Consider the following 85,902-nt stretch of genomic DNA (forward strand, 5'->3'; position numbering starts at 1 on the left):
GTGGCCGGGGATGGCGTAGACCATGCGGCTGTAGAGGTTGTCCGGGTTGTCGGACATCCGCCCCAGGTTTTCCAGACGATGGGCCGCCGGGTCGTAGCGCAGGAGGACGCAGCCGGGGTAGGTGCCGCCGTAGATCAGGCCGTCGGAGCCCTGGCACAGGTTCCAGATGTAGGTCTCGTGCTCGTCCCGCAGGGGCTCGGCCCAGGTGCGGGTGCGCAGGTCCAGGCTGTGGAGGTAGCCAAAGCGGGGGCAGGTGCCCACCAGCAGTCGCTCATTTTGCCAGTTGAGGACGGCCCAGGCGCCCTCGTCACCGGGCAGGGGCAGGGACTCCCCCTGGCCGCTCTCGGGATCCACCAGGATCAGGTTGCCGGTGGCGCCGGCGGCGAAGTTGGAGAGGACCACCTTCTCCCGTCTATCCCGGGGATCCTGGACGGTGGTGCTGCCCAGGATGTTGAAGTTGCGACAGGGTTGGCTGACCCGTTGATAGCTCATGGCTCGATGGGCTCCAGGCGCAGGGTGGCCGGCCCCCGGTCCAGGGGGACAGTCACGATGGCGGCTGCCTCTTCCAGGGGACCTGCGCCGTCGGCCGCGTAGGGGTTGAAGGGATGGACCGGCCAGCGGACGGTTGCGCCAGCCGGTAGCTCCAGCCGCCATGGGCCGTGGGCGATCCAGTCATTCTCCCCGGCTGTGTAGCTCCAGGCCGCGTCCGTGACCGATCTGTTTTCGCCGTTGCCAGTCTGCAGCGGCTGGCCAGGGCGGAGCTTGAAGGCAAGCTGTCCCCAGGCCGGCGCGTCCTCGGGGCCGGAGAGGGTCAGGCGCACTCCCTGCCCGTCTTCGATGGCGACCTGCAGGGCGCAGACATGTTCGCCGTAGGCCAGGACCACGCCGTCTGCCTCCGCACCGGGCTGGAGGGTGGCCCCAGTGGGCAGGTAGAGCCGGTCCGGGCCTTCTCCTACCACGCCTTCCCCTACCACAAAGGTGCTGAATTCGGGCTGATCCTTGGCGTTACCGCCGCCGATGACCAGGCCGGCTGTCTGATGCCAGACGCTCAAAAATTGCTGGCGATCCTGCCCCCAGCGGGTCTCCACCGGCGGGGTCACAATGCCGCTCAGGCAATAGAGCCAGCCGTCCTGGCGGCGGATGATGGCGTGCTCCGGGTCGTGGATGTGGTAGCGCTCCTGATCCTGGGGGATGGGCGCCTCGGGGCCGTCGGCGAAGTGGTGCAGCACCGGCGCCACCAGGGGGCTCAGGCCGAAGTCGCCGCCTGCGATCTTGGGGCCTTGGGCTGTCAGGTTGTAGGTGAGGTGGGGCAGGGGATGGGCGGCCCGCTGGGCTAGCCAGTTTTCCACCAGGAAACGGGCATAGCGGCGCCCCTGGGGAAAGAGGCTGAAGGCGGAGAGACCCCGCACGTTGACCTGGTCGTGGTACTTGACCCGGCCGTCGATGGTCTCCATGAGCCGGCCGTCGGGATAGGTGTAGCGGATGTGGAAATCGGTGGCCCGGGCCAGGGCCGGCAGCACCGTGTCGTCCTGGGAGAAGAAGTAGTAGAGGCCCAGGGCATGGACGTAGACCGTGTTGTAGAGGGTGGTGGGGCCATGGTGCTCCCGCCAGTAGCCCTGGGGCGTCTGGGCTTCCACCACCCGTTGCATCATCCGCCGGCCGGCTTCCTGCCACTCGGGGCGGCCGAAGATCTGGCCAGCCCGATAGCTGGCCATGGCGTTCCAGGTGGGGATGTTGTGGACTCGTCCATTGGCCAGGTTGGCGGTGATGCCGTCGTAGGCCAGGGTGAGGCCCTCGGCCCAGCGCTGCCGGCGGTCCGGATCCAGCTCCTCCTCCAGGAGTGCGTACGTCTCCAGCCAGTGGTACATGGACCAGGGCATGTAGATGGGGCCCCAGGTGGAGCCGTCCACCTTGACAAATTCCACCTGGCCGTCGGGGTACTGGAAGTCCCGCAGGGCGTCGCCGCCCCGCAGCACGTACTCCAGGATGCGCCCGTCCTGGGCGTAGGAGTTGTCCGGGTCCTGGGTCCGGTAGAGGAGGGCCAGGGGGTAGATGATGTCCTGGTTGGTGACGGCCCAGCCGCCTTCGGTGAGGAAGCGGCCGGTGGCCGGGTCGAAGCGGGCCAGGTTCATCTCCACATCCTCCACCAGGGTGCGCAGGATCTGGCGGCGGATCTCCTGGCGCAGTGCGTTCTCAGCCATGGGGCTCCCTTTCTGTGGGCAGGGCGGTTGAAACGGCATCGGAGGCGGCGGGCAATTCCGGCGCGTAGAGCAGGCAGCGGGCCAGATGGCCGTCGCCCGTGTCGTAGACGGGCGGCTCCAACCGGTCACAGAGGCCGGGCATGAAGGCCGTGCAGCGGGGGTGGAACGGGCAGCCGGGCGGGATGTTGTAGGGATCGGGCACCATGCCCTCGATGGTGTCCAGCCGCTTGCGGCGCTGGCGGTCGATCTTGGGGATGGAGCGCAGCAGGGCCTGGGTGTAGGGGTGTTTGGGCTCCCGGAAGATGGAGACCACATCGGCCCGCTCCACCACCTGGCCCAGGTACATGACGATCACCTCGTCGGCCATCTCGGCCACCACGCCCAGGTCGTGGGTGATGAAGAGGATGGCCATGCCCAGCTCCTGCTGGAGCTCCCGCATGAGGGCCAGGATCTGGGTTTCGGTGGTGACGTCCAGCGCGGTGGTGGGTTCATCGGCGATGAGGAGGCTGGGACGACAGACCAACGCCCGGGCGATCATGGCCCGCTGGCGCATGCCGCCGGAAAGCTCCCAGGGGTACTGGTCCACCACGTGCTCGGGGCGGGGCAGGCCGCAGCGCCGCAGCATGTCCACCGCGCTCTCCCGGGCCTGTTCTTTGGTCACGTCCTGGTGCAGGAGGATGGCCTCCATGATCTGGCTGCCGATGGTGTGGACCGGTGAGAAGGAGGTCATGGGTTCCTGGAAGACCATGGAGATCTCGGCCCCGCGGATGGCCCGGATCTCCCTGCCTGTGGGGCTGAGCGCGGCCAGGTCGATGACCTCCACCTGTCCATCGGGCTTCTGACGATGGAGCAGGATCTCTCCGTCCACGATCTTGCCGGGCCGGGGCACGATGTTCAGGATGGCCCGGGCGGTCACGCTCTTGCCGCAGCCACTTTCGCCCACGACGCAGAGGGTCTGGCCCCGTTTGACCGTGAAGCTGACCCCGTCTACGGCCTTGACCGTGCCTTCGTCCAGATAAAAGTAGACCCGCAGGTCGTTGATTTCCAGCAGTGTGTCGTGGTTGGTCATGGAAAGTCCTGAATTCTTTGCTGCCCGGGGGCGCTTGAACGCCTGGAGGGGGCACAGTGTCCACGCTCCCGGTCTCTGGGCATCCCAATTTACGCGTACGGATCGGCGGCGTCCCGCAGGCCATCGCCCATGAAATTGAAGGAGAGGATGGCCGCCACCACGAAGAAGGCGGGGTAGAGCAGCCAGGGCGCCAGGGCCACCGTCTGCAGATTCTGGGCCTCCTGCAGCAGCACCCCCCAGCTGATGGTGGGGGGACGCAGGCCCAGCCCCAGGAAGGAGAGGCTGGTCTCGCCCAGGATCATGCCGGGGATGGCCAGGGTGAGGGAGGCGACGATGTAGCTCATGAAGGAGGGCAACATGTGGCGCAGGATTACCCGCAGCTCGCTGGCGTTGATGAGCTTGGCCGCCATGACGTACTCCTCCTCTCGCACAGCCAGGAAGCGTCCCCGCACCACTCGAGCCAGCCCTGTCCAGCCGATGAGGGAGAGGAGCACCACGATGGCAAAGTAGCGCTGCACCGAGCTCCAGTCCCGGGGGAGGGCCGCGCTCAGGGCCATCCAGAGGGGGATGGTGGGAATGGAGCGCAGGAACTCGATGAGGCGCTGGATCAGCAGGTCGATGACGCCGCCGAAATAGCCGGAGATGCCGCCCATGAGGATGCCGATGACGAAGCTGAGGAAGACGCCGATCAGTCCGATGGAGAGGGAGATGCGGGAACCGTAGAGCAGCCGGGAGAACATATCCCGTCCCAGACGGTCGGTGCCCATCAGATGGATGCGCAGCCCGTCGGTGTCCGCCGCCGGGTCCAGGCCAAAGAGGTGGCGGTCCGACTCAAAAAGGCCCCACATTTTGTAGGGATCGCCCTTGACAAAAAAGTAGATGGGATAGCGTTTTTCCAGGTCCGGCTCATAGGTGATGATGTAGGTTTCTGCGTCCCGAGTTCGCTTCAGCCCATAAATAAAAGGCCGAAGGTGAAATTGCCCTTCGTGGAAGAAATGGATGGACTGGGGCGGCACGAAGGTGTAGCGGCGCTCAAAGGCGTTGGGGTCGTAGGGAGCCAGAAACTCGCAGAAGATGGCCAGCAGGTAGAAGATGGCGATGACCGTGGTACCCACCATGGCCAGCCGGTGCTTCCGAAAACGCCACCACATGAGCTGCAGCTGGGAGGCCACATAGACCCGCTCTTCGGGGACGCCGGCCTCCAGCTGTTGCTCGGGGATGGAGAGGGCGCTCTTCTCTTTTTCGGCCTGGATGCGCCGGGCAATTCTGGCAAGCAAGGACATGGCACTCCTCTAGCGGGATTCCACACTTTCGAAGCGGATGCGGGGGTCGACGATGACCAGCAGGATGTCGGAGATCAGGGTCCCAATGACCGTCAGCACGCTCAGCAGCATTACAAATGACGCGGCCAGGTACATGTCCTGGGAGAGCAGAGCCTTGAGCAGGAGGGGGCCCGTGGTGGGCAGGCTCAGCACAATGGCCACGATGGTGGTGCCGGAGATGAGACCCGGTAGCATCCAGCCGATGGTGCTGACGAAGGGGCTCATGGCGATGCGGGTGGGGTACTTCAGCACCAGCCGGGTTTCGGACAGGCCGCTGGCCCGGGCCGCCTCCACGTAGGGCTGGTAGAGTTCGTCCAGCAGGTTGGCCCGCATGGTACGGATCATGCCCGCGGTGCCGCTGGTGCCGATGATCACCATGGGCACCCAGATGCGCTTGAGCACCTCCATGATCTTGGGCCAGGTCCACGGTTCACCGATGTACTCGGGGCCGTAGAGCCCGCCCAGGTTCACGCCGAAGGTGCTCCAGGCCCACCAAAGGATCACCAGGGCCAGCAGGAAGTCCGGGATGCCGATGCCCAGGAAGCCGATGAAGGTGAAGATGTAGTCGCCGATGGAGTACTGGTGGGTGGCCGAATAGATGCCGATGGGGATGGCCACCGCCCAGATGAAGAGGGTGCTCAGCAGGGAGATCAGGGCGGTCAGCCCGATCCGCTCCATGACCAGGTCCTTGACCGGGCGGTTCCAGTCGAAGGAGACGCCCATATCCCCCCGCACGAAGCGGGTGATCCACTTCCAGTAGCGGACGTAGACCGGCTGGTCCAGGCCGTAGCGCTCCTTGAGCGCGGCCAGTTCGGACTGGCTCAGCCGGGACCCCTGCTGCTCCAGCTGACCGATGTAGCTGCTCAGGTAGTCGCCGGGGGGCAGCTCGATGATGGCGTAGGAGACGATGGAGATCAGGATCAAGGTGGGTATTACATACAGGATGCGCCGAATGATGAATCCGAGCATAGGGTTGTCCTGTGAAAGTCACACGCTGCCGATCGATGGGCGGGCTGGGCAGCGGACAGGGCTGTCCACTGCCCAGCCCACAGGCTTGGGGCAGGCTGTGCTATCGCCTGCTGCTATTCGTCGATGTAGTACTGTTCGGCCCAGGCGTCCGAGTCATGCAGCACGCAGTAGTTGACCTCGGGCACGTTGCGGAAGTTGTTCTTGACGATCTTGATGTTGGGGCCGGGCCCCACCGTCAAAATTTCCCAGACGTTCTCCAGGTCTAGCCGCTCGATCTCCTCCAGGATCTCCATCTGACGGGCCGAGTCCACGGTGACCTTGGCCTCGTCGAAGAGGAGCTGGGCCTTGCGCGCGGGGCTGTCGGCCGGCGGCTCCACGCCTTCCGTGCCGCCGCTGCTGTACCAGGTTCCCCAGGCCGGCGCCCAGTAGGTGCTGTTGGAGACCGGGGCATAGGAGCGCAGGTAGGTGAATCGGGCCAGCCCGCCGATGCTGTCCTTCACGTAGGCGGTGAAGGGGTATTCGAAGGAGAAGATCCGGGGCCACCAGAGATCGTAGCTGATCTCCTGGGGCGAGACCTGGATGCCGATGTCCTCCCAGTAGCTGGCGATGAGCTCCACCGCGTCCACGAAGGTCTGGCCGGAGAAGACATCCACGTTCAGGACGATGGGCTCGCCATCCGGGCGCAGGCGCATGCCGTTGCTATCCTTCTCCAGACCGATTTCATCCAGCAGTTGGTTGGCTGCCTCTGGGTCGTAGCGGTAGACCTCGAAGAGCTCGGGCTCGTCCTGGAGGTTGGGGAAAGCCACCTCGATGGGGGCATTCTCGCCCAGGTAGACCAGCTCGTTGAGCTCTTCCCGGTTGATGGCCAGGTTCAGGGCCTTGCGGAAGCGGATGTCGGTGATGAGGCTGTAGATGAACTCGTCGTCCCCCACGTAGTTCTGATTGGGGAAGATGGTCACGCCCATGGGATGTTCGGCCATGGCCTTGATGACCCGATAGTCGCCCTGCTCCCGGTTCTGCATGAAGAGGGGCAGGTCGCTCAGGCTGATGTTGCGGCTCTGGTAGTCCAGTTCGCCGGCGATGGCCTTGAGGGTGACCATCTGGCGATCTTCCACAGCCTGCAGGCGGATCTGGTCGATGTAGGGGAGCTGGCGGCCCTGGGGATCGATCTTGTAGAAGTAGGGGTTGCGCTCAAAGATCCAGGGCGGCCCGGCGGCGGTGAGCTTCCAGGCCCGCAGCACCGGCAGGTCCGGGTTGATGGCGATGCCCATCTTGTCCTGGATGAGCTGTACCCAGGATTCCAGGCCGGCCTCGTCCACTTTTGCCTGCAGCTCGTCCGGGTCCGCGTAGTTGGGGTGGAACTGTTTCAGATAGTGGGCCGGCGCCTTGCCGATGTCCCCACCCCAGACGTAGGCCAGGTTGAGCAGGAAGAGGCCGTTGGGCTGGGCGAACTTCACCTTGAAAGTGTGGTCGTCGATGCGCTCGAAGACGGCGGGCTCGCCGCCGGCCATGATGATGGTGGGCGGCGCCGGCGACAGCTCGGGATTCATGGCGATGTCCTCATACCAGAACATGATGTCTTCGGTGGTGAAGGGCTCGCCGTCGGACCACTTGTGGCCCTTGCGGATGGTGAAGGTGAATTCGGTGCCGTCGTCGGAGACTTCCACTGACTCGGCCAGGTTGGGGCGCCACTCGGTGCAGGTCTCGTCGTAGAGGACCCACGGTTCTATGGAGTAGCCGCTGGCGCCGTTGGCGTCGGCCTGGCCGGTCACGGCCATGTCCCAGATGCCGCCGTACTTGCCGGGCTGCTCCAGGGGTTCCACCACCAGGGGCGTCTCGGGGAGCCGCTCTTCCAGGGGGGGCAGCTCGCCGGCCGCCACCTTTTCCGCCAACATGGGGGCCTCGTTGCCCGAGTCCACGGGGGCGGTAGCCACGGATTCGGTGCTGCTGGATGCTTCCTGGGCGGGGGCCGGTTCATTGGCCGAGGGCGCAGCAGGCGGCGGCGCAGTGGGGCCGCCACAGGCTGCCAGCAGCGCGGCCAACACCAGGGTAGCCAGCAGCGGGAACAGATGGGTTCGTGCAGACGCGTTCCAGTGCATGGGACCTCCTTTGATGGACATGCGATTGAATAGCCAAAGAGAGATGGCGAATGGCCGATGGCAATCGACCCATGGCAATCGAACGGTGAATGGCAATCGAATGACAAGAGCTGTGTCCGGCGGTCCAGGTTTATGGGAGGGACCGCCTGGCGTCGGAGGGGGCAACGGACAGCAGTACGGGAATACCGGGTCGCCCTGCAGTCGGCGGTGGTGGCCGATCCTGGGCTGGCCCTGGCTGCGCCGCTATTTTGTTCGCCTGTAGAACTAACGGCCTGGGTGTATTGTAGCATACCCATGGGGTGACGTCAACCGCCATTTTCGGCGGGCATTACACCGCCGCCTGTTTTGACACCCGTTCTCCTTCGTGTTAGGATAGGCAGGTTGCGACATTATTTCGACCCATGGAACGGTGCAGGCCACTGGCCTGGGCTACCCAATGAGTCAGTCCGGAGGATGTCAACATGGCAAAGTGTGAACATTGTGGCCGGGGACCCCAGTTTGGGAACAACCGCCCGTGGTCCAAAAAGGCGACCCGTCGGCGCTGGAACGTCAACATCCAGAAGGTCAAGGTGCTGGAAGCAGGCCGGTTGGTCTCAAAGCGGCTCTGCACCTCTTGCATTAAGACGCTGGAAAAGGCCTGATCCAGGCAGTCCGACCGGAGCGGCCCATCAGCCCCTGTCGCCCATCCTATGGGGTACGCCTCCCTGGCGATCCCCGCAACGATAAGCGCCAACTCCCACATGGAAGTTGGCGCTTTGTCGTTCCGCTTGTTGTTGCGGTTGCCGTTCCGCTTGTTGTTTCCGTAGTCGCCCCGTCGTGGTTTCAGGGCATTGCTCAGGCAGCCATGGCCCGGCGCAACTGACCGCACCCCGCGTTGATCTCGATCCCCCGGCGCAGGCGGACCGTAGCCGGCACGCCATTTTCGTTCAGGATTTGTACGAAGCGCCGGGTCTCTGCATCGCTGGTGGGCTGGTACGGGCTGTCGGGAATGGGGTTCAACGGGATCACGTTGACATGGCACAGGAGCGGCTTCAGCTTCTGGGCCAGCTCCAGGGCCAGCTCCGGCGCATCGTTGATGCCCCGCATGAGCGCATACTCAAAGGTAACCCGCCGGTGGGTCTTCTCGATGTAGCGCTGGACCGCGGCCAGCAGCTCTGCCACGGGGTAGCGCCGGTTGATGGGCACTAGCTGACTGCGGATCTCGTCGTTGGGCGCGTGCAGGCTGACGGCCAGGCCGATCTGAAGGCCCTCTTCCGCCATGCGGTCAATCATGGGGATGAGCCCCACGGTGCTCAGGGTGATGTGCCGGGCGCCCAGGCCAAAGGCCTCGGGATCCGTCAGGCGGCGCAGGGCCGTCCAGACGTTTTTGTAGTTGTGCATGGGTTCCCCCATACCCATGAGCACGATGTTGGTCACGTGGGTCGGCCGCTCCACCTCCATGGCCGGTGGAGCGTGGGGGGTGGCCAGGTAGCGGGCAAAGTAGAGCACCTGGGCCACGATCTCGCCGGCGGTCAGGTTGCGGGCCAGGCCGCCCTGGGCCGTGGCGCAGAAGGTGCACCCCATGCCACAGCCGGCCTGGCTGCTGATGCAGAGGGTGCGCCGCCGCTCATAGAGCATGAGCACCGCTTCGATGCTCTGCCCATCCGGCAGTTGGAAGAGCACCTTCTGGGTGTTCCCGTCCGCGGAAACCACCTCCGCGATGGGTGTCAGCGGGCTGACCGTGGCCTCGGCCTCCAGCCGGGTTCGCAGCGCGGCCGGCAGGTTGGTCATGCTGGCAAAGTCTGCCGCATAGCGCTTGTAGATCCAGTCCCAGATCTGCCGGGCCCGGTAGGCCGGCTGGCCCAGAGATTTGACATAATCGGCCAGCTCCTCCTGGGTCAGCTCCAGGAGGGAGCGTTTTGGGGCCTGCTCCCGGGCTGCGTCCGTCTGGGTTGGATGGGTGGTACCGTACAAAGGAATGTTGGTCATGCCCTGATTGTATCCCAGGCCCACAGCTCCGGTCAACTCATGGGCATATTTCCGGGTATATTTCACAATCGTCGGAGTTTACCCCTTGGACGCCGGCCGCTGTAGGGGCGCTGCTTGCTGCGCCCGTCGTGGACAGGGCTGCCCATCATTTGAGGGCGGGGAAAATTTGGCCGAAAGCCGCGGAAACGGGTATCCTGTTCAGGATAGGGAGAAAGAAGATTGGGGCAGCTTCCCGGGAACGCTGCGCCCCGCGCCGGTGTGGGAGCCGGCACCCTTCATAACACCAAATCTGCCAAAATTGGCCAGCCGGTTTACAGAGCCGGGTGGCCCGCCTGCCAGCCAAAAGTCAAAGCACAATGGGTAAAGTACGCATCGTTACGGACAGCAACGCCTATTTGTCGCCGGATGTCCTGGAAAAATACCAGATTGAGGTCATCCCACACCGGATCAAGGTGGGGGGCGCCCTGGTGGAAGAGGACAGCTCCTTCACCGCCGACCAGCTCTTCCGCCGCCTGCAAGAAGCCCAGGCCCGGGGATCCAACCGCCTGCCCGACGTCCATCCGGCCGATGTCAACACCATCCTGGACGTCTATCAGCGCCTGGGCCGGGAGAGCGAGCAGATCGTCTCCCTTCACATGAGCAGCGCGCTCAGCGGCATGTGGCAACAGGCGCGCCGGGCCGCGGAGATGCTCAAAGGGCGCTATTCCATCCGGGTGATCGACAGCCTCAGCACCTCCTTCGGCCTGGGGCTGCTGGTGGAGCAGGCCGCCCGGGCCGCCGAAGCGGGCGCTTCCATCCATGAGATCGCCCGGGTGGTCAACGGCGCCATCCCCCACCTCTACGTCACCATCTTCGCCGAGAGCCTCCACTTCCTGGAGCGCAGCGCCCGACTGGGCCCTTCCCAGAGTGTACTGGGCACCATGCTGGGCATCAAGGCCATGCTCATGATGGAGGAAGGCCGCCTCATCCCCCTGGAAAAGGTCCAGACCCGGGAGGAGGTGGTGGACAAGCTGTATGAGTTCGTGGCTGAATTTGCCCACGTGGAACGGGTGGGGGTGCTCCAGCACAACTATGAAGCCCCCCAGGAGGCCCTGCTGGAGCGGCTGCAGGAGCTCCTGCCCAAGGTGACCATCAGCCGCCTCACCTACCCGCCCAGCCTGGCCAGCTACCTGGGCCCCAACATGATCGGTGTCATTGTCTACGAAGGGACTTTCTGACCTGTGGCAGTGTCTGCATTCCAACGGCTGCTTCGTGTACTGGAACTGGAAGAGAAACAGGGCTGGCGCAACCGGGCCGTCATCGGCGGCCTGGCCGCCATGGGCGAACGATGGGCCGATGACGCCCGTCAGGAAGGCGCCGACACCCGCGTGGTGGAGATGGTGCTGCTCCTGATGGTGAACTACGAGGAGGCCGACCAGGAAAACCGCCCCGACATCTTGGAAGCCATGCGCCAGGCCCTGGGCGGTCTCTTCGCAGATCTGGACGAGCTGCTGGCCCAGACGGGTATCCGCCTGGGCGATGGGGCAACCCCGGCCGGCCAGCCGGATGAAGGCGAGGTGGCTGCCCCACCAGAGGAGGCCGCTGTCGCGGCCGTCCCCCCGCCAGAGCCCACCCACGTGGCCGAGGCCCGCATCCGGCAACAGCAGGCCCGCCGCGACCCCGCCCAACTGGAGGCATCGCCCCAGATCCTCGCGGGCGTGGGCAGCGCCACCGCCGAGCAACTGGCCCGGCTGGGCATCCACCGGGTGATGGATCTCCTCTGGCACCTGCCCACCCGCCACGAAGACTACAGCACCCTGCGCCCCATCGCCCAACTGGAGCCCAACGAGACGGTCACCATCATCGCCAACCTGTGGGACATCCGGGAGCGGAAAGTCAGCATGAACCGCCACCTGGTGGAGGGGATCCTGGCCGACGCCAGCGGCACCATCCGCGCCACCTGGTGGAACCGCTTCGTGCGAAAACAGCTCCAGGTGGGCAGCACCATGCGTTTCAGCGGCAAGGTGGGCCTCTTCCTGGGGCAGAAGACCCTGGAGAACCCTGTCTTCGAGGATGTGGACGAGGAGATGGTGGCCACCGGGCGCCTGGCCCCGGTCTACCGCCTCACCGAGGGGCTCTCCAACAAGCGGCTACGCAACATCATCAAAACGGCCCTGGACGACTACGCAGACCTGTTGGCGGACCCCCTGCCCCAGTCCATTCGGGACGAATACGATCTGCTGGATCTGCCCACGGCCCTGCGTCAGGTCCACTTTCCAGACAGTCCGGAGCAGCTCCAGCAGGCCCTGCGACGGCTGGCCTTTGAGGAGCTCTTCTACCTGCAGTTGGGCGTGGCTCAACGGCGTTACGCCCTGCGGCAGGCTACGGCCCTCCCCATGCCCGTGGATCCGCTGCTGCTGCGTCGCTTCACCGAGGGGCTGCCCTTTGCGCTGACCGGCGCCCAGCGTCGGGTGATCGACGAGATTGGGGCCGATATGGCCCGGGCCGTGCCCATGACTCGCCTGGTCCAGGGGGACGTGGGCAGCGGCAAGACGGTGGTGGCCGCGGCGGCCATGGCCATCGCCGCCGCCCATGGAGCCCAGTCCGCCCTGCTCGCGCCCACCCAGATCCTGGCCGAGCAGCACCACCGCAGCCTGAGCAACCTGTTGGCCCATGCGACCCGGCCCGATGGCTCCCCCATCCGGGTGGCCCTGCTCACCGGACGGGTGACCGGCGCGGAGCGAGAGGCCATCGTGGCCGGCCTCCGGGAGCCGGACAACCCCGACGCCATCGATGTGGTGGTGGGCACCACCGCCCTGATCCAGGAGGCGGTGGAGTTCCACAACCTGGGCTTCGTGGTGGTGGACGAGCAGCACCGCTTCGGCGTGGAGCAGCGGGGCGCCCTGCGCAACAAAGGATCCCAGCCCCACCTCCTGGTCATGAGCGCCACGCCCATTCCCCGCAGCCTGGCCCTCACCCTCTACGGCGACCTGGACGTGAGCGTGCTGGACGAGATGCCGCCAGGACGCACGCCGGTGAAGACCAAGCGCTTCTACCCCCGGGAGCGGGAGCGCCTCTACAGCTTCATCCGCCGCCAGGTTCAGGAAGGGCGCCAGGCCTATATCGTCTACCCCCTGGTGGAGGAGAGCGAGAAGCTGGAAGCCGGCGCGGCCACAGCCGAGTATGAACGGCTGCGCACCGAGATCTTCCCCGACCTGCGCCTGGCCCTGCTCCACGGCCGCATGAGCGGCGCGGAGAAGGACGAGGTGATGGCTGCCTTCGCTGCGGGCGAATACGACATCCTGGTGAGCACCACCGTCATCGAGGTGGGCATCGACGTACCCAACGCCTCCATCATCCTCATCGAGGATGCGGAACGCTTCGGCCTGGCCCAGCTCCACCAGCTTCGGGGCCGGGTGGGCCGGGGGCAGCACCAGAGCTACTGCGCCCTCATCAGCCGGGTGCCCGCTGGAAGCGAGGCCGAAGAGCGGCTGCGGGCCCTGGAAGAGATCGACAACGGCTTCGAGCTGGCCGAGAAGGATCTGGAGCTGCGAGGGCCCGGCGACTTCCTGGGAACTCGCCAATCGGGCCTGCCGCCATTGCGGGTGGCCCAGCTCAGCGACATGGCTACCCTCAGCGCCGCGCGGGAAGCAGCCCAGGCCCTCATCCGTCGGGATCCTGAGCTGGCTGACCATCCCCAGCTGGCCCAACAGGTGCAGCGCTTCTGGCGGGGCCATGGGGATGTGAGCTAAAGAATTGCGAAACTAAACCCCACTTCCGAAAGGAAACACCATGAAACTGGGCTGTTTTCAGAGCAACCGGGGTCTGCGTCAACTGGCCTTCGGAGAATTTGTGGCGCAGGCCAAAGCCCTGGGCTATGAGGCCATCGACGCGCCGCCCAACAACGGCGAGGCGGTGGCCCTCTGCCGCCAGCAGGGCCTGACTGTCCACGCCACCAGCGCGCTGGTGCCGCCCGACCTGAGCCGGGACAGTGCCCGCCAGGAGGAGATCGTCAACCAGGTGAAGGCAGCCATCGACGCGGCCGCAGCCAGCGGGGTGGGCGTCATCACCCACCTGATCGGCCGGGATCCTGCCCTCAACGGCGACGACAACATCGCCCTCTTCAAGGAGGTGTACACGCCCATTGCCGCCCACGCCGAAGCCCAGGGGGTGCGCCTGGCCTTCGAGAACTGGCCCCGCAACGGCACCATGCTGGCCATCACGCCGGAGCTGTGGGGAGCCATGTTCAATGCCGTGCCCTCACCCGCCCTGGGCCTCTGCTACGACCCCTCCCACCTCTACTGGCTGGGCATCGACTACATCCAGCCCATTCGAGACTTCGGCGAGCGCATCTACCACGCCCACGCCAAGGACACGGAGATCCTGGCGGCCGGACGTGACCAGTTCGGCATCTACGGCCGGCAGTTGAGCAGCACCAGCCCGGCCAACTGGTGGCGCTATCGCCTCCCCGGCTACGGCGCCATCGACTGGGCCCGCTATCTGGATACCCTCTACCAGGTGGGCTATGACGGCGTGCTGAGCGTGGAACACGAAGATCCGGTGTGGGACGCCACCCCCGAACTGGCCTTCCGTGGCTTAAAGCTGGCCCGCCAGTTCCTCCTGCCGTTCCTGGCGTAGGAGCGGAGGTCACCCATCCCTGTGTGACAGGGATGCCGGGTACGCGCTGGCCCCCATGTCCGACCGGGAGGCCGGATCCGCGACATGGGCGCGAACCCACCGATGCATCGCGCATCGGCTGACCGCTGGGCACATGGACGTCGGTACTCTGCGGTGTTTTTGTGTGAAGTCACAGCGGATTGCAGTTGGAGGTTGATTCAGCCAACACCTCCACATCAACCTCCAACCTGCAATCTCCCCAATCTTCAATCTTCAATCTTTAACCGAACCCTCACCGCTGGTCCAGGGGCACGTAGTCCCTGGCTTCTTCGCCCAGGTAGACCTGGCGAGGGCGGGCGATACGCTGCTCCGGATCGGTGACCAGCTCCACCCACTGGGCCAGCCAGCCCGGCGCCCGACCCAGGGCGAAGAGCACGGTGAACATGTCCGTGGGGAAGCGCATGGCCTTGTAGATGATGCCGCTGTAGAAGTCCACGTTGGGGTAGAGCTTGCGGGAGATGAAGTACTCGTCGTTCAGGGCTACCTCTTCCAGCTTCAGGGCAATGTCCAGCAAGGGGTCGGTGCCGGTCACCTCGAAGACGTCGTAGGCGATCTTCTTGATGATGCGGGCCCGGGGGTCGTAGTTCTTGTAGACCCGGTGGCCGAAGCCCATGAGCCGGAATTCGCCCTTCTTCACCCGCTCGATGTAGGACGGCACATTCTTCACATCGCCGATTTCGGTCAACATGCGCACCACGGCCTCATTGGCGCCGCCGTGGAGGGGGCCGAAGAGGGCCGCGGCCGCGCCGCTCATGGCGCTGTAGGGGTCGGCCTTGGCCGAACCGATGCTGCGCATGACCGAGGTGGAGCAGTTCTGCTCGTGATCCGCGTGGAGGATAAAGAGCACATCCAACGCCTTGGCCAGCACCGGATTCACCTCGTAGGGGGTCTGGTTCATGTAGTCCAACATGTAGAGGAAGTTGGTGGTGTAATCCAGTTCGCTGCGGGGGTAGTTGTACGGCCGGCCGATGCGGTGGCGATAGGCGAAGGCCGCCACGGTGGGCAGCTTGCCCAGGATGCGCAAGATCTGCTTGTTCCGCACCGCGGGGTCATCCACATTCCGGGCTTCCGGATGGAAGGTGGAGAGGATGGAGAGGGCGCTGATGAGCATGCTCATGGGGTGGGCGTCGTAGCGGAAGGCCTCCAACATGCGGGCCAGGTTTTGGTGGACGAAGGTGTGGTGGAGGACGTCGTACACCCACTTTTCGTACTGCTCTTTAGTGGGCAACTCCCCGTAGATCAGGAGGTAGGCCACTTCCAGAAAGGTGCTCTTCTCGGCCAGCTGCTCGATGGGGTAGCCCCGGTAGCGCAGGATGCCCTTTTCGCCGTCGATGTAGGTGATGGTGCTTTTGCAGGAGGCGGTGTTGGCATAGCCCGGGTCGTAGGTCATCAGGCCAAAATCTTCCGGATCCACCTTGATCTGGCGCAGGGCCATGGCCGGGATGGTGCCGTGTTCGATGGGGATCTCGTAGCTCTTGCCCGTGCGGTTATCGGTGATGGTCAGGGTATTCTTGCTCATGAAATGACTCCTGGTATGATGAACTTTTTGTGGACGTTTTAAGGATCCATCGTCCAACCGGGCTGGGGACGATGGGGGGCATGGCGGGCCGCCGACCATAGAAATGGCCGGCCACGGGCCAACGCCCACGGCGACTCAGGATTCATCCTCCACCGGGTAGGGGAGGGGCTTGCCCTGGACGCCGGCGATCAGGTTTTCGGCTGCGATCAGGGCCATCTTGGTGCGGGTGGCCACCGACGCGCTGGCAATGTGGGGCAGGACCACACAGTTGGGTAGCTGGAGCAGGGGATGATCCACCGGCAATGGCTCGGGCTCGGTTACGTCCAGCCCGGCGGCCAGGATCTCCCCGTTGACCAGCGCCTGATACAGGGCTTCCTGATCCACCACCGGGCCCCGGCTGGTGTTGATCAGGATCGCGGTCTTCTTCATCTTGCGGAATTTCTCGGCGTCGAACAGGTGGTAGGTGCTGGCGTTGAGGCGGGGATGCAGGGTGATGAAGTCACACTCGGCCAGAAGGGTGTCCATGTCCACGTAGGTGGCGCCCAGCTCATCGGCCACCTCGGGCCGGGGGCGGACGTCGTGGTAGAGGATCCGGCAGTTGAAGCCCCGCAGCCGGCGGGCCACTGCCCGGCCGATCCGTCCTAGCCCCACGATGCCCACCGTGCTGCCGTGGACATCCTGGCCCGCCATCCACATGGGTTTCCAGGTGGTCCATTCCCCCCGACGGATGGCGTCGATGGCTTCGGGGATGCGCCTGGCCGTGGCCAGGAGCAGGGCCACGGCCAGGTCCGCGGTGGTCTCGGTGAGGACGCCGGGGGTGTTGCCCACCGCGATGTTGCGCCGGCGGCAGGCAGCCACGTCGATGTGGTCATATCCCACAGACAGGGTACTGACCACCCGCAGGTTGCTGCCTGCCGCGTCCAACAGCTCTTCGTCGATCCGTTCGGTCAAAAGGCAGTAGAGCCCGTCGATGCCCCGCACCCATTCCAGCAACGTCTCCCGGGGGATAGGGTCGTCCGAGTCCCACTGGCGCACCTGGCAGACCTCCTGGACCCGGGCCAGGCCCGCCTCTGGAATGCGCCGGGTGATGACCACGTTGGGCTTGCTCATGATCGCTTCCTGTTTCGTCTCCTGTGAGGTGGTGTTGGAAGTGGCTCAATCATACATGATCGGTTCACGCCAGGCTGCTCTTGCCCCCCTCACCCCCAGCGATGGGGGCTGAACAGTGACCCCGGGTGGTTTTACGCCGCCTGGTAGTAGTAATCCCGCAGGCGGCCTGCCAGCTCCACCGGCAGACGGCCCACCACCCGGGTTCCTTCGGGCCGGTGTTCCTCCTGTTCCACAAAGCCGTGGGTATGGATCAGGGCCACCAGTTCCCCCTCGCCGTAGGGGATGAGCACATCCACCGGAACCATACGCTGGCGCAGGACCTCGTCGATGGTCTGCAGCAGCTGGTCCAGCCCCTCGCCTGTGCGGGCGCTGATGGCCACGGGGTTGGTGTATTCCAGCCGGGCTCGGCGCAGCCGTTCGCTGGCCACCGGGTCGTCGGGAGAGAGCCGGTCGATCTTGTTGAGCGCGGTGACGATGGGTTTTTCCCCCGCGCCCAGATCCTCCAGCACCTCCTCCACGGCCGCCTCCTGCTCGTCGGCGTTGGGGTGGGAGATATCCACCACGTGGACCAGCACATCCGCCTCGGTGACTTCCTCCAGGGTGGCCCGGAAGGCTGCCACGAGCTGGGTGGGCAGCTTCTGGATGAACCCCACGGTGTCGGTGAAGAGCACCACGTGGCCGCTGGGCAGCTCCACCCGGCGGGTGGTGGGATCCAGGGTGGCGAAGAGCTGGTCCTCGGCCCGCACGCCGGCATTGGTGAGGGCGTTGAGCAGGGTGCTCTTTCCGGCGTTCGTATAGCCAACCAGGGCGACCACCGGCGTGGCAGCGCGGCGACGTTGCCGGCGGTAGTGGCTGCGGTGCTTGCTGATTTCGTCCAGCTGGCGTTTCAAGAAGGCGATGCGCCGCCCGATCTCCCGGCGGTCCACTTCCAGCTGGGTTTCACCCGGGCCGCGGACCCCCACCCCGCCGCCGGCGCCACCGGCCCGGCCGCCCACCTGGCGGGCCAGGTGGGTCCAGGCTCGGGTGAGGCGGGGCAGCCGATACTCGTACTGGGCCAGCTCCACCTGAACGGCACCTTCTCGGGTGCGGGCATGGCGGGCGAAAATGTCCAGGATCAGGGCCGTGCGGTCCAGCACCTTTACCTCCTCGCCCAGCACCTTCTCCAGCTCCCGCTGCTGCCTGGGCGAGAGCTCGTCGTCGAAGATGACCACATTGGCACCCAGCTCCAGGACCAACATCTGGAGCTCTTCCACCTTGCCCTTGCCGATCAGGGTGGCGGGGTTGGGACTCTCCAGCCGCTGGGTCACCGTGCCCACCACCTGAACGTCGGCAGTCCTGGCCAGCAGGGCCAGCTCCTCCAGGGAGTCCTCCAGGGGCAGATGGCCTGGGTGCCCGGCCAGCTCTACGCCTACCAGCACCGCCTTTTCCTGGGGCGGCGCGGTGGGCACCAGCCCCGCTTCGTCCCGGGGCACTGCCCGGGGACCTGCGGCAGTTTCCGTCCCGGCGTTTCCCCGCCTGCGGGTCTGTTGGGCATTGGATTGAAAAGATTTCGGGTTCGTCATGGCTTCTCGCGATCTGGCAGAGATGTGCTCTGCCATTCTGGGCACGGGCCGATGGGGCTCCGTGTCCCCGTCTCTATCTTTCTGCGTCGCTATCCGCCTACCTGGACATAGGCGGCAAAGATCCAGCCAGAAACCGGCTCGATAATCTGGAGCCAGCGGCCATCTTGGCTCACGGCAATGGCCGTCACCGGGGTGCCGGCCGTCAACACATCCGTCTGAGGGTAGGCAATGTCCGGCCCGCTGCGCACATTCAGGGTGGGCGTCGAAACCTGGTATCGACGCACAGCCAGCCGCACCACCGCATAGGGCGGGCTATCTTCCCGGAAGTACAGGTACTCGTTGTTAACCCAGCCCTCCGCCGGCGTCTGGATGTGGGACCAGGTGCCATCGGCGGTGAAGTCGTCCACCGTCACCGGTTCGCCCTGGGCCAGCAGGGCCACCTGGGCGGCCTCTGGATCTGGCCTGGCCCGGACCCACAGGGGGCCGGCGCCGGCCCACGCCCCCCGGGGGAGGGGGTAATGCTGCCGAAGGTAGGCAGCAGCCTCGGGTTCAAAGGGCAGAAACCGGCCCACGCCGCCAAATCCAGTCCCCTGGAATCCTGGGACGAGCACCCACCTTGCAGCCAGGCTCGTCAGCAGCAGGGCGACGGCCAGGGCCAATGGCACTCCCCACCGTCTCCGGGGTAGCCTGCGGCCCAGGCCCGACGCCCGGGCCAGGCCTTCCTCCACCTGGGCCCGCCAGGGAGCAGGGACGTGGAAAGGGCCGGCAGGCTGGCGGTTCGACCTGGGGTCCCCTGAACGCCCTCCGGCCGGCGTCCCCTTTAATTGTACACCAACTTGGCCCAATTGTCCCTCACCCGGCCCGGCTGTATCGCCTTTTCCCGGCCGCGGACGGGGGGCGGCAGGGCCGGAGCGGGTGGGCATCCAGCCGCGCAGCCAGCGCCAGACGGGATGGGGCGAGGGCGCCCTGTGTCCCAGGGCCATGGCCCAGCTCTCCACGGCCCAGGCGGCTGCCTCTGGCGCCAGCGCCAGGTTCTCCTCCAGCCGACGGGCCAGACGCGCGTGGAGGGTCTCCGTTGGCAGCCACCGGGGGGCGGCCAACAGCTCCTGGGGGATACGCTCCCGCTGTGCCTGCACCAGGACAAAGATCTCCCGGCGATAGTGGCCACAGTAGTCGTTCAGGAGCGCCTGGGTACGGCGAGGGTCGTGGGCCAGCGCCATGCCGTGGCGTTGGATGAGCTGGCGCAGGATGCGGCGTGGCTGCTCATGCATGGTGGCTCGTCCGGTGGAGGAGCAGGGTCAAACCGGAACCGGCCGGAGGTTCCTCAACCATGGGCCAGGCGGATCGTCCCTTCACAGGCGCCAAAGTGGATGCGGGTCCCTTCGGCCAGGGTGATGCTGCGGCCTGGCGGCACGGGGTGCACCGCGCCGGCGGCCGTGGTCGCGACCCAGGGCTCCGTCCCCAGGTTGCGGAGGCCCCAGATGCGGGGATCCTGGGGATGCTGGACCACCGCCGCCACCGGATCCTGGAAGTCGAAGGCCCGCTCTGGATCCACGTGGTGGGGAAAGAGGCGGGTGTTGTGGTTGAGCACCACCGTGGCCATCCCCCCGCCCGCGGCCGGCCGGGGTCCGCCGATGCGGATGCGGGGCGGCAGACGCAGGCCCTGGCCACAGGACCAGCACACGCCGGCCCCGGCTCCCTGCAGCCTGCGGCCATCGTAGAAGTTTTCGGCGCCGCAGTGGCTACAGGGGAAGATGGCATCCCGCAGGCGCACCAGCGCCGCCCGCCATTCGCTTTCCCGCACCCGGCCGTGGTCAGGGTCCCGGATGCCGTCGGTGAAGGCCCGGGTGAAGAGATCCCGCAGGAACTGGGGGTAGATGGGCCAGAAGGCCAGGGCGTTGTCGTGATAGCCGGGCAGGGGGCGGTTGCTTTCATCCGCCGGGTCGAAGATGAAGACGGGATGGGTGCCGTAGAGGCGGGTCATGGCGGGCAGGTCGAAGCAATGGAGGGCCGCTTCCTGGCGTCCTTCCAGGGGGTGGTGGTTCATGAGCAGGTAAAAGAGCAGGACGGCCAGGGAAAAGAGATCTGTCGCGGTGCTGGGGGTGGCTTCGCCTCGGACCAGCTCGGGCGCCATGAAGCGGGGGGTGCCGCCGATGGCCCCGGCCTGGCCGTCGATGTCCACGTTGTCGTTGTCGCAGATGCGGGTCTCGCCGGTGGCCGGGTCGAAGAAGACGTTGCCGAAGGAGATGTCTCGATAGCAGAGGCCCCGGGCATGGAGCTGGAGATAGCTGTGGGCCAGTTCGAAGCCGATGGTGGCCAGCACCCACAGGGAAGGCGTCACCCGCCGGGTGACCAGATCCACCATGCCCCGGAAGCGCTCCTCCCGCAGGGGCATCAGGTAGCCGAAGCCGGGTACGCCGTCGGCCTCCACCAGCTCCAGGGGCCAGAGGAAGCGGTCGCTGGGCGGCCCGGACTGCACGGCCCGTTCCAGCCGCTCCCGCAGGCGGGGGTCCTGGCGCAGGTAATGGGGGAAGAACCACTTGAGGGCCATGGGCTGGCCGTGGACCGACACCGCGTAGACTTCTCCCTGGCCGCCACTGCCCAGGAAGCGTTCAACGGCAATGGCCGGCCCCGGGGATTGGCTCTGGAGGGTGGTGCCAAGGGTGAGGAGTTGGTTCATGGCTCTCTATCCACCGGGCATGTCGAGGTCGAAACAGGGCGCGTGCAGGCACCATCTTAACATCGGTCGGAAGCTTCTGACAACCGGAAGGCACAACGGCACAACGGGCGGTATCAAGGAGGATTGGGTCATTGGGTGATTTTCTCACCGACAGGGCCAGCCCAGGGCGCGATACTGGGGTTGATGCCCTTTCGCGGTTGGCGACAGCGGGCGGGCACAGAGGCCCGCCCCTACGGGAACGGGCACCCCGTCGTAGGCGCAGCTCGTAGCTGCGCAGTCGTCGCTGTCCCTTCACCCGCCTGGGGTTGGCACCCACGGTAGGGGCCGCCCCCTGTGGCGGCCCGCTTCGGGCGGGCACAGAGGCCCGCCCCTACGGGAACGGGCACCCCGTCGTAGGCGGGGCGAATCATGATTCACCCCTATATACCGGACAAGGAGCGAAGCTCGTGAACTCGTTTTGTCTGTCCTTCGGGAACCCGTTCCGGGGGAAGGAAATTCGTGGCAGCTGAGCAAGACTTTCCGGGCGGCGTCGCAGGCAGCCCCGGTGGGGAGGTGCCCGGGCCGGACCTGGAGCAACTGAAGCAGCAGGTCATCGCCTGTCGACGCTGCCCCCGGCTGGTGGCCTGGCGGGAAGAGATCGCCCAGACGAAGCGCCGGGCCTACCGGGACTGGACCTACTGGGGGCGGCCGGTGCCCGGCTTCGGAGACCCCAGGGCCCGGCTGCTCCTGGTGGGGCTGGCGCCGGGCGCCCATGGGGCCAACCGGACCGGCCGCATGTTCACCGGCGACGGCTCGGGCGATTTCCTCTACGCGGCCCTTCATCGGGCCGGTTTTGCCAGCCAGCCTACCTCCCGTTCCCGGGACGACGGCCTGCAGCTATGGGATTGCTACATCACCGCGGTGGCCCGCTGTGCACCGCCCCAGAACCGGCCGACAGCGGCCGAGATCGCCAACTGTCGGCCCTTTCTACAGCAAGAGATCGCCCTCCTGCGGCGGGTGCAGGTGGTGGTGGCCCTGGGCCAGGTGGCCTTCAACGGCTACCTGCGCGCGCTCCAGGAGATGGGCCAGCCCCTGCCCCGCCTGACCTTTCGCCATGGTGCCCACTATCCCCTGGCGGAACTGGCCCAGCGCCCCGGCCTGCCCCATCTGCTGGCTGCCTATCACCCCAGCCGACAGAACACCCAGACCGGCCGCCTGACTGCCGCCATGTACGATGAGCTATTTCACCAGGTGAAGCGCTTGTTGAACCCGGGCGACAGGGCGTCGTAAGCCCCGCGTCGAGCCTCTCCCGCTCCCTCATCTCTTTCCTTTTGTGATATGCTACCAGAGCCTGGCGAGAAGACCAGGCGGACGTGCCCGCGTGGCGAGAACGAAAGGAAGAACCCACATGCAGAGCTCCTCAAGAATCAAGATCACCGACATCCGCCTGGTCCGGCTGCGGACGGTCCAGGAAGTGGGCGTGTTGGAGCCGGCCTGGAACCCCGGCGGGCAGATGCCCTTCACCGTGGGCGGCGGCTCCTATGTGGAGATCCACACCGACAGTGGCCTGGTGGGCATCGGCCCCGGGCTGGATCCTGCCCTGCTGCCCGCGGTCAAGGCCCAACTGGTAGGCCAGGATCCCTTCGACACCGAGCGCCACCTGGCCGCCCTGCGTTACTACGCCACGGGGCCGGCCTACCGGGGCAGCGCCGGCGTGGACATCGCCCTCTGGGACCTGATCGGCAAGGCCTGCGGTCAGCCCCTCTACAAGCTCTTTGGTGGTGGTCGGGACAAGGTGCCGGCCTACGCCAGCATGGTGCTCCTCTCCACCCCGGCGGAACGGGCCGAGCTGGCCGCCCGCCTGGCGGATGAAGGCTGGCAGGCCATCAAGCTGCGCCTTCACCACGCCACCATGGCCGAAGATATCGAAACCGTGACCCGGGTGCGGGACGCGGTGGGCGACCGCATGGCCATCATGGTGGACGCCAACCAGGCCCAGTCCAGCGGCAACTGGCAGCCTGGCGTCCTCTGGGACTACCGCCGCGCGCTGGAGACGGCCCGGGAGCTGGACCGGCTGGGCTGCTACTGGCTGGAGGAGCCCCTGCCCCGCTACGCTTTCAAAGACCTGGCCCGCCTGAACCAGGCGGTGGCCATGCCCCTGGCCGGCGGCGAGAACAACCGGGGCATCCACGAGTTCGTGCAGATGCTGGAGGGCAACGTCTACGACATCCTCCAGCCCGAGGGCATGGTGGGGGGCGGCCTGACGGAGCTGCGTAAGATCGGGGTGCTGGCCGAGGCCTTCGGGAAGAAGTGCGTGCCCCACCACGGCGGCCGGGGGCTGGGCACCATCGCCCACCTGCACCTGGTGGCCTCCTGGCCCCACGCGCCCTACCTGGAGCTGCTCCACGACCCGCCCATCGGCGACTATCGCCACGGTTTCTCCATCCTCCTGGATCCGCCGGTGGTGGACCAGGAGGGTTTGATAGCTGTGCCCCAGAAGCCCGGCCTGGGCGTGGAGGTGAACCCGGATCTGGTGGAAGAAGTGATTACCGTCTAGAAGGTCTGTCTGACATGAATCGTGGAACCTGGTACGCCCTGGCCGCTTACACGGTTTGGGGCGTGTTGCCCATCTTTTGGAAGTGGCTACATCATCTGCCCGCGCTGGAAATCGTAGCCCACCGGATGATCTGGTCCTTTGTCTTCCTGGCCCTGGTTTTGACCATGCGCCAGGAGTGGCAGGCCCTCTGGCGGGCGGCCAGACACCGGCGGGTGATCCTGGCCTTCCTGGCCACTGCCCTTCTGCTGACCGCCAACTGGCTGGTCTACGTCTGGGCGGTGAACGCTGGACACATCGTGGAGACCAGCCTGGGCTATTTCATTAACCCGCTGGTGAACGTGCTGCTGGGCGTTATCTTCCTGCGGGAGCGGCTACGGGCGGGGCAGTGGGCGGCCATTGCCGTGGCCGCGGCCGGCGTGCTCTACCTGACCGTCAGCTATGGCGCCCTGCCCTGGATCGCCCTGGCCCTGGCTTTCACCTTCGGCTTCTACGGCTTGTTGAAGAAGGCCACCCCCCTCACCTCCCTCCAGGGGCTTACCCTGGAGACCAGCGTCCTGTTCGTGCCCACGCTCCTTTACCTGGGGCTGTTGGGGTGGACGGGGACAGGATCCTTCGGCGCTGGGAGCTGGCGCACCGACCTGCTGCTCATCCTGGCGGGCGTGATGACCACCGGGCCGTTGCTGCTCTTTGCCGCGGCTGCGCGGCGGGTGCCCCTGAGCATGATGGGGGTGCTCCAGTACATCGCGCCGACCCTGCAGTTCCTGATCGGCGTCCTGCTCTACCACGAGCCCTTCACCCCGGTCCGGCTGGTGGGCTTCTGTCTGATCTGGATTGCGCTGCTCATCTATTCGGTGGAGGGCGTCATGGCACATCGGCGACCCGCCGCCGTGGCTGGCGGCGCGTAACGCGTCGTAAATCCTGGCAGAAATTCGCCGATGGTTTCCACCAGAGGGAGTGCGCCCAGAGGGCACCCGGAATTTCTGCCGCGGTATTGACGCCAGACTGTCGTAGTGCGTGAACGATACCCCAAGGAGTGTTCGCTGTGAGTTTCGGCATTACCAAGACCATTCCTGCCCGGGAAGGCATGGCGGCTGTGGACGCCCTGTACGACGGCTCCATCCGGGAGTATGAATTCCACATGGCCGGCAAGCCGTCCCGACTGAAGGTGGGGGACTATGTCTACACCATCTTCAACGACCAGCTCATCGGGCGGCTTCGCATCAAAGAGCTGATCCCCGGGGCGGTCAATCCCAAATCGGGCAAGCCCCGCACCCTGATCCTCGTGGAGGCGCCCGGCGAACGGCTGCCGGTGCCCATCCCCAAGAAGGGGCACCGGGGCACCCGCTACTATGACGGTGCGGAGTGGCCGGCATGATCGAGTTCATCCTCTGGTTCCTGGGCGTGCTGCTGGTGGCCATCGTCACCCTCAGTTTTCTGGGCAAGTGGGCCTCCGGCGTCATCCAGCGCCACATCGAGGAGCGGGTGGCGGCGCTGGATGCCATCGTGAACAGCGGTCGGGTGCCCGATAGCTGGCTGAAGTCCTATCGGGAAAAGGCCGCGAAATTGTTGGCCCGGGGCCAGGACCAGGCCCGGCTGGAGCGACTGGGACGCCAGGCCCAGAAGTACTGTCTGCGCCAGGTGGACGGGCTGATCAAGGACCTGAAGGATGGTTCGTTTACCCAGGATCCCAAGACCCGGGAGTTTCTGCTGCGGGAGCTGCAGCGGCGTCGCCGCCTGTGGGAACGGGCCGAGTGGTCGTCCCTGCTGGTGGAGCTGGCCCGCCAAGAGAGCCAGGAGACAGCCGGCGAGGAGTAGGTCACGCATCCCTGCGTGACGGAGGTGTCTGGGAGCCTGGCACTATAAAATCCGCTGGCCCAACAGCGAGGCGATCAGCTCCACGGCCAGCTCCGCGGTGCGATTTCCCTCGTCCAGAATTGGGTTGATCTCCACCACATCCACAGAGCGAACCTTTTCCGACTCAGCCAGGATCTCCATGAGCAGGTGAGCCTCCCGGAAGGTGAGGCCGCCGGCCACCGGCGTGCCCACCCCCGGCGCTACCGCGGGCTCGATGGCGTCCATGTCGATGCTGACGTGGATGCGGGCCAGGCTGCTCAGGCGGCTCAAGGCGCGGCGGGCCACCGTGGCCATGCCCAACTCGTCGATGTCCCGCATGGTGTAGACGTTGATGCCGCTCCCGGCCAGGGCCACCCGCTCCTCCGGGTCCAGCGAGCGCACACCCACCAGGACGATGTGCTGGGGCAGCAGCTTGGCACCAGGGTAGCCCAGGTCAACCAGGTCGGGATGGCCCCGGCCTGTGAGGACGGCTACCGGCATGCCATGGATGTTGCCGGAGGGCGAGCTGGCCGGGGTGTTGAAGTCCCCATGGGCGTCCACCCAGATCAGGCCCAGGGGGCCCGCGGTGGCCATGCCGCTGACCGTGCCGATGGCGATGGAGTGGTCGCCGCCCAGGAAGATGGGGATCTCCTGGCTGGCCGCGGACGCCTGGGCCGCGTCGAAGATCTGCTGACAGGCCTGCACCACCGCTGGCAGGTGATGCAGGCCACCCTCTGGGGTCTCGGTCCAGCTGCGGGCCTGGACCGCGGCTTCATGGCGCACGGGGACGGGCACGTTGCCCGCGTCCTCCACCTGGTGGCCCAATCCCCGCAGGCGTTCATACAGCCCGGCATAGCGGACCGCGCTGGGGCCCATGTCCACCCCCCGGCGCTGCTGGCCCAGGTCCATGGGAATGCCCAGAATGCGAAGTCGGTGGTGTTGGATGGCCGCCATGATTTTTTCCCTCCGTGCCTGCCTACGCCTGCTGCAGGGCCAGCCGGCCCGGGGTCACCAGGGGCGTTTCGGGCTCCCGCTGCACCTGGTTCAGGTGCCAGTAGAGACCCCGGCGGGCCATGAGTTCCTGGTGGGTGCCGCATTCTGCGATGCGCCCGTCCGACAGCACCACGATCAGGTCGGCGTTGCGGATGGTGGAGAGGCGATGGGCGATGATGATGGTGGTCCGCCCCACCATGAGCCGCTCCAGGGCCTGCTGGATGAGCCGTTCCGTCTCCGTGTCCACTGAGGAGGTGGCCTCGTCCAGGATGAGGATGGGCGCGTCTTTGAGGACGGCCCGCGCGATGGAGAGGCGCTGCTTCTGGCCGCCGGAGAGCTTCACGCCCCGTTCGCCGATGATGGTGTCGTAGCCATCCGGCAGGCGCATGATGAACTCGTGGGCGTTGGCAATCTTGGCCGCCTCGATCACCTCGGCTTCGGTGGCGTCTTCCCGGCCGAAGAGGATGTTGTCCCGGGCGGTGCCGTGGAAGAGGAAGACATCCTGGAGGACGATGCTGATCTGGCGGCGCAGGCTGGTCAGGGAGAGATCCCGCAGGTCGTACCCGTCCAGGGTGATGGCGCCCTGGGTGACGTCGTAGAAGCGGGGGATGAGGCTGGCCAGGGTGGTCTTGCCCACGCCGGTGGGGCCCACCAGGGCCACGGTGGCGTGGGGCGGGATCTCCAGGTTGATGTCCTGCAGCACCGGTTCGCCGGGGATGTAGCTGAAGCTGACGTTGTGAAAGCGGATGGCCCCCTGGGCCCGCCCTGGGAGGACGATGGCGTCCGGGCGCTCCTCCACCTCGGGCTTCTCTTCCATCAGCTCGGCCACCCGTTCCGCGCTGGCCAGGGCCTCCTGAATCTTTTCCCAGGCGTCGCTCAGGTGGTGCAGGGGCTGGTAGAAGAGCTCCAGGTAGAGGAAGAAGGCCACCAGCTCTTCCACCGCCAGCACCTGGTTCAGGATCAAGCGGCCGCCGAAGTAGATGATGACAATGGTACCCAGGGCCGAGGAAAACTGGATGAAGGGCTGGAAGATGGCCATCATCTTGAGCGCGTGAAGCAGAGAATCCCGGTAGCGGTCGATGCGCTCCCAGATGCGGCCCAGTTCGCTCTCCTCTCGGGTGAAGGTCTTGATCTCCCGGATGCCCGAGAGGTTGTCCGCCAGGATGGCGTTGAGCTCGCCCAACTCGTGCTGGCGTTCCCGGAAGGCCGGGCGCACATAGTGGGCAAAGGCCCGCAGGGACAGGAGGATCAGGGGGATGGGCACCATGCTCAGCAGGGTGAGCTGCCAGTTCATGCTCAGGAGCACCAGGGTCACCCCCACCAGGGTCAGCGCGTTCACCAGCACATCGGGTACCGCGTGGGCGATGAGCAGCTCGAACTTGTCCGAGTCGTTGACGACCCGGGACATGAGCTGGCCGGTCTGTTTGTCTTCGTAGAAGCGCAGGGAGAGGCGCTGGAGGTGTTCGTAGATGAGCTTGCGGGCGTCGGCCACCACGCCCCAGCCGGCCACGTGGGCCATGTAGCTGCGCAGGAACTGGAGGCCGGCCCGGGCGATGTAGACGGCCAGGGCCAGCAGGGCCAGGCGGGTGATCAGGGCCTGGGAGATGGGGTCGCTGTCGGCGTTGGTCACCGCGCCCACCATGGTCTTGATGATCCAGGGGATGAGTAGCTGGACGCCCACCAGCAGCAACATGCTGATGACGGTGATGATGAGGGAGCCGGTGTAATTTCGGGCGTACAGAAAGAGAAAACGTAGGGGCTTCATGGTCTGCGACTTTCTTTCCTTTGGATCCACCGATGATAGGGAGTGCACAGATAGAACCACAGATAGAACCGGAGAAAATCTGCGGTCATCTGTGGCATTTGTCCATCGAATCCAATGACAAATAGTATAAAAATTGTAGCGGGTGGCGGCCAGAATCGCAATTCAGGCCGGGTATAGGGGCACGGCTTGTGCCGCGCCTGCCTTGGACTTGAAATACACCCACGGGCCTGGCGAATTTGACATGCCAGGGGCTCCATGGTATAGTTCCCATCGTCAACGGCACCTGGGCGCTACGTCGACAGGGAGTCGGGGACGAGGCCAACAGCACTTTTGGCCAATAGCACCTTGAATGTTGACACCAGCTTGTTGATTGTGCCGCAGTGGCGGAACTGGCAGACGCGCTACGTTCAGGGCGTAGTGGGCGCAGGCCCGTGGGGGTTCAAATCCCTCCTGCGGCACCAAACCAGCCCCTTGCAGAGGCTGCAGCAACTTCTCACACTGTGGTTTTGGCTCATCTACCACAAATGTGCGCTACCCACCTCGGTTTCGAAGGGGGGCAACAGGTTCGCACACATTTGGGAGATGAGCCGTGGTTTTTAAAACCGAGATTGCACTCATCAAAAATGGGGAATGAAAACATTCGTTCCCCATTTTTGTGTTTTTCAGGTATACTGTAGCCCATGGCGGCAAACCCTTCTCCCAACCCACCCTCTCCACCTCCGGCCAGCACCCGGGCGCGAGTCATCCTCCTGGCGCTCATGGCCCTCTGCCTGCTGTTTGTGGTCAGCTACACCGGCCGCCTGGTCCAGCGCAGCCGGCTGCAGGCTGAGATCCAGCAATGGGAAGAGCGCCTCGCCCAGGAACAGGCCCGGCAGTTGGAACTCCAGGCTGAGCTGACCTATGTGAGCAGTGCGGATTACGTGGATGAGGTGGCCCGGGAGGAGTTGGAGATGGTGCGCCCGGGAGACACGGTCATCGTGGTCTTGGAGGGCACGCCGGTACCCACGCCCACCGTTACCCCCACCCCGACACCGGCCACCATGGCGCCGGAAACGTCATCCGCTCCCCCCTGGAAACAGTGGTGGGACCTTTTCGTCCAACAGGAGCTGCCATGAAAATCAAATTCTATGCCCATGCCTGTTTTCGCCTGGAGGGCGACGGCCTCTCCGTGGTGACCGACCCCTACACGCCCGGTCCCGGCGCCTCCAACTTCGACCCCATCCACGAGCCGGCCGACATCGTGATCATGAGTTCGGCTACGGATCGCTTTCACAGCGACCCCAGCCATATAACCGGCGATCCGGTGGTGGTCAATGCCGTGGAGATCCCACCCGAAGGAAAGACGGTTAAAGGGCTCCACATTCGGGTCTTCCAGACCATGGAGAGCCTCACCTACGACTTCGGGGATCGGGGGCCGGAGGCCAACGCCATGTACACCTTTACCCTGGACGGGATCCGGGTGCTGCACATCGGTGACATCGGGAATCCCATCTCGGAAGAGCACCTGCAGGCGTTGGAGGGCCAGGTGGATCTCATGTTTGCCCTCACCGGCGGCCACGCCACCATCGCCCTGGACGACCTGGACGCGGCCATTCGGCGCATCCAGCCCCGGGTGGTGATCCCCATGCACTACTACAGCCCCAAGGGCGTGCTGAATATCCTTCCGGTGGAGGAGTTCACCCGGCGCTACCCGCCCGAAGCCGTCACCCATGTGGGCAGCAGCGAGCTGGAACTAAGCCGGGAAACCCTGCCCGAAGGGCTCCACATCTACGTGCTGGAGCAGTCCCGGTAGGCGGGGGATCCCTACATCGGAAGGTTTTTCCCCATGTTTGAACTGATCCAGGAACTCACCGAACTCCCCGGCCCGGTGGGCCAGGAAGGCGCGGTCCTCGAGCGCATCGAGGCCCTCTGGCAGGAGGCCGGCGTGACCGTGACCCGGACCCGCCTGGGCAACCGGATCGGCCGGGTGGGCGGGGAGGGCCCCCGGGTCCTCCTGGTGGCCCATGCGGACGAGCTCTGCTACCTGGTGCGGGCCATCCACCCCGACGGCTTCCTCTGGCTGGCCAACGGCCAGGCCTGGCAGCGGACCACCTCCCTGCGCAATGCCTTCACCATCGGCCAGCGGGTCCAGGTCCTGGCGCCGGATGGGCCCATCCCCGGCGTGATCGCCACCGTCACCGGCCATCTGGCTTCCCTGGCCCTGCCCGAGCTGAACGAGCTGAGCTGGAAGGATTTCTGGGTGGACACCGGCCTCAGCCGGGACGAGCTCCTGGCCCGGGGTGTCACCCCGGGGACGCGCGTCATCTGGGATGGGCCGACCGTGCGCCTGGGTCGGGATCTGGTCATGGGCAAGGCCCTGGACGACCGGGCGTTGCTGGCGGTGCTGACCGAAGTGCTGCGGCGGGTCCCCACAGCGGAGCTGGGCTGCCAGCTCACCGTGGCCGCCACCGTCCAGGAGGAGATCGGCCTGGTGGGCGCTTCGGCCCTGGCCGCGCGGGAAGCCTTCGACGCGGCCGTCATCCTGGAGGTGGGCCTGGCCGGCGACGTGCCGGGCATTGGCCTGGAGACCATGCCGGTGCGCCTGGGCGGCGGACCCATTCTGGTCCACAAGGATTCCCTGGTGCACTACGACCATCGCCTGACCACGGCCCTGGCCCGCACGGCCGCCGCGGCTGACATCCCCCTTCAGCATGCGGTCTTCGGCTCCTTCGGCAGTGACGGCGCCGCCTTCATGAAGGCCGATGTCCCCGCCGGGCTGGTGGCCTTCCCCACCCGCTACACCCACACTCCTTTCGAGACAGCCCACCTGGGCGACATCGAGGCCCTCACCGCCTGGATGTGTGCCTTCGTCCGCCGGGCCCGGGAGGTCCTGGCTTAACCCACGTACCCGTGGCGCCCGATCCGCGCGGATGGCAGCCCTCGCCGTAGGGGCGGGCCCCCGTGCCCGCCCGCCGTCGCCAATCGTGAAAGGGTACCGGTTTGCCGTAAGGGCGGCTCCCAGCCGGCCGATGGTGCCGGACCCAGGCGGGTGAAAGGACGGGGACGGCTGCGCAGCTGCGAGCTGCGCCTACGAAGGGGCGGCCCTGTCCTGTAGGGGCGGGCCCCCGTGCCCGCCCGCCGTCGCCAATCGCGAAAGGGTACCGGTTTGCCGTAGGGGCGGTCTCTGGCCGCCCGTTGTTGCCACATCCCGGCTGGTGAAGGGACGGCGATGGCTGCGCAGCTACGAGCTGCGCCTACGAAGGGGCGGGCCCGCCCGCTGTCGCTAAGCGGCCGCCAGCTCCTCCAGGAGGGCGATGCTGGTGGCGATCCCCCGGTAGAAGTTGGGCAGATGGAACTTCTCGTTGGGTGCGTGGAGGTTGTCGTCGGGCAGCCCGAAGCCCAGGAGCACCACCGGCAGCTGGAGCTCCTCCTGGAAGACCGAGACGATGGGGATGCCGCCCCCCTCCAGCATGAAGACCGGGTCAGTGCCGAAGGTGCGGCGACAGGCCCGGGCCGCTGCCCGCATGGCCGGCAGGTCCGGCGGCGTCAGGAAGGGCTGGTACTTGTGGTAGGTGCGCACCTCCACCTGGATCGTGGGCGGGGCCAGCCGTTTCAGGTAGTCCGTAACCAGGGCCTCGATGCGGTCTGGATCCTGGTGGGGCACCAGGCGGCAGCTGATCTTGGCATGGGCCTGGGCCGGAATGACCGTCTTGAAGCCGTCGCCAGTGAAGCCGCCCCACATGCCGTTGATCTCCAGGGTGGGCCGGGCGCCGATCCGCTCCACCACGGTGAATTCGGGCTCGCCATAGAGGGCCGGCGCGCCGGTCTCGGCCAGGATCTCTGCCTCGCCGTAGGGGACCTGGGCCAGGGCGGCCCGCTCTTCGGGGGATAGGTCCCGCACCTGTTCGTAGAAGCCGGGCACGGTGATGTGGCCGTGCCGGTCGTGGAGCGCAGCCAGCAACTCACAGAGAGCCTGGTTGGCGTTGTGGATGGCGCCCCCGTAGCTGCCGCTGTGGAGGTCGTGGGCCGGGCCGGTGACCGTCACCTGGGCCGACCACATGCCCCGCAGCCCGTACAGGATGGCTGGCTGGTTCGGCGTGAGCATGTGGGAATCGGAAATCAGGGCCACATCCGCCGCCAGCTCGTCCACATGCCGGGTCACATACTCCTGGATGGTCCGGCCGCCGTACTCCTCTTCCCCTTCCACGATGAACTTCACGTTGACCGGCAGGCGGCCGGTGGTGGCCAGGAGCGCCTCCACGGCTTTGACGTGGATGAAGATCTGTCCCTTGTCGTCGGACGCGCCCCGCGCGTAGAGATCCTCGCCGTGGGGGCCGGCTTTGATGGTCGGCTCGAAGGGCGGTGTCTCCCACTCCTCCAGGGGATCCACCGGCTGGACGTCGAAATGGCCGTAGATGAGGACGGTGGGCTTGTCCGGGCCGGCGTGGAGCCAGTCCGCCCGCACCAGGGGGTGGGTATCCGAGGGGATCACCGAGACGTGTTCCAGGCCGATCTGCCGGAGATGGTCGGCCAGCCAGGTGGCCGCTCGATGAACGTCCTCCCGGTGGGCCGGCAACGCGCTGATGCTGGGAATGCGCAGCCAGTCCATCAGCTCGGCCAGTTGGCGGGAGCGGGCATCGGCCAGGTAGGCTTGCAGTGGGTCGTTCATGGGCATCTCCTTCTTGTTCGATGGTTGATCTGCGCTGGCTGAAGCGCCGTGGATGATTGGTCCATTATACCCGACCGCGCCGGGGCTGCCCATCTGGCCGATGTCTCCGGGGTGGACTCCTTCCCTGTCTCTCCGCACTCCCGGGCGGGGGACATCCCAGGTTTTAGCCCATCTCGTTTGTGCGGTTTGGAAACCGCACAAACGACGGTCCTGTCTGGAAACGGGATCGACGGCGGTGTCCGATGGATGGACTCCGACGATCTTGAACGATACCCGTGCCACCGTTCCACCATCTGGATTGACAGGGCCGACAGCGTGTGCTATATTTTCGGTCGGCGAACAAATTGCTTGCCGATTGTCGCCAGTTGCCCGGGGATGGCCATGGAATCGGCCTGCGGGCCGATTTTGAACGGCCTGATTTCCCCACCGCTGGCCCCAGTCGGGGTTCAAAAGTTTGAACCTGGAATAAATCGCGCCGCAGCGATCCCCTGGGCAGGCGACGTCCGCAGCCGGCAGCCAATCCACTTCCCAGGAGGCCAACCATGACAGCACCCAAGACCCGCGCCGCCCAACTGGCCGTCCACGGGGGCGAACCGGTGCGCCGGACCCCCTTCCCGCCCCGGGGGCACTTCGGCCCGGAAGAGAAGGCCGCGGTGGACGCCCTGCTGGAGCAGGCCATGGCCACCGGCGTGGCCCCCGGTTACAACGGACCGGAGGAGGAAGCCTACTGCCGGGAGTTCGCCGCCTACCTGGGGGGCGGCTTTGTGGACGGCGTCAACTCTGGCACTTCGGCCCTCTACGTGGCCCTGAAGGCGCTGGCGCTGGAGCCCTTCAGCGAGGTAATCGTGGCCGCGGTGACGGACCCCGGCGGCATGATGCCCATCCCCCTTCTCAACCTGATCCCCATGGTGGCGGACACCGCGCCCGGCAGCTTCAACACCGGCCCTGAACAGGTGGAGGCCCTGATCACCCCCCTGACCCGGGCCATCGTCGTCTCCCACATCGGCGGCGAACCGGCCGACATGCCCGGCATCCTGACGGTGGCAGAGCGCCATGGCCTGCCGGTCATCGAGGATGCCTCCCAGGCCCATGGCGCCCGGCTGAACGGCCGCTTCGTGGGCACTTTTGGGACCATCGGCATCTTCTCCACCATGTCCGGCAAGCACCATGCCTCCGGTGCCCAGGGTGGGCTGATCTACACCCGGGACGAGCAGCTCTACCAGGCGGTGCGGCGGGCCGCCGACCGGGGCAAGCCCTTCTTCCTGCCGCCGGGCTCCACCAACGTCACCGCCGGGCTCAACCTGAACCTGAACGAGATTGCTGCAGCCATTGGCCGGGTGCAGCTTCGCAAACTGCCGGAGATCGTCGCCCGGCGTCAGGTCGTGGTGGGGAAGCTGGCCGAGGGGCTGGCCGATCTGGCCACCGTCTCCCTGCCGCCCCTGCTGGACGGCGCTGAGGCCAGCTACTGGTTCCTGCGCCTGCGCTTCCACCCGGAGCGGGCACACTGCGACAAGGAGACCTACTGCCGGGCCCTGGCTGCTGAGGGGCTGCCCATCAACCCCAGCTACCGGGCAGCCCTTCCCCACACCATGGACTGGTTCGTGCACCGTCGCGTCTTTGGCCGCAGCGGTTATCCGTGGGCCAGTCCGGACTACCAGGGCGACCGGGAGCGCCAGTTCCCCTGTCCCAATGCCGAGGCCGCCATGGACACCCACTTCAACCTCCAGCTCCACGAAAACTGGGGCGCGGCGGAGATCGCCGACGCCCTGGCCATCTTCCGCAAAGTCGATGCCACCCTGCGTCGCGATTGAGGCAACTTAAGGCAAGGAGAGCTCCCCATGCGCATTATCGATGCCCACAACCATCCGGACTGGCACGGCCACGACCTGCAGAAATTTCTGGCCAACATGGCCCGGTACAACATCGAGAAGACCTGGCTGTTTTCCTGGGAGTGTCCCATCGGTGAGTATGACCCGGAGTACAACCACGTCTCCCTCATCGATCCCCGGGGCTACCCCATCCCCTTCAGCCGCTGCCTGGCCTACAAGCAACAGGCGCCCGACAAGTTCGTCCTGGGTTATGCGCCCGACCCCCGGCGGCCGGACGCCATCGACCAGTTGCAGGCGGCCATGGAAATCCACGGCGTGCGGGTCTACGCGGAGCTGAAGCTGCGCATGATGTACGACAACCCCGACGCGTTGCGGGTCTTTCGCTTCTGTGGCGAGAAGGGTCTGCCGGTGGTGGTCCACATCGACTACGAGTTCGACACCGGGCGCCGGTATCCCCGGCCCAACTGGTGGTACGGCGGCGGCATCGAAGCCTTTGAGCGCGCGGTGCGGGCCTGCCCGGAGACCATCTTCGTGGGCCATGCGCCTGGCTTCTGGGCCCACATCTCTGGCGATGACCAGTACGACAAGGTCCCCTACCCCACCGGCCCCATCGTCCCCGGCGGCAAGGTCATCGAAATGTTCCGCACCTATCCCAACCTCTACGCCGATCTCTCCGCCGGCTCCGCCTACACCGCCCTGACCCGGGACCGGGCCTTCACCCGGGATTTCCTGCTGGAGTTCCAGGATCGGCTGCTCTACGGCCGGGATTACTTCGACAACCGCATGCAGGAGCTGCTCAACTCCCTGGAACTGCCCGAGGAAGCGCTGGCCAAGATCTATGCCGGCAACGCGCTCCGCCTGGTACCCGATGAAACTGGTACCCGATGAAGCTTGAGCCCCAAGGAGATGCCGCAATGAGCACCGCCCAGAGCCAACTGGCCATCCACGGTGGCCCCAAGGCCGTCACCATCCACGACGAAAGCCTCTTCCACTGGCCCATCATCACCCAGGAGGACGAAGAAGCTGCGCTGGACGTGCTGCGCCGGGGGGCCATGTCCGGCACGGATGTGACGGTGCAGTTCGAGGAGGAGTTCGCCCGCTGGCAGGGGACCCGCTACGCCCTGGCCTTCAACAACGGGACGGCCGCGCTGCAGGCGGCCATGTTCGGCTGTGGCATCGGCGTGGGCGATGAGATCATCTGCCCCAGCATTACCTACTGGGCCTCGGCCCTGCCCTGCTTCTCCCTGGGCGCCAGCGTCCTCTTCGCCGACATCGACCCGGACACCCTCTGCCTGGATCCCGACGACATTGAACATCGTATCGGCCCCCGGACCAAAGCCATTGTGGTGGTCCACTACCTGGGCCATCCGGCGGACATGGACCGCATCCTGGCCGTGGCCGAGCGCCACAACCTGAAGGTCATCGAGGATGTCTCCCACGCCCAGGGCGGCCTGTACAAAGGGCGCAAACTGGGCACCTTCGGCCACGTGGCCGCCATGTCCCTGATGGCCGGCAAGTCCTTTGCCATCGGCGAGGGGGGCATGCTGGTCACGGACGACCGCACCATCTACGAGCGGGCCCTGGCCTTCGGCCACTACGAGCGCTACGACGAGCGGGTCCAGGATGGGTGGCTGCGGGCCTATCGGCACCTGCCCCTGGGCGGCTACAAATACCGCATGCACCAGGTCAGCTCCGCGGTGGGGCGGGTCCAGCTCAAGTACTATGACCAGCGCATCGCCGAGATCCGCCGGGCCATGAACTACTTCTGGGACCTGCTGGAAGGGGTGCCGGGCCTGCAGGCCCACCGGGTGCGGGAGGAGGAGGGCAGCAACATGGCGGGCTGGTACGCGCCCCACGGCCTCTACAAGGCTGAGGAGCTGGGCGGGCTTTCCGTCACCCGCTTCGCCGAGGCAGTCCGGGCCGAAGGCTCCATCTGCTCGCCCGGGGTGAATCGCCCGCTGCACCTGCATCCGCTGCTCACCGAGTGCGACGTCTACGGCCACGACCGGCCCACCCGGCTGGCCTTTGCAGAGCGGGATCTGGTGCGCCTGCAGGGGAGCCTGCCTGTCTCCGAGCAGGTGGGGCGGCGCACCTTCAGCATCCCCTGGTTTAAACATTACCGGCCGGCGCTCATCGAACAGCATGCCGCCGCGTTCCGCAAGGTGGCGGAACACGCGGCCGAGCTCCTGGCCGACGATCCCGGCGATGGACCGGACGTGGGCGGCTGGCATTTCTATCGGGCTTGAAGTCCTATCGGGCCTGCAGGAGGAGAGCCATGAAACTGGCTTTTGTGGGGTTCCAGCATCCCCATATGCTGGAAATGTACCATCATGCACAGATATTGGACGGCGTGGCCGTCGTCGCCGCGTGCGAGGAAAACGAGGGCACCCGCCAGCATCTCATGGCCCGGGGTGACGTATCCATCACCCACGAGCGCTTTGACCAGATGCTGGATGCAGTCGAGTGTGACGCGGTGGCGGTGGGGGATTACTTCGCCCGCCGGGGCAGCCTGATCCTCCAGGCCCTGGCCCGGGGCAAGCATGTGTTGGTGGACAAGCCCGTCTGTACCAGCCTGGCAGAGATCGGGCAGATTGAGCGGATATGTCGGGAGCGGGGGCTCAAGCTGGGCTGTATGTTGACCATGCGGGACAGCGGCCCCATCATCGGCCTGCGCAACCTGATCCGCAGCGGGCTCATCGGCGACGTCCAGGCCATCTCCTTCGGCGGGCAGCATCCCCTCCTCCCGGGGACCCGGCCCTCCTGGTACTTCGAGCCGGGCAAGCACGGCGGCACCATCAACGACATCGTGATCCACGCGGTGGACGCCATCCCGTGGATCACCGGCCAGCCCTTCACTGTGCTCCACGCGGCGCGCACCTGGAATGCCCTGGCCCGGGAACATCCCCACTTTCGAGACGGCGGACAGATCATGGCCAGCCTGGGCAACGCCTGTGGCGTGTTGGGGGATGTCTCCTATTTCATGCCCAACAGCATGGGCTATAGCCTGCCCCACTACTGGCGGATGACTTTTTGGGGAGAAAAGGGCATGGTGGAGACCTCCACCACGGCCGACAGCATCCTGGTGGCGCTGGATGGCGAGCCCCAGCCACGCCTCGAGCCGTTGCCCGAGGGCAATCCGGCTGGCTATTTCAAGGCGTTTCTGGCAGAGATTGCCGGCCAGAGCCGGCCGGATCAGCTCACGACGGATGTTATCCTCACTGCTACCCGCCAGGCGTTGACCATGCAGTGGGCCGCGGATGTGGGGGCCCGGGAGGTGGGGTTATGAGATCCGGAGTCCGAAGTCCAGAGTCCGGAGTCTGAAGGCCAGGGGCGACGCTCAAGCGCGCCGCCCCTGATTGAATTCAGGTTCCTATACAGGCTCAGCTGACCAGTTTGGCGTCCAGGACGATCTCGTCCACGCCGGCCAGGGCCTTGGAGACGGGGCAGCCGGCCTTGGCCTGGTCGGCGAATTCGGCGAACTTCTCCGCGTCCAGGCCGGGCACCCGAGCCTCGCATTTCAGCTCGATCTTCTCAATCTTGGGGCCAGCGCCCAGGTGGACGGTGGCCGTGGTGTGGATGGTGTCCGGCTGGAAGCCGTTGTTGGTCAGCAGGGCGGACAGGAACATGGAGAAACAGCCGGCGTGGGCTGCACCGATCAGCTCTTCGGGGTTGGTCCCCTCGCCGCTCTCAAAGCGGGAGGCATAGGTGAACGGCCCTTCGTAGAGGCCGCTGCCCAGCTTCATGGTGCCCTTGCCCTCTTTCAGGGTGCCTTGCCAGGTGGCTTCTGCGCCTCGTACCGCCATAATCATTTCTCCTTTCTGATGTACGGAATGGACCGCATGGGCTGACCTTTGCCAGCCGCGCCTATTGTACCCCAATTCCTGTCTTTGACAGGAATGGCCGGGACTTACTCGCCGAACTGAATGCCCTGGGCCAGGGGCAGCTCTGTGGACCAGTTGATGGTGGTGGTCTGCCGGCGCATGTACGCCTTCCAGGCATCGGAGCCGGACTCCCGGCCGCCGCCGGTGTCCTTCTCCCCCCCGAAGGCCCCGCCGATCTCCGCCCCGCTGGTGCCGATGTTCACATTGGCGATGCCACAGTCCGAACCCGCGGCCGAGAGGAACTGCTCGGCCGTGCGCAGGTTCAGGGTGAAGATGGCGCTGGAGAGCCCCTGGGGCACGCCGTTGTGGATAGCGATGGCCTCGTCCAGCGTCTCGTAGGCCATCACGTACAGGATGGGCGCGAAGGTCTCCTCGCAGACCAGGGGCGTCTGGCGGGGCATGCGCACGATGGTGGGCTCCACGAAGGTGGGACCCAGGTGGGGCAGGCGCCGGCCGCCGGTGACGATTTCGCCCCCCTCGGCCTGGGCCGTGTCCAGGGCCTGCATCATCCGCTCCACAGCCTGCTCGCTGATGAGGGGCCCCATGAGGGTGCCCGGCTCCAGGGGGTCGCCGATGGGCACGCTCTGGTAGGCCCGGGCCAGCCGCTGGGTGAACTCGTCCACAATGCTCCGGTGGACGATGAGGCGGCGGGTGGTGGTGCAGCGCTGGCCGGCGGTGCCCACCGCGCCGAAGAGGACGGCCCGCACCGCCAGCTCCAGGTCGGCGTCCTCGGCGATGATGATGCCGTTGTTGCCCCCCAGCTCCAGGATGGTCTTGCCCAGGCGGGCGGCCACCCGCTGGGCCACGTGGCGCCCCACCCGCACCGAACCGGTGAAGCTGATCAGGGGCAGCCGGCCATCATCCAGCATCCGCTCGCCCACCTGGTCGTTGCTGCCGATGACCAGGTTGAAGATCCCGTCCAGCCCATGGTCGGCCATGACCTGGTTGCAGATCCGCTGCACGGCCACCGAGACCAGGGGCGTGGTGGGGGACGGTTTCCAGACCATGGTGTCGCCGCAGACGGCCGCGATGGCGGCGTTCCAGGACCAGACGGCCACCGGGAAGTTGAAGGCGGTGATGATGCCGATGGGGCCCAGGGGGTGCCACTGCTCGTACATGCGGTGGCCGGGGCGCTCCGAGTGCATGGTCAGGCCGTAGAGCTGGCGGGAGAGGCCCAGGGCGAAGTCGCAGATGTCGATCATCTCCTGTACCTCGCCGATGCCTTCCGCCCGGATCTTGCCCATCTCCAGGGTGACCATTTCACCCAGGGGCTCCTGGACCTCCCGCAGCGCGTTGCCCAGGTCCCGGACCAGCAGGCCCCGTTTGGGCGCGGGCACGGTGCGCCAGTGGGCAAAGGCAGCCGCGGCCCGCGCCACGATGGCATCGTAGGTGGGGGCTGTGGCCTGAATCACGCTGCCGATGGCTTCCCCGGTGGTGGGGTCATAGGAGACCAGCCGCTCGCCCTGGGGGTCGGTGATCCAGCCGTCGGGGCCGCTGCAGGCGCCGGGGTTGACCTCTGCCAGGCCCAGCTTTTCCAGCAGGGCTTTGACCCGCAGGGCACGACTGTGGGTGGTGATGGATTGAGATTGTACGGTCATTGCCTGTTCCTCCCGCATCATCAGGGCCTCAGGCCTGGTGGGGCAGAGCCACAGGCCGGGCCGGTTGTTCCTCGTCGGTCCACACTTCGTCCTCCAGCTCCTGTTCCAGCTCCTCATCGCCCAGCACAATGCGGCAGATCCCCTTGCGATCCAGGACAACCTGGGTGCGCTGGTAGATGGTTGGCTGGTCCGGCTCATCGACGGAGCGGTAGACGGAGACGAAATTGAGGTGGTAGGTTTTGTGGCAGCGCACCCGATATAACTTGCCGTTTTCCAGCAGCCACTTGCGTTGGGTGGGGTTATCCATCTTGCGCAGGTAGGGGCGGATGTCGTAGCGCATGATGTCGTTGATGGCGGTGATCTCCAGCCCGTTGGTGTGGACGGCATCCAGCGCGTCGGCGTGGAGCACCACCGCCTTCGTGTAGCGAATGATGGTCTCGCCCTGGCGGTCGTTGGCCAGCTCGGCCAGGATGCCCCGGTCCCGGCTGGCCAACACCTCGGCCGGCACCTCCTTCTCGGAGACGTATTCCACCTTTTCCCGCACGTAGCCCAACTCGTGGCGGCGGTCCTGGGTGTGGATCACGGTCCGCCGGTCGTAGAGGATGTTGTGCAGGAAGCGGGCAGAGAGGCTACGGCCGATCTCCTTGATGCGATCTTTGAACATGTAGCCCACCACCAGGGCCACGAAGACCGGGAAGGTGAAGGTGCCGAACCTGAGCTGAAAGTAAAAGGCCACCACCGTGGCGAAGACCATGGAGACGCCGGCTGCCAGCGCGTAGAGGACGTGCTCCAGGGTCGTCCCCTCCCGTTTGACGGAGGTGGAGAGCCACAGGACGCTGGATGTGTACTTTTTCAGGATCGAGGTGCGGAAGAGATATTCCTCGTTGTCCCCTTTCCTGCGCAGGGGAGGGCCGTAGCCCATGGCCTGCCGGTGCTGGAGCTCTGCCTGGACGTGGGCCTCGATGCGTTTTTTGAGGGCCGCGCCCCGCTGCCGGTGGGTGGCGCGATCCAGGTGGCGATCTACCAGGAGGAAGGCCTGGAGCAGGCCCTCTTCTACCACCAGGCTGATGGCCTCATCGGTCAGCCGGTAGGACTGGCGCAGCCGGGTGGGCATGGACTCCACGTCCACGTAGGGAGCCAGGGCCCGGTAGCGCCGGGTCAGCTCCTGGGTGGTCTCCAGGAGCTCGTCCACGCTCTCGGCCAGGGGCAGGGCCAGGTCCGGCGTGAACTGCTTGCGGCCGTGATGCCAGACATAGCGAGCCAGATGGGCCCGGATGGCGCTCTTGAGGATGGCCCGCAGGAACTTGAAACTGCTGATCAGCTCCTCTTTCTTGAGCTGGAGCAGGGCCGGGTCCTGGGTATGCAGGATGCGCTCGCAGTTGTTCAGGGGAGAGTGCGGCGCGGAGAGAAGCTCCCGCAGGCGAAAGCGCGGGGTCTTCATGCGCACGTAGTTCTGGATGTCCCGGTAGAACTCCCGTTCCGTGTAGGTGTCCCGGTCGATGCCCAGGCTACGGGGCACGAAGATGTAGGTGTCGATCTTGTAACGGGTCTCCTGGCCGGGCGTCAGGGGGTACCCCAGCTTGAACTCCAGCTGATAGCGGTCGTGGATGGTGACCCGGCGCAGGACTCTACGTGCCATATTATGTCAATTCTGGACCGGAATGGAGATCCTGGCAAATGGCGAGGGCGGGGCCGCTGGGGGCTTCAGGTCAGGAGCTGGTTGATGGCCTTGGCCAGGTCCAGATCTCGCTGGCTGATGGCGTTGCCGGCGTCGTGGGTGACCAGGTCGATGGTGACCCGGTTGTAGACGTTGGACCATTCCGGGTGGTGGTTCATCTTTTCGGCCAGGAGGGCCACCCGGGCCATGAAGCCGAAGGCCTCCACGAAATTGGCAAACTTGAGCTCCCGATGCAGTTTACCATCCGCCACAGACCAGCCGTCCAGTTCCCGCAGCCCTTGCTGCACATCCTGTTCGCTCAGTGGAGAAACCTTGGGCATTGGTGTACCTCCCTTTCGTCTGGCATTCGGCGCAGAAGCTTTGCGTCCGGCTCAGAATCCGACTACAATGAACAGCTATGATGGGGTGCGGTGATCTCCATTGTAGAGGATGGCCCCGGTTCCCGCAAGTCCCTGACGGAACGGCCGGAGCGGGTTCTGAATCCATCCAAGGCGGATAGCGCGGCGCCCCGATTTCCCCTCCAATTCCATATCACGCTTCCCATATCACTCTCCACAGGCAAAGGCAGGAACCACCATGAAAATTTTGATCCACTATCCCTTTGAACCGGCCCAAATCCAGGCCTTCCAGGAGCTGGCGGAACGCCTGGGCGGCCACCAGGTGATCCACGTCACGGACGAAGAGAGCGCCGTGGCGGCGGCGCCAGAGGTGGAAGTAATCCTGGGCCATTTCCGCCCGGCGGTCTGTGCCGCCGCGCCCCGCCTGCGCTGGATCCAGTCCTTCAGCACCGGCATGGACAAGTTTCTCTTTCCGGAAATCATCGAGCGGGAGGAGGTGCAGATCAGCAACGTGGCTGGCCTCTACGCCAGCCAGGGGGCAGAGCACGCCTGGGCCCTGCTGCTGGCCCTGGCCCGACAGATCCCCCTGGCGGTGGAGAATCGGGCGCGCCGCCTCTGGCAGAGCGGACCGGTGATCCAGATCTCGGGTGGCACCCTGGGGCTCATTGGCCTGGGCGGCTTCGGGATGGAAATGGCCAAACGGGCCCAGGGCTACGACATGACCATCCTGGCCATCGACCCCGTCCGCACCGAGAAGCCACCTTTCGTGGCGGAGCTACGGCCCAGCAGCCGGGAAAACCTCCACGACCTGTTGCGCCGCTCCGACGTGGTGATGACGGCCTGCCCCCTCACCCGGGAGACCTACCACCTGATCGGTCGGGAGGAGCTGGCGCTGATGAAGCCCACGGCCTACCTGATCAACGTCACCCGGGGCGGCATCATCGACGAGCCGGCCCTGGTGGAGGCATTGGAGAAGGGGCAGATCGCCGGGGCCGGTCTGGACGTGACCGAAGTGGAACCCCTGCCGCCGGACAGCCCCCTGTGGGACGCGCCCAACCTCATCCTCACGCCCCATCGGGCTGGCGCCTCCCAGCATCGTCCGCGCATGGTCTTCGAATTCTTCCTGCAGAACCTGGAGCGCTACCTGCGGGGGGAACGGCCGCTGAATATCATCGACAAACGCCGGGGGTTTTAGGGGTGATTCGGGGATTGGGGGATTCGGAGATGGAGATGAGGAGTGGGAGATGGCAACGATCTTTCTATACCATCACCCAGTCACCCGATTCCCCAATAGCCGAATCCCCCAATCCTCAGATTCTCAATATCCGATGCCCCGCAGATAGTCGACCATGCGGGCGCTGCGGCGGGCTTCGCTGAGGGGATCGTCCTGGCCGGGGATGGGCTGGCCCGGGCACGCGGTCACCCAGCGCTGGAAGCCGATCTCCTCCAGCGCCGCCCGGATGGCCGGAAAGTCCACGTTTTGGGATTCGCCCACATCACACCAGACGGGCAGGTAGAAGCCGTCCTCCCGCCGGGAGGTGGAGGCGTAGTCCTGCAGGTGGATGTAGTTGAGCTGGTCCTGGAAGTCGCGGATGGCCTCCACGGGGTCGTAGCCCCAGAGTTGCGCGTGGGAGACGTCGATGCAGAGCTTCGCCTTGCGCAGGTGGGCCATGTAGGTCCGCCAGTCTTCGATGGAGTCCACCAGCAGGTTGGTGTGGATGTGGTAGCTGAGCTCCAGGCCGAACTGGGCTGCGTATTCGGCCCAGGCTTCTGCGCCCTCGGCCGCGGCGATGATGTCGTCTCGGGTGACGGGCCGGCCCTCGGGCTTGCGGCCGTTCATGAACATGAAGCAGTCCACCTCCATCTCGGCGGCAAATTCCATGCGTCGCTTGTTGCGCTCCACATGTTCATAGTCCCGCTGGTCTGGCGAGCCCTGGGCCGTGTAGACTGCCAGGGGCATGTCGGCGTTGCGGCAGATCTGGCGCAGCCGTTGGGGCGTGCCCAGCCAGTCTAGAGGCAGTCGGCACTCCCAGCCGTCCCAGCCGGCCTCCTTCAACGCCTCCAGGGCCGGTTCCAGGTCGGGGCTCTTCCAGCGCAGGGTACTGTAGCTCAGTTTGAAAGGCATGGGTTCCTCCTCATGGGGTTGGGATGGGATAAGGGAAGGGAGCTGGTACAAATTGGGCCTGGGCCTTGGGCTGAATGATACATCCAATTTCCCGCGGGTACAACGTGACAGCGGGGCGGGATAGATCCCGGCCATTTTCGCCTGTTGGGAAAATGGCCGGGGGCTATGCTATGATAAACAGGTGGCAATGTTGCATGGGCGAAGCTCCCCTTCGCCGTTCGCCCGTCGGCCCGGCTTCCGCTTCAGGTGTTACCCGTTTCAAAATGGCTCCTCCATGTGTTTTAACGATCTGTTTTTACATAGCATTTTAACGTTTTAACACATGTCTGTTCACCGAGTGCATGTTCGTCCATTTTCATCACCAAGGAGGAATCCCGATGGCGACTAACAGCTCGTTGACCCGCCGACAGTTTCTGGCTATGGCCGGCAGCCTTTCCACCGGGGTGCTGTTGGCGGCCTGCGCACCGGCCGCGGAGGCCCCGGCGGACAGCGGCGCTGCCGGCGCCGGCCCAGAGACCATTACCCTGGTGGCCTGGTTCACGGACCGACGTACCATCAACGAGATGACCGAGAAGGAGGCCATCCCGGAATTTGAGGCCGCCAACCCCGGCATCAAAATCGAGATGCAGTTCGTGCCCGAGAGCGAGTTGCAGCAAAAACTCCTCACGGCCAAGGCGGCCGGCAACGCACCGGATGTCTCTTCCATCGACGAGACGTTCCTGGATACGCTGACCAAGCAGGAGGTGCTGCTCCCCATCCCCGAAGAAGTCATCAACGTGCGGGAGGAGATGGGCGACCTGACCGCCTTCCTGTATCGCCTGCCCCAGGGCGCCGACGATGGCCGCTACTACGGACTGCCCAACGGGGTCTTCAGCAGCCAGCTCTACTACAACGCCACGCTGCTGGATGAACTGGGCTATAGCCCCGAAGACATCCCCCGCAAGTGGGATGACTTCCTGATCTGGGCCAAGGATGTGACCGCCTGGGATGGCGATACCCTGACCCGCTCCGGCATGGCCATCTTCGCCAACGAGTATTCCCTCTACGAAGACCTGCGCTATCAGATCGCCGGCCCCCTGGACGGCAACATCTTCGAGACCAAGGACCGCTGGCGCCATACCGACGATGTGGGCCAGCAGGCCTGGCAGTTTGTCATGGACATCTTTAAGGTCCATCGCCTGGACAGCATCGAAGAGGGCCTGGTCTCCCGGGAGCGTTTTGGGGCCGGTCAGGCGGTGACCCTGTACAACTGGACCTGGTTCAACGGCTTCATGGAAACCCAATACGCGGACGTGGACTGGGGCCTGGTGCTGCCGCCCACCATGAGCGGCGAGCCCATCTACGGCCGCCGGGGACCGGATGTGGGCTTTACCGTGACCACCCAGAATGAAAACCACCTGGATGCCTCCTACACCTTCTACCGCTATCTGGTCAGCCCCGCCTACCTGGCCCGCTACTGCAAGTTGCGGGGGATCCAGCCCAGCCTGAAGGCAATGTGGGACGATCCGGAATTCTCAGAGGACTCTGGCCCCCGGTGGGCGCCCATCGCCATCAAGAACCGCCCTGAAAACAGCGTGGACGCCGGCTTCTGGCCTCGAGAGCTGGTGGACATTTCCAACCAGATCGTGCCCGCCATCCGGGACGAGGGAGAGGACATCCCCACGGTGTTGCAGCGGGTGGAGGAGGCCGGTAACGAGTTCCTGCAGGCCAATCCCCAGTGGAGCATCCTGAGCGCGGCCGACTACGCAGCCAATCCCCAGTGGCTGACCGCCGCCGGGTAAGGGTTTTTCCGTTCTGTGTGGGGTGTTGGCCGACTGGTCGCTGGTGGGCCGACACCCCATTCCTCTGGAATTCAGGAGCTTGACGAGCCATGGTCACGGAAAATTGGCTGCCCAAACATGGCCTGGGGCGGGTGGTGCTTCTGGCCGCCTTCGCCTTCATGGCCTTCATGATCTGGATCCCCATCCTGGAGATGTTTTACTGGAGCTTTTTCGTCAAGGAGCCGGGGATCTTTGAATTTGCTGGCCTGGACAACTATCGACGCCTCTTCACCAACGACCCCATCTTCTGGAAGTCCCTGTCGGTGACCTTCAACTTTGCCCTGATGGTGGTGCCGGGCGTGGTGGGCCTGGGGCTGTTGCTAGCCGTGGCGGTGAACACCATCCGTAACACCATGGTGCGAGGTTTTTTTACCGTCTCTTTCTTTACCGCGTATGTGGTGCCCCTGGTGGCCGTGGCCCTGGTCTGGCGTTATATCTACCTGCCGGGCAAGCAGGGGCTGCTCAACGTGGTTCTAGGCTGGTTTGGCATCAGCCCCATCCGCTGGCTCTCCACCAGCGAGTGGGCACTCCGCTCCCTGGCACTCCTGCGCATCTGGAAGGAAGCTGGCTATGCCATGGTGCTCTTTCTGGCCGGCCTGCAGGCCATCCCCCATGTTTACTACGAAGCCGCGGAGGTAGATGGCGCCAATGCCTGGCGCCGTTTCTGGCACATCACCGTGCCTCTCCTCATGCCGACCATCGCCTTTGTGGTGGTGATTACGACGTTGAGTGCGTTTCTGGCCTTTACGGAAGTCTATGTGATGACGGTGGAGTCCGGTGGCAACCGGGGTGGCCCGAACTACGCCACCAATTTGATGGCCTTCCACATCTTCAATACGGCCATCGCCTATAGCCATGAGGGATACGGCAGCGCCATGGCGGCCATTTACTTCCTGATCATGGTGGCCGTGGGGTATGCCCAATATCGCTTTATTCGGGCAACTTATGAGTATTGAGTCAATCTTGACGGGCTCCTGGCGTGCGGATTAGCGCTTGAGCCCATCGACACCCGTCCTCAGGCCTAGATGTAGCATCAGGTTGAGAGAGCAGTCAAAATGGAGACAACCACTCCCGGCACCCTGGCCCAGCCTCAGCAGGCACTCCAGCGGCATTTGCGCCGCCTGGGGGCACGGCGGGTACTTCTCCGGATCGTTATGTATCTCTTGCTGGCGCTGGGCGCAGCGATCTTCTTTGTGCCTTTCTATTGGGTCGTTACCGCTTCATTCAAGACTCCTGCGGAGTTACGGGCCATTCCGCCCACCTGGTGGCCCCAGACCTTCACCCTGGCCAACTACCAGGAGGTCTGGCGTGCGGAGTTTGCCCGCTATTTCCTCAATTCCTTCATCTATTCCGGCGGTACCACCCTGGTGGTCATCTTCACCAGCAGCCTCATCGGCTACGTGATCGTCAAAGATCCCTCGCGGCTGGGCAACATGGTCTTCTGGTTCATCCTGGCCGCCTCTATGGTCCCCTTCGTCACCTACTTATTGCCCCTTTTCAAAATTCTGCTGCGCATCCAGAATCTCCTGGGCATCCCCATGGTCAACACCTACTGGGGCATGATCCTGCCCTGGGTGGTCTTCCCCTTCGGTGTCTTTCTCATGCGCCAGGCCATGTACAGTATCCCCAACGATCTCTTGGATGCGGCCCGCATCGACGGCGCGTCGGAGTTCGGCATCTACTGGCGCATCGTCCTGCCCCTGGTCCGCCACAACATCGCAGCCCTGGCCATCATCGTCTTCATCTTCAAGTACGATGACCTGCTTTGGCCCCTGGTGGTGGCCCAGCGCACCGAGATGTACCCCGTCACCGTGGGGCTGGTGGAGTACGTAGGACAGTTCTTCGTGGAATATCACCTCTACACCACGGCCGCCGTGCTGGCCATCGTGCCCGTGTTCCTGATCTACCTGGCCCTCCAGCGCTACATCATCGAGGGTATCGCCACCCAGGGGCTGAAAGGATAGCCCCCAATAGTTTGATGGCCGGATTAAACGCCGGCCATCCCGGCGCGCTACTTTTGACAGGGCTGCCAACTGTGTTATAGTAGGCTGTGTTTGTTTGTGCTCCGGACAAAATCGCCGGACCCAGCCTCGAGCAGAGTTTCCTGGCAGAGTTTCCTGAACGCGGAGCGTCGCCGTGCTGACCCATCACCCCTATCCCCAGGCCGTCTTCCCCCTGCCGTATGCCACCGCGGCCTACGAGCTGGCACCCTTTTTCCCCCAGGATCCTGCCCCCTGGACGCCCCAGCAGGTGCGGGACACCCTGGCGGACCGGGCCACCTTCCAGAAACAGCGGCGCGTCCTCAATATCTACTACTACCGCATCGGCCACACCCTGGCCTTTCCCCTGCCCCTGGATCACCGGCCGGATGCCCTGCCCGCCGGCATCCCAGGCTGGACAGGCTCCGGCCGCCGCTATCCCTGGTTCGTCTGGCTCTGGTGGGAATTGGAGGAGCGCTGGCGGGTCCTCCAGGCCGCCTGGCGCCTGCTAGATGACCAGGAAGCCGGGCAGATGCTCCAGCAGGAAGTGGCTGCCCTGGATGGCTGGTCCACCTTCGTGGGCTGGAGCGGCCAGGTCCAGCTCATCACCGGCCACGTGGCTGCCTGCCTGGCCCTCTGCCTGGGTGATCGGGAGGGTTGGGAAGAGATTCTCTACCAGCGCGCCCTGGCGGCAGCGCGACGTCTCCTGGAGCAGGACGTCTGGCCCTGGTACCAGGAGACCTGGGCGGACCCGTCTCCCCTCACCGCCGCCCGGCTGCACAACATCCCCACCATCGTGCTGGTCCGCAACGCCCAACTGGCCCGCACTGTCGGCCACCCCCGGGCCCAGGTGCTGGAGGCCCGGGCCCGGGACGCCTTCCACGCCTGGTGCCAGCTGCGCCTGGCCGACCCGCCCCACACTGAGGGCACCGCGTATGACGGCTACCTGCTGGACTCGGTGACCGAATGGCTGGCCGGGCTGCCCGACCGGGAGGCCCTGGTGGCCGACCACGGCCCCGCGCTGGACAGCGTGCTCCAGGACCTGCTGCACCTCACCCTGCCCGGCCGGCCGGACCTCCATGCGCCCCTGTCCGATGTGGAGCCGGAGATGCCCTTCTGGATGACCGTGCTGCTGCGGCTGGCCCGCTGGCGAAGTCATGGACCGGCCCTGTGGCTGGCCCGCCGCCTGCCCCTGGTGCGCATGCCCGCAGCCGCCCTCCAGGAAGCCGCCCACCTACCGGATCCGACCCACTTGCCCGACGAACCGCCCCGCCCGGCGCCCACGGTTCTGGCCAACGCCGCTGCCCTGCGGATCGGCTGGGAGATGCCCCACCGGCTGGCTGCCATCAGCCTCAACCGGGGCGACATGAGTCACCTCCATCGGGATGGCGGCCAGGTGATCATCGGCTGGCAGGGCCGCTTTTGGATCACCGACCCCGGCTATCAGCAGTATCGGCCCGGCGAGGAACGGGACTTCACCCTGGGCGTCCACGCCCACAACGCGCCGGTCTTCGACGGGGCGGTGCAGGTGAACCGGGGTGGTCGGCTGCTGGCGGTGGGGGAGACCGCTGAGGGCTGGCAGTACGCCTGGGTGGACATCACCCGCTGTTACGGCAACCTGCCGCCCGGCGCCAGCGTCCGCCGGGCCCTCTGGCTGCTGGAGGCTCCCCTGGCTGTGGTGGTACAGGATGAGCTGCGGGGCCTGCCGGCAGGCCTCCAGGTCCAGACGGCCTGGCACGGGGGCGCATACCTGGCCTGGGCCTTTTGCCATGGATGGGCCCGCCTGGACGATGGTCGCCATGCCCTCTGGTTTGGCACCCTGCCAGGCGCTGTGGATCCTGCCGGCCTGAGCCGCCATGGGGCCAGCCGGGGCGAGCTCACCTGGCTTCTCACCGAGACCCTGGACGGCCCTGAGCAGGTGCGGTGGTGGATTTTCTGTGGCGACGAGGCCGGGAGTTGGTCTCCGCCTTCGGCATCCGTCACCGAAGGGGGGCTGCGCCTTGCCCACGCCGGCACCAGCGTCCTGATCCCTTCCCTGCCCTCTCCGCCGTAGCTCCGCGCCTCGAGATTTCACGGCCCTTCATCCATCGTCCCTCCACCCTGTATTCTCAACCCTGTACAACGGAGCGAGCCCATGTTGAAAATTGGCATTCTCGGCAGCGACAACAGCCACGCCGAACGGTTTTCCGAAATTTTGAACCGCCCGGATCATCCCAGCTATCAGGCCGACGCCGACGCGCGGGTGGTGGCCATCTGGGGCGAAGATCCCGAGCGTACCCGCCAGGTGGCCGAACACGGCCACATCGATGCCATCGTTCCTCGCCCGGAGGAGATGCTGGGCCGGGTAGACGCGGTCTTCTGTGTCACCCGCCACGGCGGCCGCCACCTGGAGCTGGTGCGGCCCTTCCTCCAGGCCGGCGTGCCCACCTTCATCGACAAACCCCTGGCTACCACCGGGGCGGATGCCCGGGCCATCGTTCAACTGGCGGCCCAGTCGGGCGCGCCCTTCACTTCCTTCTCCACTGTCCGCTTCAGCCAGGACGCTCAGCGTTTCCTGGCCACGGCCCGACAACTGGGTGGCGTGCGCGCCGGCATCTATACCGGGCCAGCTACCCGCCGCAACCCCTACGGCGGCGCCATCTTCTACGCCATCCACAGCATCGAGCTCATGCTCATGACCCAGGGCACCGGGGTGGAGTGGGTCCATGCCCTGGAGGGCCCGGCCGTGGATGATCAGGGCAACGGCACGGTGGTGGTCCTCTGTGCCTGGCCTGACGGCGCCACCGGCACCCTGGAGCTTACGGTGGACGCGAAGTATGCCTTCCGGGCCACCGCCCTGGGGCGGGAGGGCGTCCACAGCGTCACCCTGGACATCAGCGACTGCTACCGGGAGGGGATGAAGCGCATCCTGGCCTGCCTGCGGGGCGGCGGCAGCCCGGTGGAACCCGCCGAAATGGTGGAGGCAGTCCAGATCGGCCAGGCCATCGACCTGAGTGTGGATCGGGGCCAGCGGATTTACCTCCGGGAGCTGTGAGCCATGAACGCAACCGCCTCTCCCCTGGGACTTTGCATCCTGCCGGAACCCGCCCCCAATGCCGGTCGGACGGTGGCCTACCCCCACTACATCCACGAGGCGCTGGATCATGCCGGCCTTTGCTATCGGGACGTCCCGCCCGAGACCCTGGATGCCGCGCTGGATCACCTGGCCATCCTGGTCACTGTTGGCGATGCCGTCCTGCCCGAAACCACCCAGGAGGAGCTGCGGCGCTGGGTGGCGGCGGGCGGCGTCTGGATCGCGGTGGCCGGCACCGGGGGGCTGGCGGACCTGCTGGGCGTGACGCCGGAGCCCCCAGCCTACCGCAGCTTTGGCGGCGGCGCAGGCACCCTGGGTGAAGGCTATCTGGCCCCTCGGCAGGCCGATCATCCTGCCGTGGCCCATCTGCGCCTGCCCCTGCACTTCTTCAACGGCCTGCCGGCTCGCCCTGCCGGCGCGACGGTGCTGGCCTCGGTGTTGGATGCCCACCAGCGGGAGACGCCCCGGGCGGCCCTCACCGAACGGCAGATCGGCCAGGGCCGCTGCCTTTTCCTCGCCGCGGATCTCCCGGGGACCCTGGTGCGCATCCAGCAGGGGGTGGGCGTTACCCGAGATGGCGTCTCCGCACCCGACGGCACGGCTCCTGTGGAGGATCGGGTGCTGAAGAGCGGGGACGGCGGTGTGCTGGACTGGATCTTCGACCGCCAGCCAGTCCCCGGGGTGCCGGGACTTCAGGCCTTTCTGGAACCGGTGGCGGACCTCTGGCGGGAGTTGCTCTTGCGGAGCATCTTCCACGGGGCCACCGTCCGGGGCGTGGCCCTGCCCCTGCTGTGGCTCTATCCCCGCAACCTGCCCGCCCTGGCCCACATCTCCCACGACACCGACGGCAACGACGTGGAGCTGGGTTGGGAGCTGCTGGAGGTGGTGAACCGGGCGGGTGTCCGGACTACCTGGTGCGTGATCCTGCCGGGATATCCGCCCGAGCTCACGGCGGCCATCCGGGATGCCGGCCACGAGCTGGCCATGCACTACGACAGCATGACGCCGGGGCTCCCCTGGAGCCAGGAGCAGTTTGTCCGCCAGTGGGAGGAGCTGGTGGCCCTGTTCGGCGGCGAGCGGCCGGTGACCAACAAGAACCATTACCTGCGCTGGGAAGGGGACACGGAGCTCTTCCGGTGGTGTCTGGACCAGGGCATCCAGCTGGATCAGTCCAAGGGCGCGTCCAAGACGGGGGAGGCCGGCTTCAACTTCGGCACCTGCCATCCGTACTTCCCGGTCGACTTCGCCGGGGAGCGCCTGGACGTGCTGGAGCTGTGTACGCCGACCCAGGATCTGGAGGTCTTCGCCCCAGAGGCCCTGGGGCCGGCCCTGATGGAGGCGGTGCTGCGCAGCCATGGCGTCCTGCATCTGCTTTTCCACCCGGCCCACATTCGCAAGCCGGGCGTGGTCCAGGCCATCCAAACCATGGTCGAGGGCTGTCGGGCGGCGGGCATGGCCTGGTGGACGGCCCGGGAGATCAATGCCTGGGAGCGGGCCCGGCGCCAGGTCACGTGGCGGGACTATGGCCAGGCCCACGGGGCCGCCCAGGTCACCCTGGAGACGCCGGCCGCCCTGCCCGAGGCTACCGTGCTCTGGCTTGCCCCCGAGGTCCAGGCCTGTCAGGTAAACGGCGAGCCACAGCCGGTGACCCGGGTGCGGCGATGGGGGCATGACTTCCTGGCCGTGACCCTGGAGGGCCGGTCGGGCGCGGCCTACACCCTGACCCTGGAATGAATGGCGCTACTGCCAAAAGGTCAAATGAGGACGCTGACCCACACAGATGGACGCTGATTCGGCTTACTCTCCCCTGCGCTTCTTTGCGCCTTTGCGCCTTTGCGTTCAAAAATGCCCTTCTTGCAGGGGAGTCATGAATTGGATGGGGCAAAATCGGGCCGCTGAAGCGGGCGAGCGGACCTTGCAGATTCTGGCCGGTGACGCCATTGGGGTACAATAGCATGGAGCAGGACGCGCTCTTGGGCGCGAACCGGCTCGCAACGCCCTGGCATCTCCCCACATCCAATGCATGCAAGGACACTGGTGGCCATGGTTTGGCGCGGGGATGTTGTCTCTGTTCTGCTTCGTCTGTGGGTACGGCTGCAGCTGATGGGGTGGCGGCTCTGGCGTCGGCGACAGGAAGCCGCCGGCGGGAAGATACTTTTTGCCCTGGCCCTGGTGCTTTCCGCCTGGCTGGGTGTCAGCCCGGTCGCCCGCGTCGCCCATCTGCTGGCCGGCGGCGAGGAGGTGCCGCCCCTGGAATGCGAATCCCGGGACGGGGTGGTCGGCCAGCTGCCTCGGGACCACTATCTCTACAGCGAGCGCTACGGTTGGTTCGATACCGCCCACTTTGCCACCGGCGACCCGGCCCAGGTGATCCGGGATGTCCACGCCGCGGTGGCCCGGGGTGGGGACCAGGTGGTGATTCAGCAGGGTCTGCGGGGTGGCATCACCGGCTACACGGCCTACTACTGGGTCTCGGGGCGGGTGCCCCGGGACCGGATCTTGGGCGTGGCCCTGGGCATCTACCTGGATTGGAGCCGCCGGTTCGAGGCCTGGCAAAACCGGCCGCCCCGAGCTCTGTTGGGGCCCTTCACGCCCTTCGCCATCGAAGATCTGCCATCCCAGTATGTGGGTTTCTATGCCAGCGCCCACAGGCTGGACCTGGCCTACGTGCTGGCCTGCTACCTGGATGAAATGGAACCCACCGACGAAGCGCCGCCGCGGCTGACCCTGGCAGCTGACCTGGCCGGCAAGGTGGAGCCGGTGCTGCCGGGCATCCGGCGCCTGGTGAATCGGGCCTTCACGCCCCTGGTGCCCACGCCGGACGGCTGGCGCCGGGTGCCCTGGCCCAAGGCCCTGCGCATGATGCCCGTCGGCAGCGTCAGCGGGCTCTGGCATTTTGTCTCGGAGGAGACCTGGTACTTCGACGCCGCGCTGGTGTTGGCCGAGGACTGAAAGAGGAGCACCAGGCCTCTCCAGAGACAAAGCCGTGGGTTGGCAGCCCGCCGCTGCTGGTCCGCTCTCTGTCCCCGTGCTTTTATCCAGGGGCGGCATGGAGTACCAGGGCGTTGACCGTGTTAAAATGAACGCCATCCGGCCACGCCACCGGGATTTCTTCCCAGCTCTGGCCAGCGTCAGTCGAACGGAAGAGCCGTTGGCGGGTTGCAGTGTAGAAGATACCCGGTTCGGTCGCATGGGTGGCCAGGACATAGGCCCGGGTGCCTCGAGACGGGGGCAGGCCTTCGTGGACCGGCTGCCAGGGGCCATCCCCGGAGCGCCGGTAGAGGGTGGCCTGCGCGGCGCTGTCCTGGTGGGCCTGGCGCGGCCCGGGAGAAGCGGAGACTACCAGGGTGCGCGGGTCGGCCGGATCCACCGCCAGGCCCCAGCAGTAGTGATGGGCCATGCCTTCGTCTTCCTGGTGCCAGGTGGCGCCGCCGTCGTAGCTGGCGGCAAAGCCGCCGCCGGCCGCCTCATAGAGGGTGCCCGGTGCCTGGGGGTGGGTGCGCAGGGTGTGGCAGTCGTGTTGGGAGTTGGGCTTGCGATCCTCCCAGGTCTCCCCATCGTCCAGGCTGCGCATGACGCCGCCCAGCTCGATCCCCACGAAAAGGCGGCCCGGCTGTGCCAGGTCGGGTTCAATCCAGCGCACGTGGTGGGTCCACGGCCTGGGCGGGAAACTCCAGGTTGAAGCGGAGGGCAGCCTGCGCAGGCCCGGCCGCTCCACCCAGTTCCGGCCGCCATCCTCCGAGCGGAAGAGCGCGCTGGGCTCCGTGCCGGCCCAGAGCACGCCGTAGCCGTTGACCGCCTGGTGGGGGCTGACCGCCACGGCCATCACCGCTTCGTGGGGGAGGGTTCCGGGGGCCGGCTGCCACTGCTGGCCTCCATCGTCGCTCAGCCACAGCCCGGCATCGAAGGTGCCACAGTAGACGCGCCCCGGGCGGTGGGGATCCACGGCCAGGGCGTGGCAGTCGTGGCCCAGCAGGTGGATGTCGGCCTGCCAGGTACCCTGGACCGGTTTCAAGACGGCCAGACCGCCGTGGTAAGCCAGAAAAATGGTTGCCATGATGTTCGCTCCCTTCCTTCGGAGACTCACAAATTCACCGTTCGCAGAAAGGTAACCCCATGAGCACCCCACTCCTGATCGTTGACACCGACATCCACCCCGGCCTGAATGGCGATCGGGTGGCGGAGTTTCTGCCCGAACCGTGGCGCACCCGCTTTCGTTCTGGCAACCGAAGCTCCGGCACCCTGGGCTACTGGAATCCCAACGGCGTGAATCGGGTGGATGCGGTCCTGGAGGACGGCACTCGCATTGAACAGGACCCGCAGGCATTGGCCCGACATCTGCTGGACGAGTACCACATCAGCTACGGCATCCTCAACGTGGGCTCGGTCCTGCACCTGGGTGTCTCGCCGGAGCCAGACTACGCCGCGGCGCTGATTTCGGCCATGAACGATGTGGTGATCCACGACTGGCTGCCGGCCGATCCCCGCTACCGCGCGTCCATCGCCGTCTACCCCAACGACCCGGAGCTGGCCGTGCGGGAGATCCACCGCCTGGGCGACCATCCGGGCGTGGTCCAGGTGATCATGCCCAGCGCGGCCCGCATGCCCTACGGCCAGCGCTTCTTCCACCCCATCTACGCGGCTGCAGTCGAGCACAACCTGCCCGTGGCCATCCACCCGGGCACAGAAGGGGTGGGCATCTCTGGCGCGCCCACCGTGGCCGGCTACCCCACCAGCTACTTCGAATGGCACACCAACCTGGTCTCCAGCTACATCGCCCACCTGGTGAGCATGGTGGTGGAGGGGGTCTTCGTCAAGTTTCCCAGCCTGAAGTTCGTCATGCTGGAGGGAGGCGTCTCCTGGCTGCCGCCTATCTTGTGGCGCTTCGACAAAAACTGGAAAGCCCTGCGCATGACCACCCCATGGCTGGAACGTCCCCCCAGCGAATACGTGCAGGAGCACGTGCTCCTCTCCACCCAGCCCCTGGAAGAGCCCGAGGATCGACGCCACTTCACCGCCATCCTGGAGATGTTCGACGCGGGCAACATGCTCATGTTCTCCACCGACTATCCCCACTGGGACGGCGACACGCCCGACTTTGCCGCCCGGGCCTTCCCTCCAGAGCTGCGGTCCCGGGTCATGGGGGAGACGGCCTGCCGGCTCTATGGCCTGCCCATGGCGGTGGCCGCCTGAGGCAGCCCCATGGGAGAGCGGCCCCGTTACGAAGCCCACAGCCACTGCTCCTACTGTGGGGCACCCTTCCCGCCGCAACAGCCCTGGCCTCGCCACTGTGCCCGTTGTGGCAACGTCTCCTTTCGCAACCCCATCCCCGTCACCATCGTGCTGGTGCCGGTGGGGTCGGGCGTCCTGGCGGTCCGGCGCAACATCGAACCTCGCCGGGGATGGTGGGCCCTGCCGGGCGGCTACGTGGACTGGGGCGAGACCTGGCAGGAGGCTGGCGCCCGGGAGGTGTACGAAGAGGCGGGTGTCACCATCGATCCGGCCACCATGGAGCCGGTGACTGTCTTCAGCGCGCCGGATGGAACCCTGGTGATTTGCGGCCAGGTACCGCCTCTGCCGGCTACCGACCTGCCGCCCTTTGAACCCTCCCAGGAGGTCAGCGAGCGCACCATCCTCACCGAGCCTGTGGAAATGGCCTTCCCCCTCCACACCCGCCTGGTGGCCGACTACCTGGCCCGGATTCGTGCTGGCCGCAGCGGCGGGGAGGCGAGTTAACGGGCGTTCAGGCCCAGCAGCCGGCACAGGGTGTCGGCATCCCCATGGTTGCCTGCTTTCAAGATGACCCGCCGCAGGCGGCCGGCGGCGTCCATACCCTCTGTCAGGGGCATACCCGGCAGCAGCTCGGCCAGCACTGCCAGGCGATCCAATTCCAACTGCTGGAGCAGATGAATGGCGGTGTCGCCGCCCACCACGACCAGCAGGTCGGGTTCCAGGCGGGCCACGGCCCCACAGCCCAGCCTGGCCAGGTAGGCGACCAGCCGCCGGGCCCTCTCCCCTTCCAGGGGGACGCCGGGAGCGGGCCGCGGCAGGTGGAGCACCCAGACTGTTCGTTCAGTCGATGGCGGCTCCAGGAAGGCCTCCGGGAATGGTGGGCCGGTTTGATCCAGGGTGACTTCCAGGGTATGCACCTGGGGCAATCGACCCAGGGCTGCCAGTTGCCGGTGGGCCATTTCGCTGCCGCTGCCCACCACCACCAGTGCCCGTCTCCAGTCTGTATGCCCGGCCGGGGAAATTGCCTGGTCGGTGGGCGGGGTCCCGGGCTCCCGGGCCAGTTCTGCTGCCAGCACGCCCATGAGGCCTGCGCTGCCGCAAAAGAGGGCCTGGGGCAGGGCCTGGCGGGCCGCGGCGACCAGGCACGCCAGGTCAGCGTCGGCCAGGGCATCCACCACCAGCAACTGGGCACCTCGTCCGTAGGCCGCAGCCAGGGCTTCGGCCAGCGCCTCTGGGCCCTGTCGAACCACGGCCAGGGGAATGGCGGCCACGGGGAGCTGGCTCTGGGCTTCCAGCAGGGTGGGCAGGTGCACCGTGCGGGGTGGGGTCTGCTCGTGGACCAGGTAGCCGTCTTCCAGGCCCCGGCGCTGGGCAGGAAAGGCCGGGCAGAGGATCGCCGGCGGCAGGGGCCGGTCCTGGGCCAGGCTCCGCAACATGGCCTCCAGCTCGCTGCCCAGGTTGCCCCGCAAAGTGGAGTCGATCTTTTTGTACCAGCGGACCTGGGGAACCCTCCGCAGGGGAGCCACCAGCGCCGCAACCCGGCGGGCCGCCTCTGTGGGGGACACGTGACGAGAGTCGGAGGTGAAAGCGAGCGCGCTGGGTGGCAGGGGGGGCTCAGGCGGCGTGAACTGGATCTGGGCCGGCAGCCCCGCATGGCGACACCGGGCCGCACAGTCTGCCGCGCCGGTCAGGTCGTCGGCCAAAATCAGGAGGGTCGCCTGCTCTGCCATGGTCCCTCACTGTTCGGGCGCATGGCGAGCCGCTCCCAGACGCCGGGCCCGGGCCATCTGCACGGCCACGTCCAGGGCAGCCAACATGCTCTCTTCCCGGGCCTGTCCCGTGCCGGCGATGTCAAAGGCGGTGCCGTGGTCCACCGAGGTGCGGATGATGGGCAGGCCGATGCTCACGTTGACGCCGCTGTCGAAGGCGAGCAGCTTCATGGGGATGTGGCCCTGGTCGTGGTACATGGCCACCACGATGTCGAACTCCCCCTGAACGGCCCGCAGAAAGACCGTGTCCGGCGGCAGGGGGTCGGAGACATTCAGTCCGTCGGCCCGAGCCTGGGCAATGGCCGGCTCGATGGCCCGGGCTTCCTCATCGCCGAAGAGGCCGCCCTCGCTGGCGTGAGGGTTGAGGCCGGCCACTGCGATGCGCGGCTGCTGGATGCCCAGGGCCTGGCAGGCCTGTTGGGCCAGCCCGATGACCTCTCGCACCCGCTCCGGGGTCACCCGGCGGATGGCCTCCTGCAGGGAGACGTGGGTGCTCACGTGGACCACCCGCAGCTTGGGGCCGACCAGGAGCATGCTGACCCGTTGGGCGCCGGTGCGTTCGGCCAGCAGCTCCGTGTGGCCCGGGTAACGGAAGCCGGCCAGGTGCATGGCCTCTTTGTTCAGGGGCGCGGTGACCACGCCATCCACTGCGCCGGCCAGGGCCAGGTCGCAGGCGCGAAAGACGTACTCCACCGCGGCCTTGCCGGCAGCCGCCTGTACCACGCCTGGCTCAATCTCTGCCGGATCCGCGTTGCCCAGGTCCAGGACCGTCAGGGTACCGGAGGCGTAGCGGCCCTCTTGCGGGCTGGCCACCGCCTCCACCGCCAGGGGCGGTCCACCCACCCATGCCATGGCCCGACGCAGGATGCGGCTGTCGCCGACCACCAGGGGGCGGCAGCGTTCCCAGGGTTCGGGGTGTTGGAGCGCCTTGACGATGACCTCCGGGCCGATGCCGGCCGGGTCCCCCAGGGTGATGGCCAGCAGCGGCCGTTCTTCTCGTTCATGTTTCATGATATAGCTCCAGGCTGGTTGCATGCGCGTGGTGTTCCTGCCCCAATCCTACCACATCCCCGGCCCTATCGGCACTTCGCGGTGAGATCCACCGATGATATCGATTGGCTCTACTGCACAAAGGTCAAATGAAGACGCTGACCCACGCAGATGAACGCTGATTCGGGTTACCCTCTCCTGTGTTTCTTTGCGTCTTTGCGTTCAAAAATGCCCTTTTTGCAGGGGGGGCATCGATTGTCTTGTGAAGTGGCGTTCATGATTTCGTAGGTCCGGTTTCCATACCGGACCGGCGGTCACTTTCCCTGTCTCCTGCGCGTCTCCACGGTGACCGATGAAGAAAGTTGGGGTAGAATGGAAGGGATTTTGGGGCCAGGCAACTGGCCCTTCTTTCAACCATTCTCCAGCAGGGCATCGAGGCCAGGAGGCAAGCATGGCAAAAGTGGTAGGCATTTTGGGGGGCATGGGGCCCGCAGCCACAGTGGACCTCTTCCAGCAGATCGTGAGCCTCACCCCGGCGCGCCGGGATCAGGATCATCTGCCCATCCTGATCCACAACGATCCCACCATTCCCGACCGCACGGCGGCCATCCTCCACGGCGGGACGGATCCGTTGCCGCAGATGATAGAGGGCGTCCATCGGCTGGAACGCATGGGCGCCCAACTGATCGCCATGCCCTGCAACACGGCCCACTACTACTGGGGGGCTTTGCAGGCCCAGTGTCAGGTGCCCATTCTGCACATGATCCGGGAGACGGCCCAGGCTATTGTGGCGCACTGGCCTGGCCTCCGGCGTATCGGGGTCCTGGCCACCAGCGGCACCCTCCAGTGCCACCTCTACCAGGATGCCCTGGCCGCCGTGGGGTTAACCGCGCTGGTGCCAGACCGGGAGGCTGTGGCGGCCATCATGGACGCAGTCTACCAGATCAAGGCCGGCATCCTGGAGGGTGAGCCGGTGCATTTGCTGCGTTCGGTGGGCGCCGGGCTGGTGGCGGCCGGGGCCGAAGTCCTCATCCTGGGCTGCACGGAGATTCCCCTGGTGCTCCATGACGGGGATCTGCCGGTGCCCCTGCTTTCGTCCACCCGGGTGCTGGCCCAGGCGGTGATCCGGGAGGCCCGGGCCAGTCAGGAGGCTGTGCCGGCGATGTAGTAAATCCCGGCAGAAATTCGCCGATAGAATCTACCAGAGATAGTGCCGCCGAATTTCTGCCATGGTATTGACCGCCAGACTGTCGTAGTGGCCGTTCCATGCCCTGGGCGGTCCGACGGCGCTTTCGTATCCGGGGAAGCGCCCAGGGCATGGCCCCCGGCGGGCAACTCAGGCGACCGCGGCCCGGGCCTGGCGCAAGGCGTGGTCGTAGACCTCGTAGTGTTCGCCCTCCCGCTCTTCGGGGTCCACGTATTTCATCCACATGGCCTGTTCCTTCTTCTCCCCAGCCAGGATGCGGCGGCTGACCCGCAGGTCGCTGACCGTGTTGTGCCAGCGCACCTCGCCGTCCTGGAGCAGGATGTACTCGCCGGCGTATTTGTCCACCAGTTCCCGCTGATGGTCCAGGTAGTAGAGGGCTTGCTCGGCGGTGGTTCGTCGCCAGCTGATGACCGTCTCCACCGGGTCGGTGAGCACCGCGTAGAAATGCCCCAGGGGCGCCTGCACCTCCGACTGGAAGTCGATTTCGTCCAGGTTGACCGTGCCGAAGCCGGCCTCGGCCGCCACCAGCAGGGAATTCCGGTCCCGGTGGAAAGGCTCGGTCAGCCAGTCGCTCTGGGGGTCGTGGCCCATGAGGTGCGCCGCGCAGGCGTCGGTGGCGATGGTGTGGTTGCCGGCGATGAGGGCGTTGGTGATGCGGGTGGGACCATCCTCCCGGCCGTTGCCCCACTCCCGGCCCGCCTGGCTGATGGTGGCGTCGATGATGTTGAGCACCGGGTTGAAGATGCGGCCCAGGTCGGCCAGCATGTAGGGCATGCGCACCAGGTGATGGAAGTAGGTGCGGGTGTGGCCCTCGGGCTCGCCGGGCATCAGGCCGAAGAGATTTTTCAGGGTCAGGGTGACGCCCATGAAGGCGTGATTCTTCATTTTGGCCACCGAGACGAACTCGTCCACCTCCACAGCCCCTTCGGGCAGGAGGTATTGGCGGAACATCTGGCCGCCGCCCGGCACTTCCACCACTTTGTAGGGCGGCCGGGTGCCGTCCACGTAGGTGACGTCGAACTCCTGGAAGAGGTCGGCGAAGGTGGTGGTCTCCTCCACCGTGGCGCCGTTGTACATGGTGTAGAAGCTCACATCCGCGGCGATGAGCTCCGCGTCGGTCCGTTCCCGCAGCAGGCGCAGGACGGCCCGGCCGACCTTCTTGGTGACCAATTGCTGCAACTGGCCTTCAAAATAGACCCGGTTTTTCGGTTCCTTGTCCTGGTTGAACTTGATGCCGATACGTTTCGCCCTGCGCAGGCGTTCCCAGCTCTCGGTCAGGGGATCGGTGGCCCGCTTGAGGGCTTCGTAGACCTCGTCGTCGCTGGCCCGGTAGTCACAATGGACGGCGCGGACCTTGTATGGAGATTGGGTGGTGGACATGGGTGTGATTCCTTCCTGATGTGAGACCGGTTTCAGCCACAATAGCTTGCCGGTGGAGGGCCTCTGCACAGGGCTGGCGGCGCCACTCCAGCGGCAGGACAGGTTGCCTGTGGGGCATCATCGGTGGGGTGGATTTTGGGTTTATTATACGCCAACGGTCACGGGCAAGCCCAAATCTGCCTGGCGCTTTGGCATGGGGATCTCAGATGGGGGATGTCGCCGTTACTGCCGGCAATACGTTGGCCGGCTGCAGCCCCAGCTCCTCCAGGGCGGCCTTGCCCCGCACGGTGAGATCGCTGATGTATTGGAATTCGTCCCGGCCGTCCAGGGGATAGGCTTTCAGGCGGTAGTGGGTGCCCCAGGGCTCTTCTCGGACGATGACCGTGATGGGACGGCGCAACTGGGTGTAGGGGCTGGTGAGGGCCACGTCCCGCAGCACCTGCCGCACCTGTCCGGCGTCGTGGCTGGGGTGGATGTAAAAATCGGCCACACAGAGGTGCTCCCGCTGGCCGTCGTTGGCGTTGGCGATGTTCTCCGTCCACAGCCGGCTGTGGGGGATGTGGACCACGGTGTCGTCCGGCGTGACGATCTGGATGGCCCGCAGGCCCACGGATCGCACCTCCCCGTAGTCCCCGCCAATGGTCACCCAGTCGCCGGGCCGGTAGGGCCGCTCGTAGATGGCCACCACCCCTGCAATCAGGCTGCTGACGTAATCTTTGAAGGCAAACCCCAGGGCGACGGCCAGGGTACCCACGATGGCCAGGATGTTCTGGGGGGAGGGCTCGATGAGCAGGATGGCCACCTGCCACAGGGCGATGGCCAGGATCAGGAGCCGGGCCACCGGCACGATGGGCAGCAGGTGGAAGCGCAGGCGCCCGGGCAGCCGCCCGGCGATCCAGGGCACGAGCCACTGGATCAACACGATGGCCAGCCAGGCCAGGCCCACGGTCACCAGGATGTCGGCCAGGTTGATCTTGTCCAGATCCCGCAGGATCTGCTGAAATTGGTCGCTGCCGTTCATGCTTGTCTATCTCCTCATCGCATGGGTCGTCGACCTGGCAGGGTCCCGTTTCTGTAGGGGCGGGGCTTGCCCCGCCCGGTGTCACCGCCCAAGGCAGGGCGCCGGTTCTCGTCGGGGCGGTTTCCAGCCACCTGATGGGGCTATTGACATCACAGGTCGTCGACGCCGTAGCCTTCCTGGCGCAGGTAGCTGTGCACAGCCGGATAGCCCAGGGCGGTGATCGTCCATTCCCCGGCCACGCACTGCACCAGGCCAGCCAGCCGCAACTCCTCCAGGGCACGTTCGGCCACGCCAGCCGGCAAAGGCAACAACGGCTCCAGCAGATCCGCGGGCAGGCCGCCGTGGATCAGGAGGCTCTGGGCCACGAAGGCATGCTCTTTGCCTGCCTGGGCTGGCATGGACGGCAGCTCCAGCCGCTCCCAGGGGCGCACCCAAATGGTGGGACCCCGGTCCGCGGCCGCTTCCGCCTGGGCCTTCTCCGCCACATCTTCATCCACCGCCACGTAGAGGCTGTGGCGCCAGATGGCCCAGGCCACCCCCGGGTTGCCCCGGCTGCGCGCGGCCACGTGGTTCAAGAAATCGGTGCCCGGCCGGGGCGGCGTCGGGTCGGCCTCCTCGCCGCCGGTCGCCTGGTCCGCTGCCGCCGCTGCAGGCGGATGGATCACCAGATTGCCGTCGTCGGCCTGGCGAAAGCTGGGGTGGGGTCCGCCCGTGGCTGCCAGGTCCCAAAACCACCCGGCCAGCTCCTCCGCACCCAGAGGAGCCGGGGTCAGCACCCGAGGGAAGACCCCCTGCACCTGACAGGCCTGGACCAGGTAATTCCAGGCCCAACTGTCACAGACCAGCAGCCGTCCCCCCGTCGACGACCAGCTCTGCTCCAGCAGCCGCCGCACCAGCGCCAGTCCCCGGTGATGGCGTAGAAAGCAGCGTTCCAGATGGGGGAGAACCAGGGGCAGTGGCTCCGGGGCACTCCAACTGGAGAGCCAGCCGTCGTCGCCCGCCAGGATGGCCCCCCGGCTTGGAGGCTCCAGGATGGGGTAGCCCTGTTCCCGGGCCCAACAGCAGACCCGTTCGGCCAGGTGGCTGTGGGGCGGCGCTACCAGGACCACGGGCCCCACTTCGGCCGGTGCGGCCTGCCACCCCTTCAGGGCCTCCGCTAACCCCGCCATCCCCAGGCAGGACCAGTCGGGCGTCGGCACCACCCGCTCCAGAAAGGCTGCCGGCGCAGAGCGAAGCTCCGGCAGCTCCAGATCCGGCTCGGCCGCGGATCGCGGGAAAAAGCGCTGGCGTAGCTCTTCCCACAGGGCACGCACGCCCGTCCGCACTGCTTCGGACGCCGGCGCGGACGGGGGACGAAATTCGTGTAGCGGAATCAGGTGCCACGGCTCCGGCTGGGGTTGGGCTTCCTGGGATGGGCTCATATCGACTCCCATGTCGTCCATGACAGGATGGGCCTGCCTGCCCTGTCAGGTGTCCCAGCGGACGGGCAGGCGCTGCAGGCCACGCATGATGGGATTGGTGCGCCAACGCAGGGATTCCACTGGCGCGGCCAGGCGCAGGTTGGGCAGGCGGCGCAGGAGCGTCTCCACCGCGATGCGTCCTTCCAGCCGGGCCAGGGCCGCCCCCAGGCAGTAGTGGATGCCCAGGCCGAAGGCCAGATGCCGGTTGGGAGAGCGGGTGATGTCAAAGCGATCCGGCTGGGGGAAGATGGCCGGATCGCGGTTGGCGCTGCCCAGGACCACGCTGATGGCATCGCCCCGCCGTACCCGCACGCCGTGCATCTCCAGGTCTTCCGCCGCGTAGCGCATGGGTGCGCGCTCCACGGGGCAATCGTAGCGGAGCATCTCTTCCACGGCGCCGGGCAGCAGAGTGGGCGCCTCCTGCAGCAGGGCCAACTGGCTGGGGTGGCTCAACAGCGCCAGCATGCCGTTTCCGATCAGGTTTACCGTGGTCTCGTGGCCCACCACGGTCAGCAGCAGGATCATGCTGTAGAGCTCCTCCTGGCTCAGCACATCCCCGGCTTCCTCCGCCTGGACCAGGGAGGTGATCAGGTCGTCCTGGGGCTGGTGGCGACGCTCTTCCAAGATCTGGCCCAGGTAGTGAATGAAATCCTCCATGGACTGGCGGGAGCGGGCCAGTTTCTGGGCATTGCGCTGGCTGTCGGCCGAGGGGGAGACCAGGGCGCTGCTCCAGGCCCGAAAGCGGTTGCGGTCCCGGGCTGGGATGCCCAGCAGCTCGGCGATGACGCTGATGGGCAGGGGAAAGGCGAAATCCTGGATCAGGTCCATGGTGCCCCGGGCCTGCACCCGGTCCAGGAGCCTGTCGGCCAGTTGCTGGATGCGGTCGCTGAGCTGTTCCACCATGCGCGCGGTGAAGGCTTTGTTCACCAGGGCCCGCAGCCGGGTGTGATCCGGCGGATCCAGGTTGAGCATGTGGTGGCTCAACAGGCGGATCAGCTCGGGTTCGGGGGGGAGTTGGGCGCGCTCCTCTGGCGTCAGGCAGTTGCGGACATCCTTCACAAAGCGCCGGTGATCCCGCAGTACCGCCACGGCATCCTCGTAGCGGGTGAAGAAGCAGGTAGCGCGGCCGTCCTGCCGGTGGACACGGCGGTAGACAGGCGCCACCTCGCGCATCTGGGCGTAGACCGCGTAGGCCTCGGCACGAAATTTGGGACCGAAGAGGTTAAAGGTAGGTTGGGCAGGCAATACAGGGTTTGGCATGGTCGGGTTCGTCACAGCTCCAGTCTGGCTTTCCCTGCCATTGTAGCCCATTCTGAGGCCCGGTCCAAGCGGCTAGCGGAGAGGGGGTAAGCCTTCACCCCTCATCCCCCACTGGGGCCAGGGGGGATGGGGAATGAACAGCTGCTTGCTGCCCCTGCCTACGGCGGACAGGGGCGCGCCCATGATTCGCGCAGGTATGTGTCACAGTCAGCGTGCCTAAAGAGAGGGGCAATCTTTGGTGTTATCTATGGGAAGGCGTTATAATGGGTTGCAATTGGGTAGATCTTATCTTGAGAGGGTAGCCGCACTGCATTTATCCAGTGCGGCACTGTTTGGGAGGATGTGACTATGAGCGACCAAGTACAAGCCATGGCCCAGCAAGAGGCCGCCCAGGGGCAGGAGGAAGCCACCGCCGCCACACCAGAAGTTGAAGCCGCCACGCCGCAAGTCGAAGCACAGCACACCGTTGAGAGCGCCGAGGAAAATGCTGCCGACAATGGGGCCGCACCGGTAGCTGAAACAGATGCCGGCGCCGAGGCTGCTTCCACCAACGAGTCCACTGCCGCCCTGCCGCCCGAAGTGGAAGACCTGATTGCCGAAGATGTGTTGCCCGACGATGTGAAGGTCCAGGTGGGCCCGGACGGCAGCAAGCGGGTGGTCCGGGTGTTGAGCGTGGGCCAGCAGGTGACCGGCGTGGTGAAACGCATCACCGATTTTGGCGCCTTTGTGGATATTGGCGTCGGCCGGGATGGCCTGATCCACATCTCCGAGCTCTCGGTGCGGCGGGTGGCCAAGGTCACCGACGTCCTCAGCGAGGGGCAGGAAGTCCAGGCCTGGATCAAGAAGCTGGACCGCCAGCGCAACCGCATCAGCCTTACCCTGATCGACCCCTCCACCAAGACCATCCGGGACCTGGAGAAGGGGGACATTGTCCAGGGCACGGTGACCCGCATCCTGCCCTACGGCGCCTTTGTGGACATCGGCATCGGCCGGGATGCCCTCCTCCACGTGCGGGAGATGGGTGAGGGGTACGTGGCCAAGCCCGAGGATGTGGTCAGCGTCGGGGAGACCATTGAAGCCCGCATCATCGACCTGAGCCGCCGGCGCAATCGCGTCGACCTGAGCCTCAAGGGTCTGCGGCCCGAGCCGGAACCCCAGCCAGCGCCCGAGCCCGAGGTCGCTGCCTCCGAGCCCGAGGCCCCTGCCGAAGATCCCCTGGACGACATCGAAGTCCTGTCGCCCATGGAGCTGGCCTTCAAGCGGGCCATGGAGGCGGAAGGCATCCAGCTGAAGGGGGGGCGCTCCAAGAAAAACCGCCGCGCCAAGAGCCGCTCCATCCAGGAAGAGATCATCGCCCGCACCCTGAATCTGGCCAAGAAGTAAGGGGATTTCCCAGGGACGCGCCCTTCAAGCTCGTTCAATCCTTGTTCAAATTGAGGTATGCGTAGGGACGTGGTGTATGGTACACTACGTCCCTACGTTTTTTTGTATCGGTTTTCTTGACCGTTTTGGGGATGCTTCTTTTGGACGGGCTCCGGACGAGGTAACGCTCCTCATGGAAATCAGCGGAAAGGTCGCCCTGGTCACCGGGGGAGCTCACCGGGTGGGTAGGGCCATCACCCTCATGCTGGCCGGGGCGGGCGCCCACGTGGTGGTCAACTATCACACGTCGGCCGACGCCGCACAGCAGACCGTCGCCGAAGCCAGGGCGCTGGGGGCGACGGCCCTGGCGCTTCAGGGGGATGTGGCCGACTGGTCTGCGGTCCAGGCCATGGCCGCGACCATCCAGGACCACTTCGGCGGCGTGGACATCATCGTCAACAGCGCCAGCCTGTTTCAACGGACGCCCTTTCCCACCCCAGAGATCGACACCTGGAAACGGGTGACCGCAGTCTCCATCGATGGCCCTTTCTTTGTCTGCAACAGCCTGGTACCCGGCATGAAGGCCCGGGGCAGCGGCGTCATCGTCAACCTGGTGGACCTTTCGGCCTGGCAGCCCTGGCCCCACTTCACGGCCCATGCCGTGGGTAAGGCCGCGCTCCTGGCCTTGACCCGACAGCTAGCCCTGGAGCTGGCCCCGATCATTCGGGTGAACGCCGTGGCCGCCGGTCCCGTGTTGCCGCCGCCGGGCATGGCCCCCGACCGCGCCGCGGCCATCGCCAAACGGACCCTGTTGGGCCGTTGGGGGCATCCGGACGATGTGGCCCAGGCCGTCCGCTACCTGATCGAGGCCGATTACGTGACCGGCGAGGTGCTGACGGTGGACGGCGGCGAGCGCTACGGATGGGGCCGGCACGCGGGCTGAACATCCCCGGTGGCTTGCACATCCACGGTGGTTGACGCAACGTTGATGAAGTGCTTGAGAAGCCTTGCGAGAGCTGAAATTGGGTGAGGAGGCAACATGCTGACGCGGGAAGAACTGGAACGGCGCGAAGAGCAGTTTCTGGCCCCCTACGCCATGCGCAGCAGCCAGAGCCGGGGGCGGGTCTACCCCGAGGAAGAGCACCCCTATCGCACAGCCTACCAGCGGGATCGGGATCGGATCATCCACACCACCGCCTTCCGCAGACTGGAGTACAAGACCCAGGTCTTTGTCTATTCCGAGGGGGATCACTACCGCAACCGGCTGACCCACAGCATCGAGGTGGCCCAGATCGGCCGCACCCTGGCCCGCGCCCTGGGCTGCAACGAGGATCTGACCGAGGCCATCTGCCTGGCCCATGACCTGGGACATCCGCCCTTCGGCCATGTGGGGGAAGCGACGCTCAACGAGCTCATGCGCAACTATGGCGGCTACGACCACCAACGCCAGACCTACCGCATCCTGACGGTGCTGGAACACCGCTACCCGGACCATCCCGGCCTGAACCTGACCTACGAAGTGCGGGAAGGGGTGGTGAAGCACGACACCGACTACGACGTGGTGGATGCCCGGGACTATCACCCCGAGGAACGGGGCACCCTGGAGTGCCAGCTCAGCAACCTGGCGGACGAAATCGCCTACAACACCAGCGACCTGGATGATGGTCTGCGCAGCGGCATCCTTAGCTCGGATGCGGTCCAGCAGCTGGGCATCGCCCGCAAGGTGCTGGAGAGCCTGGGCATGGATGGCCGGGTGAATCTGCACGAGACCATGAACCGCCACCGTTTCATCCGCCGGCTGGTGGGCATGGAGGTGACCGACACCATCCAGGCCACCCAGGCCGCCCTGGAAGCAGCGGAGGTCCGCTCCATCGAGGAGTTGCGGGCGCTGCCCTACAATGTGGCCGGCTACTCCGAGGAGATGCGGGAGCTCAACGCCGAGCTGAAGCGCTACCTGTTCCGAAATTTCTACCGCCACTATCGGGTGGTGCGCATGGCCAGCAAGGCAGCCCGGCTGCTGCGGGATCTCTTCACCGCCTACATGGAAGAGCCCCTCCAGCTGCCACCCCAGACCCAAAAGCGGGTGGATGGTCATCCGGAAGGGCTCGCCAGGGTGATCTGTGACTACATCGCGGGAATGACCGACCGCTACGCCATCCAGGAGCACAGGCGCCTGTTCGACCCCGAAGAGCGGGCCTGAAGCGGCACGGCCTCAGGCGTGGCGGTAGACGGTCAGACGTAGAAGCACGTTCTTGAAGATGCCTTTGGTCTCGCCCTGCTGCACGTAGGACGCCTCCTCGACGACACAGTCCAGCAGGAGGGCCGGCCCCTTGAGCTGGAACTGGAGGCCCGGCTGGGCCACAATGGGCGCTGGCCCCTCCTGTCCCTCGGGCGTGAAAATGTCCGCCAGGCGATGGTCGATGACATACTCGCTGATCAGGACCCGGGTCTGGGTGGTGGGGCTTTTGTCGCTGGCCTTGTCGAAAAGCCAGACATCCAGCGCGATGACATTCTCCGGGTTGTTCTGCAGGATGCCGTTTTTCAGGTTCACGCCCATGCCACATTCGCCGATGTACCGGGTGCCGTCCTCCGGTGCGGCGATGTTGAAGGCCTGGTCATAGTCCAGGTCGCCCAGTTGATAGCGGGCGGTGAATTCGGCCACTTTCTCCAGCCTGGTCGAGGGCCGGGTGGTCGGGCGAGGCGTCGGGGTGGGCGTCGAGGTCAGCCCATAGCCGGGCCGTTCTTCCCGCACCACAGGGGAAGGCGGAGGCGGAGCCAGGTCATCCCAATCTTCGTCATCCTCCTCGGCTGCTTCTGCATCCTCGTCTTCCAGATCCTCCGCCAGCTCCCCGGGCAGGGTAACGCTGCCTGCCGGCCCCCAGGCGCCCGTTCGGCCTGTTTCGGTCAGATCCACGTATCGGATGTCGGACTCGGCTGCATTCCCCTGGTCCAACGTGTCGTCCAGGGTGTCGCCAAAATAGGCCTCGTCCTCCAGGGGGTAGCCGGCTCGCCCCAGGGTGTCGGCATCATCCAGCTCTGCCTCAAAACCGTACTCGTCCTCCCCGGCAGGAGAACGGGAGCGACGGGAGGCATGTCGGGCCGAGCCGGGCGTGATGGGGCGGGGCAGGCGCTCCTCGCTCTCCTCCGCCTCGTCCATTTCCTCGGCTTCGAAAGCATCCTCCCCTTCCGCTTCCAGCTCATCCAGCCCTGCCCCGGCGTTGGGGCCGCCCTGGCTGGCCACCCGCCTCAATAGATAGAGGCCGCCGCCCAGCAACACCACCGCCGCCAGGGTCACCAGCAGCCAGTTGAGCCAGGTCGGAATGCCCTCACTGGCCGGCGGAGGCACCGCGGCCAGTGTCGTGTCCGGCGCCCCGGCCTCTGCCGCCGTGGAGACGCCCAACTGGGCTGCCAGCCGCGCCAGGTTGTCGATGTGGACCCGGGAATATTCCTGGGGATGCTCCCGGAAGTAGGCCTGGGCCTGGGCGATTTCCTCGGCCAGGTTATCGTTCAGATCCAGCAGGCGCTGGCGGGCCAGGGCGGCGGCTTCCTCATCCTGGTAGTAGACGTAGGCCTCGGCCACCGCGGCCAGGTAATTCGCCCGGGCTTCCGGGTTGAGATCCTGGAGGAGGGCATTCTGCCATTCCACGGGCCAGAGCCACCAGCCGATGAGCAGGCCTAGACCCAGGCCCAGGAGGATCCCCACTACCAGGGATGGAAGCTGGAGGCCGGCTGCCAGCGTCCGGGGCACAGCCGACCGACGGCCCGGCTGGGAACTGGAATCAAATGAGGTCATGGGCTCTTCCTCTTTCTTGGCTCCAGGAGTCATGGCCCTGGGATTGGAATGCCCTGGGTCCACCGGTCTGGGCGGCCGGTCAGAGCAGCTCAGAGCGCCCCTGGGCGCGCAACGTCTCTACAATTTCCTTGACCCGCTGCATCTGGGACTTGTGGCCGATGAGCAGGGTGTCGCCGGCGTCTACCACCACCAGCTCGTGGACGCCGATGAGGGCCACCATGGTCTTGTCGCTGTAGACGATGTTGTCGCAGCTGTCGATGGTGAGGATCTCCCCCTTGGCCACGTAGTTGCTGCTCTCGTCCTGCTCCAGCACAGCTTCCAGGGCATCCCAACTGCCCACGTCGCTCCAACCCGCCTGCATGGGGACCACGGCCACTCGCTGGGCGCCTTCCATCACGCCGTAGTCCATGCTGATGCTGGGCATCTCTGCCCAGATCTCGGCAATGGCCTGCTGGCGTTCCTCCTGGCTGCCGTCCCGGTCCAGGCAGGCCTGGATCTGGAGCAGCCTCTCGTACACCTGGGGCAGTTGACGGGCGAATTCTTCCAAAAAGGTTCGCACCTGGCCCACGAAAATGCCGCCGTTCCAGTAGTAGCCGCCTTCCGCCAGAAAGGCCTCCGCGGCCGACCGGTTGGGCTTTTCAGTAAACAGCTCCACCTGGTAGACCGGACCGTGGTCCAGGTCAAGCGGCTTGCCAGCCTTGATGTACCCATAGCCGGTGTGAGGGAAGGTAGGCTCAATGCCCAGGGTCACCAGATAGCCCGCGGCGGCCGCCTGGCCAGCCACCGCCAGCGCCTGGCGGAAGCGCTCCGGCTGGGTGATCACGTGATCCGCCGGCAGGACGGCCAGGGTGGCGTCCGGATCTCGGCGCTGGAGGACCACACAAGCCAGGCCGATGGCGGGGCCGGTGTTTCGGCCGTTGGGCTCCACGATGATCTGGTCGGACGGGATCTGGGGCAACTGCTCGGCCGCCAGCCGGGCGTACTGGCTGCCGGTGATGACGTAGATCCGGTCTGGATCGACCAGGCCTTCCAGGCGGCGGGCCGTCTCCTGGATCATGGTGCGGCCGGAGCCAGTGATGTCGGTGAACTGTTTGGGGCGAGTCTGTCGGCTGCGGGGCCACAATCTGCTTCCGACACCGCCCGCCAGGATTGCGGCGTACATGCTGGGCTGGATCCTCCTCGTGCAGTCTGTTGGCTGCTGCTGCAAAGTCAATTCCGGCAGAAATTCGCCGACGGTTTTGACCAGAGATCGGCGACCCGAAGCAGCCGTGGCATGTCTGCCCGGCTGGTCGGCACGGCGTTCAGGCGCGAACGTAGCTCAGGGTGCCCACCTGGCGGACCAGGCCTTTCAGCTCCATGATTGCCAGCAGGCTGGCTACCTGGGGCGACGGCATGGCGCTCTCCCGCACAATCTCATCCACATGGCGGGGTTCGGCCGAGAGGCAGCGCAGGAGCTGCTCTTCCAGGGGATCGGCCGGTACTTGAGCCCGAACCGCCTGCTGGGCCTGGACATCCGCCATGTGGAGCTGTTCCAGGACATCCTCGACCCGCAGCAGCGGCATAGCTCCCTGCTGGATCAGCTCGTTGCAGCCCATGCTGCCCGGGTGAAGGATGCTGCCCGGCACGGCGAAGACATCTCGCCCCTGCTCGGCGGCAAAGCGGGCCGTGATCAGGGCACCGCTGCGCTGGCCCGCCTCCACCACGATGATGCCCTTGCTCAGGCCGCTGATGATCCGGTTCCGGGGGGGAAAGTTGCTGGCCTCGGGGCGAGTGCCCAGGGGATATTCGCTGATGAGCCCACCGCTGGCGGTGATTTTCTGGGCCAGCCCCCGGTTGCCGGGCGGGTAGATCTGGTCGACCCCGCTGCCCAGCACGGCCAGCGTTCGCCCGCCTGCATCCAGGGCTGCCTTGTGGGCCACCGTGTCGATGCCCAGGGCCAGGCCACTGACCACCGTGACGCCGTGCATGGCCAGTTCACTGGCCAGTTTGTGGGCCACCTCCCGGCCATAGGCACTGGCCCGACGGGTGCCCACCAGGGCTACGGCCCAGGTGTCCTGCTGGGTCAGGGTGCCACGGACGTACAGGACCGGGGGCGCGCCATCCACCTGCCGCAGATTTTCCGGATAATCTGGATCGTCCCAGGTCAGGACTGTGATACCGGCCTTGCGAACCCGCTCCCATTCCCGTTCCGGGTCGACAGTCCGGCGGGCGGCCAGCAGGTTTTCCAGGCTGCGTCGATCCAGACCCACTGCCTGAAGCTCTGGCAAGGGGGCTTTCCAGGCGGTCTCCAGGGAACCGAAGTGCTCCAGGAGGGCGGCCAGGCGGACTGGGCCCACGCCGGAGACTTGATTGAAGGCAATCCAGTATGCTTTCTCGTCCACGAAATTATGTGCTGCCAGGTTGTGATCGGGGTAGTCACGCCTGGATCCGGCCGGCTTCCCCGTGGGAGGCGCTCCGGCTCTGCTGATGTGCCCCCTCCGATGGACTATCCTGCCACTTTCACCCGGCGGGATGAAGTGGCTGCAGGGGTGGAGGCCGGCGGCCGAATGGCCAGATCCAAAAGTCAACGGGAGAATACGACAAGCTGACGGCTTTGTCAAACAGCCTGGGAACGCCCGCCTATTCGTCCAGCAGGCCGGCCATCAGCCGGATGGTCATGATACCCGTCGCCAGGTCCACAGCCTGGATCACCTCGGCGATGGCCGGCAGAAGCAGGGGCCTGCCCTGGTTGACATCCGCCGGTGGGTCGACGACGTAGACGTCGTTGGCGCCGGTTTCCAGCACATCCTGGACCACGCCCAGGTAGCGTCCCTCTTCTGTCTGCACCCGCAGGCCGATGATGTCGTGGACCCAGTAGGTATCTTCGTCCAGCTCGGCTGCCTGGCTTTCGGGAATGAACAGCCATTGCCCCCGCAGGTTGTCGGCTGTGTTGCGCTCGTGGATGCCTGCCAGCAGGAGCAGGTACTGGCCTTTGTGGGGCCGCGCCTGCAGGATCTCCACCTCCTGGAGGGTTTCACCCAGGTACAGGATGGCCCCGGGCGCGAAGCGTTCGGGGAAGTCCGTGTGGAGTTCCACCTTGACTTCCCCCCGGATGCCATGGGGGCCGGTGATCATGCCCACCGCCAGGTACCCTTCGGGGACAAAGACGGTGCGGTTGCGGTAGACGAAGCGTTCGCCCCGGCGTCCCCGCCCCCGGCGAGGAGGCTGGGAGGGTGTTTCGTGTCTGCTCATGGCTGTCTGATCCAATATGCAAAACAGCGGAAGGCATGCTTCCGCTGTCTCCCTGCTCTCTCATGTTGACCGACCTGGGCTGTCCCCTGGGGTGGCCGGCGTTTTGGGGCTTACCGCAGCGAACCAGGGAAGCTGCCAGCCACTCTCTCCCCAACGGGGATACATCCCTCTTTACCCTCTCGGGCCGGGGACCAGGAGTCTCGTTCCCATGGCGTGGCCAGGGTTGCCACGTTCAATCAATTTCCAGAATGACCGGCTTGGCTTCCTGGCGGGTTGCGGCCCGCAGCAATGCGCGCATGGCGTTGGCCACACGGCCACCTTTGCCGATCACCCGGCCCGTGTCTCCGGGGGCCACCCGCAACTTCACGATGGTGGCCCGCCGGGTCTCTTTGCGGTAGACCCGGACCTGATCGGGTTCTTCTACCAGGGATTCAGCCAGAAATTGAATGAGCTCTTCCATGGGATCTCCCGCCCGTCCTGAAAGGAGAGCTGGCCCGGCCGTCCATGGGCAGGGGGCTCGGGTCAGCCCAGGTGAGATGGCCGCGCCGGCTGGCGACGGCCGTCGGATGGCCTGCTACGGGGCCGATTTACGCGGCCGATGCCGAGACAGCAGAAGCGTCGCCGTTGCTCTGGGTTTCTGCGTTGTCCTGGCTCAAGGGGATGGGACGCCCATTTTCATCCAGCAGATTCAGGCGGCGGAACATCCGCGCCACAGGCTCACTGGGCTGTGCCCCCACGCTCAGCCAGTAGGCTGCCCGGTCGAGTTTGACCTCCACCGTCTCCGGCTCTGTGCGTGGGTTGTAGTAACCCAGGATCTCGATGAAGCGTCCATCCCGGGGCGCCTCCTTGGGCGCCACGACGATGCGATAGGACGGTTTCTTTTTTGCGCCAACCCGGCGAAGTCGAATACGAACCACTGTTTCTTTGTCTCCTTATCGCTTTCAAAACAGATAGCTTTTAAAACAGATAGCTTTCAAAACAAAATCGGTTTCAAAACAGCTTTCAGACTTGGGTCCGCTGCTGAAGTCACAGATTTCACAAGGGTCTGGACCTCTGAATCTGAAAAAGAACGCAGATTCAGCTTTTTTATCCTCTGCGGCGCAACGAAGTGACAGGAATGACTCAGTTGAACCCGCCGAACATGTCCATCAACCCCCGAGGTATACCGCCCCGCTGGCCCCGTTTCCCTTTCTTTTTTCCCTTGCCGTTCCCCAGCAGGCCCATCTGCTTCATCATCTTCTGCATGTCCCGGAACTGCTTGATCAGCATGTTCACATCCTGGACGGTGGTGCCGCTCCCGGCGGCAATGCGGCGGCGGCGGCTGGCGTTCAGGATGTGGGGATGGCGTCGCTCCTGGACGGTCATGCTGCTGATGATGGCCTCGGTCTTCTTGAGGTTCTTTTCCGCCTCGTTCATATCCAGGCCCTTGGCCATGCGTCCCAATCCGGGGATCATGCCCAGGATGTCGCCCAGAGGGCCCATCTTCTTGATCTGCCGCAACTGCTCCAGGAAATCGTCAAAGTCGAAGTTGCCTTCCTGCAACTTCCGCTCCATGGCTGCGGCATCTTCTTCGGTGATGTTCTCCTGGGCCCGTTCGATGAGGGTGAGCACGTCCCCCATGCCCAGGATGCGGCTGGCCAGCCGATCGGGCTGGAAGGGTTCCAGGTCCGCCAGCTTTTCGCCCGTGCCCAAGAACTTGATGGGCACCCCGGTCACATATCGGACGCTGAGGGCGGCGCCGCCCCGGGCATCGCCGTCGATCTTGGTCATGATCAGGCCGGTGAGGGGCACCCGCTGGTTGAACCCTTCGGCCACATGTACCGCTTCCTGGCCGGTCATGGCATCCACCACCAGCAGGATCTCGGCAGGCCGGGTGACCATGCGCACCTGTTCCAGTTCCTGCATCATTTGCTCGTCGATCTGGAGGCGGCCGGCCGTATCCAGGATGACGGTGGTGTAGGCCTTTTCCCGGGCCAGGCGGACGGCATTTTTGGCGATGGTGGCCGCGGGGACGTCGGTCCCTTCGCTGTGGACCGGCACGTCGATCTGTTTACCCAGGATTTCCAGCTGTTGAATGGCGGCCGGGCGGTAGATGTCCGCGGCCACCAGCAGGGGACGCTGCCCCGATTTGCGCAGGCGGAGGGCCAGCTTGGCCGCCATGGTGGTTTTACCTGCACCCTGGAGGCCCACCAGCATGATCACGTGGGGAGGCGGGCCTGAGAGATCCAGCGGAACCGGCTTGCCCAGGAGCTCGATCAGCTCTTCGTGGACGATCTTGACCACCTGCTGGGCCGGCGTCAGGCTGTTCATGACCTCGGCGCCCACGGCGCGGGCGCGGATCCGGTCGATGAACTCCTTCACCACCTTGAAGTTGACGTCTGCCTCTAACAGGGCCAGACGCACTTCCCGCAGCGCGGTGTTGACATCGCTTTCGCTCAGTTTGCCCTTGCTGGCCAGCTTGTCAAAGACGGCCTGTAATTTGTCTGATAGGCTTTCAAACACGAGCGGCCTCGCCCTTTAATGTCCTCAGTATTGTCCCCGGCGGCTGTTCCCAGCCTAGTGACCGAGATGCAGCCAAACAAACCGCGGCCAACAAAAATGATGCGCTCTAGTGGTTTGTTGACACAGCTCACCCCACTAAGCGCAGAACAGATGTATTCTACTTGCTCTCCTGACATCGGTCAAATACGGCGCACAGGCTTCATCAAAACGTAGTTGACACATCTGGCCAGCCTGTGTACAATGGCAGCGGTTGAGCCGTCCTTTTCGTCGATCATGCCCATGTCCCATAGCCTTCTACAGCCAGAATGGCACAGCCAGAATGATACGGCCCCCAATGACATGGAGCCATGATGACGATACCACGATGATAACATGGACGGAAACACGGACGGACAGGGACCGCTGAATGTCGACACACATCCCCAGCGATGTGGCCTGAGGCGTCCATCGACGCAGGCATTGACTGACCCCGTCGACCTGGAGCATCTGCATCCATTACATCCATGGCTACGCCCCCAAGTTGCCAGTCTTGCATGGTCTGTCCGTGCCTGAATTGACCGGAATTTGGCGTCCTGTCTTTTGAACCTGGTGTCGGGAAGTCATCCGGCGCTTGCTTTATTCCAGAATCACCCAATTTTATCAACCCAAACTCATTCATACAGTCACCATTTTATGGGAGGGTAATCACATGCAGAGAAAGCGACTGGCGCTCTGGCTGTCGCTGTTGGCCATTGTGGCCGTGGTGATGGCCGGCTGTGCGCCAAGGCCTGGAGCGGGTGAGACCGTCGCCGCCGCCGGCCCAGACGGGTTGGCGATTGACCTGCCGGCGCTGGTGATCGACTTTGACAGCACTGGCGCCGCCAGCATCGGCAATGTGCCGGTGAAGCAACTGGGAGACCTCTTCGCGCCCGGCATGCTGGATAGCCTTCAGATGCCGCCCAACGTGATCCAGTTCCTGGTGGACAGCAACATCCAGCATATCCAGATTAACAACGTGCCGTCGGGCCTGTTGTTGCTGGTCAACGGGCAGCCGATCCCCTCCCTCAAGTGGGACGGCCAGTCCCTGACCAACACCGCGGAGCTGGTCAACATGTTGGGCGCCGGCGTCCCCGCGCTGGAGAAGCTGCTGCCAACCCTGACCCACATCGGGGTGGGCGTGATCCTGCGCTTCCCCCGAGCGGAAGGAGTGGCTGAAATCCCCACCTACATCGAGGGCGGCGGCCCAGCGGCCCAGGCGGCCCGGGAGGCCCAGGAACGGTTCCTGGCCACTGTGGGGACCCCTCCGAAGATCAACCTGCCCATCGTCTACGAGGCGGACGGCAGCTGGCGGGTGGGTGACCTGACCGATACCGAATGGACCAACCTCACCGGCCTGCCCTGGGGCGCCCTGCGCCTCCAGCCGCAGATGATCCAGGCGCTGATGAACGCCAACATCCAGGAGATCACCCTCTCCACCGACAGCCGGGGCATCCATGTGGGCATCAACGGCAAGGAGCTTCCCTACATCGGCTGGGCTGATGGTGAGCTGAACCATGTGTTGGACCTGGCCGAGCAGATGGGGCTCTGGGATACCCTGGCCGATCCCAACATGAACATGGGTGAAATCGTGGCCACCATCGAGAGCCTGCTGCCGGTGGTCCAGGCGGCCGAGACCAACATCAGCGTTCGCTTCCCGGCTGCCATGGCAGCCGCCCGCTGACGGCTTGGGCTGCGGCGCGGCCCAGCGATTGGCCGATATCGGCCGGCAGGTAGCTGCCATATCGACCCGTGTCGGGGATCCCTTGGACCGGGGCCGGGCGAGATGTAGCTTTTCCAGGCGTGGGAGGATTCCTCCCACGCCTTTTTTTGTGCCTTTCTTGATGCGCCTTGAGGGTGGAGCGTTGATGTGTGGTGCGCCACAATGCGGCGCGTCACACCCCAAAGTCACACCCTAAAAAGGACCCATATTTCGTTCATCTGTGAAATCTGTGGATCGAATCCACATGGAAAAAACAGGGAGCGTGGCCATGTCCGACGAGCGCATGGGCCGGCAGGACGTTGCAGAGGACCGTTGGGAGCTGGTCAGCAGCCTGTGGTACACCACCAGCTGGCGGCTGATGGGGGTGGCGCTCCTGGTGGCCTGGCTGTGGATGGCGGCCAGCCTGCTGGGGACACCCCAGGCAGCGACCCACGGCCTGATCGTCTGTCTGGAAGTTCTGGCGGGTGCGGTGCTGGTCTACGCCATCACCCGGCGGCGCCCCGCCCTGGCCCCCCTGGGCTTTGTCCTCACCGTCACCACGGCCATTACCACCGCTCTGCTCCTCACCAACGTCGATGAGCTGGCCTACCTGTACGCCATCCCCATCCTGGCATCCGGCGCGCTGGTGCATCCCTGGCTCGGCATCGGCTTTGCCGTCGCCGTGGACTTGATCCTGGTGGCCTTATGGCCCACGGTCCAGCGAGGGGATCCAGGCCCGGATCTCTTCCTGCCCACCATCTTCCTCATCACTGGCTGTGCCGCGCTCATCGCCTGGGCTTTTGCCCGAGACTTTCAGACGGTGGTGGAATGGATGTACCAGAGCTACCTGCTGGCCGAACGCCGCACCCAGGAGGCCAGGAGCCATCGGGCCCAGCTACAGGATGTCTTCAAGAGCCTGGACCTGGCCTACTACCGGCTACGCCGGGCCAATGAGGCCCTCCACTGGGCGCGTCTGCAGGCAGAGGAGGCCCGCCAGGCCAAGGCGCGCTTCGTGGCCAACGTCAGCCATGAACTGCGCACACCCTTGAACCTGATCATCGGCTTCAGCGAGATGATGGTCACCGCGCCGGAGAGCTACGGCGAACCCATGCCACCAGCCTACCGGGGCGATCTCAACGCCATCTATCGCAACGCCAAGCATCTTTCCAGCCTCATCGACGACGTGCTGGACCTGAGCCAGGCCGAGGTCCAACAGATGCCCCTACATCGGGAGCACGGCGACCTTCGCCAGGTGGTGGAGGAGGCCGCCCACATGGTGCGGGGCATGGTGGAGGCCAAGGGGCTGGACTTGCAGCTGGCGCTGCCGGCGGAGCCCGTGCCCATGTTCCTGGACGTGACCCGCATCCGCCAGGTGGTGTTGAACCTTCTCAGCAACGCCATCCGCTTCACCCAGGCAGGGCGGATCTGCATCCGCCTGGATGAGCGGGATGGGCAGGCGGTGTTGGAGGTGGAGGACACGGGCCGGGGCATGACGCCCCAGGAGCTTTCCCAGCTCTTTCAGGAGTTCTACCAGGTGGACGATTCCATCCGCCGGGAACATGGCGGCACCGGGCTGGGGCTGGCCATCAGCAAGCGCTTTGTGGAGCTCCACGGTGGCCGTATCCGCGTGCAGAGCGAACGGGGCAAAGGCAGCGTCTTCACCGTCACCTTGCCCCTGGCCCGGCTTCCCCAGGCGGCGGACTCCGGTCATCGATCGGATTCTGGCTCCCTGTGGGTGGAACGGACCGAGCGCATCCTGCTGGTCTGGCATGACGATCCCAGCCTGGGCACCGTCATCCAGCGGCGGCTGGACGGCTATCAGGTACAGATGGTCCACACGGCCCAGGAGCTCCAGGAGAGTGTCCGCCGCCTCTACCCCACGGCTGTGATCGTGGATTGGGCATGGCGGCAGAAGGCTGAAGCCCTATTGCGCCGGATTCCCGATGTCCAGGTGCCCCTGATCAGCTTTCCCCTGCCCACCCAGCCCCAGATGGCCCACAACCTGCAGGTGACGGCCTATCTGTTGAAACCGGTGACCCGGTCTGCCCTGCGCCAGATGTTGGCCAGCCTGCCCCATCCGGCCCGCACGGTGCTAATCGGCGACGATGATCCGGCCATGGCCCGGCTGCTGGCCCGGATGGTGTGCAGCGAATGGCCCCAGGCCCGCATCCTCCAGGCCCACAATGGGACCATGACCCTGCAGCTGGCGCGTCGGGAGCGGCCGGAGCTGTTGCTGTTGGATTTGAAGATGCCGGAGACCGATGGCCTGGGCGTCCTGGCGGAAGTGCGGGAGGATCCCCGGCTGGCCCAGATGTGGGTGGTGGTGATTACGGCCACCGAGTTGGGGGAGCAGGCCGCCCGTTTCCCGGGTGAGCTGGCGGTGACACTGCCTCAGCCCTTGCCCGCCAGCGAGTGGCTTACCATCCTCCAGGGGGTCGCCATGGCGTTGCGGCCGGTGCCGGATGCAGCCATCGCCGTAAGAGCTGTAGCAGCGCCTCCTGACTGACGGGCTTGCGCAGGTAGTCGTCCGCACCCAGGGCCGTGGCCAGGTCCGGCTCGTTGAGGATGGAGCAGACCACCACCGGGATGGATGCGGTGGCGGGGCTGGATTTCAGGGTCTGCAGGATCTCCCAGCCGTCGGTGCGAGGTAGCATCACGTCCAGGAGGATGAGGGCCGGGGTCACTTCCTGGAGGAAGGCGAAGGCCTGGGTGGCATTGTGGGCGCTGAAGATCTCCACCCCGTGGGCGGCGGTGAAGCGCTGGAAGAGTTGGGGGATATCGGGCATGTCGTCGATGACCAGGATGGACTGGGCGCCGGCGGTTGGGATCTGGATCTGCACATGGCAGCCTGACCCTTCCTGCTGGTGGACTTGCATGCCCTGGAGCTCCAGGAGCTGGGTGGCCACCTGATAGCCCAGCCCTTCCCGTCGACTGGGGCGGGTCTCTGTCCTGGCCCGGGGTCCGCTGCCCACAATGTGCACACAGAGCCTGTTTTCCGCCGGTCTGGCTTCCACCTTCAGGTGGACAGCCGTGCCGGCGTCTTGTTGTTCCAGGCTGCGGGTGAGGATGTTGATCAGCCCCTGGCGCAGCATGGAGCGGTCGGCGTGGATGTAGCAGGGCGCCGGGGCTGGCCCCAGTTCCAGCCGAACCTGGAGCTGGCGGCAGTAGGTTTGAAGCTCCCGAACGATTCCTTCCAGGATGGTGGTGAGCTCCAGGAGCTCTGGCCGGGCTTCTCGGGCCAACTGCTGGACCGTGGCCTGCACCAGGCTTTGACGATCCTGGACTGGATCCTGTGTGGGGGTGTTGACGGGGCGCTCGGCCAGGCCGGGGGCGGGTGTGGAGGCGTGCTCCTCGGGCCGGTTGACCTGCCAGCGATCCCACAACAGGGTGGCGATAGCTTCGATGCCTTCCCGCAGCTTGCGGTAGACCTGGCGGGCGCTGAGCCCCAGCAGCTCGGCGATCTGCTCCGGCCCCAGGCCGTCCACATAGCGGTAGTGGAGGGCGCTGTAACAGATGCCGGCGTCTGGTGGCGCGGCAGCCAGGTCGGGCGGGCTGAGCTGCTCCAGGGCCTCCAGCAGGGTTCGTCGCAGCCGCTGGGCCCGGGTCAGATGGTCCAGGCCTTCTCCCCCGTCCGCGTACTGGGCCAGGGGATGGCTCTGCAGGTGAACGGGGTCGTAAAGATGGGTCAGGGCATCCCGGACGTGGGCGATCCAGGCTTCCCGGTCCATGGCATCGGGCTGGTTGAGTTGCGGTCTATCCATGGTGGATGCGCTTTCTCTTCGGGGCGTGACAAAGGGCATGACAAAGGCTGGCAGCCGGATGTCAGTAAACCCATTGACAGGGCTTCGATTTCTCGCGATAGTAGCGGCAACATCAGCCAGCACTCCTGCCCACGCCAAGTCTAATCTAGCGTTCACGTGCCCGCCGCCGTTCGAGCCGGGCGTCAGGACAGCCGCGATTCGCCATTGGTCGTCTGATGAGGGTCGGGCTGCGGGTGGCATGCCGGCCAGGGCGGCGGCCTCAATTGTGCGCGTGGCTGACGGGCTTTTCCGTGGGCTGGGTATATGGCATGGATGGGCTGTGCGTGGCCCATTATAGTGGAGCCATGGGCCAGGGTCAAACCCATCGACCGGACGGAGGTATCGTTTTTCCCAACCATTGCTTTTCAAACCACAGCTTTTCAGACCACAGGGGGTGAGAACCATGAGGCAACACCAACTCAACCGACGTGAATTTTTGCGGCTCTCTTCGGCCATGGGCGCGGTGACGCTGCTGGCGGCCTGCGCTGCACCTGGGGCGGCACCGGGGGGAGAGGGGGCGACCGGTGCAAGTCAAGAACCAATTGTGCTGCGTCTGCATATGCGTGCTGGGGGGGAAACATCGGAACCTGCTATTTACGTCCATCGGCCCCGAGAGTTTACTGAAGAGACGGGCATTCAGGTAGAACTCGATCCAATCCCTGCCGGTGAATATTGGGCTAAGATTGAGACGCTGGCGGCCTCTAACACGCTGGGCGATAATATGTTCACCGACAATAAGAATTGGCAGCACAATCGAGCTGTGCATTTTGGTTTGATCCAGGATATCGACGATTTCATGGAAGCTGAAGGGATTAGCCATGATGAGTGGCTCCCAGGGGTAATTGGAGCCTGTATCGTAGATGGTAAGACCTATGGATTGCCAAAGACAGGCCATCCTGCCCATGCCTATGTTTGGATCAATCACGATATGTTTGAAGAGGCAGGCATCCCTATCCCTGAAACTTATGGTAGCACCTGGGAGCAATATCGTGAGTGGGCTAATCTCCTGGCCAAAGGAGATCCAGATCAACGGACGGTCTACGGTTTCCACATGCCCACCAATAATATCCAGATGATTGTGAATGGAATTCGTACTTTTGGGGGCTGGGAGCTCAACGAAGAGGGTACAGCATCCCCGATTGACGAGGGTTGGCGGGGATTTATTCAGACCGCCTATGAATTCTACCAGGTAGACAAAATTATGCCTACCGCGGCGGATATTGGATCAGCTGGTACGGTCGGCCTTTTTGCTGCCCAGAAGCTACCCATCATGGTCAGCTCCCGCGGAACGAACAAGTCAGTACGGGAAGCCGTAGGTCCCGAAGATGGAAGTGGCGGGAATTTCCGGTGGAGTGCTATTGCTCTGGCTGAAGGACCGAACTTCAATGGGTGGGGCTCTAGCTTAAATACCCATGCAGGCACAACGCAGTCCAAGCATAAGTATGAAAGTTTCTTGCTCACTTACGCCCTTTCGGATGCACGCTTTGCATATCTTAATGCCAATGAAATTGGCTATCTGGTAGGTCGAGCGAATGAGCTCGAGGAGATCGGTCCAGCGGCAGAAGATCCCTTTATCCAGCTGCAGTTCAACCAGTACGCTAAGGGGGTACCTTATCGTATCGGAGCAAATTATCGTGGCCTGGAATGGGAACAGATCATTGTCAATACGACTGATCTAGTTTACCTGGGTGAACGGGAGCCAGATGAAGCGTTTTTCACAGAACTGGAAACAGCGCTTCAGGAACTCTTGGCACGGCCGATATAAGACCTGTCGATACAGGTTGAACTATCGACATACTTGAGTTGTATGGGCTGATGAGCAGAGAGCCGGTGCGTGACCTACCGCCCGGCTCTGACCTTTCTTTGTTCTTTTTGAAAGGAACAGTAACCATGACAACACAGATGCATTCTGCCGAGGTTACTTCCAAGCGGCTACTATTCCAATTTTGGAGACGGCGTAGGCCCATGTCGCGCTTACAGCGTATCGAGGCGTTTTATGGATACCTGTTGATTTCACCTTGGCTCCTTGGATTCTTGTTTTTTACGCTTGGGCCAATGTTAGCATCTTTTTATTACAGTTTCACCCGCTACAATGTGCAGACATCTCCCAGCTTCATTGGCGCAGAAAATTATATCTATGCGTTTACGAGAGATAACTTGTTTTGGGTCTCCGTACAGCGTACATTGACATGGTCACTGCTGACGGTTCCGTTGGGTACCGTTGGCTCTTTGTTTGCAGCTATTTTGCTGAATCAGAAGTTAAAGGGTGTGAGTGTATATCGTACATTCTTTTTTATGCCACACCTGACACCTATCGTCGCTGCGGCAATCCTTTGGATGTGGATTCTTCAGCCTGACATTGGTGTCTTAAATAGCCTGCTGGCTCGAGTTGGAATCCGAGGGCCAAATTGGCTGCAGAGTGTTCACTGGTCGATGCCTGCTTTAGCGATGATCGCTCTCTGGACAGGTATTGGGGGCAATAAAATGTTGATATTTCTGGCTGGACTACAGAGCATCCCTGAGACTCTCTACGAAGCAGCGGACATGGATGGTGCAACCCACTGGCAGAAATTTATCAATATCACTTTACCAATGATTTCTCCTTCAATGTTTTTTAATTTGGTATTAGGCATTATTGCCAGTTTCCAAGTGTTTGGGATGGCATTTGTAACAACCAGGGGTGGACCCGCTTATGCGACTTATTTTTATGCCCTTCACCTCTATCAACAAGCCTTTGTCAGTTTTGATATGGGGTACGGCAGCGCTTTGGCTTGGATTTTCTTTATAGCAGTCCTGGTACTTACTATTTTTCAGCTTTGGTTGCAGAAACACTGGGTTTATTATGAAGGAGCTGTTTAGTCATGGCGTCCACCACTCGCTCGATTGCTCAACCTGGGATCTTGGACTGGATGGCAACACGGAAAGTGTTGGGACGTTTATTTCTATACGCGTTTACCATCGCCCTCTCTTTAATGTTTTTCTTTCCTTTCTTCTGGACCATCAGTACCTCGCTAAAGGAGCCTGTTGAACTCATTGCCTATCCCCCTACCTTGTTGCCTAAGGTGCCGCGTTGGGAAAATTACACAGAGATTTGGACAGTAGGATTAGGTATCAGTTTTGGTCGATTTTTCCTTAACAGTACCATCGTCACAGGGTTAGCGCTCTTGGGGCAAATCATAACAGCATTTCTGGTGGGGTATGGGTTTGCCCGTTTCCGTTTTCCTGGACGTAACGTGCTTTTTGCTCTGTGCCTGAGTACGATGATTCTCCCTCCTCATGTGACCATCATCCCCCTATTTATGCTGTTTCGCCAACTGCGCTGGATTGATACATTTCTGCCGCTCATTGTCCCCAGTTTCTTCGGCGGCGGCGCCTTTACTATCTTTCTCATTCGACAGTTCATCATGACATTGCCCCGGGAGTTGGATGAAGCAGCCCTTATTGATGGCGCTGGACGCATTGGCATCCTTTGGCGCATTATCCTTCCAAACTCTGGTCCAGTCTTGGCTACTGCAGCTATTTTTGGTTTTATCGGCCATTGGAACCAGTTCCTGGAACCCCTTATCTTTCTCAATAGCGCACGCAAATACACTGTTCCACTCGGCCTTTGGTTTTTACGTCATCAAGAAGGAGTCGCAGGGTTACCGAAAGATAATTTGCTCATGGCCGCTTCAGTACTAGCAACATTACCCATCATCATCGTCTTTTTGTTAGCCCAAAAGTATTTTGTGCGCGGCATAGCCATGAGCGGATTGAAAGGTTAATATCCAGTCTAGCCACCCATCACTTTAGAGGATAACAAAAGAAGAGGTTGGTTTGAGACGTCTGATACACTGTTTGTAAGCCAACAAACCGTATCAAGGAGCGTCCTATGCAAACCAACCTCCATCTGTATCATAACGTATTGGCGCGACTTGGCCAACTGCT

At 65.0% G+C, this 85,902-nt stretch carries 70 protein-coding genes and 1 tRNA gene (1 of these 71 only partly in view); 36 read left to right on the plus strand and 35 right to left on the minus strand.

All coding sequences use genetic code 11. The annotated features are described in order from the left end of the window. From FKZ61_RS03195 to FKZ61_RS03220, 6 genes are all read right to left on the minus strand, one after another. Positions 1 to 492 carry the 5' end (the start) of an SMP-30/gluconolactonase/LRE family protein gene (locus tag FKZ61_RS03195; RefSeq protein ID WP_141608623.1) on the minus strand. Its footprint begins 1,269 nt before the window's first position, so the window shows 492 of its 1,761 coding nt (coding positions 1-492); it begins with the start codon at positions 490 to 492; the stop codon falls past the left edge of the window. Beyond that, a complete protein-coding gene (locus FKZ61_RS03200; RefSeq protein WP_141608624.1) occupies positions 489 to 2,201 on the minus strand; it encodes a hypothetical protein in 1,713 nt (570 codons plus the stop codon). Before FKZ61_RS03200 ends, FKZ61_RS03195 begins: the two co-directional genes overlap by 4 nt. Further along, the gene (locus FKZ61_RS03205) at positions 2,194 to 3,270 is read right to left on the minus strand and encodes an ABC transporter ATP-binding protein (protein WP_141608625.1); all 1,077 of its coding nucleotides are present in this window, start codon (positions 3,268 to 3,270) and stop codon (positions 2,194 to 2,196) included. The genes FKZ61_RS03200 and FKZ61_RS03205 overlap by 8 nt, the downstream gene beginning before the upstream one ends. Positions 3,271 to 3,359: 89 nt before the next feature. Next, positions 3,360 to 4,553, minus strand: a complete 1,194-nt coding sequence (locus FKZ61_RS03210) for an ABC transporter permease (RefSeq protein ID WP_141608626.1) — start codon at positions 4,551 to 4,553, stop codon at positions 3,360 to 3,362. Positions 4,554 to 4,562: 9 nt separating this feature from the next. Continuing rightward, positions 4,563 to 5,561 carry an ABC transporter permease gene (locus tag FKZ61_RS03215; RefSeq protein WP_141608627.1) on the minus strand — a complete coding sequence of 333 codons (999 nt, stop codon included), beginning with the start codon at positions 5,559 to 5,561 and terminating at the stop codon, positions 4,563 to 4,565. A 113-nt stretch (positions 5,562 to 5,674) separates the two neighbouring features. After that, positions 5,675 to 7,660 carry an ABC transporter substrate-binding protein gene (locus FKZ61_RS03220; protein WP_141608628.1) on the minus strand — a complete coding sequence of 662 codons (1,986 nt, stop codon included), beginning with the start codon at positions 7,658 to 7,660 and terminating at the stop codon, positions 5,675 to 5,677. Between the two features lie 461 nt (positions 7,661 to 8,121). Between FKZ61_RS03220 and rpmB the strand changes: the two genes are divergently transcribed. Further along, positions 8,122 to 8,301, plus strand: a complete 180-nt coding sequence (gene rpmB / locus FKZ61_RS24410; RefSeq protein ID WP_141608629.1) for a 50S ribosomal protein L28 — start codon at positions 8,122 to 8,124, stop codon at positions 8,299 to 8,301. Positions 8,302 to 8,494: 193 nt separating this feature from the next. On the opposite strand, the gene rlmN is transcribed toward rpmB, so the two are convergent. Beyond that, positions 8,495 to 9,628 carry a 23S rRNA (adenine(2503)-C(2))-methyltransferase RlmN gene (rlmN, locus tag FKZ61_RS03225; protein ID WP_141608630.1) on the minus strand — a complete coding sequence of 378 codons (1,134 nt, stop codon included), beginning with the start codon at positions 9,626 to 9,628 and terminating at the stop codon, positions 8,495 to 8,497. A 356-nt stretch (positions 9,629 to 9,984) separates the two neighbouring features. Between rlmN and FKZ61_RS03230 the strand changes: the two genes are divergently transcribed. The 3 genes from FKZ61_RS03230 to FKZ61_RS03240 are packed head-to-tail and all read left to right on the plus strand — an operon-like array spanning position 9,985 to position 14,245. After that, positions 9,985 to 10,845: a DegV family protein gene (locus FKZ61_RS03230; RefSeq protein ID WP_141608631.1), complete on the plus strand. Its 861-nt coding sequence runs from the start codon at positions 9,985 to 9,987 to the stop codon at positions 10,843 to 10,845. 3 nt (positions 10,846 to 10,848) lie between these two features. Beyond that, positions 10,849 to 13,359 (plus strand): ATP-dependent DNA helicase RecG, encoded by a 2,511-nt coding sequence (gene recG / locus FKZ61_RS03235; RefSeq protein WP_229964120.1) that lies wholly within the window; start codon positions 10,849 to 10,851, stop codon positions 13,357 to 13,359. Positions 13,360 to 13,399: 40 nt separating this feature from the next. After that, positions 13,400 to 14,245, plus strand: coding sequence for a sugar phosphate isomerase/epimerase family protein (locus tag FKZ61_RS03240; RefSeq protein ID WP_141608632.1), 846 nt, complete (start codon positions 13,400 to 13,402; stop codon positions 14,243 to 14,245). A 271-nt stretch (positions 14,246 to 14,516) separates the two neighbouring features. On the opposite strand, the gene FKZ61_RS03245 is transcribed toward FKZ61_RS03240, so the two are convergent. The 5 genes from FKZ61_RS03245 to FKZ61_RS03265 all read right to left on the minus strand — a co-directional run bounded on the left by FKZ61_RS03245 (position 14,517) and on the right by FKZ61_RS03265 (position 21,155). Next, the gene (locus FKZ61_RS03245; RefSeq protein WP_141608633.1) at positions 14,517 to 15,803 is read right to left on the minus strand and encodes a citrate synthase; all 1,287 of its coding nucleotides are present in this window, start codon (positions 15,801 to 15,803) and stop codon (positions 14,517 to 14,519) included. A 135-nt stretch (positions 15,804 to 15,938) separates the two neighbouring features. Further along, the gene (locus FKZ61_RS03250; RefSeq protein WP_141608634.1) at positions 15,939 to 16,913 is read right to left on the minus strand and encodes a 2-hydroxyacid dehydrogenase; all 975 of its coding nucleotides are present in this window, start codon (positions 16,911 to 16,913) and stop codon (positions 15,939 to 15,941) included. 131 nt (positions 16,914 to 17,044) lie between these two features. Beyond that, a complete protein-coding gene (hflX, locus tag FKZ61_RS03255; protein ID WP_141608635.1) occupies positions 17,045 to 18,475 on the minus strand; it encodes a GTPase HflX in 1,431 nt (476 codons plus the stop codon). Positions 18,476 to 18,564: 89 nt separating this feature from the next. Beyond that, a complete protein-coding gene (locus FKZ61_RS03260; protein ID WP_141608636.1) occupies positions 18,565 to 19,746 on the minus strand; it encodes an SH3 domain-containing protein in 1,182 nt (393 codons plus the stop codon). Positions 19,747 to 19,799: 53 nt separating this feature from the next. After that, positions 19,800 to 21,155: a protein kinase domain-containing protein gene (locus tag FKZ61_RS03265; protein WP_141608637.1), complete on the minus strand. Its 1,356-nt coding sequence runs from the start codon at positions 21,153 to 21,155 to the stop codon at positions 19,800 to 19,802. A gap of 552 nt (positions 21,156 to 21,707) precedes the next feature. On the opposite strand from FKZ61_RS03265, the gene FKZ61_RS03270 reads away from it, so the two are divergent. The 5 genes from FKZ61_RS03270 (at position 21,708) to FKZ61_RS03290 (ending at position 25,506) form a co-directional block, all read left to right on the plus strand. Beyond that, entirely contained in the window at positions 21,708 to 22,424 is a 717-nt protein-coding gene (locus tag FKZ61_RS03270; protein ID WP_407659847.1) for a uracil-DNA glycosylase, read from the plus strand. Positions 22,425 to 22,542: 118 nt separating this feature from the next. Further along, complete coding sequence (locus tag FKZ61_RS03275) at positions 22,543 to 23,691, plus strand: mandelate racemase/muconate lactonizing enzyme family protein (protein ID WP_141608638.1); 1,149 nt, start codon at positions 22,543 to 22,545, stop codon at positions 23,689 to 23,691. A gap of 14 nt (positions 23,692 to 23,705) precedes the next feature. Next, positions 23,706 to 24,596: an EamA family transporter RarD gene (gene rarD, locus FKZ61_RS03280; RefSeq protein ID WP_141608639.1), complete on the plus strand. Its 891-nt coding sequence runs from the start codon at positions 23,706 to 23,708 to the stop codon at positions 24,594 to 24,596. Between the two features lie 137 nt (positions 24,597 to 24,733). Further along, the gene (locus tag FKZ61_RS03285) at positions 24,734 to 25,066 is read left to right on the plus strand and encodes a hypothetical protein (protein WP_141608640.1); all 333 of its coding nucleotides are present in this window, start codon (positions 24,734 to 24,736) and stop codon (positions 25,064 to 25,066) included. After that, positions 25,063 to 25,506, plus strand: coding sequence for a hypothetical protein (locus FKZ61_RS03290; protein ID WP_141608641.1), 444 nt, complete (start codon positions 25,063 to 25,065; stop codon positions 25,504 to 25,506). Before FKZ61_RS03285 ends, FKZ61_RS03290 begins: the two co-directional genes overlap by 4 nt. Positions 25,507 to 25,548: 42 nt before the next feature. Here FKZ61_RS03290 and rocF read toward each other — a convergent pair whose 3' ends face one another. Then, positions 25,549 to 26,478, minus strand: coding sequence for an arginase (gene rocF / locus FKZ61_RS03295; protein ID WP_141608642.1), 930 nt, complete (start codon positions 26,476 to 26,478; stop codon positions 25,549 to 25,551). Between the two features lie 22 nt (positions 26,479 to 26,500). Further along, positions 26,501 to 28,282, minus strand: coding sequence for an ABC transporter ATP-binding protein (locus FKZ61_RS03300; protein WP_141608643.1), 1,782 nt, complete (start codon positions 28,280 to 28,282; stop codon positions 26,501 to 26,503). Positions 28,283 to 28,656: 374 nt separating this feature from the next. Between FKZ61_RS03300 and FKZ61_RS03305 the strand changes: the two genes are divergently transcribed. The 4 genes from FKZ61_RS03305 to FKZ61_RS03320 all read left to right on the plus strand — a co-directional run bounded on the left by FKZ61_RS03305 (position 28,657) and on the right by FKZ61_RS03320 (position 31,160). Further along, positions 28,657 to 28,743 (plus strand) — tRNA-Leu (locus tag FKZ61_RS03305). A gap of 219 nt (positions 28,744 to 28,962) precedes the next feature. Further along, positions 28,963 to 29,397, plus strand: a complete 435-nt coding sequence (locus FKZ61_RS03310) for an FtsB family cell division protein (RefSeq protein WP_141608644.1) — start codon at positions 28,963 to 28,965, stop codon at positions 29,395 to 29,397. Continuing rightward, the gene (locus FKZ61_RS03315; RefSeq protein WP_141608645.1) at positions 29,394 to 30,074 is read left to right on the plus strand and encodes an MBL fold metallo-hydrolase; all 681 of its coding nucleotides are present in this window, start codon (positions 29,394 to 29,396) and stop codon (positions 30,072 to 30,074) included. Before FKZ61_RS03310 ends, FKZ61_RS03315 begins: the two co-directional genes overlap by 4 nt. A 33-nt stretch (positions 30,075 to 30,107) precedes the next feature. Further along, complete coding sequence (locus FKZ61_RS03320) at positions 30,108 to 31,160, plus strand: M42 family metallopeptidase (protein WP_141608646.1); 1,053 nt, start codon at positions 30,108 to 30,110, stop codon at positions 31,158 to 31,160. Positions 31,161 to 31,544: 384 nt separating this feature from the next. On the opposite strand, the gene FKZ61_RS03325 is transcribed toward FKZ61_RS03320, so the two are convergent. Next, a complete protein-coding gene (locus FKZ61_RS03325; protein ID WP_141608647.1) occupies positions 31,545 to 32,930 on the minus strand; it encodes a dipeptidase in 1,386 nt (461 codons plus the stop codon). Between the two features lie 542 nt (positions 32,931 to 33,472). Here FKZ61_RS03325 and FKZ61_RS03330 point away from each other — a divergent pair. Genes FKZ61_RS03330 through FKZ61_RS03345 form a run of 4 tightly spaced genes read left to right on the plus strand, consistent with a single transcriptional unit; the run spans position 33,473 to position 38,045 of the window. Continuing rightward, positions 33,473 to 34,741 (plus strand): DegT/DnrJ/EryC1/StrS family aminotransferase, encoded by a 1,269-nt coding sequence (locus FKZ61_RS03330; protein WP_141608648.1) that lies wholly within the window; start codon positions 33,473 to 33,475, stop codon positions 34,739 to 34,741. 27 nt (positions 34,742 to 34,768) lie between these two features. Next, entirely contained in the window at positions 34,769 to 35,647 is an 879-nt protein-coding gene (locus tag FKZ61_RS03335) for an amidohydrolase family protein (protein ID WP_141608649.1), read from the plus strand. 26 nt (positions 35,648 to 35,673) lie between these two features. Beyond that, a complete protein-coding gene (locus FKZ61_RS03340) occupies positions 35,674 to 37,005 on the plus strand; it encodes a DegT/DnrJ/EryC1/StrS family aminotransferase (RefSeq protein WP_170199179.1) in 1,332 nt (443 codons plus the stop codon). A 29-nt stretch (positions 37,006 to 37,034) separates the two neighbouring features. Next, the gene (locus FKZ61_RS03345; protein WP_141608651.1) at positions 37,035 to 38,045 is read left to right on the plus strand and encodes a Gfo/Idh/MocA family protein; all 1,011 of its coding nucleotides are present in this window, start codon (positions 37,035 to 37,037) and stop codon (positions 38,043 to 38,045) included. Between the two features lie 94 nt (positions 38,046 to 38,139). Here FKZ61_RS03345 and FKZ61_RS03350 read toward each other — a convergent pair whose 3' ends face one another. The 4 genes from FKZ61_RS03350 to FKZ61_RS03365 all read right to left on the minus strand — a co-directional run bounded on the left by FKZ61_RS03350 (position 38,140) and on the right by FKZ61_RS03365 (position 42,236). Beyond that, positions 38,140 to 38,562, minus strand: a complete 423-nt coding sequence (locus tag FKZ61_RS03350) for an OsmC family protein (RefSeq protein ID WP_141608652.1) — start codon at positions 38,560 to 38,562, stop codon at positions 38,140 to 38,142. Positions 38,563 to 38,666: 104 nt separating this feature from the next. After that, the gene (gene amaB, locus FKZ61_RS03355) at positions 38,667 to 40,238 is read right to left on the minus strand and encodes an L-piperidine-6-carboxylate dehydrogenase (RefSeq protein ID WP_141608653.1); all 1,572 of its coding nucleotides are present in this window, start codon (positions 40,236 to 40,238) and stop codon (positions 38,667 to 38,669) included. Between the two features lie 28 nt (positions 40,239 to 40,266). After that, on the minus strand, positions 40,267 to 41,877 hold the full coding sequence (locus FKZ61_RS03360) for a hypothetical protein (protein WP_141608654.1): 1,611 nt from the start codon (positions 41,875 to 41,877) through the stop codon (positions 40,267 to 40,269). Positions 41,878 to 41,942: 65 nt separating this feature from the next. Then, a complete protein-coding gene (locus FKZ61_RS03365) occupies positions 41,943 to 42,236 on the minus strand; it encodes a 4a-hydroxytetrahydrobiopterin dehydratase (RefSeq protein ID WP_141608655.1) in 294 nt (97 codons plus the stop codon). Positions 42,237 to 42,492: 256 nt separating this feature from the next. On the opposite strand from FKZ61_RS03365, the gene FKZ61_RS03370 reads away from it, so the two are divergent. Further along, positions 42,493 to 43,449 carry a D-2-hydroxyacid dehydrogenase gene (locus FKZ61_RS03370; protein WP_141608656.1) on the plus strand — a complete coding sequence of 319 codons (957 nt, stop codon included), beginning with the start codon at positions 42,493 to 42,495 and terminating at the stop codon, positions 43,447 to 43,449. A 123-nt stretch (positions 43,450 to 43,572) separates the two neighbouring features. On the opposite strand, the gene FKZ61_RS03375 is transcribed toward FKZ61_RS03370, so the two are convergent. Beyond that, complete coding sequence (locus FKZ61_RS03375) at positions 43,573 to 44,379, minus strand: sugar phosphate isomerase/epimerase family protein (protein ID WP_170199181.1); 807 nt, start codon at positions 44,377 to 44,379, stop codon at positions 43,573 to 43,575. 377 nt (positions 44,380 to 44,756) lie between these two features. Here FKZ61_RS03375 and FKZ61_RS03380 point away from each other — a divergent pair, with 377 nt between their 5' ends. From FKZ61_RS03380 to FKZ61_RS03410, 7 genes are all read left to right on the plus strand, one after another. Further along, positions 44,757 to 46,160 carry an ABC transporter substrate-binding protein gene (locus FKZ61_RS03380; RefSeq protein ID WP_170199183.1) on the plus strand — a complete coding sequence of 468 codons (1,404 nt, stop codon included), beginning with the start codon at positions 44,757 to 44,759 and terminating at the stop codon, positions 46,158 to 46,160. Between the two features lie 89 nt (positions 46,161 to 46,249). Then, a complete protein-coding gene (locus tag FKZ61_RS03385) occupies positions 46,250 to 47,155 on the plus strand; it encodes a carbohydrate ABC transporter permease (RefSeq protein WP_141608659.1) in 906 nt (301 codons plus the stop codon). 99 nt (positions 47,156 to 47,254) lie between these two features. Beyond that, positions 47,255 to 48,163 (plus strand): carbohydrate ABC transporter permease, encoded by a 909-nt coding sequence (locus FKZ61_RS03390; RefSeq protein WP_141608660.1) that lies wholly within the window; start codon positions 47,255 to 47,257, stop codon positions 48,161 to 48,163. 172 nt (positions 48,164 to 48,335) lie between these two features. Continuing rightward, positions 48,336 to 50,231 carry a heparinase II/III domain-containing protein gene (locus tag FKZ61_RS23835; RefSeq protein WP_141608661.1) on the plus strand — a complete coding sequence of 632 codons (1,896 nt, stop codon included), beginning with the start codon at positions 48,336 to 48,338 and terminating at the stop codon, positions 50,229 to 50,231. An 81-nt stretch (positions 50,232 to 50,312) separates the two neighbouring features. Beyond that, positions 50,313 to 51,212, plus strand: coding sequence for a Gfo/Idh/MocA family protein (locus FKZ61_RS03400; RefSeq protein ID WP_141608662.1), 900 nt, complete (start codon positions 50,313 to 50,315; stop codon positions 51,210 to 51,212). Between the two features lie 3 nt (positions 51,213 to 51,215). Then, positions 51,216 to 52,985, plus strand: coding sequence for a polysaccharide deacetylase family protein (locus FKZ61_RS03405; protein ID WP_141608663.1), 1,770 nt, complete (start codon positions 51,216 to 51,218; stop codon positions 52,983 to 52,985). A gap of 309 nt (positions 52,986 to 53,294) precedes the next feature. Then, positions 53,295 to 54,203 carry a hypothetical protein gene (locus FKZ61_RS03410; protein WP_141608664.1) on the plus strand — a complete coding sequence of 303 codons (909 nt, stop codon included), beginning with the start codon at positions 53,295 to 53,297 and terminating at the stop codon, positions 54,201 to 54,203. A gap of 82 nt (positions 54,204 to 54,285) precedes the next feature. Here the strand turns inward: FKZ61_RS03410 and FKZ61_RS03415 are convergent, their stop codons facing one another. After that, a complete protein-coding gene (locus FKZ61_RS03415; protein ID WP_141608665.1) occupies positions 54,286 to 55,308 on the minus strand; it encodes a WD40/YVTN/BNR-like repeat-containing protein in 1,023 nt (340 codons plus the stop codon). A gap of 59 nt (positions 55,309 to 55,367) precedes the next feature. Here FKZ61_RS03415 and FKZ61_RS03420 point away from each other — a divergent pair, with 59 nt between their 5' ends. After that, a complete protein-coding gene (locus tag FKZ61_RS03420; RefSeq protein ID WP_141608666.1) occupies positions 55,368 to 56,444 on the plus strand; it encodes an amidohydrolase family protein in 1,077 nt (358 codons plus the stop codon). Between the two features lie 9 nt (positions 56,445 to 56,453). Further along, the gene (locus FKZ61_RS03425) at positions 56,454 to 56,987 is read left to right on the plus strand and encodes an NUDIX domain-containing protein (RefSeq protein WP_141608667.1); all 534 of its coding nucleotides are present in this window, start codon (positions 56,454 to 56,456) and stop codon (positions 56,985 to 56,987) included. Here FKZ61_RS03425 and FKZ61_RS03430 read toward each other — a convergent pair. Together FKZ61_RS03430 and pdxA are read right to left on the minus strand one after the other, a co-directional pair. Then, complete coding sequence (locus tag FKZ61_RS03430) at positions 56,984 to 58,213, minus strand: four-carbon acid sugar kinase family protein (RefSeq protein ID WP_141608668.1); 1,230 nt, start codon at positions 58,211 to 58,213, stop codon at positions 56,984 to 56,986. The two genes, FKZ61_RS03425 and FKZ61_RS03430, sit on opposite strands and share 4 nt — an antisense overlap. Positions 58,214 to 58,219: 6 nt before the next feature. Continuing rightward, entirely contained in the window at positions 58,220 to 59,263 is a 1,044-nt protein-coding gene (gene pdxA, locus FKZ61_RS03435) for a 4-hydroxythreonine-4-phosphate dehydrogenase PdxA (protein WP_141608669.1), read from the minus strand. Positions 59,264 to 59,693: 430 nt separating this feature from the next. Here pdxA and cuyB point away from each other — a divergent pair, with 430 nt between their 5' ends. After that, entirely contained in the window at positions 59,694 to 60,410 is a 717-nt protein-coding gene (gene cuyB, locus FKZ61_RS03440; RefSeq protein WP_141608670.1) for a cysteate racemase, read from the plus strand. A 168-nt stretch (positions 60,411 to 60,578) separates the two neighbouring features. Here cuyB and FKZ61_RS03445 read toward each other — a convergent pair whose 3' ends face one another. The 4 genes from FKZ61_RS03445 to FKZ61_RS03460 form a co-directional block, all read right to left on the minus strand. After that, entirely contained in the window at positions 60,579 to 61,829 is a 1,251-nt protein-coding gene (locus FKZ61_RS03445; RefSeq protein WP_141608671.1) for a DUF362 domain-containing protein, read from the minus strand. Positions 61,830 to 62,031: 202 nt separating this feature from the next. Next, positions 62,032 to 62,850 (minus strand): mechanosensitive ion channel family protein, encoded by an 819-nt coding sequence (locus FKZ61_RS03450; RefSeq protein ID WP_141608672.1) that lies wholly within the window; start codon positions 62,848 to 62,850, stop codon positions 62,032 to 62,034. Positions 62,851 to 62,999: 149 nt separating this feature from the next. Beyond that, the gene (locus FKZ61_RS03455) at positions 63,000 to 64,271 is read right to left on the minus strand and encodes a hypothetical protein (RefSeq protein ID WP_141608673.1); all 1,272 of its coding nucleotides are present in this window, start codon (positions 64,269 to 64,271) and stop codon (positions 63,000 to 63,002) included. 45 nt (positions 64,272 to 64,316) lie between these two features. Beyond that, on the minus strand, positions 64,317 to 65,570 hold the full coding sequence (locus FKZ61_RS03460) for a cytochrome P450 family protein (RefSeq protein ID WP_141608674.1): 1,254 nt from the start codon (positions 65,568 to 65,570) through the stop codon (positions 64,317 to 64,319). Positions 65,571 to 65,918: 348 nt separating this feature from the next. Here FKZ61_RS03460 and FKZ61_RS03465 point away from each other — a divergent pair, with 348 nt between their 5' ends. From FKZ61_RS03465 to FKZ61_RS03475, 3 genes are all read left to right on the plus strand, one after another. Next, entirely contained in the window at positions 65,919 to 66,953 is a 1,035-nt protein-coding gene (locus tag FKZ61_RS03465; RefSeq protein ID WP_141608675.1) for a S1 RNA-binding domain-containing protein, read from the plus strand. 172 nt (positions 66,954 to 67,125) lie between these two features. Next, on the plus strand, positions 67,126 to 67,875 hold the full coding sequence (locus FKZ61_RS03470; RefSeq protein WP_170199184.1) for an SDR family NAD(P)-dependent oxidoreductase: 750 nt from the start codon (positions 67,126 to 67,128) through the stop codon (positions 67,873 to 67,875). Positions 67,876 to 67,971: 96 nt separating this feature from the next. Next, positions 67,972 to 69,132, plus strand: a complete 1,161-nt coding sequence (locus FKZ61_RS03475; RefSeq protein ID WP_141608677.1) for a deoxyguanosinetriphosphate triphosphohydrolase — start codon at positions 67,972 to 67,974, stop codon at positions 69,130 to 69,132. Between the two features lie 12 nt (positions 69,133 to 69,144). On the opposite strand, the gene FKZ61_RS03480 is transcribed toward FKZ61_RS03475, so the two are convergent. From FKZ61_RS03480 to ffh, 7 genes are all read right to left on the minus strand, one after another. Further along, positions 69,145 to 70,725, minus strand: coding sequence for a hypothetical protein (locus FKZ61_RS03480; RefSeq protein WP_141608678.1), 1,581 nt, complete (start codon positions 70,723 to 70,725; stop codon positions 69,145 to 69,147). Positions 70,726 to 70,804: 79 nt separating this feature from the next. Next, positions 70,805 to 71,887: a mannose-1-phosphate guanylyltransferase gene (locus FKZ61_RS03485; RefSeq protein WP_141608679.1), complete on the minus strand. Its 1,083-nt coding sequence runs from the start codon at positions 71,885 to 71,887 to the stop codon at positions 70,805 to 70,807. A gap of 139 nt (positions 71,888 to 72,026) precedes the next feature. Further along, positions 72,027 to 73,106, minus strand: a complete 1,080-nt coding sequence (gene dprA / locus FKZ61_RS03490; protein WP_141608680.1) for a DNA-processing protein DprA — start codon at positions 73,104 to 73,106, stop codon at positions 72,027 to 72,029. A gap of 238 nt (positions 73,107 to 73,344) precedes the next feature. Further along, positions 73,345 to 73,956 (minus strand): ribosome maturation factor RimM, encoded by a 612-nt coding sequence (gene rimM, locus FKZ61_RS03495; protein WP_141608681.1) that lies wholly within the window; start codon positions 73,954 to 73,956, stop codon positions 73,345 to 73,347. Positions 73,957 to 74,188: 232 nt separating this feature from the next. Next, positions 74,189 to 74,416 (minus strand): KH domain-containing protein, encoded by a 228-nt coding sequence (locus FKZ61_RS03500; protein ID WP_141608682.1) that lies wholly within the window; start codon positions 74,414 to 74,416, stop codon positions 74,189 to 74,191. Between the two features lie 127 nt (positions 74,417 to 74,543). Continuing rightward, complete coding sequence (gene rpsP, locus FKZ61_RS03505) at positions 74,544 to 74,873, minus strand: 30S ribosomal protein S16 (protein ID WP_141608683.1); 330 nt, start codon at positions 74,871 to 74,873, stop codon at positions 74,544 to 74,546. A gap of 205 nt (positions 74,874 to 75,078) precedes the next feature. Further along, on the minus strand, positions 75,079 to 76,458 hold the full coding sequence (gene ffh, locus FKZ61_RS03510; RefSeq protein WP_141608684.1) for a signal recognition particle protein: 1,380 nt from the start codon (positions 76,456 to 76,458) through the stop codon (positions 75,079 to 75,081). A gap of 688 nt (positions 76,459 to 77,146) precedes the next feature. On the opposite strand from ffh, the gene FKZ61_RS03515 reads away from it, so the two are divergent. Continuing rightward, positions 77,147 to 78,157: a hypothetical protein gene (locus FKZ61_RS03515; RefSeq protein WP_141608685.1), complete on the plus strand. Its 1,011-nt coding sequence runs from the start codon at positions 77,147 to 77,149 to the stop codon at positions 78,155 to 78,157. Positions 78,158 to 78,440: 283 nt separating this feature from the next. Then, positions 78,441 to 80,681 (plus strand): ATP-binding protein, encoded by a 2,241-nt coding sequence (locus FKZ61_RS03520; RefSeq protein ID WP_141608686.1) that lies wholly within the window; start codon positions 78,441 to 78,443, stop codon positions 80,679 to 80,681. Here FKZ61_RS03520 and FKZ61_RS03525 read toward each other — a convergent pair. Next, positions 80,593 to 81,936: a response regulator gene (locus FKZ61_RS03525; RefSeq protein WP_170199189.1), complete on the minus strand. Its 1,344-nt coding sequence runs from the start codon at positions 81,934 to 81,936 to the stop codon at positions 80,593 to 80,595. The two genes, FKZ61_RS03520 and FKZ61_RS03525, sit on opposite strands and share 89 nt — an antisense overlap. 442 nt (positions 81,937 to 82,378) lie before the next feature. Here FKZ61_RS03525 and FKZ61_RS03530 point away from each other — a divergent pair, with 442 nt between their 5' ends. From FKZ61_RS03530 to FKZ61_RS03540, 3 genes are all read left to right on the plus strand, one after another. Next, entirely contained in the window at positions 82,379 to 83,740 is a 1,362-nt protein-coding gene (locus FKZ61_RS03530) for an extracellular solute-binding protein (RefSeq protein WP_141608688.1), read from the plus strand. 200 nt (positions 83,741 to 83,940) lie between these two features. Beyond that, positions 83,941 to 84,834, plus strand: a complete 894-nt coding sequence (locus FKZ61_RS03535; protein ID WP_141608705.1) for a carbohydrate ABC transporter permease — start codon at positions 83,941 to 83,943, stop codon at positions 84,832 to 84,834. Between the two features lie 2 nt (positions 84,835 to 84,836). After that, positions 84,837 to 85,739, plus strand: a complete 903-nt coding sequence (locus FKZ61_RS03540; protein ID WP_141608689.1) for a carbohydrate ABC transporter permease — start codon at positions 84,837 to 84,839, stop codon at positions 85,737 to 85,739. Positions 85,740 to 85,902: the final 163 nt, after the last annotated feature.

Origin of the sequence: Litorilinea aerophila (assembly GCF_006569185.2) — a bacterium.
Lineage (GTDB): Bacteria > Chloroflexota > Anaerolineae > Caldilineales > Caldilineaceae > Litorilinea > Litorilinea aerophila.

What these genes read in the sequence shown, in the direction of transcription:
- FKZ61_RS03320 (WP_141608646.1), top strand. Translation starts at nt 30,108, where the DNA reads ATGTTTGAACTGATCCAGGAACTCACCGAACTCCCCGGCCCGGTGGGC.
- FKZ61_RS03480 (WP_141608678.1), bottom strand. Translation starts at nt 70,725, where the DNA reads ATGACCTCATTTGATTCCAGTTCCCAGCCGGGCCGTCGGTCGGCTGTG.
- FKZ61_RS03335 (WP_141608649.1), top strand. Translation starts at nt 34,769, where the DNA reads ATGCGCATTATCGATGCCCACAACCATCCGGACTGGCACGGCCACGAC.
- FKZ61_RS03515 (WP_141608685.1), top strand. Translation starts at nt 77,147, where the DNA reads ATGCAGAGAAAGCGACTGGCGCTCTGGCTGTCGCTGTTGGCCATTGTG.
- FKZ61_RS03220 (WP_141608628.1), bottom strand. Translation starts at nt 7,660, where the DNA reads ATGCACTGGAACGCGTCTGCACGAACCCATCTGTTCCCGCTGCTGGCT.
- rarD (WP_141608639.1), top strand. Translation starts at nt 23,706, where the DNA reads ATGAATCGTGGAACCTGGTACGCCCTGGCCGCTTACACGGTTTGGGGC.
- FKZ61_RS03535 (WP_141608705.1), top strand. Translation starts at nt 83,941, where the DNA reads ATGTCGCGCTTACAGCGTATCGAGGCGTTTTATGGATACCTGTTGATT.
- rocF (WP_141608642.1), bottom strand. Translation starts at nt 26,478, where the DNA reads ATGGCGGCCATCCAACACCACCGACTTCGCATTCTGGGCATTCCCATG.
- FKZ61_RS03475 (WP_141608677.1), top strand. Translation starts at nt 67,972, where the DNA reads ATGCTGACGCGGGAAGAACTGGAACGGCGCGAAGAGCAGTTTCTGGCC.
- FKZ61_RS03420 (WP_141608666.1), top strand. Translation starts at nt 55,368, where the DNA reads ATGAGCACCCCACTCCTGATCGTTGACACCGACATCCACCCCGGCCTG.
- FKZ61_RS03245 (WP_141608633.1), bottom strand. Translation starts at nt 15,803, where the DNA reads ATGAGCAAGAATACCCTGACCATCACCGATAACCGCACGGGCAAGAGC.
- hflX (WP_141608635.1), bottom strand. Translation starts at nt 18,475, where the DNA reads ATGACGAACCCGAAATCTTTTCAATCCAATGCCCAACAGACCCGCAGG.
- FKZ61_RS03460 (WP_141608674.1), bottom strand. Translation starts at nt 65,570, where the DNA reads ATGCCAAACCCTGTATTGCCTGCCCAACCTACCTTTAACCTCTTCGGT.
- FKZ61_RS03380 (WP_170199183.1), top strand. Translation starts at nt 44,757, where the DNA reads ATGGCGACTAACAGCTCGTTGACCCGCCGACAGTTTCTGGCTATGGCC.
- FKZ61_RS03260 (WP_141608636.1), bottom strand. Translation starts at nt 19,746, where the DNA reads ATGCATGAGCAGCCACGCCGCATCCTGCGCCAGCTCATCCAACGCCAC.
- FKZ61_RS03370 (WP_141608656.1), top strand. Translation starts at nt 42,493, where the DNA reads ATGAAAATTTTGATCCACTATCCCTTTGAACCGGCCCAAATCCAGGCC.
- FKZ61_RS03520 (WP_141608686.1), top strand. Translation starts at nt 78,441, where the DNA reads ATGGAAAAAACAGGGAGCGTGGCCATGTCCGACGAGCGCATGGGCCGG.
- FKZ61_RS03375 (WP_170199181.1), bottom strand. Translation starts at nt 44,379, where the DNA reads ATGCCTTTCAAACTGAGCTACAGTACCCTGCGCTGGAAGAGCCCCGAC.
- FKZ61_RS03415 (WP_141608665.1), bottom strand. Translation starts at nt 55,308, where the DNA reads ATGGCAACCATTTTTCTGGCTTACCACGGCGGTCTGGCCGTCTTGAAA.
- cuyB (WP_141608670.1), top strand. Translation starts at nt 59,694, where the DNA reads ATGGCAAAAGTGGTAGGCATTTTGGGGGGCATGGGGCCCGCAGCCACA.
- FKZ61_RS03365 (WP_141608655.1), bottom strand. Translation starts at nt 42,236, where the DNA reads ATGCCCAAGGTTTCTCCACTGAGCGAACAGGATGTGCAGCAAGGGCTG.
- FKZ61_RS03405 (WP_141608663.1), top strand. Translation starts at nt 51,216, where the DNA reads ATGAACGCAACCGCCTCTCCCCTGGGACTTTGCATCCTGCCGGAACCC.
- FKZ61_RS03450 (WP_141608672.1), bottom strand. Translation starts at nt 62,850, where the DNA reads ATGAACGGCAGCGACCAATTTCAGCAGATCCTGCGGGATCTGGACAAG.
- FKZ61_RS03250 (WP_141608634.1), bottom strand. Translation starts at nt 16,913, where the DNA reads ATGAGCAAGCCCAACGTGGTCATCACCCGGCGCATTCCAGAGGCGGGC.
- FKZ61_RS03325 (WP_141608647.1), bottom strand. Translation starts at nt 32,930, where the DNA reads ATGAACGACCCACTGCAAGCCTACCTGGCCGATGCCCGCTCCCGCCAA.
- FKZ61_RS03400 (WP_141608662.1), top strand. Translation starts at nt 50,313, where the DNA reads ATGTTGAAAATTGGCATTCTCGGCAGCGACAACAGCCACGCCGAACGG.
- FKZ61_RS03315 (WP_141608645.1), top strand. Translation starts at nt 29,394, where the DNA reads ATGAAAATCAAATTCTATGCCCATGCCTGTTTTCGCCTGGAGGGCGAC.
- rimM (WP_141608681.1), bottom strand. Translation starts at nt 73,956, where the DNA reads ATGAGCAGACACGAAACACCCTCCCAGCCTCCTCGCCGGGGGCGGGGA.
- FKZ61_RS03540 (WP_141608689.1), top strand. Translation starts at nt 84,837, where the DNA reads ATGGCGTCCACCACTCGCTCGATTGCTCAACCTGGGATCTTGGACTGG.
- FKZ61_RS03525 (WP_170199189.1), bottom strand. Translation starts at nt 81,936, where the DNA reads ATGGATAGACCGCAACTCAACCAGCCCGATGCCATGGACCGGGAAGCC.
- FKZ61_RS03230 (WP_141608631.1), top strand. Translation starts at nt 9,985, where the DNA reads ATGGGTAAAGTACGCATCGTTACGGACAGCAACGCCTATTTGTCGCCG.
- FKZ61_RS03350 (WP_141608652.1), bottom strand. Translation starts at nt 38,562, where the DNA reads ATGGCGGTACGAGGCGCAGAAGCCACCTGGCAAGGCACCCTGAAAGAG.
- FKZ61_RS03455 (WP_141608673.1), bottom strand. Translation starts at nt 64,271, where the DNA reads ATGAGCCCATCCCAGGAAGCCCAACCCCAGCCGGAGCCGTGGCACCTG.
- FKZ61_RS03360 (WP_141608654.1), bottom strand. Translation starts at nt 41,877, where the DNA reads ATGGCACGTAGAGTCCTGCGCCGGGTCACCATCCACGACCGCTATCAG.
- FKZ61_RS03530 (WP_141608688.1), top strand. Translation starts at nt 82,379, where the DNA reads ATGAGGCAACACCAACTCAACCGACGTGAATTTTTGCGGCTCTCTTCG.
- FKZ61_RS03300 (WP_141608643.1), bottom strand. Translation starts at nt 28,282, where the DNA reads ATGAAGCCCCTACGTTTTCTCTTTCTGTACGCCCGAAATTACACCGGC.
- FKZ61_RS03310 (WP_141608644.1), top strand. Translation starts at nt 28,963, where the DNA reads ATGGCGGCAAACCCTTCTCCCAACCCACCCTCTCCACCTCCGGCCAGC.
- FKZ61_RS03445 (WP_141608671.1), bottom strand. Translation starts at nt 61,829, where the DNA reads ATGTCCACCACCCAATCTCCATACAAGGTCCGCGCCGTCCATTGTGAC.
- FKZ61_RS03210 (WP_141608626.1), bottom strand. Translation starts at nt 4,553, where the DNA reads ATGTCCTTGCTTGCCAGAATTGCCCGGCGCATCCAGGCCGAAAAAGAG.
- FKZ61_RS03430 (WP_141608668.1), bottom strand. Translation starts at nt 58,213, where the DNA reads ATGGCAGAGCAGGCGACCCTCCTGATTTTGGCCGACGACCTGACCGGC.
- FKZ61_RS03500 (WP_141608682.1), bottom strand. Translation starts at nt 74,416, where the DNA reads ATGGAAGAGCTCATTCAATTTCTGGCTGAATCCCTGGTAGAAGAACCC.
- FKZ61_RS03240 (WP_141608632.1), top strand. Translation starts at nt 13,400, where the DNA reads ATGAAACTGGGCTGTTTTCAGAGCAACCGGGGTCTGCGTCAACTGGCC.
- FKZ61_RS03385 (WP_141608659.1), top strand. Translation starts at nt 46,250, where the DNA reads ATGGTCACGGAAAATTGGCTGCCCAAACATGGCCTGGGGCGGGTGGTG.
- FKZ61_RS03465 (WP_141608675.1), top strand. Translation starts at nt 65,919, where the DNA reads ATGAGCGACCAAGTACAAGCCATGGCCCAGCAAGAGGCCGCCCAGGGG.
- FKZ61_RS03215 (WP_141608627.1), bottom strand. Translation starts at nt 5,561, where the DNA reads ATGCTCGGATTCATCATTCGGCGCATCCTGTATGTAATACCCACCTTG.
- FKZ61_RS03265 (WP_141608637.1), bottom strand. Translation starts at nt 21,155, where the DNA reads ATGAACCAACTCCTCACCCTTGGCACCACCCTCCAGAGCCAATCCCCG.
- FKZ61_RS03200 (WP_141608624.1), bottom strand. Translation starts at nt 2,201, where the DNA reads ATGGCTGAGAACGCACTGCGCCAGGAGATCCGCCGCCAGATCCTGCGC.
- FKZ61_RS03425 (WP_141608667.1), top strand. Translation starts at nt 56,454, where the DNA reads ATGGGAGAGCGGCCCCGTTACGAAGCCCACAGCCACTGCTCCTACTGT.
- FKZ61_RS03345 (WP_141608651.1), top strand. Translation starts at nt 37,035, where the DNA reads ATGAAACTGGCTTTTGTGGGGTTCCAGCATCCCCATATGCTGGAAATG.
- FKZ61_RS03390 (WP_141608660.1), top strand. Translation starts at nt 47,255, where the DNA reads ATGGAGACAACCACTCCCGGCACCCTGGCCCAGCCTCAGCAGGCACTC.
- FKZ61_RS03330 (WP_141608648.1), top strand. Translation starts at nt 33,473, where the DNA reads ATGACAGCACCCAAGACCCGCGCCGCCCAACTGGCCGTCCACGGGGGC.
- FKZ61_RS03410 (WP_141608664.1), top strand. Translation starts at nt 53,295, where the DNA reads ATGGTTTGGCGCGGGGATGTTGTCTCTGTTCTGCTTCGTCTGTGGGTA.
- FKZ61_RS03485 (WP_141608679.1), bottom strand. Translation starts at nt 71,887, where the DNA reads ATGTACGCCGCAATCCTGGCGGGCGGTGTCGGAAGCAGATTGTGGCCC.
- FKZ61_RS03340 (WP_170199179.1), top strand. Translation starts at nt 35,674, where the DNA reads ATGAGCACCGCCCAGAGCCAACTGGCCATCCACGGTGGCCCCAAGGCC.
- amaB (WP_141608653.1), bottom strand. Translation starts at nt 40,238, where the DNA reads ATGACCGTACAATCTCAATCCATCACCACCCACAGTCGTGCCCTGCGG.
- rlmN (WP_141608630.1), bottom strand. Translation starts at nt 9,628, where the DNA reads ATGACCAACATTCCTTTGTACGGTACCACCCATCCAACCCAGACGGAC.
- FKZ61_RS03275 (WP_141608638.1), top strand. Translation starts at nt 22,543, where the DNA reads ATGCAGAGCTCCTCAAGAATCAAGATCACCGACATCCGCCTGGTCCGG.
- FKZ61_RS03470 (WP_170199184.1), top strand. Translation starts at nt 67,126, where the DNA reads ATGGAAATCAGCGGAAAGGTCGCCCTGGTCACCGGGGGAGCTCACCGG.
- pdxA (WP_141608669.1), bottom strand. Translation starts at nt 59,263, where the DNA reads ATGAAACATGAACGAGAAGAACGGCCGCTGCTGGCCATCACCCTGGGG.
- FKZ61_RS03205 (WP_141608625.1), bottom strand. Translation starts at nt 3,270, where the DNA reads ATGACCAACCACGACACACTGCTGGAAATCAACGACCTGCGGGTCTAC.
- FKZ61_RS03290 (WP_141608641.1), top strand. Translation starts at nt 25,063, where the DNA reads ATGATCGAGTTCATCCTCTGGTTCCTGGGCGTGCTGCTGGTGGCCATC.
- rpmB (WP_141608629.1), top strand. Translation starts at nt 8,122, where the DNA reads ATGGCAAAGTGTGAACATTGTGGCCGGGGACCCCAGTTTGGGAACAAC.